General features: G+C 30.9%; 99 protein-coding genes and 1 riboswitch (1 of these 100 running past the window's edge). Of the genes, 64 read left to right on the top strand and 35 right to left on the bottom strand.

Translation table 11 applies throughout. The annotated features are described in order from the left end of the window. The 21 genes from thrA to metF form a co-directional block, all read left to right on the top strand. Window positions 1–420: the end of a bifunctional aspartate kinase/homoserine dehydrogenase I gene (thrA, locus tag Q4586_RS12430; protein ID WP_068706254.1), read on the top strand. The gene continues 2,979 nt to the left of window position 1, outside the view; the window shows 420 of its 3,399 coding nt (coding positions 2,980–3,399); its start codon lies beyond the left edge, outside the window; it ends in the stop codon at window positions 418–420. A gap of 64 nt (window positions 421–484) precedes the next feature. After that, the gene (locus Q4586_RS12425) at window positions 485–1,651 is read left to right on the top strand and encodes a trans-sulfuration enzyme family protein (protein ID WP_303529396.1); all 1,167 of its coding nucleotides are present in this window, start codon (window positions 485–487) and stop codon (window positions 1,649–1,651) included. Window positions 1,652–1,680: 29 nt separating this feature from the next. Further along, window positions 1,681–2,088 carry an RrF2 family transcriptional regulator gene (locus Q4586_RS12420; protein WP_068706258.1) on the top strand — a complete coding sequence of 136 codons (408 nt, stop codon included), beginning with the start codon at window positions 1,681–1,683 and terminating at the stop codon, window positions 2,086–2,088. A gap of 120 nt (window positions 2,089–2,208) precedes the next feature. Then, entirely contained in the window at window positions 2,209–2,460 is a 252-nt protein-coding gene (locus Q4586_RS12415) for a DUF2061 domain-containing protein (RefSeq protein WP_068706260.1), read from the top strand. Next, window positions 2,448–3,086, top strand: a complete 639-nt coding sequence (locus Q4586_RS12410; protein ID WP_303529391.1) for a phosphoadenosine phosphosulfate reductase domain-containing protein — start codon at window positions 2,448–2,450, stop codon at window positions 3,084–3,086. Before Q4586_RS12415 ends, Q4586_RS12410 begins: the two co-directional genes overlap by 13 nt. Before the next feature lie 11 nt (window positions 3,087–3,097). Beyond that, window positions 3,098–4,003 carry a sulfate adenylyltransferase subunit CysD gene (gene cysD, locus Q4586_RS12405; RefSeq protein WP_084443228.1) on the top strand — a complete coding sequence of 302 codons (906 nt, stop codon included), beginning with the start codon at window positions 3,098–3,100 and terminating at the stop codon, window positions 4,001–4,003. Window positions 4,004–4,191: 188 nt separating this feature from the next. Further along, on the top strand, window positions 4,192–5,439 hold the full coding sequence (locus tag Q4586_RS12400; RefSeq protein WP_303529386.1) for a sulfate adenylyltransferase subunit 1: 1,248 nt from the start codon (window positions 4,192–4,194) through the stop codon (window positions 5,437–5,439). Window positions 5,440–5,451: 12 nt separating this feature from the next. After that, a complete protein-coding gene (locus Q4586_RS12395) occupies window positions 5,452–5,799 on the top strand; it encodes a 4Fe-4S dicluster domain-containing protein (RefSeq protein WP_303529383.1) in 348 nt (115 codons plus the stop codon). Window positions 5,800–5,837: 38 nt separating this feature from the next. Continuing rightward, on the top strand, window positions 5,838–7,943 hold the full coding sequence (locus Q4586_RS12390) for a ferredoxin-like domain-containing protein (protein ID WP_303529381.1): 2,106 nt from the start codon (window positions 5,838–5,840) through the stop codon (window positions 7,941–7,943). Next, window positions 7,936–8,712: a uroporphyrinogen-III C-methyltransferase gene (gene cobA, locus Q4586_RS12385; protein ID WP_303529378.1), complete on the top strand. Its 777-nt coding sequence runs from the start codon at window positions 7,936–7,938 to the stop codon at window positions 8,710–8,712. The genes Q4586_RS12390 and cobA overlap by 8 nt, the downstream gene beginning before the upstream one ends. A gap of 15 nt (window positions 8,713–8,727) precedes the next feature. Further along, the gene (locus Q4586_RS12380) at window positions 8,728–9,318 is read left to right on the top strand and encodes an HPP family protein (RefSeq protein WP_303529376.1); all 591 of its coding nucleotides are present in this window, start codon (window positions 8,728–8,730) and stop codon (window positions 9,316–9,318) included. A 16-nt stretch (window positions 9,319–9,334) separates the two neighbouring features. Further along, on the top strand, window positions 9,335–9,916 hold the full coding sequence (locus tag Q4586_RS12375; RefSeq protein WP_303529375.1) for a precorrin-2 dehydrogenase/sirohydrochlorin ferrochelatase family protein: 582 nt from the start codon (window positions 9,335–9,337) through the stop codon (window positions 9,914–9,916). 92 nt (window positions 9,917–10,008) lie between these two features. Continuing rightward, a complete protein-coding gene (locus tag Q4586_RS12370) occupies window positions 10,009–11,064 on the top strand; it encodes an NAD(P)/FAD-dependent oxidoreductase (RefSeq protein WP_303529372.1) in 1,056 nt (351 codons plus the stop codon). Between the two features lie 18 nt (window positions 11,065–11,082). Then, window positions 11,083–11,415: a 2Fe-2S iron-sulfur cluster-binding family protein gene (locus Q4586_RS12365; RefSeq protein WP_068706279.1), complete on the top strand. Its 333-nt coding sequence runs from the start codon at window positions 11,083–11,085 to the stop codon at window positions 11,413–11,415. A 1-nt stretch (window position 11,416) separates the two neighbouring features. Next, window positions 11,417–12,157, top strand: a complete 741-nt coding sequence (gene epsC / locus Q4586_RS12360; protein WP_068706281.1) for a serine O-acetyltransferase EpsC — start codon at window positions 11,417–11,419, stop codon at window positions 12,155–12,157. A 3-nt stretch (window positions 12,158–12,160) separates the two neighbouring features. Then, window positions 12,161–13,051 (top strand): cysteine synthase CysM, encoded by an 891-nt coding sequence (cysM, locus tag Q4586_RS12355; protein ID WP_068706283.1) that lies wholly within the window; start codon window positions 12,161–12,163, stop codon window positions 13,049–13,051. Between the two features lie 64 nt (window positions 13,052–13,115). Next, window positions 13,116–13,240, top strand: a riboswitch (SAM riboswitch). A gap of 49 nt (window positions 13,241–13,289) precedes the next feature. Next, window positions 13,290–14,288, top strand: a complete 999-nt coding sequence (locus Q4586_RS12350) for a homocysteine S-methyltransferase family protein (RefSeq protein WP_303529367.1) — start codon at window positions 13,290–13,292, stop codon at window positions 14,286–14,288. Window positions 14,289–14,291: 3 nt separating this feature from the next. After that, window positions 14,292–14,732: a hypothetical protein gene (locus tag Q4586_RS12345; RefSeq protein WP_303529364.1), complete on the top strand. Its 441-nt coding sequence runs from the start codon at window positions 14,292–14,294 to the stop codon at window positions 14,730–14,732. 16 nt (window positions 14,733–14,748) lie between these two features. Beyond that, the gene (gene metH, locus Q4586_RS12340; protein ID WP_303529361.1) at window positions 14,749–17,427 is read left to right on the top strand and encodes a methionine synthase; all 2,679 of its coding nucleotides are present in this window, start codon (window positions 14,749–14,751) and stop codon (window positions 17,425–17,427) included. A gap of 7 nt (window positions 17,428–17,434) precedes the next feature. Then, window positions 17,435–17,695 carry a hypothetical protein gene (locus Q4586_RS12335; RefSeq protein WP_303529358.1) on the top strand — a complete coding sequence of 87 codons (261 nt, stop codon included), beginning with the start codon at window positions 17,435–17,437 and terminating at the stop codon, window positions 17,693–17,695. Between the two features lie 220 nt (window positions 17,696–17,915). Beyond that, window positions 17,916–18,872, top strand: coding sequence for a methylenetetrahydrofolate reductase [NAD(P)H] (gene metF / locus Q4586_RS12330; RefSeq protein ID WP_303529355.1), 957 nt, complete (start codon window positions 17,916–17,918; stop codon window positions 18,870–18,872). Between the two features lies 1 nt (window position 18,873). Here metF and Q4586_RS12325 read toward each other — a convergent pair whose 3' ends face one another. Beyond that, a complete protein-coding gene (locus Q4586_RS12325; RefSeq protein WP_303529352.1) occupies window positions 18,874–20,436 on the bottom strand; it encodes a hypothetical protein in 1,563 nt (520 codons plus the stop codon). A gap of 132 nt (window positions 20,437–20,568) precedes the next feature. Between Q4586_RS12325 and Q4586_RS12320 the strand changes: the two genes are divergently transcribed. From Q4586_RS12320 to Q4586_RS12295, 6 genes are all read left to right on the top strand, one after another. Then, window positions 20,569–21,744: a 2-isopropylmalate synthase gene (locus tag Q4586_RS12320; RefSeq protein WP_303529350.1), complete on the top strand. Its 1,176-nt coding sequence runs from the start codon at window positions 20,569–20,571 to the stop codon at window positions 21,742–21,744. Next, a complete protein-coding gene (leuC, locus tag Q4586_RS12315; protein ID WP_303529347.1) occupies window positions 21,744–23,126 on the top strand; it encodes a 3-isopropylmalate dehydratase large subunit in 1,383 nt (460 codons plus the stop codon). Before Q4586_RS12320 ends, leuC begins: the two co-directional genes overlap by 1 nt. Window position 23,127: 1 nt before the next feature. After that, on the top strand, window positions 23,128–23,706 hold the full coding sequence (gene leuD / locus Q4586_RS12310) for a 3-isopropylmalate dehydratase small subunit (protein WP_275688794.1): 579 nt from the start codon (window positions 23,128–23,130) through the stop codon (window positions 23,704–23,706). An 11-nt stretch (window positions 23,707–23,717) separates the two neighbouring features. Then, window positions 23,718–24,833, top strand: a complete 1,116-nt coding sequence (leuB, locus tag Q4586_RS12305) for a 3-isopropylmalate dehydrogenase (protein ID WP_303529343.1) — start codon at window positions 23,718–23,720, stop codon at window positions 24,831–24,833. Between the two features lie 268 nt (window positions 24,834–25,101). Then, a complete protein-coding gene (gltB, locus tag Q4586_RS12300) occupies window positions 25,102–29,613 on the top strand; it encodes a glutamate synthase large subunit (RefSeq protein WP_303529341.1) in 4,512 nt (1,503 codons plus the stop codon). A gap of 4 nt (window positions 29,614–29,617) precedes the next feature. Beyond that, window positions 29,618–31,081 carry a glutamate synthase subunit beta gene (locus Q4586_RS12295; protein ID WP_303529339.1) on the top strand — a complete coding sequence of 488 codons (1,464 nt, stop codon included), beginning with the start codon at window positions 29,618–29,620 and terminating at the stop codon, window positions 31,079–31,081. Window positions 31,082–31,140: 59 nt separating this feature from the next. Here Q4586_RS12295 and Q4586_RS12290 read toward each other — a convergent pair whose 3' ends face one another. Then, the gene (locus tag Q4586_RS12290) at window positions 31,141–31,767 is read right to left on the bottom strand and encodes an SOS response-associated peptidase family protein (RefSeq protein WP_068706305.1); all 627 of its coding nucleotides are present in this window, start codon (window positions 31,765–31,767) and stop codon (window positions 31,141–31,143) included. Window positions 31,768–32,044: 277 nt separating this feature from the next. Here Q4586_RS12290 and Q4586_RS12285 point away from each other — a divergent pair, with 277 nt between their 5' ends. From Q4586_RS12285 to Q4586_RS12270, 4 genes are all read left to right on the top strand, one after another. After that, window positions 32,045–32,206, top strand: a complete 162-nt coding sequence (locus tag Q4586_RS12285; RefSeq protein ID WP_068706307.1) for a DUF1328 domain-containing protein — start codon at window positions 32,045–32,047, stop codon at window positions 32,204–32,206. A gap of 172 nt (window positions 32,207–32,378) precedes the next feature. Next, window positions 32,379–32,927, top strand: a complete 549-nt coding sequence (locus Q4586_RS12280) for a hypothetical protein (protein WP_068706309.1) — start codon at window positions 32,379–32,381, stop codon at window positions 32,925–32,927. Between the two features lie 198 nt (window positions 32,928–33,125). Then, complete coding sequence (locus Q4586_RS12275; protein ID WP_303529336.1) at window positions 33,126–33,629, top strand: Dps family protein; 504 nt, start codon at window positions 33,126–33,128, stop codon at window positions 33,627–33,629. 36 nt (window positions 33,630–33,665) lie between these two features. Next, window positions 33,666–34,535 carry a mechanosensitive ion channel family protein gene (locus Q4586_RS12270; RefSeq protein ID WP_068706313.1) on the top strand — a complete coding sequence of 290 codons (870 nt, stop codon included), beginning with the start codon at window positions 33,666–33,668 and terminating at the stop codon, window positions 34,533–34,535. 36 nt (window positions 34,536–34,571) lie between these two features. On the opposite strand, the gene aroB is transcribed toward Q4586_RS12270, so the two are convergent. Then, on the bottom strand, window positions 34,572–35,630 hold the full coding sequence (gene aroB / locus Q4586_RS12265) for a 3-dehydroquinate synthase (RefSeq protein WP_303529330.1): 1,059 nt from the start codon (window positions 35,628–35,630) through the stop codon (window positions 34,572–34,574). Between the two features lie 104 nt (window positions 35,631–35,734). Here aroB and Q4586_RS12260 point away from each other — a divergent pair, with 104 nt between their 5' ends. The 12 genes from Q4586_RS12260 to hisIE all read left to right on the top strand — a co-directional run bounded on the left by Q4586_RS12260 (window position 35,735) and on the right by hisIE (window position 48,914). Further along, on the top strand, window positions 35,735–36,898 hold the full coding sequence (locus Q4586_RS12260; RefSeq protein ID WP_438273388.1) for a proline dehydrogenase family protein: 1,164 nt from the start codon (window positions 35,735–35,737) through the stop codon (window positions 36,896–36,898). Next, window positions 36,898–37,194: an LETM1 domain-containing protein gene (locus tag Q4586_RS12255; RefSeq protein ID WP_068706319.1), complete on the top strand. Its 297-nt coding sequence runs from the start codon at window positions 36,898–36,900 to the stop codon at window positions 37,192–37,194. The genes Q4586_RS12260 and Q4586_RS12255 overlap by 1 nt, the downstream gene beginning before the upstream one ends. Before the next feature lie 70 nt (window positions 37,195–37,264). Next, a complete protein-coding gene (gene typA, locus Q4586_RS12250) occupies window positions 37,265–39,037 on the top strand; it encodes a translational GTPase TypA (protein WP_068706321.1) in 1,773 nt (590 codons plus the stop codon). An 833-nt stretch (window positions 39,038–39,870) separates the two neighbouring features. Beyond that, window positions 39,871–41,400 carry a tetratricopeptide repeat protein gene (locus tag Q4586_RS12245; RefSeq protein WP_303529325.1) on the top strand — a complete coding sequence of 510 codons (1,530 nt, stop codon included), beginning with the start codon at window positions 39,871–39,873 and terminating at the stop codon, window positions 41,398–41,400. Window positions 41,401–41,664: 264 nt separating this feature from the next. Further along, window positions 41,665–42,522 carry an ATP phosphoribosyltransferase gene (hisG, locus tag Q4586_RS12240; RefSeq protein ID WP_068706325.1) on the top strand — a complete coding sequence of 286 codons (858 nt, stop codon included), beginning with the start codon at window positions 41,665–41,667 and terminating at the stop codon, window positions 42,520–42,522. A 9-nt stretch (window positions 42,523–42,531) separates the two neighbouring features. Continuing rightward, the gene (gene hisD / locus Q4586_RS12235; protein WP_068706327.1) at window positions 42,532–43,818 is read left to right on the top strand and encodes a histidinol dehydrogenase; all 1,287 of its coding nucleotides are present in this window, start codon (window positions 42,532–42,534) and stop codon (window positions 43,816–43,818) included. Continuing rightward, complete coding sequence (hisC, locus tag Q4586_RS12230; protein WP_068706329.1) at window positions 43,811–44,839, top strand: histidinol-phosphate transaminase; 1,029 nt, start codon at window positions 43,811–43,813, stop codon at window positions 44,837–44,839. The genes hisD and hisC overlap by 8 nt, the downstream gene beginning before the upstream one ends. 119 nt (window positions 44,840–44,958) lie before the next feature. Then, entirely contained in the window at window positions 44,959–46,095 is a 1,137-nt protein-coding gene (gene hisB, locus Q4586_RS12225) for a bifunctional histidinol-phosphatase/imidazoleglycerol-phosphate dehydratase HisB (protein WP_068706331.1), read from the top strand. A gap of 164 nt (window positions 46,096–46,259) precedes the next feature. After that, window positions 46,260–46,841 carry an imidazole glycerol phosphate synthase subunit HisH gene (gene hisH / locus Q4586_RS12220; RefSeq protein WP_068706333.1) on the top strand — a complete coding sequence of 194 codons (582 nt, stop codon included), beginning with the start codon at window positions 46,260–46,262 and terminating at the stop codon, window positions 46,839–46,841. Between the two features lie 32 nt (window positions 46,842–46,873). Further along, window positions 46,874–47,587 carry a 1-(5-phosphoribosyl)-5-[(5-phosphoribosylamino)methylideneamino]imidazole-4-carboxamide isomerase gene (gene hisA / locus Q4586_RS12215; protein WP_068706335.1) on the top strand — a complete coding sequence of 238 codons (714 nt, stop codon included), beginning with the start codon at window positions 46,874–46,876 and terminating at the stop codon, window positions 47,585–47,587. Then, complete coding sequence (hisF, locus tag Q4586_RS12210; protein WP_068706337.1) at window positions 47,581–48,333, top strand: imidazole glycerol phosphate synthase subunit HisF; 753 nt, start codon at window positions 47,581–47,583, stop codon at window positions 48,331–48,333. Before hisA ends, hisF begins: the two co-directional genes overlap by 7 nt. Next, window positions 48,330–48,914 carry a bifunctional phosphoribosyl-AMP cyclohydrolase/phosphoribosyl-ATP diphosphatase HisIE gene (gene hisIE, locus Q4586_RS12205; RefSeq protein ID WP_303529317.1) on the top strand — a complete coding sequence of 195 codons (585 nt, stop codon included), beginning with the start codon at window positions 48,330–48,332 and terminating at the stop codon, window positions 48,912–48,914. The genes hisF and hisIE overlap by 4 nt, the downstream gene beginning before the upstream one ends. A gap of 120 nt (window positions 48,915–49,034) precedes the next feature. Here hisIE and Q4586_RS12200 read toward each other — a convergent pair whose 3' ends face one another. After that, entirely contained in the window at window positions 49,035–49,523 is a 489-nt protein-coding gene (locus tag Q4586_RS12200) for a hypothetical protein (RefSeq protein ID WP_303529314.1), read from the bottom strand. 160 nt (window positions 49,524–49,683) lie between these two features. Here Q4586_RS12200 and Q4586_RS12195 point away from each other — a divergent pair, with 160 nt between their 5' ends. The 5 genes from Q4586_RS12195 to Q4586_RS12175 all read left to right on the top strand — a co-directional run bounded on the left by Q4586_RS12195 (window position 49,684) and on the right by Q4586_RS12175 (window position 54,016). Further along, on the top strand, window positions 49,684–50,835 hold the full coding sequence (locus tag Q4586_RS12195; protein WP_303529312.1) for a class I SAM-dependent methyltransferase: 1,152 nt from the start codon (window positions 49,684–49,686) through the stop codon (window positions 50,833–50,835). 71 nt (window positions 50,836–50,906) lie between these two features. Next, entirely contained in the window at window positions 50,907–51,479 is a 573-nt protein-coding gene (locus Q4586_RS12190; RefSeq protein WP_068706342.1) for a Crp/Fnr family transcriptional regulator, read from the top strand. 4 nt (window positions 51,480–51,483) lie between these two features. After that, entirely contained in the window at window positions 51,484–52,140 is a 657-nt protein-coding gene (locus Q4586_RS12185) for an NAD(P)H-binding protein (RefSeq protein ID WP_303529308.1), read from the top strand. Between the two features lie 72 nt (window positions 52,141–52,212). Next, the gene (locus tag Q4586_RS12180) at window positions 52,213–52,995 is read left to right on the top strand and encodes a type 1 glutamine amidotransferase domain-containing protein (protein ID WP_303529305.1); all 783 of its coding nucleotides are present in this window, start codon (window positions 52,213–52,215) and stop codon (window positions 52,993–52,995) included. 106 nt (window positions 52,996–53,101) lie between these two features. Next, window positions 53,102–54,016, top strand: a complete 915-nt coding sequence (locus Q4586_RS12175; RefSeq protein ID WP_303529302.1) for an EamA family transporter — start codon at window positions 53,102–53,104, stop codon at window positions 54,014–54,016. 1 nt (window position 54,017) lies between these two features. Here Q4586_RS12175 and Q4586_RS12170 read toward each other — a convergent pair whose 3' ends face one another. Genes Q4586_RS12170 through Q4586_RS12120 form a run of 11 tightly spaced genes read right to left on the bottom strand, consistent with a single transcriptional unit; the run spans window position 54,018 to window position 63,830 of the window. Next, window positions 54,018–54,416 carry a hypothetical protein gene (locus Q4586_RS12170; protein WP_303529299.1) on the bottom strand — a complete coding sequence of 133 codons (399 nt, stop codon included), beginning with the start codon at window positions 54,414–54,416 and terminating at the stop codon, window positions 54,018–54,020. A 20-nt stretch (window positions 54,417–54,436) separates the two neighbouring features. Continuing rightward, window positions 54,437–55,261 carry a DUF1853 family protein gene (locus Q4586_RS12165; protein ID WP_303529297.1) on the bottom strand — a complete coding sequence of 275 codons (825 nt, stop codon included), beginning with the start codon at window positions 55,259–55,261 and terminating at the stop codon, window positions 54,437–54,439. A 9-nt stretch (window positions 55,262–55,270) separates the two neighbouring features. Beyond that, the gene (locus Q4586_RS12160; protein WP_303529294.1) at window positions 55,271–55,774 is read right to left on the bottom strand and encodes an OmpH/Skp family outer membrane protein; all 504 of its coding nucleotides are present in this window, start codon (window positions 55,772–55,774) and stop codon (window positions 55,271–55,273) included. A 58-nt stretch (window positions 55,775–55,832) separates the two neighbouring features. Further along, complete coding sequence (gene miaA / locus Q4586_RS12155) at window positions 55,833–56,750, bottom strand: tRNA (adenosine(37)-N6)-dimethylallyltransferase MiaA (protein ID WP_245662362.1); 918 nt, start codon at window positions 56,748–56,750, stop codon at window positions 55,833–55,835. 2 nt (window positions 56,751–56,752) lie between these two features. Beyond that, on the bottom strand, window positions 56,753–57,580 hold the full coding sequence (locus tag Q4586_RS12150) for an ion transporter (RefSeq protein WP_068706358.1): 828 nt from the start codon (window positions 57,578–57,580) through the stop codon (window positions 56,753–56,755). 31 nt (window positions 57,581–57,611) lie between these two features. Next, window positions 57,612–58,709: an exonuclease domain-containing protein gene (locus Q4586_RS12145; RefSeq protein WP_068706360.1), complete on the bottom strand. Its 1,098-nt coding sequence runs from the start codon at window positions 58,707–58,709 to the stop codon at window positions 57,612–57,614. A gap of 30 nt (window positions 58,710–58,739) precedes the next feature. Continuing rightward, a complete protein-coding gene (locus Q4586_RS12140; RefSeq protein WP_068706362.1) occupies window positions 58,740–59,405 on the bottom strand; it encodes a YggS family pyridoxal phosphate-dependent enzyme in 666 nt (221 codons plus the stop codon). A gap of 6 nt (window positions 59,406–59,411) precedes the next feature. Then, window positions 59,412–60,650, bottom strand: a complete 1,239-nt coding sequence (locus Q4586_RS12135) for a DUF1015 domain-containing protein (RefSeq protein WP_068706364.1) — start codon at window positions 60,648–60,650, stop codon at window positions 59,412–59,414. Between the two features lie 12 nt (window positions 60,651–60,662). Beyond that, entirely contained in the window at window positions 60,663–61,619 is a 957-nt protein-coding gene (locus Q4586_RS12130) for an NAD(P)-dependent oxidoreductase (RefSeq protein ID WP_068706366.1), read from the bottom strand. A gap of 31 nt (window positions 61,620–61,650) precedes the next feature. After that, window positions 61,651–62,715: a 3-phosphoserine/phosphohydroxythreonine transaminase gene (serC, locus tag Q4586_RS12125; protein WP_303529284.1), complete on the bottom strand. Its 1,065-nt coding sequence runs from the start codon at window positions 62,713–62,715 to the stop codon at window positions 61,651–61,653. Between the two features lie 53 nt (window positions 62,716–62,768). Continuing rightward, a complete protein-coding gene (locus Q4586_RS12120; RefSeq protein ID WP_303529281.1) occupies window positions 62,769–63,830 on the bottom strand; it encodes an acyl-CoA reductase in 1,062 nt (353 codons plus the stop codon). A gap of 71 nt (window positions 63,831–63,901) precedes the next feature. Here Q4586_RS12120 and Q4586_RS12115 point away from each other — a divergent pair, with 71 nt between their 5' ends. Continuing rightward, a complete protein-coding gene (locus Q4586_RS12115; protein WP_068706371.1) occupies window positions 63,902–64,252 on the top strand; it encodes a 4Fe-4S binding protein in 351 nt (116 codons plus the stop codon). Window positions 64,253–64,325: 73 nt separating this feature from the next. Here Q4586_RS12115 and Q4586_RS12110 read toward each other — a convergent pair whose 3' ends face one another. Further along, window positions 64,326–67,013, bottom strand: coding sequence for a TonB-dependent receptor (locus Q4586_RS12110; RefSeq protein ID WP_303529280.1), 2,688 nt, complete (start codon window positions 67,011–67,013; stop codon window positions 64,326–64,328). Window positions 67,014–67,197: 184 nt separating this feature from the next. On the opposite strand from Q4586_RS12110, the gene ychF reads away from it, so the two are divergent. Together ychF and Q4586_RS12100 are read left to right on the top strand one after the other, a co-directional pair. After that, entirely contained in the window at window positions 67,198–68,289 is a 1,092-nt protein-coding gene (gene ychF / locus Q4586_RS12105; RefSeq protein ID WP_303529278.1) for a redox-regulated ATPase YchF, read from the top strand. A gap of 341 nt (window positions 68,290–68,630) precedes the next feature. Continuing rightward, window positions 68,631–69,989: a pyridoxal-phosphate dependent enzyme gene (locus Q4586_RS12100; protein ID WP_068706377.1), complete on the top strand. Its 1,359-nt coding sequence runs from the start codon at window positions 68,631–68,633 to the stop codon at window positions 69,987–69,989. Between the two features lie 99 nt (window positions 69,990–70,088). Here Q4586_RS12100 and Q4586_RS12095 read toward each other — a convergent pair whose 3' ends face one another. The 4 genes from Q4586_RS12095 to fumC form a co-directional block, all read right to left on the bottom strand. After that, window positions 70,089–71,207 carry an NAD(P)/FAD-dependent oxidoreductase gene (locus Q4586_RS12095; RefSeq protein ID WP_303529273.1) on the bottom strand — a complete coding sequence of 373 codons (1,119 nt, stop codon included), beginning with the start codon at window positions 71,205–71,207 and terminating at the stop codon, window positions 70,089–70,091. A gap of 97 nt (window positions 71,208–71,304) precedes the next feature. Then, window positions 71,305–74,490, bottom strand: coding sequence for a LodA/GoxA family CTQ-dependent oxidase (locus tag Q4586_RS12090; RefSeq protein ID WP_303529271.1), 3,186 nt, complete (start codon window positions 74,488–74,490; stop codon window positions 71,305–71,307). 239 nt (window positions 74,491–74,729) lie between these two features. Beyond that, complete coding sequence (locus Q4586_RS12085) at window positions 74,730–75,497, bottom strand: hypothetical protein (protein ID WP_068706383.1); 768 nt, start codon at window positions 75,495–75,497, stop codon at window positions 74,730–74,732. A 418-nt stretch (window positions 75,498–75,915) separates the two neighbouring features. Continuing rightward, complete coding sequence (fumC, locus tag Q4586_RS12080; protein ID WP_068706385.1) at window positions 75,916–77,316, bottom strand: class II fumarate hydratase; 1,401 nt, start codon at window positions 77,314–77,316, stop codon at window positions 75,916–75,918. 148 nt (window positions 77,317–77,464) lie between these two features. On the opposite strand from fumC, the gene Q4586_RS12075 reads away from it, so the two are divergent. Beyond that, a complete protein-coding gene (locus tag Q4586_RS12075) occupies window positions 77,465–77,641 on the top strand; it encodes a hypothetical protein (RefSeq protein WP_176715005.1) in 177 nt (58 codons plus the stop codon). 53 nt (window positions 77,642–77,694) lie between these two features. On the opposite strand, the gene Q4586_RS12070 is transcribed toward Q4586_RS12075, so the two are convergent. The 4 genes from Q4586_RS12070 to pyrG all read right to left on the bottom strand — a co-directional run bounded on the left by Q4586_RS12070 (window position 77,695) and on the right by pyrG (window position 84,587). Further along, window positions 77,695–78,090: a hypothetical protein gene (locus Q4586_RS12070; protein WP_068706387.1), complete on the bottom strand. Its 396-nt coding sequence runs from the start codon at window positions 78,088–78,090 to the stop codon at window positions 77,695–77,697. Window positions 78,091–78,221: 131 nt separating this feature from the next. Then, the gene (locus tag Q4586_RS12065; protein ID WP_303529266.1) at window positions 78,222–80,672 is read right to left on the bottom strand and encodes a TonB-dependent receptor; all 2,451 of its coding nucleotides are present in this window, start codon (window positions 80,670–80,672) and stop codon (window positions 78,222–78,224) included. Between the two features lie 240 nt (window positions 80,673–80,912). Further along, window positions 80,913–82,787, bottom strand: coding sequence for a membrane protein insertase YidC (gene yidC / locus Q4586_RS12060; RefSeq protein ID WP_303529264.1), 1,875 nt, complete (start codon window positions 82,785–82,787; stop codon window positions 80,913–80,915). Window positions 82,788–82,973: 186 nt separating this feature from the next. Further along, window positions 82,974–84,587, bottom strand: a complete 1,614-nt coding sequence (gene pyrG, locus Q4586_RS12055) for a CTP synthase (protein ID WP_303529263.1) — start codon at window positions 84,585–84,587, stop codon at window positions 82,974–82,976. Window positions 84,588–84,816: 229 nt separating this feature from the next. Between pyrG and rpmH the strand changes: the two genes are divergently transcribed. From rpmH to Q4586_RS12025, 6 genes are all read left to right on the top strand, one after another. Then, window positions 84,817–84,978, top strand: a complete 162-nt coding sequence (gene rpmH / locus Q4586_RS12050; RefSeq protein ID WP_068706394.1) for a 50S ribosomal protein L34 — start codon at window positions 84,817–84,819, stop codon at window positions 84,976–84,978. Between the two features lie 104 nt (window positions 84,979–85,082). Next, window positions 85,083–87,938 carry a carbamoyl-phosphate synthase large subunit gene (carB, locus tag Q4586_RS12045; RefSeq protein WP_068706396.1) on the top strand — a complete coding sequence of 952 codons (2,856 nt, stop codon included), beginning with the start codon at window positions 85,083–85,085 and terminating at the stop codon, window positions 87,936–87,938. A 131-nt stretch (window positions 87,939–88,069) separates the two neighbouring features. After that, a complete protein-coding gene (locus Q4586_RS12040) occupies window positions 88,070–88,507 on the top strand; it encodes a MarR family winged helix-turn-helix transcriptional regulator (protein WP_068706398.1) in 438 nt (145 codons plus the stop codon). 29 nt (window positions 88,508–88,536) lie between these two features. Further along, complete coding sequence (locus Q4586_RS12035) at window positions 88,537–89,667, top strand: efflux RND transporter periplasmic adaptor subunit (RefSeq protein WP_068706400.1); 1,131 nt, start codon at window positions 88,537–88,539, stop codon at window positions 89,665–89,667. A gap of 3 nt (window positions 89,668–89,670) precedes the next feature. Then, a complete protein-coding gene (locus Q4586_RS12030; protein WP_068706402.1) occupies window positions 89,671–92,829 on the top strand; it encodes an efflux RND transporter permease subunit in 3,159 nt (1,052 codons plus the stop codon). Beyond that, window positions 92,816–94,168, top strand: coding sequence for a TolC family protein (locus tag Q4586_RS12025; protein ID WP_303529254.1), 1,353 nt, complete (start codon window positions 92,816–92,818; stop codon window positions 94,166–94,168). Before Q4586_RS12030 ends, Q4586_RS12025 begins: the two co-directional genes overlap by 14 nt. A gap of 49 nt (window positions 94,169–94,217) precedes the next feature. Here Q4586_RS12025 and Q4586_RS12020 read toward each other — a convergent pair whose 3' ends face one another. Genes Q4586_RS12020 through Q4586_RS12010 form a run of 3 tightly spaced genes read right to left on the bottom strand, consistent with a single transcriptional unit; the run spans window position 94,218 to window position 95,838 of the window. Next, window positions 94,218–94,910: a cyclase family protein gene (locus Q4586_RS12020; protein ID WP_068706404.1), complete on the bottom strand. Its 693-nt coding sequence runs from the start codon at window positions 94,908–94,910 to the stop codon at window positions 94,218–94,220. A 3-nt stretch (window positions 94,911–94,913) separates the two neighbouring features. Next, window positions 94,914–95,462, bottom strand: a complete 549-nt coding sequence (locus Q4586_RS12015) for an acyl-CoA thioesterase (RefSeq protein ID WP_068706406.1) — start codon at window positions 95,460–95,462, stop codon at window positions 94,914–94,916. Next, window positions 95,452–95,838, bottom strand: coding sequence for a 6-phosphogluconate dehydrogenase (locus Q4586_RS12010; RefSeq protein WP_068706408.1), 387 nt, complete (start codon window positions 95,836–95,838; stop codon window positions 95,452–95,454). Before Q4586_RS12010 ends, Q4586_RS12015 begins: the two co-directional genes overlap by 11 nt. A 210-nt stretch (window positions 95,839–96,048) precedes the next feature. On the opposite strand from Q4586_RS12010, the gene Q4586_RS12005 reads away from it, so the two are divergent. Continuing rightward, window positions 96,049–97,224, top strand: a complete 1,176-nt coding sequence (locus Q4586_RS12005) for a GlmU family protein (RefSeq protein WP_068706410.1) — start codon at window positions 96,049–96,051, stop codon at window positions 97,222–97,224. A gap of 27 nt (window positions 97,225–97,251) precedes the next feature. Here Q4586_RS12005 and Q4586_RS12000 read toward each other — a convergent pair whose 3' ends face one another. The 7 genes from Q4586_RS12000 to Q4586_RS11970 all read right to left on the bottom strand — a co-directional run bounded on the left by Q4586_RS12000 (window position 97,252) and on the right by Q4586_RS11970 (window position 104,756). After that, window positions 97,252–99,621, bottom strand: coding sequence for a TonB-dependent receptor plug domain-containing protein (locus Q4586_RS12000; protein ID WP_303529247.1), 2,370 nt, complete (start codon window positions 99,619–99,621; stop codon window positions 97,252–97,254). Next, window positions 99,614–100,540, bottom strand: a complete 927-nt coding sequence (locus Q4586_RS11995; protein ID WP_303529244.1) for a FecR family protein — start codon at window positions 100,538–100,540, stop codon at window positions 99,614–99,616. The genes Q4586_RS12000 and Q4586_RS11995 overlap by 8 nt, the downstream gene beginning before the upstream one ends. 70 nt (window positions 100,541–100,610) lie before the next feature. Further along, window positions 100,611–101,129, bottom strand: a complete 519-nt coding sequence (locus Q4586_RS11990) for an RNA polymerase sigma factor (protein WP_303529242.1) — start codon at window positions 101,127–101,129, stop codon at window positions 100,611–100,613. A 62-nt stretch (window positions 101,130–101,191) separates the two neighbouring features. After that, window positions 101,192–102,937 carry a M14 family metallopeptidase gene (locus Q4586_RS11985; protein WP_303529239.1) on the bottom strand — a complete coding sequence of 582 codons (1,746 nt, stop codon included), beginning with the start codon at window positions 102,935–102,937 and terminating at the stop codon, window positions 101,192–101,194. 11 nt (window positions 102,938–102,948) lie between these two features. Further along, complete coding sequence (gene coaD, locus Q4586_RS11980; RefSeq protein WP_068706416.1) at window positions 102,949–103,401, bottom strand: pantetheine-phosphate adenylyltransferase; 453 nt, start codon at window positions 103,399–103,401, stop codon at window positions 102,949–102,951. Between the two features lie 30 nt (window positions 103,402–103,431). Further along, on the bottom strand, window positions 103,432–103,776 hold the full coding sequence (locus tag Q4586_RS11975; protein ID WP_303529234.1) for a DUF3024 domain-containing protein: 345 nt from the start codon (window positions 103,774–103,776) through the stop codon (window positions 103,432–103,434). Beyond that, complete coding sequence (locus Q4586_RS11970) at window positions 103,773–104,756, bottom strand: D-alanine--D-alanine ligase (RefSeq protein ID WP_303529231.1); 984 nt, start codon at window positions 104,754–104,756, stop codon at window positions 103,773–103,775. The genes Q4586_RS11975 and Q4586_RS11970 overlap by 4 nt, the downstream gene beginning before the upstream one ends. 143 nt (window positions 104,757–104,899) lie before the next feature. Between Q4586_RS11970 and Q4586_RS11965 the strand changes: the two genes are divergently transcribed. After that, window positions 104,900–105,478, top strand: coding sequence for a PASTA domain-containing protein (locus Q4586_RS11965; RefSeq protein WP_303529229.1), 579 nt, complete (start codon window positions 104,900–104,902; stop codon window positions 105,476–105,478). A gap of 17 nt (window positions 105,479–105,495) precedes the next feature. Then, window positions 105,496–106,533: an RluA family pseudouridine synthase gene (locus Q4586_RS11960; RefSeq protein ID WP_303529226.1), complete on the top strand. Its 1,038-nt coding sequence runs from the start codon at window positions 105,496–105,498 to the stop codon at window positions 106,531–106,533. Between the two features lie 80 nt (window positions 106,534–106,613). On the opposite strand, the gene cmk is transcribed toward Q4586_RS11960, so the two are convergent. Then, window positions 106,614–107,303: a (d)CMP kinase gene (gene cmk / locus Q4586_RS11955; RefSeq protein ID WP_068706425.1), complete on the bottom strand. Its 690-nt coding sequence runs from the start codon at window positions 107,301–107,303 to the stop codon at window positions 106,614–106,616. Between the two features lie 294 nt (window positions 107,304–107,597). Between cmk and Q4586_RS11950 the strand changes: the two genes are divergently transcribed. The 3 genes from Q4586_RS11950 to Q4586_RS11940 form a co-directional block, all read left to right on the top strand. Continuing rightward, window positions 107,598–109,706: a T9SS type B sorting domain-containing protein gene (locus tag Q4586_RS11950; RefSeq protein ID WP_068706427.1), complete on the top strand. Its 2,109-nt coding sequence runs from the start codon at window positions 107,598–107,600 to the stop codon at window positions 109,704–109,706. A gap of 8 nt (window positions 109,707–109,714) precedes the next feature. Then, window positions 109,715–111,541, top strand: coding sequence for a PorP/SprF family type IX secretion system membrane protein (locus tag Q4586_RS11945; RefSeq protein WP_084443226.1), 1,827 nt, complete (start codon window positions 109,715–109,717; stop codon window positions 111,539–111,541). A 39-nt stretch (window positions 111,542–111,580) separates the two neighbouring features. Continuing rightward, window positions 111,581–115,343 (top strand): SprB repeat-containing protein (locus Q4586_RS11940; RefSeq protein ID WP_303529219.1); only part of this gene is annotated, 3,763 nt, incomplete at its 3' end.

Genomic DNA, 115,343 nt, shown 5'->3' with positions numbered 1-115,343 from the left:
AAATTATTGATTTTGGCTCGTGAGCTAGATTTAGAAAATGAATTTGAAGATATAGCAATTGAAAATTTAATTCCATCAGAATTTAGAGATATTTCAGCATCAGAATTTTTATCAAACTTAGATAAATTAAATCCAGTATTTAAAAATCAAAAAGAAGCACAAGATAAAGATCATGTATTGCGATATATAGGCGATTTACATGGCGATTTATCAAAAGCAAAAGGAGAACTAGATGTAAAATTAGTATCGGTACCAACAAGTTCGCCTTTAGGAAGTTTAAAAGGATCGGATGCTATTTTTGAAATTTATACAGAATCGTACGGAGAACAACCCATTGTAATTCAAGGAGCAGGAGCAGGAGCAGAAGTAACAGCGAGGGGTGTTTTTGGAGATATTTTACGATTAGCAAACAAACAATAATTAAAGATTAAAAAGTATTTAACTATAAATAGGTTATTTGATTAAAGAGTATAAAACAAACAATATGAGTAAAAATTTCGAAACTGAAGCAATTAGAACACAAACTGAACGATCGCAATTTTCAGAACATTCTACACCTTTATACTTAACTTCTAGTTTTGTATTTGATGATGCAGAAGATATGCGAGCGTCTTTTGCTGAAGAAAAAGAGAAAAATTTATATAGCCGATTTTCAAACCCAAATACAACAGAATTTGTAAATAAAATTGTGGCAATGGAAAAAGCCGAAGCGGGCTATGCTTTTGCAACAGGAATGGCAGCTGTTTTTTCTACTTTCGGAGCTTTGCTAAATGCAGGAGATCATATTGTTTCTTGCCGATCTGTTTTTGGTTCTACGCATAGTTTGTTTACTAAATATCTACCAAAATGGAATATTGAAACAAGTTACTTTAAAATAAATGAAGTTGATAAAATTGAAAGTTTAATTCAGCCCAATACTAAAATATTATATGCAGAGACACCTACCAACCCAGCCGTTGATATTATTGATTTAGAATTATTAGGTAAAATTGCAAAAAAGCATAACATATTATTAGTAATTGACAATTGTTTTGCAACGCCATACCTACAAAACCCGATAGATTTTGGAGCAGATATTGTTATCCATTCAGCAACAAAATTAATTGACGGACAAGGAAGAGTTTTAGGCGGGGTAACTGTTGGAAAAGCTGATTTAATTCGTGAAATTTATTTGTTTTCAAGAAATACAGGTCCAGCAATGTCACCGTTTAATGCTTGGGTATTATCTAAAAGTTTAGAAACATTAAGTATTCGAGTAGAAAAACATTGCGAAAACGCCTTGAAAGTTGCCGAGTTTTTAGAGGCGCATGAAAATGTGAATATAGTAAAATATCCGTTTTTAAAATCGCATCCAAAATATGAAGTTGCAAAAAAACAAATGCGCTTAGGAGGTAATATTGTTGCTTTTGAAGTTAAAGGAGGTATTGAAGCAGGACGTAAATTTTTAAACGCAATAAAAATGTGCTCATTATCTGCAAACTTAGGAGATACAAGAACCATTGTTACGCACCCAGCATCTACAACACATAGTAAATTAAGTATTGAAGATCGATTAGAAGTAGGAATTACAGATGGTTTGGTACGATGTTCGGTTGGGTTAGAAAACGCTATTGATATTATTAATGATTTAAAACAAGCTTTAGAGAATTAACAACTAAATAAAAAGTGTATTTTTGTGGTATGCTTTCTAAAAAAACGAAATACGGCTTAAAGGCACTAACATTTATTGCTAGGCAAGAAAAAGGAGATAAGGTGCAAATTGCAACGATATCTAAAAGCGAAAATATTTCACACAAATTTTTAGAAAGTATATTACTTACCTTACGAAGAGCCGGTTTTTTAGGCGCCAAAAAAGGCAAAGGCGGTGGCTACTATATGTTAAAAGATGCATCAGAAATTAAAATGACAGATGTTATTAGAACCCTTGAAGGTCCTATAGCTATGTTACCTTGCGTTAGTTTAAATTACTACGAAAAATGTAGTGATTGCCCTGATGAAGATGCGTGTTCTGTTCATAAATTAATGATTCAAGTTAGAGACAATACACTTCAAGTTCTTAGAAATAATACCCTTGCCGATTTAGTATAATTTTCCACAAATGTTATCGTTTTGTAAAAATTTTAAATAAATGTTTTTTTATCTAAAATGTATACCTACATTTGTTGAATCTTAAAACCTAGTTACCCGATAGGGTATTTAATTTTAAAAATGATTTTAGAACAATTAGTAGCAGATAAAAAAAATTATAAGTCAGATAAAACTTCAGAAAATCCGATACGAAGTTTTGTTAAATCGGTTAGTTGGAGAGTTATCGGAACTATTGATACAATTTTAATTTCTTGGTTAATTACAGGAGAGTTAACCTTAGCATTTTCAATAGGAAGCATAGAGTTAGTAACAAAAATGATATTGTATTTCTTTCATGAAAGAATTTGGAATAAAATAAAATGGGGAAAATAATGAGCTTAAAAGAAGAGTTGAATATAGCTGAACTAAATAAAGGTTTAGAAAAATTGAGCCCAAAAGAAATTATAGAATGGGTTTTTGAATTGAAACAAAAAACGATCATTACTACAAATTTCAGACCCTATGAAGTAGCTATCTTACATTTAATAGCAACAAAAAATCCTTCAATAAAAGTTATTTGGTGTGATACAGGTTATAACACACCACAAACTTATAAACATGCTGAAGAGTTAATAGATAAATTAAACTTAAACGTAGCGTTGTATGTGCCAAAGCAAACGGTTGCACATCGTAATATTACCATAGGGCTTCCATCAATAGAAGATGAAAATCATGCAGTTTTTACCGAGCAAGTAAAATTAGAACCTTTTAAAAGAGCGATGGCTGAGCATCAACCAAAAATATGGTTTACCAATTTACGAAAAGGACAAACAGCATTTAGAGACGGTATAGGCGTGCTTTCTTTTAGTAAAGATGGTATTTTAAAAGTGAGCCCTTTTTATCATTGGTCTGATGAAGATTTAGATAAATATTTAAAAGAACACAATTTACCAAATGAGTTTAAATACTTCGATCCAACAAAAGTAGAAAGTAACAGAGAATGTGGTTTACATATTTAAAAGATATGATTATGAATACAAAAACAATACAAGTAGGTGCACTAGAAAGTGAAGCTATATATATATTTAGGGAGGTAGTCGCTCAATTTGAAAAACCAGTGTTATTATTTTCGGGGGGAAAAGACAGTATAACACTGGTGCGACTCGCACAAAAAGCATTTTATCCAGCTAAAATTCCGTTTCCTTTAATGCACATAGACACAGGGCATAATTTTCCTGAAACTATTGAGTTTAGAGACCGTTTAGCAAAAGAATTAGGGGTTGAACTAATCGTTAGAAATGTTCAAGACAATATCGATAAAGGTAGAGTAAAAGAAGAAAAAGGGAGATACGCGAGCCGAAACATGTTACAAACAGAAACGTTATTAGATGCAATTGATGAGTTCGGCTTTGATGCATGTATCGGTGGAGCGCGTAGAGATGAAGAAAAAGCAAGAGCAAAAGAACGTATTTTTTCTGTTCGTGACGATTTTGGACAGTGGGATGAAAAAAATCAACGACCAGAGTTATTTGATATGTTAAACGGAAAAATTGATTTAGGACAAAATGTACGTGTCTTTCCTATTTCAAACTGGACAGAGTTAGATGTTTGGTCATACATCCAAAAAGAAAACATCGAAATACCATCCATTTATTTCGCCCACAAAAGAGCCACTTTTTTAAGAGACGGTTTAATATGGTCGGCAGAAGACGATGTAGTTTATAGAGATGAAGATGAAGAAGTGCAAGAGCGAATGGTACGTTTTAGAACCGTAGGTGATATGAGTTGTACTGCCGCTGTATTGTCCGACGCAATAGATATTGATACCGTTGTAAACGAAATAAAAGTTTCAACCATATCAGAACGTGGCGCTCGAATAGATGATAAACGCTCAGAAGCAGCCATGGAAAAACGTAAACAACAAGGATATTTTTAAAATAATAAGGGCGTTTTAACAGGCTTTACACTGTATCTTTTTTTGAGAAAAACAAAAAAAGGATGCCGTTGCAATCCCTAACGCACTTACCAACAAATATTCCGAAAGCCTAAAAAGCTTTGTGATTATCAATAAAATAAATACGAATACCGCTAAAAGTTAAAAACTAATAGCAAATAGCAAATAAAATGAACGTATTAAAAATAGCAACAGCAGGTAGTGTAGATGATGGTAAAAGTACCTTAATCGGACGTATTTTATACGACACCAAATCACTAACTGATGATAAATTAGAAGCCATTGAAGAAAAAAGTAAACAAAGAGGTTTTGATTACTTAGACTTTTCATTAGCTACCGACGGTTTAGTGGCAGAAAGAGAGCAAGGAATTACAATCGATGTAGCACACATATACTTTTCAACACCAAAAACCAGTTTTATAATAGCCGATACTCCTGGGCATATTGAGTATACCAGAAACATGGTTACAGGTGCATCAAACTCACAAGCATCTATTGTTTTAATTGATGCTCGTAACGGAGTAATTGAGCAAACCTATCGTCACTTTTTTATAAACACATTATTACGCGTAAAAAACGTGGTAATAGCCATTAATAAAATGGATTTAGTTGATTTTTCAGAAGAAAAATTTAACGAAATAAAAAATGAAATAGAATATTTAGCAAGTAAAAGTGCTTATAAAGGTCAAAAATTAACGTTCATTCCTATGTCTGCCTTAAAAGGTGACAATGTTGTTGAAAAGTCAGAAAATACACCTTGGTATAAAGGCGAAACATTATTAGATCACTTAGAAAGTTTAGTTTCAGAAGATTTAGAAGAAGTTTCTCAAACACGTTTTCCTGTGCAAACAGTAATACGACCTAAAACTGACGAGTATCATGATTTTAGAGGTTATGCCGGTAAAATTTATGGAGGCGATTTAGCTGTTGGCGATTCCGTTACCGTTTTACCATCAGCAACCACATCAAAAATAAAAAGTATTAACTTTTTTGATGAAGAGTATTTACAGGCAAAAAGAGGAAGTTCGGTAACACTTACTTTAGAAGATAATGTAAATGTAAGTAGAGGAGATATGTTGGTAAAACTAGATGAGCAACCAACAGTTACAAAAGAGTTGAATGCAACTATTTGTTGGATGGATAAAGAACCTTTACAAGCCGCTAATAAATATTACGTTAAACACGGGGTAAATGATGTACAAGCAAAAATAACAAGCTTAACATCACTTATAAAACCTGATTTTTCAGGAAAAGAAGAAAACCCATCAGCATTAGCGTTAAATGAAATAGGTGAAGTTTCTTTAAAAGTAAGTAAACCATTATTCGTAGATGCTTATAGTAAAAATAAAGCAAACGGAACTTTTATTTTAATCAATCCAAAAACCAATAATACAGCCGGAGTAGGTTTTATTAAGTAATTTAAAGTAGGTATGGCAATTATAATAACAGATGAGTGCATCAATTGTGGAGCATGTGAACCAGAATGCCCAAATACAGCTATTTATGAAGGTGCTGAAGATTGGAAATATAGTGATGGAACCTCGTTAATAGGAGATGTAAAACTAAAATATGGTATTACAGTAGATGCAGACGAAACACAAGAAGCAATCTCAGATGAATACTATTTTATTTCTCCAGATAAATGTACCGAATGTATCGGTTTTCACGAAGAGCCACAATGTGCAGCCGTTTGTCCGGTAGACTGTTGTGTGCCTGATGATGACCATGTAGAAACAGAGGAAGAATTATTGACAAAACAAAAATTCTTACATAATTAATTAAAAAGTAACGCTTACAAGCTTTAATATATATAGTAATGCAAAGTTTTAGAACCGAAATAGAAAACCCAATTGTAGAAAAAGACATTCTAGAATTAGAAAGAAAAATTCAACTTTTTAAAGAAGGTAAAATAGACGAAGAACGTTTTCGTAGTTTACGTTTGGCAAGAGGAGTTTACGGTCAGCGTCAGTTTGGTGTACAAATGATTCGTATAAAATTACCGTTTGGTAGGGTTACAAGCGAGCAATTACACAGAATTTCTGATGTTTCAGATGAGTATTCTCGTGGAAGATTACATATTACTACAAGACAAGATATTCAAATACATCACGTAAGTTTAGATAGAACGCCAGAATTATGGGCGCAACTAGAAAAAGACGATATTACTTTAAGAGAAGCTTGTGGTAATGCAGTAAGAAATATTACAGCATCAGAAACAGCAGGAATTGATGTAAATGAGCCTTTTGATGTTTCACCTTATGCAGATGCTACGTTTAAGTTCTTTTTAAGAAACCCTATTTGTCAAGAAATGGGACGTAAGTTTAAAATGTCTTTTTCGGGTACAGATGATGATACAGCAATTAGTTTTATTCATGATTTAGGGTTTATAGCAAAAATAAAAACTGAAAACGGAGTAACTAAAAAAGGATTTAAGGTGTTATTAGGTGGTGGTTTAGGATCACAGCCAAGACATGCAGATGTTATTTACGACTTTTTAGAAGAAGATGTTTTAATACCAACAATTGAAGGTGTTTTAAGAATTTTTGATCGATTTGGTGAGCGTGCAAAACGCGCAAAAGCAAGATTAAAATTTTTAGTAAAAGATTTAGGAGTTGATACTTTTTTACAATTAGTATCTGATGAGGTAAATGCGTTAGAAAATAAAACATTTAAAGTAGATACTACCGAGTTTGAGCAGCCAATCTCTTTTCAAGAAATTTCAATTCCTTCAGTAAAAATTGAAGATGAATCAGCGTATAAAAAATGGAAAGAAACCAATGTAATCAAACAAAAACAAGAGGGTTTATTTGCAATAGGGCTTAAAATTCACTTAGGTGATTTTTACACACCAAAAGCACGTTTGTTAGCAGATTTAGTTAAAAAATATGCAGCAAATGAAATTCGTTTAACTTTACGTCAAAACATTTTAATTCGTCATGTAAAAGAAGAATTGTTACCTTTTTTCTATGTAGAATTACAAAAATTAGGTTTTGCAAAAGCAGGTTATAATTCTACTGCCGATATTACAGCATGTCCAGGAACTGATACTTGTAATTTAGGAATTTCGAGTAGTACAGGAATAGCGGTAGAACTAGAAAAGGTATTAGAAGAAGAATATCCAGCATATTTAAACAATAAAGAAATCGCTATTAAAATTAGTGGTTGTATGAATGCTTGTGGGCAACATAATATGGCACACATTGGTTTTCAAGGAATGTCTATAAAAGTAGGCGCTTTACAAGCACCAGCATTACAAATTTTAATAGGTGGAGGTATTTTAGGTGATGGAAAAGGACGTTTTTCTGATAAATTAGTTAAAGTACCAAGTAAAAGAGGTCCGGAAGCATTACGTATTTTATTAAATGATGTAGAGGCAAATCAGCAAGAAGATGAAACTTTTTTAGCGTATTATGACCGTCAAGGAAAAACATATTTTTATGATTTGTTAAAAGGATTATCTGATACATCAAACTTAGCGCCAAGTGATTTTATTGATTGGGGACATTCAGAAAATTATGTAAAAGCAATTGGAGTAGGTGAATGTGCGGGAGTTGTAATTGATTTAATAGCAACACTTTTATTTGAAAGTGAAGAAAAAATTACAAACTCAGCAGAAGCTTTAAAAGAAAATCAATTTTCAGATAGTATTTATCATTCATACACCTCTTTAGTTAATACAGCAAAAGCTTTATTAATTGCCGAAAATATAAAAACAAACACACAAGCAGGTATTATTACAAGCTTTCAAGAACATTTTGTAGCTATAGGTAAAATTAATTTAGATGTTAGTTTTGAAGATGTAGTTTATCAAATTAAGAGAGAAAACCCAACAAAAGCATTTGCTGAAAGTTATTTAAATGATGCAAAATCGTTTTATAATAAAGTAGATGCTTTTAGAAAACAAGAAGTAAGTAATGCTTAATAAAACACCAAAATTAACCGTTGTTGGCGCTGGTCCTGGAGATGTAGATTTAATTACAGTAAAGGCAATTAAAACGTTAAAAAAAGCTGATGTTGTTTTATACGACGCTTTGGTAAATGAAGATTTATTAGAGTTTATAAATCCGAATGCAGAACAAATTTTTGTTGGAAAAAGAAGAGGGTGTTATAAATATCAGCAAGATCAAATTAACGAATTAATTGTAGCAAGAGCAAAAAGTCACGGTCATGTAGTTCGTTTAAAAGGAGGAGATCCTTTTATTTTCGGGCGCGGTGCTGAAGAAATGGAATATGCTGCTGGTTTTGGAGTAGAAGTAGCTGTTGTACCAGGAATTTCATCATCATTAGCGGTGCCAGCATCTCAAAATATACCACTTACAAAACGTGGAAGTGCTGAAAGTTTTTGGGTAATTACAGGTACCACGAAAGATCACAAGTTGTCAAACGATGTTGCTTTGGCAGCAAAATCTAATGCAACAGTGGTGGTGTTAATGGGAATGGGGAAATTACCTGAAATTGTAAAATTATTTAAACAAGAAAATAAAAATAATTTACCAGTAGCAATTATTCAAGATGGCACAACATCAAGAGAAAAAGTTGGTATAGGAACCGTAGATACTATTTTAGAAATTGTTCAAAAGAATGAAATAAGTAATCCTGCGATTATTGTTTTAGGCGAGGTTGTTAAACATCGACAAGATTTAAATAAAGTGCAACAAGAAGTTATTAATAAAGAGTTTACTTTAGCTTAAAAAAATAATTTTATAATGGTAAAGCAACAAGTAAAAAGAACAATAAGAATAACTAAATATGTTTTGTATAAAGAAACATCTTTAGATTATATAGAAAATTTTTGGTCTTTTATAGGTGCTTTTATCGGAATAGGAATTATCGCTTTTATACAATCTTTTTATTTATCAAAACTTGAAAATGTTTTTTTAATAGGATCGTTTGGAGCCACGTGTGTTTTAGTGTATGGAGCAATTCAAAGTCCGTTAGCACAGCCAAGAAATTTAATTGGTGGGCATGTTTTATCGGCAATAATTGGTGTTACAATTGCTAAATTTTTACCCGATATTATTTGGTTAACAGCACCGTTAGCAGTTTCAACATCTATTGTGTTAATGCAGTACACAAAAACATTGCATCCACCAGGAGGCGCAACGGCTTTAATAGCGATAATAGGAACAGAAAAAATAAAAACATTAGGGTATTTATATGTATTGTCGCCTGTTTTAAGCGGAACGTTAATTTTATTTGTAGTAGCTTTATTGATAAACAATATAACTAAACACAGAAGTTATCCTACCAATAAAAAGTTTACAAGAATATTTAAAAAAGTAAAAAAAGGAAATTGATTTTAAAGGAGGTAAAATGAATGAAGAAAGAAACAATTTATATCCGATTTTTTTAAAAACAGAACAATTAGAAATACTTATTGTTGGTGGAGGATTTGTAGCATTAGAAAAATTATCTTTTTTATTAAAGTCTAGTCCTAATGCTAAAGTAACCATGGTTTCGCCATTTTTTAGAGAAGAAACAAAAGAATTAGCAACTAATTTTGACGTTGTTATGCTTGTTGATGTTTATAATAAAATCTATTTAAAAGACAAACATATTGTAGTTGCAACAACTGATAAGGTTGATGTAAATATTGAAGTTTATAAAGATTGTAAAAAACAAAATATATTGGTAAATGTTGCTGATAATCCACCATATTGCGATTTTTATATGGGCGGAATTGTAACCAAAGGAAATGTAAAAATAGCCATTTCTACTAATGGTAAATCGCCAACAACTGCCAAAAGATTACGTCAGTTTTTTGAGGAAGTAATTCCCAATAATATTAACGATTTAGTACAAAATTTAAATAAATATAGAAAAACCCTTAGAGGAGATTTTGAGGATAAAGTTGAAAAACTAAACGAATTTACGAAGAGTTTAGTAGAAAAATAGCGTAACGTTATTGCGAACAAAGTAAAGTAATTAGTTGATTTAAAAAGAGATTGCTTAGTTTTTTTCGTTCGTAATGACAAATAAATAAAATTATGATTACAACAGATATACTAATTATTGGAGCAGGACCAACAGGGTTATTTACTATTTTTGAAGCAGGTTTATTAAAATTAAAATGTCATTTAATTGATGCTTTGCCACAACCAGGAGGGCAATGTTCAGAAATTTATCCGAAGAAACCTATTTATGATATTCCGGCATATCCAGAAATTTTAGCAGGTGATTTAACCGATAAATTATTAGAGCAAACAAAACAATTTGAACCAGGTTTTACCTTAGGTGAACGAGCAAATACAATTGAAAAACAAGAAGACGGAACTTTTATTGTAACCACTAATAAGGGTACCAAACACCAAGCGCCAGTTGTAGCTATTGCTGGAGGTTTAGGAAGTTTTGAACCTCGTAAGCCACCGATTCCTAATATTGCAGATTTTGAGGATAAAGGGGTCGAATATATTATTCGTGATCCAGAACTGTATAGAGATAAAAAAGTGGTAATTTCTGGAGGTGGAGATTCGGCTTTAGATTGGGCGATTTTCTTATCAGATGTAGCATCCGAAGTAACCTTGATTCATAGAAGAAATGAATTTAGAGGAGCGTTAGATTCAGTTGAAAAGGCACAAGAATTAAAAAATTTAGGGAAAATTAATTTAATTACTCCAGCTGAAGTAAAAGGAATTTTAGGGAAAGAGCACGTTACAGGAGTAGCCGTTGAAAAGAAAGGAGAAGACCCTTTTATTATTGATACAGATCACTTTATTCCTTTATTTGGATTATCACCAAAATTGGGGCCAATAGCAGATTGGGGATTAGAAATTGAAAAAAATGCGATTAAAGTTAACAATGCTTTAGATTATCAAACAAATATTCCTGGTATATTTGCAATTGGAGATGTAAATACGTATCCTGGTAAGCTAAAGTTAATTTTATGTGGCTTTCACGAAGCAACTTTAATGTGTCAGAGTGCTTATAAAATCATTCATCCAGATAAAAAATATGTAATGAAATATACTACGGTAGGTGGAGTTGAAGGTTTTGATGGAACTAAAAAGGAAGCACCAAAAGCAGTAGTAAAAGCAATTCAGTAATAAGTTTAATACTAAATAATGTCAGCAGATATCAATATAAAAATAACAGATAGAGAAGGAGTACTTCACGAAATTATTGCACCGACAGATATGGCAATGAATTTAATGGAAGTAATTCGTTCATACGAATTAGCAGAAGAAGGTACCATAGGCGTTTGCGGTGGTATGGCAATGTGTGCCTCGTGTCAATGTTATGTGAAATCTGAACATGAATTACCTGAAATGGGAATTGATGAAGATATGATGTTAGCTGAAGCTTTTCATGTTGAAGACAATAGCCGTTTAGGTTGCCAAATTCAAATGAAACCAGAACTAGAAGGATTGGAAGTTGAATTAGCACCAGAAATATAGTATGCCGTTAAAAAATTATAAACTAACCTTAAAAGACACCGTAGAAGAATTTACAAAGAAATTATTTTATGCACTTTTTGATGAAAATTATTATCAAGAAAACATAAAAACAATACAAAGTTTATTTCTTCAAATAACAAAATCATTAGCGATTAATGATACTGATAAAATTTGGGAAGCATATAAAAGTAAGTTTAAAGAAATTCGTAAAAAATTAGATTTAGATGCCATTGCTTTTGAAAAAACAGATCCAGCAGCAAAAAGTTTAGCGGAGGTATACTTAGCATATCCAGGCTTTCATGCCATTGCAGTTTATCGTTTAAGCCATGAGTTGGTAAAGTTAAACGTACCTGTTTTACCAAGAATGATGAGTGAATATACTCATGGAGTTACAGGTACTGATATTCATCCAGGAGCAACCATTGGAAACTCGTTTTTTATAGACCATGCTACCGGAATTGTTATAGGTGAAACTACTCTGATAAAAGAAAATGTAAAAATTTATCAAGGAGTTACCTTAGGCGGGATACAAGTAAAAAAGAGTTTAGCAGAAACAAAAAGACACCCAACGATTGAAAAAAATGTAACTATTTACGCAAACGCTACTATTTTAGGAGGAGAAGTTGTAATAGGTGAAAATAGTATTATAGGGGCTAATGTATGTGTTACCGAATCTGTACCACCTAAATCGTTAGTAATATATCAATCAGAAAATAAAATTGTTTCATTAGATAAAGTTTAAATTATGAAAGCAAAAAAAATAACCGACTTTGTCGGAAACACCCCTTTAATAGAGGTTAGTAATATTTTAAATAAAAAAGGAGTACGTTTATTTTTAAAATTAGAAGGACACAATCCAGGAGGAAGTGTCAAAGATAGAGCTGCTTACAATATGATTTTTGAGGCTTTAAACCGAAGAAACATTAAAAAAGGAGATCATCTAGTTGAAGCAACTAGTGGAAATACAGGGATCGCTTTAGCATTTATATCAAAAGTATTAGGGCTACATATGACGTTGGTAATGCCTGAAAGTGCAACTGAAGAACGTGTAAAAACAATGAAAGCTTATGGAGCCGAAGTTTTATTAACACCAAAAGAAGAAGGTATTGAAGGCGCTAGAGATTTAGCACAAAAGCTACGCTATAAAGAAGGGTATTTTATGTTAAATCAGTTTGAAAATAATGATAATTGGAAAGCGCATTATAAAACCACAGGACCTGAGATTTGGAAAGATACTGAGGGGGAAGTAACACATTTTGTATCTGCCATGGGAACTACAGGTACTATTATGGGAGTTTCTACGTACTTGAAAGAACAAAATCCTAAGGTTAAAATTATAGGAGCACAACCAACCGATGGTTCTAAAATACCTGGTATTAGAAAATGGTCTAAAGAATATTTGCCAAAAATTTTCGATAAGTCAAAAGTTGATGAAATTATTGAGGTTAGCGAAAACCAAGCACGAAATATGACACGTAAACTTGCGAGTCAAGAAGGAGTTTTTGGAGGTATGAGTAGTGGTGGCGCAGTACACGTAGCATTACAAGTAGCAGAAAAGATTGAAGAAGGTATTATTGTAGCTGTTATTTGTGATATAGGTGATAGATATTTATCATCCAATTTATATAATTATTAAAAAAATGATGTAAAAACAAAAAAAGTTTGTTTATTTGCATTATAATAGTTCATTAACTTTATAAATGTTATCAAGAAAGGTGGAGGGATTAGACCCTGTGAAACCTTAGCAACCCTATGTGTAAACAAAGAAGGTGCTAAATTCTACTTAAAAAATTGTAGTAAATATAATTTTTAAGAGAGATAACGGAAAGACTTTCCTCTTTTCCTGATAACATGTACAATATAAAATATCAGGAATGTCAAACATTTACCAAGAAATACAAAAACGAATTCTCATACTCGACGGAGCAATGGGTACTATGCTTCAGGCATATAAATTTACCGAAGAAGATTTTAGAGGAGAACGTTTTAAAGAATATCCAATACCGTTACAGGGAAATAACGATTTACTTTCTATCACACAGCCAGAGGCAATAAAAACAATTCATGCAAAGTATTTTGAGGCTGGTGCCGATATTATAGAAACCAATACCTTTTCAGGAACTACCATTGCAATGGCCGATTATCAAATGGAAAATTTGGTGTATGAATTAAATTATGAATCTGCTAAAATTGCAAAAGAAGTAGCTATAGAGTTTACAGTCAAAGAACCACACAAACCAAGGTTTGTTGCAGGATCAATAGGACCAACAAACAGAACAGCAAGTATGTCGCCAGATGTAAATGATCCTGGTTATAGAGCAGTAACTTTTGATGAGCTTCGTATTGCTTATAAAGAACAAGTTGAAGCTTTATTGGATGGCGGAGCTGATATTTTATTAGTTGAAACTGTTTTTGATACCTTAAATGCAAAAGCCGCATTATTTGCTATTGAAGAAGTAAAAGACGAGCGAAAAATAGAAGTGCCTGTAATGTTAAGTGGCACAATTACCGATGCCAGTGGAAGAACTTTATCTGGGCAAACTGCCGAAGCGTTTTTAATTTCAGTATCTCACATTCCGTTATTATCTGTTGGATTTAACTGTGCTTTAGGCGCCAATTTATTACAACCTCACTTAGAAGCAATTACTTCAAAAACAGATTTTGCTACGTCTGCACATCCTAATGCAGGGTTGCCAAATGCTTTTGGTGAGTATGATGAAACTGCTGAAGAAACTGCCGAACAAATTGAAGAGTATTTAAAGAAAAACTTGGTTAATATTGTTGGTGGTTGCTGCGGTACAACGCCAGAACATATTAAAGCAATAGCAGATTTAGCATTAAAATATTCACCAAGAAAATTTAAAACAACCTAAACTATGAAAAATATAATTCAATTAATTTTAGTTACAATCTTACTAGTTTCTTGTAATAATCTAGATAAAAAAGAAGCTATAAAAATTAATATCCAAGGTACTTGGAAGTTAGTATATGGTGAGGTTAAAGAAAACGATTCCATAAAGGTTAAAGATTTGTCTAAAGCAGATTTTATTAAAATTATAAACAAAAGTCATTTCGCATTTTTTAATCAACCAAAAGAAACAGCAGCAGGATTTTATGGCGGCGGCGGTAGTTATACTTTAGAAGGGAATAATTACAAAGAAACCTTAAATTATATTTCGGTTGATGCTATTAGGGGCCATGTATTTCCATTTACAGTAAAAATTACTGGTGATACCTTAATTCAATATGGATTAGAAGAAGTAAAAGAAGCAGGGATTCATAGAGATATTATTGAAAAATATATCAGAATTAAATAAGTAACATTATTAAAAGATGAGTGTAAAAGCGAATAAATATATGAAACTTTCGGGCTTAGAACCTTTAGTTTTAAGTGAACATACCAATTTTATTAATGTTGGAGAGCGCACAAATGTTGCAGGATCTCGTAAGTTTTTAAGGTTGATAAAAGAAGAAAAGTTTGATGAAGCTTTAGCAATAGCAAGGCACCAGGTTGAAGGAGGAGCTCAGATTATCGATGTAAATATGGATGATGGTTTGATTGATGGAAAAGAAGCTATGGTTCGTTTTTTAAACTTAATAGCAGCCGAACCTGATATTTGTAGAGTTCCGTTAATGATTGATAGTTCTAAATGGGAAATTATCGAAGCTGGTTTACAAGTAGTACAAGGAAAATGTGTTGTAAATTCAATATCATTAAAAGAAGGAGAAGAAAAATTTATTTGGGAAGCCACTCAAATTAAAAGGTACGGAGCTGCAGTAATTGTTATGGCTTTTGATGAGGTTGGGCAAGCTGATACTTACGAAAGAAGAATTGAAATTGCCGAACGATCGTATAATGTTTTAGTTGATAAAGTAGGGTTTGCATCCGAAGATATTATTTTCGATTTAAATATTTTTCCTGTTGCAACCGGAATGGAAGAGCACAGAAAAAATGCCATCGATTTTATTGAAGCTACACGTTGGGTACGACAAAATTTACAAAACGCAAGTGTAAGTGGTGGTGTAAGTAATGTTTCGTTTTCTTTTAGAGGAAATAATATTGTTAGAGAGGCTATGCACTCTGTTTTCTTGTATTATGCAATTCAGGCAGGAATGAATATGGGAATTGTAAACCCAGCAATGCTGGAAATTTATGACGATATTCCTAAAGATTTATTAGAATATATTGAAGACGTTATTTTAGATAGAAGAGATGATGCAACCGAGCGACTGTTAGATTTTGCTGAAACTGTAAAAGGGGTTAAAAAGCAAGATGAAGCAAAAATATTAGAATGGAGAAGTTTGCCTTTACAAGAAAAAATTACCCATTCTTTAGTAAAAGGAATTGATGAGTTTATTATTGAAGATGTAGAACAAGCAAGGCAAGAATCAGACAAACCAATTCAAGTAATAGAAGGTCATTTAATGATTGGAATGAATGTGGTAGGTGATTTATTTGGTGCAGGAAAAATGTTTTTACCTCAAGTAGTTAAGTCGGCACGAGTAATGAAAAAAGCAGTTGCTTATTTAAATCCGTTTATTGAAGCAGAAAAAGGAGAAAAACAAAAGGCCTTGGGTAAAGTTTTAATGGCAACTGTAAAAGGAGATGTACATGATATTGGTAAAAATATTGTAAGTGTTGTTTTAGGCTGTAACAATTATGAAATTGTTGATTTAGGCGTTATGGTTCCGCCAGAAAAAATTATTGAAGCTGCTAAAAAAGAAAATGTTGACATTATTGGTTTATCAGGTTTAATAACACCTTCGTTAGATGAAATGGTGTACTTGGCTAAAGAAATGGAACGCCAAGAGTTTTCGGTACCTTTATTAATAGGTGGGGCAACAACATCAAAAGCACATACGGCTGTAAAAATAGATCCTCAATATAAAAACGCGGTGGTGCATGTAAACGATGCATCAAGAGCGGTAACTGTGGTAAGTGATTTATTAAACGAAGAAACCAGTAATGCCTATGTTGCAAAGTTAAAAAAAGACTACGATGAGTTTCGCGAAAAATTCTTAAAAAGAGGTAAGACTAAAGCCTATATTTCAATTGAAGAAGCTCGAGAACGTAAGTTTAAAATAGATTGGAAAACAAGCTCTATTTTTAAACCTAAAGAGCTAGGAATTCAAACTTTAGAACAAGTTAGTTTAAAAGAATTATTACCATATATAGATTGGAGTCCGTTTTTTAGAAGTTGGGATTTACACGGTAAATACCCAGATATTTTAACTGATGAGGTAGTTGGCGAGCAGGCAACGCAATTGTATGAAGATGCGAAAGTGATTTTGGATAAAATAATTACGAAACAATTATTAAAACCAAAAGCAGTATTTGGGTTATTTGAAGCAAATACAATTAATGATGACGATATTTCTATTCAGAAAAAAGGGGAAGAAATTGCAGTTTTTAGAACCTTACGTCAACAACTTAAAAAGAGAGAAGGAAAACCAAGTATTGCTTTGTCAGATTTTATAGCACCAAAAGAATCTAAAAAACAAGATTATATGGGGGCATTTTGTACTGCTATTTTTGGAGCAGATGAACTAGCGAAAACATATAAAGAAAAGGAAGATGATTATAATGCCATTATGGTACAGGCAATTGCCGATCGTTTTGCCGAAGCTTTTGCAGAATATTTACACCATAGAGTTAGAACAAAACATTGGGGATATGCAGCTGATGAAACATTATCAAATGATGAATTAATAAAGGAAACTTATAAAGGTATTCGTCCTGCACCAGGATATCCGGCATGTCCTGATCATTTAGAAAAAGAAACGATTTGGGATTTATTAAAAGTTGAAGAAAAAATAGGAGTAACATTAACAGAAAGTTTAGCAATGTGGCCAGCAGCAGCAGTTTCTGGTTATTATTTTGGAAACGAAGAAGCAAAATATTTTGGATTAGGTAAAATTACAGACGATCAAGTACGTGATTTTGCTAATAGAAAAAACATCACCTTAGACAAGGCTAGAAAGTGGTTACATCCAGCGATAGCTGATAATTAAAAACAAAATGAGTCAGGAATTTATAGAATTAAACTTAAGAAATCATATTATTTCTCATGGATATGATGAGGATAATAAAGAAATAACTGAAGAGGTTACTGCAGATGTTTTTTTACCCAAAACAATTGCTATAAGTAGAATTAAATCCTTGAGCGATAAATATATTTTAACTGATTATATAGGTGGTAGATGGATTTATTGGGAGTATAAAGAGCCGTACGAATTGGTAAAAAAAATATTAATAAAACAAGAAACAACTAACAACTAAAAACATAAAAAAAAGCGTATTTAATTAACAATAAATTATCTTTAAGGTAAAATTTAAACCAAGAAACGATAGTAATTTTGAACTATAAAAATTAATAAAAAGAACAAAAATGAAAAAGTATAGTTTAGAAATTAAGTTTATGATTCAATTACTAATAATGTTTACAATATCATTATTTATAGCATCATTTATATAGTTAAATACGCCTTTATAATAACTTATGAAGGTAACAGATCACATTAAAAAAGCAAACGGGAAAACATTATTTTCGTTTGAAATTATTCCGCCAAAAAAAGGAAACAACATTCAGGATTTATATAATAATATAGATCCGTTGATGGAGTTTAATCCGCCCTTTATAGATGTAACCACTTCAAGAGAAGAACATTTATATATTGATAAAGGAAATGGATTGTTAGATAGAAAAATAACCAGAATGCGTCCTGGTACAGTAGGTATTTGTGCAGCAATAAAGCACAAATATGATGTAGATACGGTTCCGCATGTTTTATGTGGAGGATTTACCAAAGAAGAAACAGAGTATTTATTGGTAGATTGTCATTATTTAGGTATTGAAAATGTGATGGCATTACGAGGTGATGCAATGAGTCATCAAAAGTATTTTGAACCAACAAAAGGAGGACATCAATTTGCAACAGAATTGGTAGGTCAAATTAAGAGTTTAAATAGTGGTAAATATTTACACGATGTGATAGAAGCAAATCATAAAGCTGATTTTTGTATAGGTGTAGCAGGGTATCCAGAAAAACATTTAGAATCTCCATCACTACAAACCGATTTAAAACGATTAAAAGAAAAAGTTGATGCAGGGGCAGATTATGTTGTGACACAAATGTTTTTTAATAATCAAAAGTATTTCGAATTTGTAAACGCAGCAAGAGCAATAGGAATTACCATCCCAATTATTCCAGGTATTAAACCAATAGCCGTAAAACGTCATTTACAATTATTACCTCAAGTTTTTAAAATTGATTTGCCAGAAACATTGATAAAATCGATTGACGATTGTAAAACAAATAAACAAGTAAGACAAATTGGAGTAGAGTGGTGTATTGAGCAATCTAAAGAACTATTACAAGCCGGAGTACCTTTGTTACATTATTACTCTATGGGAAAAAGTGACAATGTAAAAGCAATAGCCAAAGCATTATTTTAAATTATCTAATATTTTGATTGAGTTTATTTTTGATGATCAAAGCAACTGGTTTGTTTTCAATTTTTGACTCTAACCAAGAAAGAATATCTAAATATAAAAAAGCTCTTTTTTCATATGGATGATTTTCATAAACTTTTAAACGGTCATATATTTTTTTAAATTCCTTTTTAATTTGATGAGGAAACACGTCGCCTAACGCTTTTATTGATGAAATAAATTCTTTTTGAACTTCTTGAAGATTTTCCATTTTTAATAAAAAGCGATAGGTGTCTTTAAATTGTCTTTCTAAATCGTAATCTAAACCACATTCGTAATGTGCAATTAAATTTAAAATACGAGCAAAGCATTGTAAATCTTCAGCAACATGAATTTTTTTAGATTTAATAATTTTATTTAAATATAAAATACATTCTTTATTTTTACCCATACCAAAGTATAAACAAGCTATTTTATAATATAAAACAACAATATGATGGTTGTCTAACCTGTTTTTATAAAGCGCAATCTTGTCGTTTATTATTTCAACTAAATATTCTCCTTCATAAAAATTACCTTCTAAAAAATGAGCATGTAGTTTGTTTGAATAATAGTATTGAAAAATAAGAATTTCAGTATTACTATTTTGTGGTATTATATTATTTTTAACTTCTTCCTCAAATAATAAAAGCTCTTTTTTAAATTTTGTGTAATGTTTTATAAAAAAAAGACTTTCTAGTAAATAATTTTTCCCTTTTAAATAAAAAACAGGATGAATAGCAATATTTTTAGCATTAATTTTAAATAAATTAACCCATTTATTAGCATATTTATAACTTTGTAAAAAATCTTGTGTTAAAAAACTATGCCATAAATTAGCTTTATATAACCAAAGCTTCTCTCTAAAATTTAAATTTTCATATTGATAGTGTGGTAGTTTAGAATTAAAATAATGATTCACTTTTTTAAGTTCAATATCATTTCTTACGTAGCCATTTTTTAATAAATAACTGTATAATTGTATCGATAAGTTTGACAATTTACTGGTCATTACATTTTGTTGACTTAGTTTTTTTGCCTGAATTGTTAATTCGTCAGCCCTAGTACTAATACTTCGAGTTATATATTGACTTTCTATAACTTTTTCAAGTTCTACAATTTCATAAGCAATATTTTTTTCTTCATTATCAATTGCTGTATTTTTTGCTTTATCAAGTAGTTTTAAACTTTGTTTATACAATCCTTTTTGATACAAAATTGTCGCAAAATCTAATAATTCTCTTATTTGAATCCGAATATTTTTGTGAGCAGGATTCATTCGTAAACTAATTAAAATTTGTTTATACAAATGTGCTTTTAAATTCGAAAGTTGTTGTTTACTTACAATACCACTTTTTATAATTGTTTTTTCATCATACTTTTTTTGTTTTTCCAGAAACTTAAAAAGGGAAAAAAACTTAGCATCATTATTACCATCTAAACGACCAACATAAAGATTAAACTGCCGCTTTTCAGATTTAGATAAAGACTTTATTAAAACAAATAGCGAGTCGTTTTGTTGATTGGATTGTGTAATGACTTTGCTCATAATTATTTGTTTATCAGTGTTTTGTGTTGTTTTTTTTTAATTTAAATATCGTAAGTAATAAGTTAAAAAACAACTTGTTACGGAAACCAATATATACATTTGATTATATATAATGACAATTATTTTAGATTAATGAATAACGATAAAGTTCAAATATTCGACACCACTTTACGAGACGGAGAACAAGTTCCTGGATGTAAATTAGATACAACACAAAAACTAATTATTGCTGAAAGACTTGATTTTTTAGGAGTTGATGTGATTGAAGCAGGTTTTCCTGTTTCTAGTCCAGGTGATTTTACATCAGTAAGTGAAATTGCAAAAATTGTAAAAAATGCTACGGTTTGTGGATTAACTAGGGCAGTTAAAAAAGACATTGAGGTTGCTGCTGCAGCTTTAAAACAAGCAATTAAACCGAGGATTCATACAGGAATTGGAACAAGTGACTCACATATAAAGTATAAATTTAACGCATCACAAGATGAAGTAATAAGAAGAGGTAAAGAAGCAGTTTCTTATGCTAAAAATTTTGTAGATGATGTAGAGTTTTATGCAGAAGATGCAGGGAGAACTGACAATGCTTTTTTAGCCAAGGTATGTGAAGAAATGATAAAATCAGGAGCTACAGTTTTAAATATCCCAGATACCACAGGGTATTGTTTACCTGAAGAGTACGGAGCAAAAATTAAGTATTTAAAAGCGCATGTAAAAGGTATAGAAAATGTTATAATTTCTTGTCACTGTCATAACGATTTAGGTTTAGCAACAGCAAATTCAATTGCCGGTGCTATTAGCGGTGCAAGGCAAATTGAGTGTACTGTAAACGGAATTGGAGAGCGTGCAGGAAACACTGCTTTAGAAGAAGTAGTAATGATTTTAAAACAACATCCATATTTAAACCTACAAACCGATATCAATACACAATTATTATATGATACAAGTATTATGGTTCGCGAAAGTATGGGAATGCCTGTACAACCCAATAAAGCAATCGTTGGAGCCAATGCATTTGCGCACAGCTCAGGAATTCATCAAGACGGCGTAATTAAAAATAGAGAAACGTATGAAATTATGAACCCTGCCGATGTTGGAGTAACAGAAAGTGCTATTGTTTTAACCGCTCGAAGCGGAAGAGCAGCATTAGCATACAGAGCAAAAAAAATAGGGTATGAATTAACTAAGTTACAATTAGATACCGCCTATAAAACATTTTTAAATTTTGCCGATAAACAAAAAGAGATAATAGATGATGATTTGCATTTAATTATGAAACAAGTAAGTAAAGTATCTAAAATAGCAATAGCCTAATGGGAAAAACATTATTTGATAAAGTATGGGATGCCCATGTGGTAGATACTGTAAAAGATGGTCCACAGGTTTTATATATAGACAAACACTTAATTCACGAAGTTACCAGCCCACAAGCTTTTAATGAGTTAAAAGAACGTAATATTCCAATAGCGCGTCCGCATAAAATCGTAGCAACTGCCGATCATAATACGCCAACAGTAAATCAACATTTGCCTGTTAAAGATGTGCTGTCTAGAAATCAGTTAGCCCAATTAACCGAGAATTGTAAAGAAAATAATATTACGTTATATGAATTAGGACATAAAAATAACGGAATAGTACATGTAATTGCACCAGAACTAGGAATTACGCAACCAGGAATGACAATGGTTTGTGGCGATAGCCATACATCAACCCACGGTGCTTTTGGTACCATTGCTTTTGGTATAGGTACAAGTCAGGTAGCACAGGTATTTGCGAGCCAATGTTTGTTACTTCAAAAGCCAAAAAGCTTACGCGTTTCTGTTAATGGAAAACTAAAAAAAGGAGTGTCTCCTAAAGATGTTATTCTTTATATCATAGCACAATTAGGAACCAATTCGGGCACAGGATATTTTTGTGAATACGCAGGAAATGTGTTTGAAGAAATGTCTATGGAAGGCCGTATGACAGTTTGTAATATGAGTATTGAAATGGGAGCAAGAGGCGGAATGATAGCCCCAGATGAAACTACTTTTGAATATGTAAAAGGTAGAGAATTTGCACCACAAGGAGCAGAGTTTGATAAAAAAGTAGCCTATTGGAAAACTTTAGCTTCAGATGTAGATGCAAAATTTGACCAAGAATATAATTTCAATGCGGAAGATATTGAGCCAATGTTAACTTATGGTACCAACCCAGGAATGGGAATTAAAATATCAGAAAATATTCCAACCTTAAGCGATACTTCTTTTGAAAAGGCAATCGAATATATGAACTTTAAAAAAGGAGAAAGTTTAATAGATAAACCAATAAACTATGTTTTTATAGGAAGTTGTACTAATTCTAGAATTGAAGATTTTAGAGTTGCTGCAAATTATGTAAAAGGAAAACAAAAAGCCACTAATGTAAATGCATGGTTAGTTCCGGGCTCTCAAAAAGTAGCAAAGCAAATTCAAAACGAAGGCTTACAAACTATTTTTGAAGAAGCAGGCTTTGAATTACGTCAGCCAGGTTGTTCGGCCTGTTTAGCGATGAATGATGATAAAATTCCTGAAGGAGAATATTGTGTTTCTACATCTAACAGGAATTTTGAAGGGCGTCAAGGACAAGGAGCAAGAACCATTTTAACAAGCCCGTTAATGGCAGCAGCAACAGCAGTAGAAGGAAAAATTATAGATATCACTAAACATTTAAACTAAGATGGAGAAATTTGTAAAATTAATTGATACAGCAGTTCCATTAACAACTGAAAACGTAGATACAGATCAGATAATTCCTGCTCGTTTTTTAAAAGCGACTGATAAAAAAGGATTTGGAGATAATGTGTTTAGAGATTGGCGTTATCATAAAGATGGAAGTGTAAATGAGAGTTTTATTTTAAACAATAAAAATTATAAAGGAAGCATATTAATTGCTGGCGATAATTTTGGCTGTGGGTCAAGTAGAGAGCATGCAGCTTGGGCATTGGCTGGTTACGGTTTTAAAGTAGTAATCAGTAGTTTTTTTGCTGATATATTTAAAGGGAACGCATTAAATAATGGCATTTTACCAGTACAAGTATCTGAAGAGTTTTTAAATAAGTTACTTGAAAGAGTGGCACAACAACCCGATACGATTATAATTATCGATTTAGAAAACCAAATAATTAAAACACCAGTAGGAACCAGCGAATTTGAAATTAATTCCTATAAAAAACTATGCTTAATTAATGGTTATGATGATATTGATTTTTTAGTAAGTAAAAAAGATAAAATAGAAGCTTTTGAAGCTTCATTATAAAAGATAAAAAGATGAAATTTAATATAGCAGTAATTCCAGGAGATGGTATTGGACCCGAGGTAACTACACAGGCTCAAAAAGTGTTAAAAGCAATTGCAAATGTGTACGATCATACATTTATATTTAAAGAAGCACTAATGGGAGCTTGTGCTATTGATGCAACAGGAAACCCGTTACCAGATGAAACGATTACTTTATGTAAAAAAAGTGATGCTATTTTATTTGGTGCTATAGGGCATCCTAAATATGATAACGACCCAACAGCAAAAGTACGTCCTGAGCAAGGGTTGTTAAAATTACGAAAAGAATTAGGGTTGTTTTGTAACGAACGACCTGTAAAAGCATATCAGCAGTTAATTGAAAACTCTCCTTTAAAAAGAGAGATTATCGAAGGAACCGATATTACAATTTACAGAGAGTTAACAGGAGGAATTTATTTTGGAATTAAAGAAATAAGTGATGATAAACAAATTGCTTTTGATGGATGCTCTTATTCGGTAACAGAAATAGAGCGTATCGCACATTTAGCATTCAAAGCCGCTCAAAAAAGACGAAAAAAACTAACCTTGGTTGATAAAGCAAATGTTTTAGAAACATCAAGATTATGGCGAAAAACAGTTACAGCTTTGGCTAGCAATTATCCAGATGTAGCGTTAGATTTTATTTTTGTAGATAATGCAGCAATGCAGTTAATCTTAAATCCAAAACAGTTTGATGTAATATTAACAGAAAATTTATTTGGTGATATTTTATCTGATGAAGCAAGTGTAATTGGTGGGTCTATTGGCTTATTAGCTTCATCTTCTTTAGGAGAAGAGAATGCTTTATTTGAACCAATTCATGGTTCATTTCCGCAAGCAACCGGGAAAAATATAGCAAACCCTTTAGCATCTATCTTATCAGCAGCAATGCTATTAAAACATTTAAACTTACATAACGAAGCTGAGGTTATTGAGCGAGCAGTAGAAAAATCATTAGAATTAGGTATTACAACTGAAGATATTAATTCTGAACAAAATTTTGGAACCAATAAAGTGGGTGATTTTATTGCTGATTTTATTTACAATCAAGAAGATAGTAATATCAATTTTCAAAATATTCATACAGGTCAGAGTACCATTATTTAAGTTTAAAAAAACATTACAAAAAAAACACTATTCCTTTTTCGAAAATGAAAAAGGAATAGTGTTTTTTTTGTAATATATTGAAAATTAGTTGGTAATTGGTTTTAAGTTAATTGTTATTACCATAAATTTATTTCTCAAAATCAATTGCTGTATTTTTAATTTTTTTCATTAAAAATAAGTTATTCATGTGTTTAATTCTGCTTCTTGTCTATTTTATTGAATTATATTTATTAAAATTATTATTTTAGTGAATATAATTTAATTTAGAATGAAGAAACAAGGATTGTATTTACCCGAATTTGAACATGAAAATTGTGGTGCTGGTTTTATATGTAACTTAAATGGAAAAAGAACAAATAAAATTATACACGACGCATTAGAAATTTTAGTAAAGTTGGCGCATAGAGGAGGCGTTAGTTCTGATGGGAAAACTGGTGATGGAGCAGGTTTACTAATTGATATACCTCATAATTACTTTAAACGAGTTTGTGATTTTACAATTCCCAACCAAAGAGAGTACGCTGTTGGTATGGTTTTTCTTCCTAAAAATGTAAATCAATATAATTTTTGTAAAACAACTTTCGAAAACGAAATTAAAGCACAAGGTTTGGCTATTTTAGGTTGGAGAAAAGTACCTGTAGATGCTTCTCAATTAGGGGAAATAGCCTTTAAATTAGAGCCTAATATAGAGCAACTTTTTATCAATAAACCTGAAAATATAAGTGAAGCTACTTTTAAAGCAAAATTATATGCAGCTCGTAAAATAGCTGAACATGCCATTAGAAAATCTAAAACTTCAGAAAGCGCTTATTTTTATGTTTCAAGTTTATCTATAACAACCATTATTTATAAAGGTATTATTAAACCAGAAGATATTGGCGCTTATTATAAAGATTTACAAGAGCAAGATTTAGTTACACGTTTAGCCTTAGTGCACCAACGTTTTTCTACCAATACAATGCCAACATGGGAATTAGCACAACCGTTTAGACATTTATGTCAAAACGGAGAAATAAATACATTACGAGGTAATATAAGTAGAATGCGTGTTCGCGAAGAGATTATGAAAAGTGATGTTTTCGGTCCACAAATAGACAAATTATTCCCAATAATTTTACCAGGAAAATCTGACTCTGCTTCTATGGATATGGTGGTAGAGTTATTAACGCATACAGAGCGTTCTTTACCAGAAATAATGATGATGATGATTCCTGAAGCTTGGGAGAAACATAAAACGATGTCTAAAGAGCGAAAAGCTTTTTATGAGTACAACAGTTGTATTATGGAACCTTGGGATGGGCCTGCATCTGTACCTTTTACAGATGGAGATTATATTGGGGCTTTATTAGACCGAAATGGTTTAAGACCTTCAAGATACACGGTTACCAAAAGTGGAAGTTTAATTATGTCGTCTGAAATTGGTGTGGTTGATGTAGCTCCCGAAGATGTAAAAGAACATGGGAGGTTAGAGCCAGGAAAAATGTTTTTGGTAGATATGAATGAGGGCAGGATTATTGGAGATGAAGAAATAAAAAGTAAAATTGTTACCGAAAAACCATATCAAGCATGGTTAAATAAAACTCGTTTACATTTAAAAGATGTACCTTATACAAGTGAAACGTGCCCAATAGAATCGATTGATATAAAAACACGTCAGCGTTTATTTAATTATACTTTTGAAGATATTCAAGAAGTAATTACCCCAATGGCAATTGTAGGTAAAGAAGCATTAGGGTCGATGGGAATTGACACGCCATTAGCAGTTTTATCAGATAAATCTCAATTAATATCAAATTATTTTAAGCAATTGTTTGCACAAGTTACCAATCCACCATTAGATGGTATTCGTGAAGAAATTGTAACAGATATTAGTTTAAATTTAGGAAAAGATAGAAATATTTTTAGCATTACCGAAAGACAGTGTCGTAAATTGAAAATACAAAACCCTGTAATATCTAACGATGATTTAGAAAAAATAAGAAACATATCGGTAGAAAGTTTTAAAGCAGAAACAATTGAAATTTTATATAAAAAATCAGAAGGACTTAATGGTTTAGAAGATGCTTTGGAAGCTGTTATTGTTAAGGTAGAAAAAGCTTTAACAAGAAAAACAAACATTATAATACTATCAGATAGAGGCGTAAATAAAGAGTTTGCACCGATACCAGCATTATTAGCTTGTTCGTTTGTAAATCACCAATTAAACAGATTGCGTAAGCGCTCTTTTTTCGATATTATTATTGAATCGGCAGAACCGCGTGAGCCACATCATTTTGCCACTTTATTTGGTTATGGCGCAAGTGCTATTAATCCGTATATGGTAAATGAAATTATCCGTTCTCAAGTAAAAGAAGGTTTTATAACCGGAATGGATGAACAAAAAGCGGTTGATAATTTTAATACCGCTATCGGAAAAGGAATTTTAAAAGTGATGAATAAGATAGGTATTTCAACTTTACATTCGTACAGAGGTTCTCAAATTTTTGAAATTGTTGGATTTAATTCGCAATTTGTAGAAAAATACTTTCCGTACACCGCTTCTCGAATAGAAGGTATCGGTTTGTATGAAATAGAAAAAGAAATAGATCAACGATATAAACAAGCATACCCTAATAATCAGATAGATAAAAATTTAAGTCTAAATATTGGAGGTAACTATCGATGGAGAAGAAATGGAGAACGTCATTTATTTAATCCAACTACGGTAGCAAAATTACAGCAAGCCGTTAGATTAAGTGATCAAGATAGCTATGATGTATATGCAAAAGCAATCAACGAGCAATCAGAAAGTTTAATGACCATTCGTGGTTTGTTTGAGTTTAATAATTTAGATCCTATTCCTTTAGATGAGGTAGAACCTTGGACAGAAATAGTAAAACGTTTTAAAACAGGCGCTATGTCTTACGGATCAATTTCTCGTGAAGCTCATGAAAACTTAGCAATTGCAATGAATCGAATTGGAGGTAAATCTAATTCGGGTGAAGGAGGTGAAGATAGAAAACGTTTTCAAAAAGATGTAAATGGTGATAGTAGAAACTCAGCAATTAAACAAGTTGCATCTGGGCGTTTTGGAGTAACTTCTCATTATTTATCAAGCGCAAAAGAGATTCAAATAAAAATGGCGCAAGGTGCAAAACCAGGAGAAGGAGGTCAGTTGCCTGGTGAAAAAGTATTACCTTGGATTGCATCCGCAAGAAACTCAACCCCTTTTGTAGGATTGATTTCTCCACCGCCCCATCATGATATTTATTCAATTGAAGATTTAGCACAATTAATTTACGATTTAAAAAATGCAAATCGTGAAGCAAGAATAAATGTAAAACTAGTTTCAGAAGTAGGTATTGGTACCATCGCAGCTGGTGTTGCAAAAGCAAAAGCCGATGTTGTTTTAATTTCTGGTTACGATGGTGGTACAGGAGCTTCACCGCTTACCTCATTAAAACACGCAGGTTTACCTTGGGAACTTGGTTTGGCAGAAGCACAACAAACACTGGTTTTAAATAAATTAAGAAGTAGAATTGTTGTAGAGTGTGACGGGCAATTAAAAACAGGTAGAGATGTTGCAATTGCAGCATTATTAGGAGCTGAAGAATTTGGTTTTGCAACCGCTCCATTAGTAGCTTCGGGTTGTATTATGATGCGTAAATGTCATTTAAATACGTGTCCGGTTGGTATTGCTACGCAAGACAAAGAGTTGCGTAAAAACTTTAAAGGAACTCCTGAGCATGTAATTAATTTCTTTTATTATATAGCCGAAGAGTTGCGACAAATCATGGCACAACTAGGTTTTAGAACTTTAGCCGAAATGGTTGGTCAAACTGATAAAATAAACGCCAATAAAGCAATTAAACATTACAAAGCTAAAGGATTAGATTTATCAAGTATTTTACACAGACCAGCTACTTATAAGAGTATGGTGCTTAAAAATACAGAAACTCAAGAGCATAATTTAGAAAACGTATTAGATTTTACGATACTTAAAGATTCTCACAGAGCTTTATATCGAAAAGAAAAAATGAATCTTACCTATCCAATAAAAAATACAAACCGTACAGTTGGAGCGATAGTGAGTCATGAAGTTTCAAAAATTTACGGACATTTAGGTTTACCAGAAGATACATTGAATCTTAATTTCAAGGGTTCTGCAGGGCAAAGTTTCGGAGCTTTTGGAGCACATGGATTAACTTTTACTGTGGATGGTAACACGAATGATTATTTAGGAAAAGGTTTATCTGGAGCTAAATTAATCGTAAAAAAACCTGATAAAGCTGACTTTATAGCTGAAAATAATATCATTGTAGGTAATGTTTGTTTATTTGGTGCTGTTGAAGGACAAGCTTATATAAACGGAATTGCAGGTGAGCGTTTTGCTGTTCGTAATTCTGGAGCAACAGCAGTTGTTGAAGGTGTTGGAGATCATTGTTGTGAATACATGACAGGTGGTAGAGTTGTTGTTTTAGGTAAAACAGGAAGAAATTTTGCCGCAGGTATGAGTGGAGGAATAGCTTATGTTTTTGATGCGCAAAATAAATTTACAAATGGATTATGTAATACAGAAACAATAGATTTTGAAGCGGTTTTAAATGAGGATGCAGAAGAATTAAAAGCGATTATTAAAAAACATGTTTTATATACAGGTAGTAAAAAAGGAGCTGCTTTATTAGCTGATTGGGATGCATGTTTAAAAAACTTTGTAAAAGTAATGCCAATAGAATACAAGCGTGCTTTAGAGCGTATAGAAACAGCAAAACCAATGTTTGAAGAATTAACAATAGCATAATGTCATGGGAAAAGTAACAGGATTTAAAGAGATTGAAAGACAAGATGAAACGTACATAGCTGTAAAAGATCGTGTAAAAAATTATAAAGAGTTTACCGTTGCCCTTTCTAAAAAAGATTTAGAAAAACAAGGGTCACGTTGTATGGATTGTGGTATTCCTTTTTGTCATAGTGGTTGCCCGTTAGGAAATTTAATTCCAGATTTTAACCACATGATACATCAAGGTGAATGGCAAAAAGCGTCATGGTTATTACATTCTACCAATAATTTTCCAGAGTTTACAGGACGTTTATGTCCAGCTCCATGCGAAAAAGCATGCGTATTGGGTATTATTGAAGATCCAATTTCTATTGAAAATATTGAGAAAAATATAGTAGAACGTGCCTTTAAAGAAGGATGGATAAAACCACAACCGCCAAAAAGTAGAACCCAAAAAACAGTTGCAGTTATAGGTTCTGGGCCGGCAGGTTTAGCAACAGCGCAACAATTAAATAGAGCCGGCCATACGGTTACTGTTTTTGAAAGAGATGATGAGGTAGGTGGTTTGTTACGTTACGGAATTCCTAATTTTAAATTAGAAAAAGGAATTATAGATCGTCGTGTAGCAATTTTAAAAGCTGAAGGAATTTTATTTAAAACCAATGTAAATGTTGGTGTTAATTATAATGTAGAAGATTTAAAAGATTTTGATGCATTGGTTTTATGTGGTGGTGCTACCGATAGACGTAGTTTACCAACAACAGGTATCGAGACAAATGGTGTTGTACAAGCCATGGATTTTTTAACCCAACAAACAAAAGTAGTTTTAGGAAAAGATGTTGAAAACCAAGTTTTAGCTACTGATAAAAATGTAATTGTTATTGGTGGTGGAGATACAGGTTCGGATTGTATTGGGACTTCTAATCGTCAGGGGGCAAAATCGGTAATAAATTTTGAAATTATGCCAAAACCTCCAGGGCATCGTTCATCAACTACACCATGGCCATATTGGCCTTTACAGTTAAAAACATCTTCTTCTCATCAAGAAGGAGTAGAACGTAATTGGTTAATAAATACCAAAGAGTTTGTTAAAGATGAAAAAGGAAATTTAACTGCTTTAAAAACAGTAAATGTAAAGTGGGAAATGGTTCCAGGGAAACGACCTAAACTTATAGAAATTGAAGGGACAGAAAAAACATGGCCTTGTGATTTAGCTTTATTAGCTTTAGGTTTTACAGGGCCTGAAAGCACGTTGGCAGATAAATTAGGTATTGAAAAAGATGTTCGCTCTAATTATAAAGCTGCATATGGAAAATATCAAACGAGTGTTTCAAATATATTTACAGCGGGTGATATGCGTCGCGGACAATCTTTAATTGTTTGGGCTATTTCAGAGGGTAGAGAAGCGGCAAGACAAGTTGATATTTACTTAACGGGAAAATCAGAATTACCTTCTAAAAATATTACAGGTGATTTGGTAAAATTATAATTGAAAAAGAGAAGTTTCCCCTAAGAAAAAGTGTTGTTTTAAGTAACAGCACTTTTTTATCAAGTTATCTTTTGAATATTGTATGTTGTAATGTATGGTTTGTTTATAATATAATTAATGTCATTATATTTCAGTGATTTATTAAGCCAAACGTTTTTTAAAATTTGAGGGATTTGTAAAGGCATTACATTATATAAATTGTTTTGAGTATTTAATTTTTTTGTTGCCTTTGTGTTAATTACGGTACAGGTGGTAAATCCATCGTATGTAGTATTATACACTCCTGCTAAATAAAAAGGTTTTTGATCTTTTTTTTCAACCAAATAATTTTCAATTTCACCATTTATAAGTTTATGAGTATAAAACCCTGTAACAATAAGTAGACACCTTCTTGTTTGTAAAGATCCTTTAAATAAGATATTCTCTTTTATTTCTTTTTTATTAGTGTGTAGAGAATGTTTTATATGTTGAAATTTTTTCCAATCTTCGTTATAGTTTTGAGGTAATATACCCCAAATACCATGTGTTATTTTATTTGGAGAATCCATAGTAATTAAACAAATAGTTTGTTCTTTTAAACCGTTTATCTTACGTTTTGACTTGTAAAGGTGTGGGTATTTAAATTTTAATTTTGTAAAGTCTTTAATTTGCTCTTTTGTTGCTATGTTTGATAATTTATAATTCATTATTGTATTTTAAATATAACCAAAAGTATTGTAATTTACTCCTCTCAGTAACTAAGATAGGTTTATTATCTACTTAGTTTTATGTTAAACTTACTAAACAAAATTAGATATAATCACAAAGTTTTTTTAATTCAAAAGAAATACTTTTTAACCCATTTCAATTAATTTTAAATGAGTTAAAAATTAATTGAAATGAGTAAACCGATGTTTAACCCTCTGAGTAATTTTGTAGTGCACAATAGTTGTGTGTATTATTAACTTAAAAAAACGAAAAAATATGTTACGTTGGACGATCACATTTATTATTATAGCTTTAATAGCAGGTTTTTTAGGATTTAGTGGAATTGCAGGAGCAGCAACAGGTTTTGCTAAAATTGCTTTTTTCTTATTTATTATTCTTTTTATTATTTCTCTTTTAACAGGAAAAAAAAGATTGTAAGTGACAATTTTGTTACTCAAATAAGTAATAGATTTAAGATAGAAAGTTTAAAATTATTAGTTTTTATTAATTTTAAAGTGAGTTAATAATTGTTATGGTTTTAAAAAGTATAAGAAATATAATAAGCGAGTGTAAATAAAAAAGCACTCATAATTTTAAAAATATATTTAAAATGAAAAATTTATTCATAGGTTTATTGTTAGTAGGAGTTATTACTACAGTAAACTCACAAACAGAAGTTGTTAAGACAACAAAAGTAGAAAAATCTCAAAAAGTAGATAAAAACGGTGTTAAATACAATACTAAGGTAAAGGTTGTTACTGAAAAATCTCAAAAAGTAAAATTTAATCCAAATCAGAAAAATAAACTAAACCAAAAAATAGTAGATAGCCCTATTACGGTAACCAAAAATATAATGGTTGACAATGATAAAGATCCCTTTTACGATACTAAAACAAAAGTTACGTACTTTAAGTATAAACAAGTAAAATATGATTTTTTAATCAATCAAAATGATTTATTAATTACATATAAATTAAAAGATAAAGATATAACATCAGCAAAAGCATTAAAATCAATAAATAATAATTTTTATGTTGTGGCTGGAAATGATTTTAATGGGGTAGGGTATTTTAATAGTCAAGGTGATTTTATAGTAGAGTATAAAGACAAAAAATCTGATAAGCTAGAATATGCAACTTTTGAAACTTTTAAAATGTAAAAATAAAAAAGAGGGTCTCCCGTATAACTTTTTAATACGATTTTCTTTATAAGGATGAGTTTAACTCATCCTTTTTTTTATTTAATATTTACGTTAAATGAAATGAGTTAGTATGTATATTAAATGAGCAAATAAAGAATGGGGTTACTTTTTACTTTTGTAGTGTAAATGAATTATTAATTTAAAAAATAAAACAATATGAGTTATTTAAATATGCAGAATGAGAGTGTTTTACCAGTAGCAAAAGAATTAAATCAATTATTAGCTGATTACCATGTTTACTACCAAAAATTAAGAAATTTTCATTGGAATATAGTTGGTAAAAACTTCTTTGAACTTCATAATAAATTTGAAGAAATGTATGTTGATGCAAGAGGAAAAATAGATGAGGTTGCAGAGCGTATCTTAACATTACAATACCATCCTATAAGTAGGTATAGTAGATATTTAAAAATATCATCAATATCAGAAGAAAGCCCTTTTCAAACTGATACAGATATGGTATATATATTGTTAGATGATCATAAAACCTTATTAGAACAAATGTCAAAAGTAATTAAAAGAGCAGAAGAAGCAGAAGATGAGGGAACAATTGATTTAATGGGTAATTATATTGCTTCTTTAGAAAAAACGAGTTGGATGTTGAATGCATGGACAAAGAGCACAGTTGAACAATTAAAAGAGGATATTGTTTTGTCTTAAAATGATGAGTAATTAATAAAAAAATTAATGTAAAATATGATAAAATTAAAAAATACTATTCAATTATACTGGAATGAGTTTATTGAACAAATTCCAAATATATTTATAGGAATACTTATAATCACAATAGGTTTTTTAATAGCAAATTATATCGCTAAAATTTTTAGGACTACCGTATCTGTTAAAACAAAAGACCCTTTAATGACAAACTTTTTAACTAAAACAGTTAAAGTCGGTTTAATAATTGTAACCATAATGTTAGCTTTAAAGGTAGCAGGTTTAGGTGGTGTTGCAACCGGTTTGTTAACAGCTGCAAGTGCAAGTGCTGTAATAATTGGTTTTGCATTTAAAGATATTGGTGAGAATTTTATATCGGGAGTAATTTTATCATTTAATAGACCTTTTGATGTGAATGATACCGTTAAGATTGGTGACATTTTTGGAAAAGTTAAAATGATGGAGTTTAGGTTTACAAAACTAAAAACGTTTGATGGTAGAGATGTTTATATTCCTAACAGTGATATTATAAAAAAAGCAGTTTATAACTATACGGAAGACGGTTTTTATCGGTTAGATTTTACTGTTGGTATAGATTATGAAGATGATGTAGATTTAGCCAAAAAAGTTATTATAAACACAGTTGTAAATACTATAGGAGTTATAGATACAGAAAAACACCAATGTTTTGTAACTGTAGATAGTTTAGGTGTTAGTACTGTAAATCTAAAAGTTATTTTTTGGACAAAGACAAAAGAATATAAAAGAGCTGCTTTAGAAGTTAAAAGTGATGTTATTAAAAATGTAAAAACGGTAATTACTAAAAATGGTTTAAATATGCCAGCCGATATTACAGAAATAAAATTATATGGCTCTCAAGACAGCATACCAATAACAGTAACTAAATAAAACAAAAAAGAGCAACTAATTAGTTGCTCTTTTTTATTATGACTTATAATAGTTTAAACTGTCCTTAATTAGTTGATTTGAAACCTTGCAGTTAAGTTCAAAATTTTCATAATCACTTAACAAAACAAAATTTATTTCACCACCAATATTTTTCTTATCATGCTTCATTAATTCGATGATTGAAGAAAAATCTTCTTTTTTAATATCAATTTTACCATAAATAGCAATAATAGCTTTTTTAACTTCCTGAAGTTTATCTGAAGGGAAATCTAATATTTTAGAAGAAAGAAAAGTTTCACAAACTATCCCAATAGCAATAGCTTCACCATGTGTTAAATTTTCTTTTTTAGGATTTTCTAAAAAATAAGATTCCACACCATGGCCAATAGTATGCCCCCAATTTAAAACTTTACGAATATTTTGCTCTTTAGGATCCTTTAAAACAACTTCGTTTTTTATTTCGATAGAACGATGAATTAAATCAATAATATTTAAACTAGCATTACCCTTAATTTCATTAAACAACTTAACGTCATGTGTCATACCATATTTAATAATTTCGGCAGTACCTGATCTAATTTCACGAGCAGAAAGCGTATGTAAATATTCAGGATCTAAAACAATCATTATAGGGTTTGCAAACAACCCAATTTGATTTTTTAAAACACCTAAATCAATTCCGGTTTTACCACCAACAGAAGCGTCAACCATACTTAATAACGTAGTTGGTACGTTAATAAAATCAATCCGACGTTTAAAGGTAGCGGCAACAAAACCACCTAAATCAGTAATAACACCACCACCTAAGGTTATTAGTAAACTTTTTCTATCAGCACCCAGTTCTGTTAAAACATTCCAAACCCCTACGCAAGTTTCAATATTTTTATGAATTTCACCAGCATCAATTTGAATAACCTCGATGGTTTTGTTGGTATCTAGTAAAGACATAAATCGAGGATAACAATGTGTAAGTGTATTATCATCAACCAAAATAAAGATAGATGAGTAATTGTTATGTCGAATTAAATTTGCTAATTCTAAATATGCTTTTTCATTAAAATGAATAGGATATGTTGCTGCTTGAATAGAAGTCATTTCAATCTAAAATTTAAAGCGAAAATAAATAGAAAAAATTAAAATATATCATAAGGGTCATTTATATTTGTAATAGAAATCAAACATATATATAGACTTCGATAATGACACTTTTTAACAACACCGAAACTGCTTTTCAATTAAAATCTGATTCAGAATTAGAGCGTGCTTACTTTTTATTTAAAATGATACAAAATCAACCTATGGTTCGTATAGGTACCGCTGTGACTAATTTCGCATTAAAAGCACATTTGCCGGTTGAAGGATTAATTCGTTCTACTGTTTTTGATCACTTTTGTGGCGGAGTAACAGAAAATGACTGTTTACCAGTTATTGAAAAAATGCACACTAAAGGTAGTGTATATAGTGTTTTAGATTATTCTGTTGAAGGTAAAGAAGAGGAAGAAAGCTTTGATGATGCTTTAAAAATGACCTTAAAAACAATTGATTTTGCTGAAGAAAAAAAATCAATTCCTTATGCAGTTTTTAAACCAACAGGTTTCGGACGTTTTTCACTATATCAAAAATTAACAGAAGGAGAAGTACATACCGATGAAGAAAAAGCAGAATGGGAAAGGGTGGTAGCTCGTTTTCATACAGTATGTAAAGCGGCGGTAAAAAAGAACGTACCTTTATTAATTGATGCTGAAGAAAGTTGGATGCAAGATGCTGCTGATGATTTAATTGAAGAATTGATGGAGATTTACAATAAAGAAAAAGCTATTGTATTTAACACATTACAAATGTATCGTCATGATCGTATGGATTATTTACGAAGTTTACATCAAAAAGCACATCAAAAAGGATATCATATTGGTATGAAAGTGGTACGTGGAGCTTATATGGAAAAAGAGCGAGAACGTGCAGAAGAAAAAGGATATAAATCGCCAATATGTAAAGATAAACAAGCTACTGACGATAATTATAATGAAGCTATACGTTTTATGATGGAGCATAAAAATATGGCAATATTTGCAGGAACTCATAATGAAGAAAGTTCATTTTTATTAATGAATTTAGCAAAAGAATATAAAATTGCTAGTAATGATAATCGTATGTGGTTTGGACAATTATATGGAATGAGCGATCATATTAGTTTTAATTTAGCAAAAGAAGGATATAATGTTGCTAAATATGTACCTTTTGGACCTGTACGAGATGTAATGCCATACTTAATTCGTAGAGCAGAAGAAAATACTTCGGTAGCAGGACAAACATCAAGAGAGCTTAATTTACTAAAAATAGAAAGAAAGCGCCGTAAATTATAATGAATACGGTTGATGAAATAAAGGAAGCTATTCAAAAAAATAAAAAACGATTAGCAAAAGAACTTCAAGAAAGTAAAGAATTGATTTTTTTAATAAAAAAATCAATTACTACCAGCTTGTCTGATGAAGAAAAAAATAAAGTAAAAACTCAAACCTTAGATATATGCAAAGCTATTCCTGCTTTTGCAGTATTTATGCTGCCAGGAGGTGCTTTATTATTGCCTTTATTGATAAAATTAATTCCAGATATTTTGCCAAGTGCCTTCAGGGAAGATGACCAAGTGTTAGAAGAATGAAAATAATTCATTATCACTTATAGTATTCATTTATAAAACACTATTTTTGCAGCTTCAAAAACGAGCAAGAATGCAACCAATTAGAAACATCGCTATTATAGCACACGTTGATCACGGTAAAACTACCTTGGTAGATAAGATTATAGATCAAGCAAAAGTTTTAGACGAACGTAAAGAACGTACTGATTTATTGTTAGATAATAATGATTTAGAGCGTGAAAGAGGAATAACAATTCTTTCTAAAAACGTATCTGTAAATTATAAGAATACAAAAATCAATGTAATTGATACACCTGGTCACGCCGATTTTGGTGGAGAAGTAGAGCGTGTATTAAAAATGGCTGATGGTGTTTTATTGTTAGTTGATGCATTTGAAGGGCCGATGCCGCAAACTCGTTTTGTATTAGGAAAAGCCTTAGAATTAGGATTAACTCCAATCGTAGTAGTAAACAAAGTTGATAAAGAAAACTGTACTCCTGATATTGTTCATGAAAAAGTTTTCGATTTAATGTTTGCTTTAGAAGCTACTGAAGAGCAGTTAGATTTTACAACAATCTATGGTTCTGCAAAGAACAACTGGATGAGTACTGACTGGCAAAATGAAACAGATAATATTGTACCTTTATTAGATGCTGTATTAGAATCTATTCCAGAAACTAAATACAACGAAGGAACTCCACAGATGCAAATTACGTCGTTAGATTTTTCTTCTTTTACAGGAAGAATTGCTATCGGACGTGTTTTTAGAGGAGATTTAGAAGCTGGTAAAGATTACATGCTATGTAAAGCAGATGGATCTACTAAAAAAGTAAGAATTAAAGAACTACACGTATTCGAAGGAATGGGTAAGGTTCAAGTAAATAAAGTTCCTTGTGGAGATATTTGTGCTATTACAGGTATCGAAGGATTTGAGATTGGAGATACAATTGCCGATTTAGAAAACCCAGAAGCATTACCAAGAACAGAAATTGACCAACCTACAATGAGTATGTTGTTTACAATTAACAATTCACCTTTCTTTGGTAAAGAAGGTAAATTTGTTACTTCTCGTCATTTACGTGATCGTTTATTTAAAGAATTAGAAAAGAATTTAGCATTAAAAGTTGAAACTACAGATTCTGAAGATAAATTTAATGTTTATGGTCGTGGAGTATTACACTTATCCGTATTGATTGAAACAATGCGTCGTGAAGGATATGAATTACAAGTAGGTCGTCCGCAAGTAATTATTAAAGAAATTGATGGTAAAAAACACGAACCAATGGAAACATTGTCTATCGATGTACCAGAAGATGTTGCCTCTAAAGCAGTAAACTTAGTTTCTTTACGTAAAGGAGATTTAATGGTAATGGAGCCTAAAGGAGATTTACAACACTTAGAGTTTACAATCCCTTCTCGTGGATTAATTGGATTAAGAAATAAAATATTAACAGCTACTTCGGGGCAGGCTATTATAAATCACCGTTTTTCAGAATATGGTCCTTATAAAGGAGATTTTACTGAAGAAACAAAAGGTGCTATTGTATCTGCAGCAGCAGGTAAAGCTACAGCTTATGCTTTAGATCGTTTACAAGATAGAGGTAAGTTTTTTATCGATATTAACCAAGAAATTTACATTGGTCAAGTTATCGGTGAAAACAGTAAAGCTGATGATATGGCTGTGAATTTAGTAAAAGGAAAGCAGTTAACAAATATGCGAAAATCAGGAACTGATGACGCTATGAAAATTGCTCCGAAAATAGATTTTTCATTAGAAGAATGTATGGAGTATATTAAAGCAGATGAGTACTTAGAAGTAACACCAGAAAGTTTACGTATGCGTAAAATTACATTTAAAGCATAAGTTTATAATTATACAATAATTTAAAACCACCTTTTTAGGTGGTTTTTTTGGTTAAAAAATTATTCTGTAATAGTTAAAATTCCCATAATGAAATATGGATGAATCTTGACGTTTATATTTTAAGTTGTTTTATAAAACAATAATATTTTACGTGTAAATTAATGGTTTTTAAAGAGTTCTAGTAGTTTTTATTTCAAAGCTAAAAAGAGCATGTTTTATTTCACTATTTTTAAATACTAACAAAAAGTAAATAAACTTAATTTTATTAATTTATGGAAAGAAAAAACTACCATAACATATAGGGGAATATAGTTTTTGGTAGTTTTTAAATTACTTTTATTAATTAAGGGGGTAATCAATAAAAGGTGTTTTAATTAATTGGGGGATTAATTAATGATGTTATTATATGGGTAATCAATAACCTCGGTACAAATATATGTGAATGATGAGTGCTTAATTGATCTGTAGTAATTTTGAGGTGTATTTTTATTTACATAAATTAATAAAATTAAAGTATTTTTTATTTAGCAATTAAACTGATGTGTACTGTACTACATAGTTTTAAAAAATGTAAATAAATTAATTAACTTTTTGTTTTTCATGTTTTTATGTTTGTTTTTTATGTTTTGGTTTTTAAGTCAAAAGGAACTTCATTATTTTAAATAATACCTTTTAATTAATTTTTTTAGTTTTGTTTATGGTTTTTGTTTTAAACGTTTGAAATCATTTTTTTTATTATATGTAGTATATTTGACGTATATTTAAAATATTAATTTAATTGTAAATAGGTTTTAATTTCAATGTAAGTGTATTGTGTAGTACAGGTGAAGTATATGAGTGATGTTTTTTCTAAAAAAGTAATAGCGTTTTTAAGTATTGTTTTTATGTTGTTTTCTATAAATGTAATAGGACAACAACAAAGTATTATTTCAAAAAAAGAATATAAAAATATAATTGTAAAAGGGTTTTATACATTTCAAAATGAAGAAAATGCCCAGTTTTTAGACAGTATATTAACTATCATAAGGCTTAATAGGTTTACTATAAAAGAAGATTCAATTAATAGCAAAATTCTATATTTAAAAGGAGTAAATAATCTAGAATTAAAAAGGTTAAAAAAAGCAGAGGATTTATTTATAAAATCATTTGAGTTAGCAGAAAAAACAAATGATGTGTTTTTAAAAGGATCAATATACAACTCTAGAGGGGTTGTTTTTTCGTTAAGAAATGAAGATTATAATAAAGTTGCAAAATATTATAAAAAGGCAATTGAAAGTTATAAAAAAGTAAGTAATTTATCACAGTTAATAGACACCTATTATAACTTAACGATTAATGCAAGGAAAAGACATAAGTGGGAAGAATCCATAGGTTATGGTAAAAATTTTTTTAAATTAATTGTAAAAGACGGAAAAAGAGTTGACGGGGTAGGTAAAATGTACTACTATATTGCTCATAGTAATTTTAAGCTTAAAAAGAATGAAGAAGCTTTAAAAAATTTAAAAAAAGCAGAAAAATATACGTTAGTAAATAATAGTGAGCTTCTTAGTTTAATTAATTCTTTGTATGCAAAATATTATGAGAGTAAAGGGGAGTATTTAGCAGCAATAAAAAAATACAAGCAGGTAAATGAAAATTTAAAAAAAACTATTGTTTTTAATGAAAAAGAAATAAAAGAATCTTTTGTTCATGAATTAGAGTTAGAAAGCGAATTAAAAGAAAATCAGAGACTTATAATTAATAATCAAAAACTTAAATTGATTGTAAGTACCATTACTCTTATTCTTTTCATAATATTAACGATCTTTCTTATTTCATTGATTAGAAAAAATCGTAATAAAAATAGACGGATAAAAACTTTAAATTTTGAGTTAAAGGAATTGATAGCCGATCTAAAAACTAAAAATGATGATTTAGTAGATAAGAAAACAGAAATTGAATCACTTTTGAATTTAAATGAACAAGCGTTATTTTCTAGAGTTTTAAAAATATCGACCTATAATGACGCGATTAGAAAAATAACTGACGATATTGAAAGTAATAAAGATGCTTCGAGTTATCTAATTTCTGTAAACAAAAAATTATTAAGTTTAATTTCAGAAGAAGAGTTATGGCAAGATTTTAAAGTTCAATTTGAAAAAATAAGACCAGATTTTTTTAATAAGCTAAAGAATATAGCCCCCAATCTATCAGTTAATGATCTAAAACATTGCACCTATATAGTTTCTAATTTAAAAAGTAAAGAGGTTGCTCAGTTGATAAATGTTTCACCACGAAGTGTAGAAACAACAAGATATCGTATAAAGAAAAAAATGGGTTTAGAAAAGGAGGATAGTTTATATGATTTATTGGTTGCATTATAAAAAAAATATAAATTTTACTATATAAATTTTATTATATAAAATTTATGTGCCATATTTGCAACGTTAAAAGACATAACATGACATTTAATCAATTACATCATCATTACCATCATATTTGCACTCAAGCGAACTGAAGATGTATTGAATAAAACCAACATATATTTTAAACCCGTTTGAGTAAATCAAACGGGTTTTTTATTTTTCAAAAAGAGAAAATATATTTACTTAAAAGGTTTACTCAAATAAAATTAATAAATAAACAAAATGAGTAAATTAAGAATTGCAATTCAAAAATCAGGAAGATTAAATAAAGATTCTCTACAAATTTTAAAAGAATGTGGAATTTCAATTGATAATGGAAAAGACCAATTAAAAGCAGCAGCGAGTAATTTTCCGCTAGAAGTGTTTTATCTACGAAATGGTGATATTCCTCAGTATTTAAAAGATGGAGTTATTGATGCTGCTATTGTAGGTGAAAATTTATTGATAGAAAAAGGAGATGGTATTCAGTTTGTTGAAAAATTAGGTTTTTCTGGTTGTAAAGTATCTTTAGCTATTCCTAAGGAAGAAGAATATACTGGGTTATCGTATTTTCAAGGTAAAAAAATAGCAACCTCATACCCAAATACAGTTCAGAGTTTTTTATCAGCAAATAATATAACTTCACAATTACACATTATTAATGGATCTGTAGAAATTGCTCCAAATATTGGTTTAGCAGACGGGATTTGTGATATTGTATCAAGTGGTTCAACGTTATTTAAAAACAACTTAAAAGAGGTTGAAGTTATCTTAAAATCAGAAGCGGTTTTAGCTGTAGCTCCAAAATTAGCAACAGAACAAAAAGTGATTTTAGACAGATTACAGTTCAGAATTCAATCTGTTTTAAAAGGAAGACAATCAAAGTATGTATTGTTAAACGCTCCGAATGATAAACTTAAAGATATTTTAAACTTATTGCCAGGTATGCGTAGCCCAACTGTATTACCATTAGCAGAAGAAGGGTGGAGTTCTGTACACACAGTAATCAATAAAAATGAATTTTGGGAAATTATTGATGAGTTAAAAAGTAACGGAGCAGAAGGAATTTTAGTTTGCCCAATTGAAAAAATGGTAGTTTAAAAAAAGCATATGAAAGCAGTAGAATTAAATAAGAATAATTGGCAATCGTTATTACAAAGACCAACAAAATCTGTTGCAGATATTGAAGGAACTGTAAGTGAAATTTTTAATGAAATTAAAAATGAAGGAGATCTTGCTGTAAATAAATATACTTCTCTTTTTGATAAAGTTGATTTAAAATCAACTGAAGTTACTAGTGAAGAATTCCAAAATGCTGAGAAATTAGTTTCAGAATCATTAAAAGAAGCAATTCAACAAGCAAAAAATAATATTGAAGCTTTTCATGCCGCTCAAAAAACTGAAAAAGTAGTTGTAGAAACTACCAATGGAGTTTTATGTTGGCAACAAAAAAGAGCGATTCAAAAAGTAGGTTTATATATTCCTGGAGGATCAGCGCCGTTATTTTCTACTGTGTTAATGTTGGCAACTCCTGCAAAAATTGCAGGTTGTAAAGAGATTGTATTGTGCTCTCCTCCTGATAAAAACGGATCAATAAATCCAGCTATTTTATATGCAGCAACTTTGTGTGGTGTGACTAAAGTTTATAAAGTTGGAGGAATACAAGCTATTGCAGGATTAACTTTTGGTACAGAAACAATTCCGAAAGTTTCAAAAATATTTGGACCTGGAAATCAATATGTAACTGTAGCTAAACAATTGGCAACAAAATACGGCGTTGCTATTGATATGCCAGCAGGCCCTAGTGAATTATTAGTATTGGCAGATGAATCTGCAAATCCAACTTTTGTAGCTTCAGATTTATTAAGTCAAGCAGAACACGGAGCTGATAGTCAAGTAATTTTAGTTTCTGACTCAATAGATTTCATGAGTAAAGTTGATGAAGAAATTAACTTACAATTAGAAAATTTATCAAGAAAAGAGATTACTAAAAAAGCTTTAGTAAATGCGAAAGCAATTTTAATAAAAGAAGCAAACGAAGTTCTTGATTTTGTAAATGATTATGCACCAGAGCACTTAATTATTTCAACAAGAAATGATGATTATTTTCTTGATAAAATAGAAAATGCAGGTTCAGTTTTTATAGGTAATTACACGCCCGAAAGTGCTGGAGATTATGCTTCAGGTACAAATCATACCTTGCCAACAAACGGATTTGCAAAAGCATATTCGGGTGTAAATTTAGATAGTTTTACAAAAAGTATTACGTATCAAAAAATTTCGAAAGAAGGTATTCAAAATATTGGTAAAACTATCGAATTAATGGCAGAAGCTGAAGGTTTACAGGCTCACAAAAATGCAGTTTCAGTTCGTTTAAAAGCAATTAAAAATGTTTAATTTAAATAAATTAGTTCGCGCTAACATTCAAAAGTTACAAGCGTATTCATCGGCAAGAGATGAGTTTAAAGGAACTGCAGAGGTGTATTTAGATGCAAATGAAAATCCGTTCGGAACTTTAAACCGTTATCCTGATCCACAGCAATTAAAAATAAAACAACGATTATCAGCAATTAAAAAAGTTGAAAACAATCAGATTTTTATAGGTAATGGAAGTGATGAAGTTATTGATTTAGCATTCAGAATTTTTTGCGAACCTGGAAAAGATAAAGCCTTAACTTTTTCGCCAACCTACGGAATGTACGATGTTTCGGCAAATATTAATGATATTGAATTAATTAAGCAGCCGTTGTTGAATGATTTTCAAATAAACTTAAATCAATTACAGCCATATTTAGATATGGAGGATGTAAAAATTATTTTTGTTTGTTCTCCAAATAATCCAACTGGAAACTGTTTTGATGACGAAGACATTATTTATATACTTGAAAATTTTAACGGAATTGTAATAATTGATGAAGCTTATATCGATTTTAGCTCAAAAGCATCTTTTATAACAAAGTTAAACGAGTATCCAAACTTAATTATAAGTCAAACTTTTAGTAAAGCTTGGGGATTGGCAGGCGTTAGAGTTGGTGCTGCGTATGCAAATTCTGCAATTATCAATTTGTATAATAAAGTAAAGCCACCTTATAATGTAAGTACTTTAAATCAAGAACAAGTAATTGAATCTCTTGATAACTTATCTGTTTTTGAAGAAAATAAAAATATCATTTTGAATGAAAAAAAGGTATTAATAAAAGCTTTTCAAAATCTTGAATTGGTTCAAAAAATATATCCTTCGGATGCGAATTTTATTTTGATAGAAGTAACTAACGCAACAGATATTTACAATAAATTAGTAGCACACAAAATTATAACTCGTAATCGAAATAGTTTAGTAAATAATTGTTTACGAATTACAGTTGGTAGTACCGAAGAAAACACACAATTAATCAAAGCATTAAAATCATTAGCTTAAAAAGCTATAATATTCTGAGCGTCATTCCGAATTTATTTCGGAATCTCATCAAGTAAAAAAACATAGAAATGAGAACCTGAAATAAATTCAGGTTGACGAACGAGATTAAAAATAAAAACATGAAAAAAGTATTATTTATAGATAGAGATGGAACTTTGGTATTAGAACCGCCAGTAGATTATCAATTGGATAGTTTAGAAAAGCTAGAATTTTACCCAAAAGTATTCCAATACATGGCAAAAATTGCGTCGGAATTAGATTTTGAATTGGTAATGGTTACCAATCAAGATGGTTTAGGAACTGATTCTTTTCCTGAAGATACCTTTTGGCCAGCACAAAATAAAATTATGGATGCCTTTAAAAAAGAAGGTGTAGAATTTACTGAAGTATTTATTGATAGAAGTTTTCCGGAAGAAAATGCGCCAACACGTAAACCAAGAACAGGTTTGTTAACACAATATTTTTCTGAAGAATACGATTTAGAAAATTCATTTGTATTGGGTGATAGAATTACAGATATGGAATTGGCTAAAAACTTAGGCGCAAAAGGAATTTACTTATCAGAAAATCCATATTTAGGCGCAGATGAAATTGAAGCAGCTAAACAAGAAATATTCAATTCGATTGCATTAACATCTACCGATTGGAAAACTATTTACGAGTTTTTAAAATTACAAGATAGAGTTGCCGAAATCACAAGAAATACTAACGAAACACAAATTTATATCAAATTAAATTTAGATGGTTCGGGTAATAATGATATTGACACTGGCTTAAAGTTTTTTGATCACATGTTAGATCAAATTGGTCGTCACGGAGCGATGGATTTAACCATAAAAGTTACTGGTGATTTAGAGGTTGATGAGCACCACACTATTGAAGATACCATGATTGCTTTAGGTGAATTATTTAATAAAACATTAGGTAATAAATTAGGTATTGAGCGTTATGGGTTTTGTTTGCCAATGGATGATTGTTTAGCACAAGTAGCAGTTGATTTTGGTGGAAGAAATTGGTTAGAATGGGAAGCAGATTTTAATAGAGAAAAAATAGGCGATATGCCAACCGAAATGTTTTTTCACTTGTTTAAATCATTTACAGATGGCGCAAAATGTAACTTAAATATTAAAGCTGAAGGAAAAAACGAACACCACAAAATCGAAGGTATTTTTAAAGCCTTTGCAAAAGCGATGAAAATGGCGGTAAAACGCGATGCTAACAAGATGTTTTTACCATCAACAAAAGGCATGTTATAAAGGTTAGTTGTCAACCTGAATTTATTTCAGGTTCTCATAACAGGTTATTAAAACAATGTGATTCTGAAACAAGTTCAGAAAGATGAAAATATAAAAGAAATATAATTACGAATTAAAAATTGCGAACTAACTGTAATTGAAAATTCATAATTCATAATTAACATATGATTGCAATTATAAAATACAATGCTGGTAATATTCGCTCTGTTCAAAACGCAATTACGCGTTTAGGATATGAAAGTATAATTACTGATAATCCAGAGGAAATTAGAAAAGCGACTAAGGTTATTTTCCCTGGAGTTGGAGAAGCAAGCTCGGCAATGGCATATTTAAGAGAGCGTAAATTAGACGAACTTTTAGTTTCTTTAAAACAGCCAGTTTTAGGTATCTGTTTGGGGTTACAATTAATGTGTACGTCATCCGAAGAAGGAAACACCAAGTGTTTGGGTATTTTTGATACGGAAACAAAACAATTTCCGCCTTTAGAAAAAGTGCCTCACATGGGATGGAATAATTTTTCTGAACTAAAACCATCAAAAATAGTAGATACTATTACTACAGATGAAGATGTGTATTATGTTCACGGTTATTATGCCGAAATTTGCCAAAACACAGTAGCTATTTGCAATTATATCAAACCTTTTAGCACAATTATGCAAAAAGACAATTTTTATGCAATGCAATTTCATCCTGAAAAATCAGCAAGTGTTGGAGAAAAATTACTACTAAATTTTTTAAAGTTATAATCAAGTAACTGTTAACTTTTAAACTAAAAAAAATGAGAATTATACCCGCTATAGATATTATTGAAGGAAAATGCGTACGTTTAACAAAGGGAGATTATAGTACCAAAAAAATATATAATGAAAATCCTGTTGAAGTAGCAAAAGAATTTGAAGACAACGGAATTGAATATTTACACTTGGTTGATTTAGATGGTGCAAAATCACAACACATTGTAAATTATAAAGTATTAGAACAAATCGCTTCAAAAACAAATTTAAAAATTGATTTTGGAGGAGGATTAAAGTCTGATGATGATTTGCGTATCGCTTTTGAAAATGGAGCAAACCAAATTACAGGAGGAAGTATTGCTGTTAAAAATCCAGAAATTTTTAAAGGATGGTTAACACAATACGGAAGCAGTAAAATTATTTTAGGAGCCGATTGTATCAATCGTAAAATTGCAACTCACGGTTGGTTAGAAACATCGCAAGTTGATGTTGTTGATTTTATTAAAGAATATGAAGTTTTAGGTGTAAAAACTACTATTTGTACAGATGTTGCTAAAGACGGAATGTTACAAGGAGCATCTGTAGCGCTATATCAAGAAATCTTAGCTAAAAGTGGTGTAAACTTAATAGCAAGTGGTGGCGTAGCTTCAATAGATGATTTAATAAAGTTAAAAGAAATTGGTTGTGAAGGAACTATTTTAGGAAAAGCTATTTACGAAGGTAATATCACTTTAAAAGAATTACAGCAACTATGTTAAAAAAAAGAATTATTCCGTGTTTAGATATTAAAAACGGACGAACTGTAAAAGGTGTTAATTTTGTTGATATTATTGATGCTGGTGATCCAATAGCATTGGCAAAGCAATATGTTAAAGATGGCGCTGATGAATTGGTGTTTTTAGATATTACAGCAACACTTGAAAACAGAAAAACATTAGTTGATTTAGTTGAAAAAGTAGCACAGGAAATTAATATTCCGTTTACTGTAGGTGGTGGAATTAGTACTGTTGATGATGCTTTAGCTTTAATTAAAGCAGGGGCAGATAAAGTAAGTATCAATTCATCGGCAGTTAAAAATCCGCAGTTAATTACTGATTTAAAAAACCGTTTCGGAAGTCAGTTTGTTGTTGTTGCTATTGATACGAAGTTGATAGATAATCAATGGAAAGTTTTTACCAAAGGAGGAACTTTTGAAACTGATTTAGAAACCGTAAGTTGGGCAAAAGAAGTAGAAAAATTAGGCGCAGGAGAAATCTTATTAACCTCAATGAATAGTGACGGTACAAAAGCCGGATTTTCTTTAGATATTACAAATTCAGTAAGTAAAAATATAAATATTCCTGTTATAGCATCAGGCGGAGCAGGTAAAGAAGAACATTTTGCAGACGTTTTTACAAAAACAGAGGCAAGCGCGGGATTGGCAGCAAGTATTTTTCATTTTGGTGAAATTCCTGTTCCGCAATTAAAAAATTATTTAAAAACAAAAAACATACCTGTACGATGAAAATAGATTTTAATAAATCAAACGGATTAGTACCAGTTGTCATTCAAAATAATACCACGTTACAAGTGTTAATGTTAGGTTATATGAATGAAGAGGCTTTTGAAAAAACAAAGGCTGAAAACCGTGTTACTTTTTACAGTAGAAGTAAAAATAGATTATGGACAAAAGGAGAAGAATCAGGGAATTTTTTAGAAGTGAATGATATCAAAATCGATTGTGATAATGATACTATTTTAATAAAAGCTACTCCAAAAGGACCAACATGTCATAAAGGAACTACGTCTTGCTTTGCAGAAGAAACTCCAAAAGGTTTTTTATACGAGTTAGAGCGAATTGTTAGCGAGCGTATAGACACTGATAACGAAACTTCATATACCAATAAATTATATAAAAGAGGGATTAATAAAGTAGCGCAAAAAGTAGGAGAAGAAGCGGTTGAATTAGTTATTGAAGCTAAGGATGATAATGATGATTTATTTAAAAACGAAGCAGCCGATTTATTTTATCACATTGTAATTCTTTTAAAAGCAAAAGGATTTACACTTGAGGATATAGAGAAAGTTTTAAAAGAAAGAAATTAAGAATATTTGGCTAACGATCCGTATAAAAACAATGTGAACTGACGAGTGTTATTTTCGCAGGACAATCCGCTGAATAAACGAGTGAGGACTTTCGATTTGACACAAGTTTGAGCATTGTTTTTATATGTTGTTGGTAGTTTTACTTTTAATTTTTTTTATATTTACAGTATCCTTTTTGGTAGAAGAAGTTTCATTTTGATATAAAGAATCTATCGATTTTGATTCTATCTTTTTTTCAGTTTGTGAGTTTTTAAAAAAAGTCGAATAGATTAACATAGCCAAAGTAATTATAGCTATGGATATTTTAAGAATTTCAGCTAATCTTTTTTTTCTTCGTTGTTTATATATTCTATAAAAACCGCCAGAAGCCTTAAAATCATTAATATGAGGGGCGTTTGGTCTTAACGATTCATTCCTTCCGGTAATTAGCTTATCTGGTAACTCATTCTGTTCTGTTCTAATTAAATAGGTAAGTTGTTTTAATTTTTTTGGATCTAGTTTACTAAAATTTAAATTATAAATATTTACCCAATTAAGTCGATCTTTGTTTTCTTTTTTAATAAGTTCTAGAAGTAACTTATCCGCTAATTTTGCTTCTTTACGGGTCATATCGTGTGTATTGCTGGCAATTTTCTTAAGAATATAAATCCATTTTAACGATTTAAATTTAAGGTTAGCTAAGTTCGTGTTTTTTAGGTTGAAAATCAAGAAGAGAAAACTAATTTTTAATTATGGTGTTTTTAAAAACAATCTTATTTATTTTTGCAGTATGAATGATTTTCAACAATTAAATGATACTTTACGTAAAAGCGTTTTAGATGCAAATTTTGTAAAACTTACGTTAAGTAAACCGATTAAAAAAAGCGATGGCTTGCCAAATGTTTATGTACGTTTGGTGGAAATAAAAGGAGCAGAAATGTTTCAATTTACCTATCATTATACTACTAATGATAAAGTAAAAAACTACACAATTGCTGAAGCTATATCAGAATTAGAAATCTTATTGATGGATAATTTTAGAACGGCAACTTTATTTACGTTAGCTAAAGATTTGTTGGTTTTTATTTCAAAAAAGAAAAAGGTTTCTTATCGTGAAAACGCGGCAAGTTTTAAAAATAAATTACCTGTAACACACGACAATCCTAAAGAACGTTTAGCAGAAGCGGGTAGTTATTTACACCATTTAGGAATTACAGATAAAGAAGGAAAGGTTATTCATAAAATGGCGGATAAATACCGTCAAATAAATAAATACCTTGAAATTATTGAAGGTTTATTAAAATCTACAAAATTACCTAAGCATATTAATATTGTTGATATGGGTTCTGGTAAAGGCTATTTAACATTTGCTTTGTATGATTATTTAGTAAATCAAAAAAAGTACAATGCCAAGGTAACAGGTATTGAGTTACGTACCGAATTGGTAAATTATTGCAACGATGTTGCTGAAAAATCAGGCTTTAAAAACTTAAATTTCGTTGCGCAACCAATTCAGGAATACGATAATGGTAAAATTGATATTTTGATAGCTTTACACGCTTGCGATACTGCAACCGATGATGCGATATACAAAGGATTATCAGCTAAAGCAGAGTTAATTATTTGTGCGCCATGTTGTCATAAACAAATTCGTCAGCAAGTAAAAGGGAAAGAGCAGGAGAGTCCACTTTTAAAATACGGAATCTTTAAAGAGCGCCAATTCGAAATGGTTACCGATACTATTCGTGCGCTTATTTTAGAAAAAAGCAATTACAATACGAAAGTATTTGAATTTATAAGCAACGAGCATACGCGTAAAAATGTAATGTTAGTGGCGAGTAAATCAAGTAAAAAGAATGATACATCTAAAATTGATGATAAAATATCTGGCTTAAAAGAAGCGTATGCTATTGAAAGTCATTATTTAGAAACACTTTTGTAGTGTTATAAAACATATTAATAAATAATAAAAATCACCAATATTGGTGATTTTTTAGTTTAATTTTACAAATAATGAAAAAAGAATTATTAATAGTTTTTAAAGGCTTAGAAATTTCAAATGAAGAAATAGAAAGTATTCAAGAAAGTTTTACGAAGGTGACTTTTAAAAAAGGAGACACTATTTTAAGAAGTAATGAAGATGTAAAATATCAATATTATGTTTTAAGTGGTTGTTTACGAGCATTTTTTATTGATGAAAAAGGAAAAGAACATACGGTACAATTTGCGGTTAACGATTGGTGGATTAGTGATTATATAGGCTACTTTTCTGAAACAAAATCGGTGTTAACGATTGAATGTATAGAAGAAGCTGTTTTACTACGAGTATCAAAGAAAAATATAGAAAATACTTATAATCAAATACCTAAAATAGAGCGTTTTTTTAGAAAGAAAATGGAACGTTCTTTTGTAAGTTTTCAAAAGAGAATTTTAGCTAACTTATCTCAATCAGCAAAAGAACGGTATCTGAGTTTTATAGAAACGTATCCAAATATAGAGCAGCACGTAAAAAATTACCATATTGCTTCTTTCTTAGGAATTACAACAGAAAGTTTAAGTAGAATAAGAAAAGAAATAGCAAAATAATTTTATGAAAACAGCAATTGTATTAGGAGCAACAGGTTTAACAGGAAGTTTGTTGTTAAATAAGTTGATAAAAGACGATAATTATAAAACGATTAAAGTTTTTACGAGAAGATCAACAGGTAATAAATCACCAAAAATTAAAGAATTTATAGTTGATTTACTTCTTTTAGATCAGTTTACAACCGATTTTATAGCAGATGAAGTATTTTGTTGTATTGGTACAACGGCGAAAAAAACGAAAGATAAGGCTATTTATAAATCGATAGATTATGGTATTCCTGTTACTGCCGCAAAATTAGCAAAAGCGAACGGAGTAGAAGTTTTTACTGTTGTTTCAGCCATGGGGGCAAACTCAAAAAGTAATGTGTTTTATAATAAAACCAAAGGAGAAATGGAAGCCTCAGTTTTAGAACAGAAAATAAAACACACTTACATTTTACGTCCGTCTTTAATAAAAGGAAATCGACAAGAAAGTAGGTTAGGAGAAGATATTGGTAATTTTATAGCCAATTTTATGAACCCGCTTTTAATTGGACGCTTTAAAAAATATAGAAGTATAAAAGCTGAAATAATAGCTACAGCTATGAAAAATATAGTGGAGTTAAAACCAGAAACATCCATAATTCTTTCTCATAAAATTATAGAATTTTCGGAATTATAAATTTCTTATCATACATCAATTTTTACACTTAATACTTGTAGTAATTTTGTTGTAAATTATAAATATCATAAAATGAAAAAAACTATAACAGCATTTTTTGCAATTACTTTATTTGCATCTTGCGGAAATAAAAAAGAAGTTAATAAAGTTGGTAACACTACAGAAAAAGAAGTTAAAATAAAAAAAGTTTTATTTGTGTTAACTTCTCATGAAGATTTAGGTGATACAGGGCATAAAACAGGTTTCTGGATTGAAGAATTTGCAGCACCATATTACTCTTTAAAAGATAAAGGTGTAGAAATTACATTAGCATCTCCAAAAGGAGGGCAGCCACCAATTGATCCGAATAGTGCAGCAGAAAACGCAGCAACTGAGGCTACAAAACGTTTTGATAATGATAAAGAAACACAAGCTGTTTTAGCAAAAACATTAAAATTAGCTGAGGTAAATGAAGCGGATTACGATGCTGTTTTTTATCCAGGCGGTCATGGTCCTTTATGGGATTTATCAGAAGATGAAAATTCTATAGCTTTAATTGAGTCTTTTTATAAGAATAATAAGCCAGTGGCAGCAGTTTGTCATGCCCCAGCGATATTTAAAAATACCAAAGGAACTGATGGAAAACCATTAGTAAATGGTAAAAAAGTAACAGGGTTTACAAATTCAGAAGAAGCTGCAGTAAAGTTAACTGAAGTGGTTCCTTTTTTAGTAGAAGATATGTTAAAAGCTAACGGAGGATTTTTTACAAGAGGCTCAGATTGGGAAGCTCACGTAGTTGAGGATGGTAATTTAATTACTGGACAAAACCCTGCATCATCTGAGTTAGTAGCACAAAAATTATTTGTTAAATTATAGGGAAGTATTTTTAATATAAGAATCGTCTATTAGTTATCTTTTAGACGATTTTTTTTTGAGTAAAACTAAAAACAATATTGTATTTTTAACAATAAAATAAATAAACATGAAAAATTCAAAATTGTTAATCATCTCTGCATTTTTTTCAATATATATTATATGGGGATCAACGTATTTGTTTAACAAGATTGCAGTAACTGAATTATCGCCTTTGTTTTTAGCATCGATTCGATTTTTAATTGCAGGCGGATTGATTATGATAATTGCTAAATTGTTAAAATTACCTATTGGAGTTACTAAAAATCAGTTGATAAATTCGGCAATTGCAGGTTTTTTATTTTTAGTATACGGAAATGGAGTTTTTGTTTGGGCTTTGAAATATGTTGATACTGGTTTTGCTGCATTATTAGCATCAACACAGCCATTATTTGTACTTTTTTTATTGCGGTTGATTGACGGAAAAAGATTACAAAAAAAATCGATTATCGGAGTTTTATTGGGCTTGTTAGGAATGTATTTATTGGTGAGTCAGAAAGAAATTACAACATCAGAGGGGGGCGTTTTAGGTATTTTTATGATTTTAACTTGCGTGCTAAGTTGGAGCTACGGAAGTGTTTTTGTTTCAAAAGCAGATTTACCCAAAAATTATTTGATAGCAACTGGATATCAAATGTTAATTGCTGGATTTATTTTAGCAATTTCAAGCTTGATTTTTAAAGAAACTTGGATTTCTCCTTTAAATTGGGAACTTAAAACACAGGGGGCTATGTTGTTTTTAATTGTTTTTGGTGGTATTGTAGCTTTTACAGCTTTTAATTATTTATTAAAATCAGTTTCGCCCGAAAAAGTAGCAACATCAGCTTATGTAAATCCTATTATAGCCTTGTTTTTAGGTTGGAGTTTGTTGGATGAACAGCTAACCAAACAATCAATAATAGCTTCTGTAATTTTATTAATTGGTGTATATTTTATTACTTCTAGAAAAAGGTCGGTAAAAACAGTTGCCAGAAAAGGTTCGTAAATTAAATACCTATTCCAGATAAATGGATTACAATAGAACCAAATTCATGAAAAATTGTTAATACTGCTTTTTTTTCGCCTAAACTTTTTGGTGAAAAAACAATATTGAAATTTACTTTTTTTCCTGTTAAGTAAGTACCTACTGGTAATTTTTGAATAGTAAATTCGTTTGAATTATTACCTTCAATTTTTATATCGGTAACTTTTATTTTATATGGACAAACGTTCGCTATTTCGAATTCAATAATTTCACTTGTATAAATCGCAGCTTCTATAACACTATAGTCTTGTGATGTCGTATCAAAATCAATACACGATGGAGTGTTATCTTCATCTTTTACACAAGAAAAAAAAGAGAAAAAGAATACAAGAGAGAATACTAAGAGTTTTAATGTTTTCATAATTATTTTTTATAGTCTTATCAAGAATCCCACCAAACAATAAAAAATTTAAATATTTCTCCGTTATTTTTTTTAATCCAACATAAGGGCGCTCTTTTTTCAATTAAAAAATCGCTAGATTTTGTTATAAAATCATTAAAATTTAACCAATTAACATTAGCATGTGGCTGAGTTAACCAATGGTGTTTTGTTGGGATGAAAAACTTACAATCAGAAAATTGAGCTAATTCATTTTGATAAATATAAAAACCAATTATACAATTGTTATTAATAGTTGAAAACTGCTTGCCAAATTGAGTTAATGGAACAAATAATTGGGTTTTAAAATAAACCTGTTGTTCAATTTTTTTTGGAGATAAATTAATTTGTGAAATATATTCTTTACACTCTTTAGAATAGAGTAGTGGAAGTTGCTTTTCTTTTAATTTAGTGAGTTTTTCAATGAGAGAATCTTTTCTGTTAGGACCAATCCAATGTTCTATTTCGGTATTTCCTACCGATGAATCATATAAATAAAATTTATAAACAATTTCTAAATGTATGGGTTGTTTATTTTTTAAAATAATACAATCTAATTCACCTAAAGTAATTTTGTTTTGCTGAATTTGAATGTTTTCAGCTAAAATATTTATTGCTTTATCTTCTGATAAACTAAAAGAAACAAAACGTTCAACTAATTTACCTAAGCGAGGAAGTTTAGTAATGTGCTGATTAAAGGTAGATGTTTTTTTAGGCAATAACTCTGTAAATTGTTGCAAACCAAAAACACCTTTTCCATGCCATAGAAAAGGTGTTTGTAAAAATCCTTTGTATTGTAATTGTATATCTTTCGATTTAAAATTCATCCAAAGAAATTATTCTTTTATTCCTAGTTTAGTTAAAACTAACTGAGTAATATCAAATTTTTCATCGATATAACCAAACTCGTTTCCTCCGGTAGTTAAAATTTGTGTATATCCATTTGCTTTTGCAACTTCACTAATAACTTCACTTAATTTTTTATACAACGGACGCATAAACTCATCCCGGCGTAATTGCATCATAGCGGTTCCGTTTTTACGAAACTTTCCCATCTCTTGTTCTATTTTTTGAAGCTCAGTAATTCTAACTTTTTTATCATCAGCAGTCATTATTTTTTCTTCAGCTTTAAAAGATTCTACTTTGCTTTTGTAATCTGTAAATTTTATATTTAATGATGAATCTAATTTTTTACTGTAGGTGTCAATTCTTTGTAAAACAGTTTTCATTTGAGGCATTTTACTTATAATTAACTCGCTATTTACGGTGCCTAATTTGGTTTGAGCAAATGATGTTGTTGATAAAAGAATTGCAACTAAAAATATAATTTTTGACTTCATTTTTTAATGTTTTTCCACAAATATAAAAAAGTGGGTTAGTTAAATGTTTTAAAATTTGTTAAAATTGATTGTTGATAACGGTTAATATCGAGTTTACATCTGATTGATAGTCAAACCAATGAATTGAGGTGTCTTTTCGAAACCAAGTACCTTGTCTTTTAGCAAACCTTCTGGTGTTTTTCTTAATTTCTTCAATGGCAAACTCTTGCGTAAAATTACCATCAAAATATTCAAAAAGTTCACGATATCCAACGGTTTTTAAAGCATTAAGATTTTTGTTTGCATACAGGTTTTTAACTTCGTTTAATAAACCATTTTGTATCATAATATCAACACGTTGGTTAATACGATTGTACATTATTTCTCTATCGGCAGTCAATCCAATTTTAATTGATTTAAAATTGCGAGGAGCTTTTGGTTTGTTTTTAAAAGAAGTATATGTTTTGCCTGTGCCAATACAAATTTCTAAGGCACGCATTACCCGATGCGGATTGTCGATAGCAATTGAGTTATAGGTTTCAATATCTAATTCTTTCAATTTATTTTGTAACGGTTCAATTCCGTTTTTCTCTAATTCTTTAGTAAGACTAACTCTTATTGAAGGATCAACTTCAGGAAAATAATCCAATCCTTTTAAAACAGCATCAACATATAAACCACTGCCACCAACCATAATTTGTACTGGGTTTTTTAAAAATAAGTTGTCTAATTTTTTTAAAACATCTTTTTCAAATTGCCCAACCGAGTATTCTTCGAAGATACTTTTGTTTTGAATAAAATGATGAGGAGCAGCTGCCAATTCATCAGTTTCAGGAACCGCTGTTCCGATGGTCATTTCTTTAAAAAATTGACGAGAATCACACGAAATAATATCACAATTAAAATGTTGTGCTAATTTAATACTTAGAGCTGTTTTACCAATGGCAGTAGCGCCAACAATGGTAATTAAGGTGTTTTTGGTAGTTGAATTACTCAATTTTAAGGATTTAATTGGTGTCCGCATTCATAACAAAATTCTGCTTCATCTCTATGAAACTCTGCAGCGCAATTTGGGCAAACCTGTGTATTGGTGTGTAAACTATTACTATTTGTTTTTGTCATTTCTGACGAAACAATTCCGGTTGGGATGGCAATAATACCATAACCTAATATCATAATAAAAGAAGCAATTAATTGCCCAAAAGCAGTAACAGGAGCAATATCTCCATAACCAACAGTAGTAAGGGTAACTATTGCCCAATATACACTTCTAGGTATGCTTGTAAACCCACTATTAGCATTTCCTTCTATAAGATACATAATAGTACCTAAGATTAAACAAAGTATGATAACGAAAGATAAAAATACGGCTATTTTAATTCTACTAGCTTTCAATGCTCTAGTAAAATTATTAGATTCTCCAATAAAACGTGCTAATTTTAAAATTCTAAAAATACGCATTAGTCGTAAGGCTCTAAATGCAATTAAAGAATGGAAACTACCAAAAAATAGCAATAAGTATTTAGGGATAGTAGATAAGAAATCAATAATACCGTAAAAACTAAAAATGTATTTATATGGTTTTTTTATGGATATAATTCTTGCAAAATATTCAATAGTAAATAATATGGTAATAATCCATTCAGCTATATTTAAAAATGTTCCGTATTTATTATTGATACTCTCAACACTTTCTAACATTACCAATAAAATACTGGTTAGTATTGAAACTAATATTACAATGTCAAATACCTTACCTGTTGGGGTATCTGCTTCGTAAATTATTTCATGAAGTTTGTCTTTCCAGTTTTTTTGTTCGTTCTTCAAAAAGAAAGATTTTTAGGTGATTATAACAATATTACAAATTATTTTCAACTTGTAATCGTACTATTTTTGTTACTTTATTTTTAAGTAAATAGTTTTTAATAATGATTTTAGCTAAATCAGGGTTTTCAATAGGTGTAAGCATTGATTTTAAAATAGCCAACTGATTTTCTTGAAAAGCCAAATTAGTATAAGCGTACCCTAAAACAACGTTATTTTCAATTAAAATAACAGCATGTTCTTCTGGCGTTCTACCTTTATCGATTAATAATAAATTATCATTATTAAAATTCTTATTTAAATTTTTACGTTTACGAATAACATTAAATTTTGGTTTTAATTTTACAAGTTCTAAATGATATTTTAACCTGGTAAAAAGTATATTACCTGTTTCTTCATAGGTAATTTCGTTAATACGTTTTATTATTTTTTGAGCTTTAGGAGTGTCTTTTAATAATAGCTTATTTACTTCCTGTTTTATATTTGTACCTCTACCAATAAAAATAATATTTCCTTGTTCGCTATGAACATAAAATACGCCTTGTTTTTCTGGTAATTGATCTAGTATTTTTATAAAAAGTTGTTTTTCATGTCTATTATCAGTATATTTTATAGATTGCTGAATGATACTTTTCTCAATATCTTTTTCTAATAGTAATTTAAATAATTGTACTGTTGCCAAAGCATCACCGTTTGCTCTATGCCTGTCGGACATTGGAATGCCAATAAATCTACATAATTTACCTAAACTATGTGAAGGAGCTTCAGGAATTAATTTTTTACTAAGCGCTACTGTACAAAGGGTATTTCTTTTAAAATCGTAACCTAAACGATTGTATTCTGTACGTAAAATGCGATAATCGAAACTAGCATTATGAGCAATGATAATACAATTTTCGGTAATTTCAATAATTCGTTTTGCAACCTCATGAAATTTAGGTGCATTGCGAAGCATTTTATTATTAATACCGGTTAGTTTAACAACAAATTCTTGAATTTCTTTTTCAGGATTAACTAAGCTGATAAACTGGTCAACTACTTGATGACCATCAAACTTATGAATAGCAATTTCAGTAATTCCTTCTTCATTAAATTTACCTCCTGTTGTTTCAATATCTAAAACTGCGTACAATTCTTTTTTTTTTAGCTGATTAATGTAAATCTAAACAATATAATTTCGAACTCCAAAAATAGCGCTACCAATTCGAACCATATTACTACCATTTTTTATAGCTAATTGATAATCACCACTCATACCCATTGAAAGAATAGATAATTTTGAGTTTTTTTCTTTATTTTCACTAAAAAAGTTAGCTAAAGAGACAAATTCTTCTTGTAATTGTTCTTGGTTGTCAGTAAATGTAGCCATTCCCATAAAACCTACGACATTTATGTGTTGTAATTCAGCAAATTCTTCAGATGAAATAATTTCATCAATAGCGTTAAAAGATAATCCAAATTTTGTTTCTTCTTTGGCAATACGTGCTTGTAATAAACAATTGATTACCCGATCATGTTTTTTAGCTTGTTTGTTAATTTCTTTTAGTGTTTTAAAACTATCAACACCATGAATTAAATCAACAAAATGTGCCATGTATTTAACTTTATTTCGCTGTAAGTGACCAATCATATGCCATTTAATATCTTTTGGTAGCGCATCGTATTTGGTAACCATTTCTTGAATTTTATTTTCACCAAACACACGCTGTCCTGCATCGTAAGCTTCTTGAATATCAGCAATTGGTTTGGTTTTAGAAACAGCAACTAAAGTTACGTTATTAGGTATGGTTGTGTTTATTTTTTGAAGATTTTCTTTAATTCCTGTCATTTCTAATTAAATTTCATAAATAGTTAAAGCGCTTCTTAATTTGGGTTCGATATATGTTGTTTTTGGTGGCATTAACATATCGGCATCAACAATTTCTTTTAGTTCATGTATGGTGGTTGGTAACATTCCGAAGGATACTTCAAAATTACCAGCATCTACTTTTGTTTTTAACTCTAAACTATCAGATTTATCTTGAGAATACATAATTTTTGATGCATTTCTAATGTCTTTGATTCCTAATATCGGATTTAAAATAGTTTGATATAAAATTTGTGCATCTAATTTACTTAAGGCATCTGTAAATTTATATCTAGATTTACGCAAATGCAATGCATAAAATTCACCATTTAAATACATACTAAATTGATGTTTTTCTTTGGGTTTGTATAACTCTTGCCCTCTGTTTTCTATCCTAAAAAAAGTATCTAACTCTATTAAAAATTCTTCGGTTGTATAACCATTCAAATCTTTTATAAATCGATTAAACTCGTAAATACTTAATTGACTTTCAGGTAATAAATAACTCATAAAAAAGTTATATTTTTCATTACCTGTATGCTTCGAATTTTCACTAGCTAAGTTTTTGGCTAATAAACATGAAGATGTAGATCGGTGATGTCCATCAGCAATATACAATGTATTTACTTGCGAAAAAGCATTGGATATTTGCGTAATGTCATTCTCTTTATCAACAATCCAAAGTAAATGTGAGTCTTTATCAGTTGTAGAAAATTCGTACTCAGCTCTGTTAATTGTATATTTTTTTATAATTGTTTCAATTACATTATTATCTGGGTATGTTAAAAGTACAGGTTCAGCATTAAAACCTGTGTTTTTTAAATAATTTTCAAATAACAATTCGCGCTCTTTTAAAGTACCTTCGTGTTTTTTTATCGTATTATTATGATAATCTTCTACTGAGGTGGCAGCTATAATTCCGCAAAAAGAGTTTGTTGGTGTTGTTTTTTGATAAATATAAAATCCAGGATTTTTATCTTTTGTAAAAATACCATCTTCTTTAAACTCTAAATAACGATTGTGCACTAATTTAAAGCGTTGTTCACCAGTAACATCTTGTTTGTGATATTTATAACCAGGGTTAATTACATGTAAAAATGTATAAGGGTTAAAAGCTAATTTAGCATTTAACATTTCTGGAGGATAAATTTCATACGATTTAGATGAAACTAATGCTACTTTATCTCTGGTAGCTCTTACCGCTTTAAAAGGTTTTACAGTTGCCATTAATACTTTAATTTATTCTTGTAAAGAATTAATAATTTTATCAGCCAACTCGGTACCAATTTTATGTTGCGCTTCTACAGTGTAAGCTGCAATATTAGGGCTTAAAGACAAATTTGGATTCATTAATAGCTGAATTTCTGGTTTTGGTTGATTTTCAAAAGTATCTAAACCAGCATATTTAACTTTACCGCTTTCAATGGCTTTTACTAAAGCTATTTCATCAACTAAGCCTGCTTGTGCTACGTTTATAAAACCAACACCATCTTTCATCTGTTCAAATTCTTTGGTGCTAATTAGATGGTTTTCTTGTGCTGATAAATGTAAGCTAATAAAATGCGCTTCTTTAAATAACTCATCTGAACTTAACATATCAATTTCGATGTCAATATTTTGCCCGTTAAAAAAATCAATCGGTATAATGATCGAATTATCGTAGTCTACATCATAAGCAACCACTTTCATTCCTACACCTAAAGCAAGTTTAGCTACTTGCTGCCCGGCAGCATCCATACCTACAATCCCTAAAGTTTTTCCGCGTAATTCAGTTCCGTTAGAAAACTGTTTTTTCATAGCATTAAAACTCATATCACCTTCTAAAGGCATTTCTCTATTGGCTTGGTGTAAAAAACGAGCCATCCCTAACAAGTGTGCAAAAACTAATTCGGCAATAGCATTGGCGCTAGCGTCAGCAATATTTACCACTTGTACACCACATTCTTGGGCATACATAACATCAATATTATCGTTATTGGTACCAGCGTTTGCTATTAATTTTAAACTAGGGCAGTTGTCAATTAATTCGGCATGTATTTCGGTGTTATTTTTAATAATAATTACGTTAATTTCATCCTCATTAATAAAATTTTCTAATTGCTCTTGAGCAACTTTGGTTATTATTACTTCAAATCCTGCATTTTCTAAAGTAGCTTTTCCACTTTCAGAAATTCCGTCGTTTGCTAATATTTTCATTTAAAATGTGTCTCTTTTTTATTGATAGCTTTTAGCTAATTCGTTCTAATTCTTGCATTACATCCACTAAGGCTTGTACACTATATAAAGGTAATGCGTTGTACATGCTTGCTCTATAACCACCAACACTTCTGTGCCCGTTTAAACCATTAATATTGGCTTCGGCCCACATAGTATCAAACTTATTTTTTAAGGTTTCGTTTGTTAAAGAAAACGTAGCATTCATGTGGCTTCGATCTTCAGTAACAGCTTCCCCTTTAAATAACGGATTTCTATCTATTTCGGTATATAAAAGTGCCGATTTTTGTTGGTTTACTTTTTCTATAAATTCAATTCCGCCTAAATCTTTTAACCATTCTAAAGTTAACATCGATGTATATATGGCAAAAACAGGAGGTGTGTTAAACATACTGTCTTTATCGATAAATGTTTGATAGTTTAACATTGATGGAATTATACGTTCTACTTTTCCTAAAATTTCTTCTTTTACAATAACTAACGTAGTTCCTGCAGGTCCCATGTTTTTCTGTGCCCCAGCATAGATTAAATCAAATTTTGAAAAATCTAACTGACGAGAAAAAATATCAGAACTCATATCACATATCAACGGAACCGAAGTTTCAGGAAAACTTTTCATTTGCGTTCCGTAAATCGTGTTGTTACTTGTGCAATGAAAATAATCAACATCCGTAGGAATTTCATAACTTTTTGGAATGTAATTAAAGTTATTTTCTTCGGATGAAGCTACTTCAATCAACTCGCCAAATAATTTAGCTTCTTTAATAGCTTTGCTACTCCAAGTACCTGTATTTAAATAAGCTGCTTTTTTATTTAGTAAATTATAAGCCGTCATTAAAAACTGATTGCTGGCACCGCCTTGCAAAAACAATGCTTTATAACCTTTGTTTTGTAGGCCTAATAACTCTAAGGCTAAACTTCGTGCTTTTTCAATAACAGCAACAAAAGGCTTACTTCTGTGCGATATTTCTAATAACGATAAATTATCATCATTAAAATTGATAACTGCTTCGGATGCTTTTTGAAGCACATCTTCAGGTAAAATACAAGGGCCTGCGCTAAAATTATGCTTTTTCATTACTAAAGTGGTGTTTTGTTATAACAAAGGTGCGAAATTTATAGAGTGTATTTTTATATTTTTGATAAAAACTCAAGCGTATTTATTCCATCAGCATAATCCCATAATTGCGGATTTTGAGTTTCGCCAAAAGCAATTTCATTTGCTGTAAAATTACGAGCTACTACACATTGTATTTTTTCTTTGTCTTGTTTTAATTTTACTTTTAAATCTTCAATATTGTCGTAATATTCGTAAAAAACTGAAGCGATAGGAGAGGCGTAACTTTCATCTTCTTTAATCATTAAAAAACCGTTTTCTAAAATATCAAACTCGCTCATTAAATAAACCGCTTTATTATAATCGTAATTATTGGCATATTTAGCGTTGTTAATAATTTCTTGCTTGTTGTACATGCCTGTAAAAAAAGCATCGAAATTATAATTTTTTGGAACATATAATTTTGATACTGAACGGCATCCTAACCCGAAGTAACAAAAAACATCATTACTTAAGTTTTCTAAATCTTGAGGCGTTTCATTTCCTGTTAAAACGGCTACCGAATTTCTACTTTTTCTAATAATACTAGGTTTATCTTTAAAATAAAATTCAAAATAACGCGCCGTATTATTGCTTCCAGTAGCAATAACAGCATCAAAATCGGTTAATTTTTGTTCGGTAAATGTAATTTTACCTTTCAATTCGGGCTGAACGTATTCTAAATACTTAGCTAAAAAAGGTAATAAATGTTTATCGTTTGATGATTGTTTAACTAATACTGAATGTCCAGCAATTAAAACAGATATAAAATCATGAAAACCAACAAGCGGAATATTCCCAGCCATAATAACAGCAACTTGTTTTGAATCGTTTTCGCCTAAATTTTCATTAGCAATCCATTGTTGAATATTTTCTTTGGTTAAGGCTTTAGACCAGCTTTCGGTAGCAAATAATAAGTTTTCTTTGGTAAACCAAGTATTATTTTCTCCAGCTATTTTTAATTGATGTTTAAATCCGTCAAAAAATAAGTCGTTAAATTTAATTTCGTTTTTTTGAGTAGTTTCTTTTTGAGTAAACTGACCTAAAAACTTCCCTAATTCTACAAATGCTGAAATTCTATTTTGGATTGTATCCATTTATTTTGTTTCTAAATTAATTTGGAACTATTTTTGCACCTGCAAAGTTACAAAACTGAAATAGATTAATTATGGCAATTATAATAACAGATGAATGTATAAATTGTGGTGCATGTGAACCAGAATGTCCAAACACGGCAATTTACGAAGGAGCTGATGATTGGAAATATGCTGATGGAACTGATTTAACAGGAAACGTGGTTTTACCTAGTGGTAAAAAAGCGAATGCTGATGAAGATCAGGAGCCTATTTCAGATGAAATTTATTTTATTGTAGCTGATAAATGTACTGAGTGTAAAGGTTTTCATGAAGAACCACAATGTGCAGCAGTTTGCCCAGTAGATTGTTGTGTGCCTGACGATGATAATGTAGAAACTGAAGAAGAGTTATTAGCTAAACAAAGTTTTATGCATAACGAATAGTTTACAATATTATATAAAATAAAAAAATCCCGAGATTTGTTCTCGGGATTTTTTTATTTAAAATCGATAGTTTTTATAAACTAAAACCTAATCTTGTAAAAAAGTAAGCACCATCTGATCCCATTTGTACAGAATCAGCTAGTCCTCCTTGATCTGTCCATCCATCAAATTGAGAAGTAGGGTATACATTAAAAATATTGTTACCACCCATTGTAAACATAATTTTATCAGTAAAAGCATAGCTTAAACTCAAGTCAGTGGTAATTTTACTTTTATAGGTATCAGTAGCTACAGGATATAAAGCATCTGCTTCTGCCTGTGTTGTAGCAGGAGAGTCTACCCATTGAAAATCTTGTAATTGTACTTCACTAAATTTAGTTAATCCTAAAGCGATATCAAATTTTTTGTAACCATACCCTAAGTTTAAACCAAATTTATGGTCAGGAGCAGCAGCTTTTAAATAAGCTTCTGAAAAAGGACTAAAAAAGGTAAATCTATTTAGATTTCCATTTTTTATTTTTTCAATTTTAGTATCATTAAAATTTCCAACAAGTCCTACATCTAACCTATGGTCATTAAATTTTTTCTTATAATTTAAAACAATATCAATTCCTTGTGTTTTGGTATCTACACCATTGGCAAAAAATTGAGCTGCATCTACGCCTAAATTTAATGGAGTAGCATCAAAATTATCTGTTAAAATAATTCGATCATCAACAGAAATAGAGTAGGCATCAATAGTTGCTGTAAATCCACCAGTTTTATAGGTAAAACCAATGCTACTGTTAAAAGCAGTTTCTTCTTTTAGTTGCTCAATACCAAAAGCTCTGGTAACGGTACTGTTATTTGCTGATAATAAAGAAGGTAAAGATACACCGTTTACAATGTTTGTAAATTTTAGGTTGTAATATAGTTGCGCTAATGAAGGTGCTCTAAACCCTGAAGAAATTGATCCCCTTAAGGTTAAATTATCATTCGCTTTAAATCGAGAAGCTAGTTTAAAATTAAAAGTGCTACCAAAGTCACTGTAATCTTCAAATCTAAGAGCAGCACCAACTAAAAATTTATCAGTAAAATTAAATTCAGAATCAAAATATACACCAACATTACTTCTTGATCGGTCTACTTCGTTATCTGGACTATATCCAGGAAAACCTTGTGCGCCTCCGGGTAAATCATCGCCATTAGAATCTGTTGCTATTACTTGTGTAGCAGGATTGGTGATTAAAAGTCCGTCTTCATCATATAATCCATATGAACGTTCTTCACCAGCAAAAATAATAAAGTTTTCTGTTCTGTATTCTAAACCAAAAGCGATGTTTATACCACTCATTGAGTCTTCAAAATATTTAGAAAAATCAACACCTGTTGTGTTTTGAGATAAACTATGGCCACCAGCATCAAACTCTGTTGGTGAAGCATCTTTTAAAGAAGCGTTGTTGGTGTCTTTTATTAAATAATGAAACTTATTTTCTCCATAAGTATTGTTAAAATCAAGTTCCCATCCGTTAGCTAATATATGTTTTACTCCAGCAGAAACAGAGATGTCGGCTATATTAGATGTTATTCTAGGAGTAAATCCGTTAGGATATAAACTAGGCACACTTCTGTTATCGCCATCAGCATAGCTATCTCTTGAAAAAGCGTAGGCATCGGTATCTCTATAATTTCGTCCACCAAAAGCATATACTTCAGTGTTATCATTAACAGGCAAGCTAGTATTTACCATAAAATTAAAACCATCAACACCTGCGCTACCATAACCTTTACGCCATGAAAAACCAGGACGTAACGTGTTTTCTTTTGACAACAATTCTGTTGTAAAGTTTACAAAACCTCCTTTGTCATTTAGTTTAGCACCATAATTTAAATCTAATTTAAAAGTACCTCCATCAAAACTTTTGTCTTTTCCGTCTAATCTACTTTTTCCTTCTACATTATATAAAGTTTCTCCAGTGGCATCTTCCCAACCATTTCCAATAGCGGTACTATAAACACCGTAACCAATACTTCCAGAAACACCATCAGTAGCGTCTTTTAAAACAATATTTATTACTCCGGCAATAGCGTCAGAACCATATTGTGCAGATGCTCCGTCACGTAAAACTTCTATTCTTTTAATTGCTGCTGTAGGTATAGCATTTAAATCGGTACCAGAATTACCACGACCACGTGTACCAAAAATATTTACTAATGATGATTGATGACGTCTTTTACCGTTGATTAAAACTAGTGTTTGGTCAGGCCCCAAACCTCTTAGAGAAGCAGGAACCACATGATCTGCTCCATCAGATCCAGATTGCTTAGTTGCATTAAAAGAAGGTGCAGCGTATTGTAAAAGATCATTTACTTCTACCTTACCGTTTTTAGCAGCCAAACTACCAACATCAATAACATCAACAGGTACAGGAGTGTCTACTGCGGTTCTTTTTGCATTTCTAGAACCAACAATCACAACCTCATCTAACTGTAAACCTTCATTTAAAGTAATGTTAAATGTTGTATTTCCATTAACAGGAATTTCTTGGGTTTCAAAACCCGAAAAACTAATAATTAGTGTACTATTTGGACTGGTAGTTAATGTAAAGTTTCCGTTAAAATCAGTAGAAGCTCCATTGCTTGTCCCTTTTTCTAAAATATTTGCACCAGGTAAAGGTTCGTTAGTGCTATCTCTTATAGTTCCTTTAATTTGTAATTGGGCATTTATTAGTTGTGTTCCAAAGAATAAAAAACAAATTAAAAAAAAATGCAGTCTTTTCATAAATGAGATTTTATTGATTAATATTCTTTAAATGTAGTAAAAAGAAGTGTTATTTTGTTAATTTGTGTTAAAAAAACGTTTATTGTATTTTTTTTTTAGTTAAAGTTATGTGAATTATTAAATGTCGTTTTTTTGAAAGCAAAGCAGTATATTTGCACACGAAAATTTTCAATAAAACAACAGAATGAAAGCCGGAATTGTAGGATTACCAAACGTAGGAAAATCAACTTTATTTAACTGTTTATCTAATGCAAAAGCGCAAAGTGCCAACTTTCCTTTTTGTACAATAGAGCCAAATATTGGAGTGGTAAATGTACCAGACCCAAGAATACAGGTTTTAGAAGGAATGGTAAATCCAGAAAGAGTAGTACCTGCAACAGTAGAGATTGTTGATATTGCTGGTTTGGTAAAAGGAGCAAGTAAGGGAGAGGGATTAGGAAATCAATTCTTAGCAAATATTCGCGAAACAGACGCAATTATTCATGTTCTACGTTGTTTTGATAACGAAAATATTATTCATGTTGATGCCTCAGTAGATCCAGTTAGAGATAAAGAAACGATTGATATTGAGTTACAATTAAAAGATTTAGAAACTGTTCAAAAACGTTTAGAGCGTGTAAAAAGAACGGCTAAAACTGGTAATAAGGAAGCACAAGTTGAATTAGAAATTCTTTTAAAAGTAGAAAAAACATTACTAGACGGAGTTTCAGTAAGAGCTATCGAATTTTCTGAAAAAGAAATAGAAGTTGTAAAATCATTACAATTCATCACTTCAAAACCAGTATTATATGTATGTAATGTAGATGAAGGTGCTGCTGTTACAGGGAATGATTATGTAAATGCTGTAAAAGAAGCTGTAAAAAATGAAAACGCCGAAGTTATTGTGTTGGCAGTTGGTACCGAAGCAGATATTACCGAGTTAGATGATTATGAAGAACGCGAAATGTTTTTAGCAGATATCGGTTTAAAAGAAGCAGGAGCCTCTGTTTTAATTAGAGCAGCCTATAAATTATTAAACTTACAAACTTATTTTACCGTAGGTCTAAAAGAAGTAAGGGCTTGGACGATTAATATTGGTGATACCGCACCACAAGCAGCTGGAGTAATTCATACCGATTTTGAAAAAGGATTTATTCGTGCCGAAGTAACAAAATATGATGATTATACTACTTTAGGTGGTGAGCAAAAAGTAAAAGAAGCAGGTAAACTAGGAGTTGAAGGTAAAGAGTATATCGTGCAAGATGGCGATATAATGAACTTCAGGTTTAACGTTTAATCTAAGTTAGAACAGCATAAACAGTCTTTTACTATTAGATTTTATAATGAATACTGCATTTTATTATGCAGTATTTTTTGTTATTAATTATTTTGAATACAATAAAGGTATTGTTCATTATAGTAAAGTTGATAATATGTTTTTAATGTTTAATTATTCTTATAAACTGACTGCGTTAGCGATTGAATGGTATGTTTGAGCTCTTTTTTAATTTTGTTTTTTTATTTGTGAGGGACGAACAAATTAACAAAGTGCACAAAATTAAAAAAAGCGAGTAATGAAAGCGCGACACTTGTGGAACGCCCAAAAAGAATTTACCTTTGCAACTGTAAAATAAAGAGATGAAATACGCAAAAAATATATTAGAAACCATTGGTAATACACCATTAGTTCAGTTAAACTCAGTAACTAAAGAAATTGATGCTTTAGTTTTAGCAAAGGTAGAAACCTTTAACCCCGGAAATTCGATTAAAGATAGAATGGCGTTAAAAATGATTGAAGATGCTGAAGCTGATGGGCGCTTACAACCTGGAGGGACTATTATTGAAGGAACCTCAGGAAATACAGGTATGGGGTTAGCCTTAGCAGCAATTATAAAAGGGTACAAGTGTATTTTTGTAATTTCAGACAAGCAATCGAAAGAAAAGATGGATATTTTACGTGCTGTAGGAGCTGAGGTTATTGTTTGTCCTACCAATGTAGAACCAGATGATCCTCGATCTTATTACTCGGTTTCTAAACGTTTAGGTGAAGAAACTCCTAATTCTTGGTACGTAAATCAATATGACAACCCAAGTAATGCATTGGCACATTATGAGCAAACAGGGCCTGAAATATGGAAACAAACCGAAGGTAAAATAACACATTTTGTCGTAGGTGTTGGAACTGGAGGTACTGTTTCGGGAACGGCAAAATACTTAAAAGAGCAAAATCCGAATATAAAAGTTTGGGGAATTGATACTTACGGATCAGTATTTAAAAAATACCATGAAACAGGTGTTTTTGATGAAAATGAAATTTACCCATACATTACCGAAGGTATAGGAGAGGATATTTTACCTAAAAATGTAGATTTTTCTTTAATTGATGGCTTTACCAAAGTAACGGATAAAGACGCAGCAGTTTATACACGTAAAATAGCAAAAGAAGAAGGTATTTTTGTAGGTAACTCAGCAGGGTCTGCTATTAAAGGAATGTTACAGTTAAAAGAGCATTTTAAGAAAGATGATGTGGTAGTAGTACTATTTCATGATCATGGAAGTAGGTATGTAGGTAAGATGTTTAATGATGATTGGATGCGTGAGCGTGGTTTTTTAGAAGAAACAATTACAAAGGCAGAGGATTTAATAAAATCACACATTAATAAGCCGTTAGTAACTGTTCAAACAGAAGAACTGGTATCACATGCAATTGAAAGAATGCGTGATTTTAAAATATCGCAAATTCCGGTAAAAGATATTAACGGGTTTGTAGGCTCGGTAAACGAATCAGATTTATTACGAAGTTATATAGCTGATAAGGATATAGCTGATAAACCAATTAAAGAGGTTATGGGTTCTATTTATCCTGTTGTAAAATTATCAGCATCTATTGATGAAGTTTCTAAATTAATAACAAAAGATAATCAAGCAGTCTTAGTTGATTTAGGTGATAATAAACACCATATTATTACTAAGTATGATATTATTAGTGCTATATAAATTATAAAAAACCTTTAGATTAATTCTTAGTCTAAAGGTTTTTACAATTTACACGTTTTGTAAGGTGTTGTTTTATTTTATTTTTGAAACAAATATTTATCATGATCTCCTTTTCCAAAAAGTACTTTCTTTCCATCTTGCTTCTGCTTTATAAAATAAATTTTTATGCTTTAAATAGTGGTTCCATACTTGTTTTATTTGATTAGAATATAGCATATTAAAATCTTCCATTTTAGCAACACTAAAATCTTTTATAAAATTAAAATTTGTTACTAGTTCTTTAAATTGCATTGCGTTAGCCATGGCATTAAACATTCCTTGAGAAGATAAAGGGTCGAAACTAATAGCGGCATCACCTAAAGCAATCCATTGCTTACCTGCTGGTTGCTCTAAACGTGTTGAATTTGCACTAACAGTTCCATGAAAAGTAATATCCTTTTCGTTTTTTGCTAGTAATGATTGCATTATTTTATGCTGTTTAATAAGCGTTAAAAAAGAAGTTGAATTTTTAAGTATAGCTTTATCAATTAGATCAGCATCTGTTTGAAAAGAAATAATTCTTTTATTATTAGGTAAAACAGCACTATACCACCAACCTAATTCATCAGCAACAATGGTACTCATAGTATTAATACTTGTATTAGGCATGCTTACCCAGCATGAAATTAATTTATCAAACTGAACTCGTTTAATTCCAATGCTTTTAGCAAAGTGAGATTGCCTACCGGTTGCATCAATTACAAAAGTTGCATGAATAGTATGCGTTGTTCTATTTTTTAAATCATCAGACTTACCTGTTACTTTCCATAAGTTTTCTTCATAAGAACTATTAAAAAGACGAATTCCCCACAAGCAGTTAACACCTCTTTCAAAAGCTTTTTGTCTAAGATATACTTCAAAGTTCTTTCTATCTAAACTTCTAGAAAAACCATCAGGGTTTTTAAGGTGATCTACTATGTGAAGTTGATCACTTCCCCAGTAAGATTGCATACCAAGGTTATTACTAAATAGCGATTGTTTAAAATCATCAGATTCATTTTCTAAAAGACCTAATTTTTTTAAGATTCTTTGAGCAGCAGGAGCTAAAGATTCACCAATTCGATCAACAGGTGTTGTTTTTTTGTCTATTAAAGTAACATTATAGTCGTTAGCCAAAGAAATAGCAGCAATACAACCTGCAATACCTCCGCCTATAATAAGTATATCTGTTTTTTCCACAAAGTGATGTTTAAATAAATTAATGGTTTACTAATTAAAAAAACAACCTTGTAAAACTACAAGGTTGTTAATTGTATTAAACAATTATAAAAATATATTATTTAGGCGTATATCTAGAAAAACGTGTCATTTTTTCAGGAATACCAACTTCTACTTTTACAAGAGTTTCTTGTTGATGTGAATCTGATTGTTTTATTGTATGTAGCTTAGAAGCAATAAGATGTATCGTGTTGGTAACATTTGTTGATGTTTTAAAATCTTTAGTTAATTCATCTTCAACCAATGTTAATAATTCTCCTTTAGCACCTTCTAATAAAAACTGCTCATTTAATAAATTGTCATGAGAAAGTTTGTCTACAGCTGCATACAATACATTTTTAGTCGTATCATTTAAAGTATGATTGCTATTTAAAATACTATCTAAATCAACTAAAGTAGCTTTTAATAATTCAGCCTCTTGTTCAGGAGTAGGCGTAATTCCAACCTGCATTTCTTTTGGGAAATTAGGGTCGTGTGTAACACCAGGGCGTTTTTGAACTACAGCTAACTTATCAAAATATTTAATCATACTATTAATTTGATTTGTATAGGTAGGAGCTCCTCCATCTAAAGGAAGGTCATCTAGCCATTCAGATCGGAAATTAAACGCTTGAATACGTGTTTCTTCAGCTAGTTCGGGATTGATAACTTCTTCATAACGATCTTCATTTAAAATGTTATTAGGCACTCTAGCAGGCCAAAATGTAGGTAAATACGGATCATAGTCACTTGTGTAACCATCTCTACAACTAGCCGTATCAGTTTGCCAAGGAATAGCCATCCAACGAGTAATACTTCCAGCAACTTGTCCTCCTAAAATAGGTCCTTTAGCTAAAGGCAGTATATCGTTATTCATCATTGCACCATAATACATTGTGTTAACAGGTGGTGTTTTAGGAGCATGTTTTATTCGAAAAGGTGCCATATACATTCCTGAAGAACGCATTGGCCATGTCATTTCACAACCAGGGTGAAAAGCATCCGCTAAACAAAATTCCATGGCAGCTTTGGTAAGCATATCTGGTTGCTCAGCTATTGTTAGTTCATCAATTGTTGGAGGAGTAGGTATATGAGGGCATCCAGTCATATCAATATAATCGGCATCAAAATCACCTTTAACCCATTGGTCTAAAAATTCTAATTGTAAATTAGATAAAGTAGCATGTTGACGAACAGAGCCAGTAGAAGGAATGCTAATAGCATCACCATATAACCAAGGCCATAATTGCGGAGCTTCTGCTCCAGAGACTTCAAATCGACGGAAATTATTAGAAAGCGTACGTCGCATTTCCATATAAGCAGAAGATGGGTTCCCTAGTTTTTTTATCCATTCGATGGTTGTGTAATTAAATTGACCACCAAAGCCAAAAGCTCCAGCAAAACCAGCATTTACCCATTGTAAATCGGTCATACGTTGAAATATTGGTAAAATATCTTTAGTAAACGATGGTCTTGTAGGGCGAACTAACATATTCGATTTTACGGCTACATCACGCATTAAATCCCACATAGTACGTACCGATTTTTGCATTGGTGCATAATCTGGTGGCGCACAAATAACCCAAGCAGGATCTACAGTAAGTTTATTTCCGTTATATTCAACTTCAGCAGTAACAGGGCCGTCAGAAATATCATCGTACCAACCTTCATTATTTGCAAAAGTAATAGCAATATCTCCGTTAATATTTTCAGATTTTCCATGCCCACCTAACATAACTAAGCGTCCTTTTTCATCGGTATGCATTTCACCTAAATACACTTTGGTAGTTAAAAATTCTCCTTCAAAAGCATCACTTTTATTATTGGTACCCGAAATAGATTTAGCACCTCCGTCGATTAGTAATGACTCACGATCTTTTACATCGATGTTTCGTAACATAGATGGAGGAACATCAGCTGCCTCAGGAATATCTAAAGCAATGTTAAATTGATACCATGAAGATTTTTGGTTCGATAAATGACTATGCCATGTAATGTTTGAGTTTTCGGAAGTTAATTCTTTTACAGCTTTACCCGCTGCATTAAAACCGTAAATTCTAAACTGAGCAGCTTGTCTTTTTAAAGCCCCCGTTTTATCTCTGTATGCATACGGATCGGTTTGCGGTGCTGGATTATCAACCAAAGGACCTAAAAAGTATTCATCTTTACTATTTCCAACTCTCATAACACCAATAGGAGGGTAGATACCTGCTTTTACAATACAGTCGCTATCTTCATCTGTGTTTCCTTTAAATTCGGGGTTTATCTTAGTTGGTTCTTGTAATTGTTGTCCATTTGCTTGATGTCTTGCTTCAGCACTCGCAGCATATACAACTTTTCTTGCTTGTGCAATAGAGCCTAATGGTTCGTGTTGCGGTAATGTTCTCCAAATATTAAAGGCTAAATTACTACCAAATTCAGCTTGTCCAATCGCTGATACATCTTGCTGAGGTAAATGTAATTTTGCAATACAGATGTACGGACTTTCTTCTGTACTCCATACAACTTGAGCATCATTTAACGGCATAGTAGCATCGTTAGTTCTTAGCTGTATTTCAAAACGAAAAGTTGCTTCTTTTTTTACTAAACGTTGTTGTAAATCCAGTCCTAGGTAATTGGTGTCGTTAAAGGGAGTTCCTTTATAAGTGTCTTCAGGTACTAGGCGGTATCTTACAATTTGAGAGTCTCCTAATTTAAAAGGAAGTATTGCCCAATAGCTTGCGCTTAACACACTAGCTTCTTCTTTGGTCATTGCTTGTAAAATACTTGCCAATTCAGGATGCTTATTTATGTAAGTGTCATAATCGTGATTAATAACGCCGGCTTTAGTAAAACTGCACATTTGTTGTGCATCACGAGCAAAAAAACGATCTATGTTTTGAAAAATAAAATCAGCATTGGTACCATCGCCTAATAGTTTAGGCCCATCAACACCAAATAATTTTAAACCTACTCCTAAAGTTGAATGCAAGTCAGGAGATGTTGGCCCTGTATCGCTTGAAAAACGAACGGCACATTCGTAGGTGTCACTAGCAAATATTCCGACTTTAAATTTTTCGTTAATATCTTTATTTATTTCAAAACGACCATAAGCTATACCGTGTTGTTTTCTGAATACAGCTCTTTTAGCAGGTTGTTGTCCGTTTTCAATTCTAGTTTTTTGACCGATTTCTACAAACATCTCTTTAAGACGTTGTGTAACTAAGGTGATATTTCCATCGCAGTTCCAGCATGATGTAGATTTATCGTTTGAAGGTTTTGTCATTATTGGTTAGTTTAAGTTGTTATAAAATAAAAATTATTGAATAAGAATAAAAATAACATATAATTACATTCATTAATATATTATGGTCACGAGTGTATTAATTTGGGGTATGGGAGAGTTATTAAATTTATATTGTAACTTTTTTCACGTAATTTTTTATATAAACAAAGTGTAAAACCTTCGAAGGTTCTCGTATGTGGGTTTGTATCAATAATTAATTTTATACGGTATAACTTTAATTATTTCCCCATTTTTTTGACTGATAATAATTTTACAACTTCATCTCTCTTTAACGCTAATTCTTTATTATATGTATTCAAGTCCATTTCTCCGTAACCTAAGTTAGGCTTTATTGATAAAATATGTGGATATAAGTCTGTGTCTTTGTCGTAAATTTTTGCTTTTATAGAGGCTAATGCTTGCATAACATTTTGAATAGTCGTTTTATTTATCTCACTTTGAAATGGTAGTATGTTTGTTATATCTTTTGAATCCATTCCAATAACATCTACAGAAAGTGTACCTTCTAAGTGATTTGCTTCAGCAGCTAAGCCTAAAGCAAACAAATCTCCTAAATTAACTTTATTGTTTGAGGTTTTTACTTTTGCCACAAGTCTCAAGCCAACTCCAACCTTTGCTTCACCAAATTTTGTATGATGATTTTTATATTTGGTATAATCCATTACAATTCTATAATATGAATTTTTTGAAGAAACCTTTGAAGCTCCATAATTTAATTCCCCATTTATTGTATTTTCAATTATTGAAACTAAAGTTCCTTGGTTTTTTAAAAAGTCAGTAATCTCTGTTTTACTGGCTTTAATTAACTCTCTTTTACCTATTAAGTTAGTTGTTGTGTCAATATAAGGAATTGTCCATCCGTATTCTACAGGATCAATAGGATAAAATTCGGTGTTATTCACAACAACTTTTTTCATTAAATCTTTTGTTGATGTACAACTTATTAATAATATTGCAGTTAATAGTATAGTTAAAATTCGTTTCATATTTATTGATTTTTGGGTTAGTATCTTTTTAATTAAAGAAATTTATTATTTGAGTAATCTTATTAGTGTGTTTTTCTTTTTTTTGATGGATGTGTAAGTTTTAATAGCTGTGTATTAGGTGTATAGCAATCAAAATTACTTTTTAAATTTTAAAATGTAGCTTAAAAAACCGTAATATATTTACGGTAAAACCATATATGTATCTTAAATTTTAATAAATAATAAAAGTATTTATAAAAAAACGTTGAGAGCTTGTTGTTTGGTAATGAGTGTTGTAGGTGAAGGAGATAAGAATTGTTTTTAGTGGTATTACCTTGTTTTGTTAAGATTTAAAAGAAGTAGAAAATTATTAAAATAGCATGTATAACAAAACCCGCAATTTTAAATTGCGGGTTTTGTTATAATATAGTAAGTCAGTTTATTTTAAACTACCAGTCATGTCTTCAGGTTTTACCCATTCGTCATATTCAGCTTCGGTAACATACCCTAAACGTACGGCTTCAGTTTTTAAAGTTGTTCCGTTTGCGTGTGCAGTGTTAGCAATTTCAGCAGCTTTATAATACCCTATTTTCGTGTTTAATGCAGTAACTAGCATTAATGAGTTGTTTACTAACTCGGTAATTCTACCGTGGTTAGGCTCAATACCGGCAGCACAGTTAACATCAAAAGATACACAAGCATCTCCAATTAATTGAGCAGACTGTAATACGTTAGCCGCCATCATTGGTTTAAATACATTTAATTCGTAATGTCCTTGCGTACCACCAACGGTAACAGCAACGTCATTACCCATAACTTGTGCGCAAACCATAGTAATAGCTTCTGCTTGCGTAGGATTTACTTTTCCTGGCATAATAGAAGAACCTGGCTCGTTTGCAGGAATAATTAATTCACCAATACCACTACGAGGTCCTGATGCCATTAAACGAATATCATTAGCAATTTTATTAATTGAAACCGCTAATTGTTTTAAAGCTCCGTGTGTTTCAACTAAAGCATCGTGTGCAGCTAAGGCTTCAAATTTATTTTCTGCAGTTATAAACGGTAAACCTGTAAACTTAGCAATATACTTAGCAACTAATACATCGTAACCAGCAGGCGTGTTTAATCCTGTACCAACAGCTGTACCACCCAAAGCTAATTGACTTAAATGTTCAAGAGAGTTATTTAACGCTTTTAATCCGAAGTTTAATTGTGCTACATAACCAGAAAATTCTTGTCCTAAAGTTAACGGAGTTGCATCCATTAAGTGTGTACGACCAATTTTTACAACATCTTTAAAAGCTTCTGATTTTGCCTGTAAAGTATCGCGTAATTGTTCTACTCCAGGTATTGTTACTTCTACAATTTTCTTGTAAGCAGCAATATGCATACCTGTAGGAAAAGTATCGTTTGATGATTGCGATTTGTTTACATCATCATTTGGCTGGATGGTTTTTTCACCTTCACCAATTACTTTACCAGCAATTTCATGCGCTCTGTTAGCGATTACTTCGTTACAGTTCATGTTACTTTGTGTACCAGAACCTGTTTGCCAAATAACTAGCGGAAATTGATCATCGTGTTTACCAGCTAAAATTTCATCACAAACCTGTGCAATTAAATCTCTTTTTTCATTAGCTAATACACCTAATTCGGCATTGGTATAAGCGGCAGCTTTTTTTAAGTAAGCAAAACCATATACTACTTCTAAAGGCATTGAGCCAACTGGTCCTATTTTAAAGTTGTTACGAGAGCGCTCAGTTTGTGCTCCCCAATATTTATCAGCAGGAACTTCAACGTTTCCCATCGTATCTTTTTCGATTCTGAATTTTGTCATTATAAAATGATTTAAAAGAATATAATTTAACTAAGTTTCAAAATTACAAATTCTTATAGTTTTTTGTACGTTATTTTTGTCAGATTTTATTGTTTGAAAAGAAAAATAGTTTTAATTTTGCAGTATAACAATTATTAATAAGTAACAAATGTTAGATTTTTCAGAATTCTCAGGATTGGTATTATTCATGTTTATTTTTACAACCGGATTTTGGTTGTTAATTTTCTTATTAACATTTGTGGTTCCTTATTGGATTGGAGGAACAATTTTAGAAAACATAAAATTAAAAAGAGAAGCTAAAAAGGCAGCTCAAGAATTAAAGTAGCCTTTTAAATATATATTAAAAGCTCGTTCATTAGTTTGAACGAGCTTTTTATTTTAAAAAGAGTTTCTTCTTCTATTTCTGTTACCTTTTCTTGAGGGGTGATTTTTTCGAAACTCTTTTTTGTGTTCTGTCATAATTTTTTTAAGTTCATCTAATTGTTTGCTGTTTATAAACTTATATAATTCTTTTTGTTGTTTTAAGTTTATCTCTTGAATGCGAGCCTTTTTTTCCTGATCAGGTATTTCCTGAACTTTGATTTCTTTTTTTTCTTTGCCGTATTTTATAAGAATATCTTTAACCATTAATAACTGAATATTGTCTAACTTAAGTTTTTTTTGAATTTTTTCAAGTTGTTTATCAGTTATTTGTTCAGTATTTTGTTTTTTTTGAGCGAAAATATTTAAAGATAAAAATAGTAATAAGATATTTATGAAAATAAATTTATTCATAGATAATGTTTTAAGTAGTGTTTATTGCGTTAGGGATTGAATGGTTTGTTTGAGCTCTTTTGCTAACTGTGTGTTTTTATACACAGTTAGCAAAAAGCGAGTAATGAAAGCCCGCTCGAACGCCCAAAATATTATCCTTCAAAACCTTCGCCACCATCTTGACCACCGCCTTGTGGTCTTTCTCTTTTTTTCTTTTGATTAAAACGATAGGTAAAACTTAATGATATTTGACGCTCTCTCCATTGAAATTCACCATTAGAAATGGTTGATGGATTTTCTCTACCACCATAATACGTAGTACTTTCACGTTTACGTGAGTTAAATAAATCGCTTACATTTAATACCAATGAAGCTTTGTCTTTTAAAATATCTTTACTAAAAGCTAAGTTTGCCATAAACATTCCGCTTTGATCACTTTGCGCACTGTTTTGTGGTCCGCGATACATTAAACGTGTTTGCCATTCAATTTTTGCTGGCAAGGTAATACGAGCGTTAAAACGAGCAAACCAACTACTTTCATTAACTTCGGCTAAGTTTGTGGTAACTTGCGAGTTGTCTTGTGCTGTATATGTGTATGAAAAAGCATCAGTATTAAACTTAAAATAGTTAAAACTTGCAGATAAGCGTACTTTTTTAGTAGGGTTGTAGTTACTTGTAAATTCAAACCCGTAACGTTGTTCATCATTTAAATTTAAAGGTTGACGAACAAAAACGTTGGTTCCACTTCTTTCTTCTATGATAGATACCGATTGAATTTTATCAGTTGAAAGTTGATAATATAACGAAGCTCCTAAATTAAATTTTCTGATTTTTGTGTTGTAACCTAAATCGAATGAGCTTGTGTAGGTTGGGTTTAAATCAGGATTTCCTCTAAATACATTGGTGGCAGAACTACGGCTTTCAAACGGGTTTAAAAACCAGTGACGCGGTCTTCTTAAACGTCGGCTGTAACCTAAAGTAACGTTTTCGTTATCGTTTAATTCATAGCCAAGGTTTATGGTTGGAAACCATTCGGTATAGTTTTTATCTGATTTTTGATTGGTGGTTAACACATTTAAATCGATGTCAGTAATTTCGGTACGCAATCCTAATAAATATGAAAACTTGTTAATTTTACTTCCGTATTGTGTATAAAATGCATAAATGTTTTGCTTAAAAGTAATGGCATTTGAAGGATCGAAAGTAGCAAGTGGATCTAATAGATTTACTCTGAAATCTGAATCTAAATCTTGTAAAGTTGATTTGTGACCTATTTCAAACTGGCTATCTTCACCAATCGGTAATACATAGTCTATTTGTAATAGCTTTTCTTTAGAGTTGGTAATTTGTGAATTATCTTCAGAAAGAGCTCCGTTTACAGTTACTGGAGAGTTTTCTGTTTGTTTGCTATCTCCGTATTGTAAATCAATGGTTAGTTTTTGTCCAGAATCATTTAATCTATTGGTGTAATTTATAGAGTATTGTTTGTCTACACCATCTTCATCTTCATTTTCAATTCTGTTTTCTGTATTTGTTAAAACCTTGTTTTCGTCAAAAAAAGTTGAAATATTGGTTGCAATATCGTTTCCATTAGATTTTCTGTACACAAAATTACCGGTAACTGAGCTGTTATCGTTTATATAATATTCCATTCCAATAGATGCATTGAAGTTTTTATTTTTACGATCAAAAGTTCTGTCTTCATTTCTAAAATCTTTAATAGTATTATCACTATTAAAGTTTGTAAAATAAGTTTGTGAGTTTCCTGGTCCTTTTCTGTAAGAATACCCAATGTTAGAAAATAAGTTAACTTTTTTAGTACGGTAATTTAAGTTTGGGGCTACTCTAAGCATATCAGGATTACCAGCAGTAACGTTTAAGGAGCCATTAAAACCTGTTATTTTTCCTTTTCTAAGGATGATATTTAAAATTCCGGCAGTTCCTTCGGCATCATAACGTGCCGATGGCGAGGTGATTACTTCTACCTTTTCAATAGCATCGGCAGGAAGATTTCTTAAAGCATCAGTACCCGTTAAGCCAACTAAAGCCGATGGTTTGCCATCAATTAAAATACGTACGTTTTCATTACCTCGTAAACTAACAGCACCTACGGCATCAACATTTACCGAAGGCACATTGTCTAATACATCAGAAGCAGTACCACCTTTTACGGTCATATCTTTACCTACGTTGTATATTTTTTTATCTAAACGTATCTCTACAGTCGATTTTTCAGCAATGATTTCTACTTCTTCTAAAGTTTCGGTATCTTCAGATAAAGTAATAGTACCTAAATTAGTATTTGTTATTAATTTTTGATTTTGAAGATTTTTAGTTTTAAAACCTATAAATTCTACTTTTACAGCATAAATCCCTTTTGGTACTTCAATTGTAAAATTTCCTTTTGCATCTGTTATTCCGCCAGAAACACGCTTACTTTTTAAATGTGTTAATACCAAGGTTGCATACTCTAAAGGTTGTTTAGAGTTGGCTTCAATAATTTTTCCTGTTAAGGTAATTTTAGAAATTTGAGCTCTGTTAGGTCTTTGTGCAGTTACCGAAAAAGAAAGTATAGCAGCAATTATAAATATAATTTTTTTCATTGAATTTGAAATTGTTTTGAATAGATAAGACTGCGAAGTTCTTTAAAGGTTTAAATAAGGGTAGTTAAAGGAATGTTAAATAAAACCTAAAGTCAAAAAGAAGGAGGATTGACTATTTAGGTACTTAATGGTGAAAAAATAAGTTTATTTAGAATGATTTTTTCGAGTTGTTTTTAATATACAGAAAGCAAAAAAACCGAAACTGTTAAGTTTCGGTTTTTTTTAAATAATATTACTTGCTTATTTTTTCTTTTTTGCTTTTTGCTGAGCAGCCTGTTGCTCTTGGGCTTGTTTCATAGCGTTATCTAAACGCTCACGAAATTTACTTTTTGCTTTTTCAGGCTTCTTTTTGTTTTCTTCAATTTTTGCATGAATTTTAGCTTCATCAATTACAAAGTTTTTTATAACTAGCATAATTACAATGGTCAAGAGGTTAGATATAAAGTAATACAAACTTAAACCACTTGCATAATTGTTAAAGAAAAACAGCATCATAATAGGAGAGAAGTAAATCATATACTTCATCATTTTACTCATATCAGGCATTCCCTCTTGTGTAGGTGCTTGCATGTTTGCTTGCTGGCTTTGGTTCATTTTCATGTAAAAGAAAATAGCAACCGAGGCTAAAATTGGAAATAAACTTACATGATCTCCATAAAAAGGAATACTAAATGGCAATTGATAAATCATATCGTATGATGATAAATCATTAGCCCATAAAAATGATTTTTGACGGAATTCAATGTTTGTTGGAAAAAACTTGAATAACGCAAAGAAAACAGGCATTTGTAGTAATGCAGGTATACAACCCGACATCATACTAACTCCAGCTTTTCGCTGTACCGCCATAATTTCTTGCTGACGTTTCATTGCGTTTTCTTTACCAGGAAATTTTTTATTGATTTCTTCCATTTCTGGACGAATCACTTTCATTTTAGCACTAGATAAATATGATTTATAAAGTACTGGCGACATGATAATACGAACAACGATTGTCATAAAAATAATAATCAATCCGTAGTTACCAATAAATCCTTTTAATAAATTAAAAACAGGATGAAAAACGGTACGGTTTAAGAATCCGAAAATTCCCCAACCTAAATCTGCTATTTCGTCTAAACTTGTTCCTTCGTATGATTTTAATAAGTTATAATCTGTTGGTCCATAAAACCATTGCATGTTATAGTTTAACTCACCATTAGTTAATGCTAAAGGAGTTTTTAAGCCATAAGTTTTTGTGAAAACAGTATCTTTTTCTTCGCCTGCAAAATCAACAGATTTTAAACTAGCGTTGTTAAAAGGAGTGTCAGAAGATAAGATTGATGAAAAGAAATGTTGTTTGTAAGCAATCCAATCAATATCATTAGCAATTTCATCATCATTCATTTGTAGGTACTCAACTTCATCATCAGCTTTGTAATAATAATAAGAGTACATATTTTCGGTTTTTAAACTTTTTTCATTTCTAAAACCTTTTAAACTCCAGTCTAAATTAATAGCTTGCGAGCTGTTTATTACCGAACTTAATCCTTGTGATCTAACAGCGAAACCAACACGGTAATCGTCTTTTTTAATTTCGTAACGATATTCCAAAAATTGAGTTTCAGATACTTTCAATTTCATTGATAGTATTTGAGAATCTCCATTCTTAGTTAAAGTAGGGCTAAATAATAAATCTTTAGTATTTAAAATACGATTATCAGTAGTACCAAAATTAATATTAAAAGAAGCGTTTTTGTCTTTTACTAAGTATAAAGGAAGTGAATCGTAAGTCTTATAGTTTTTAATTAACGCCTCGGTAATTTGTCCTCCTTTATTATCAATAGTTAATTTTACAAGATCATTTTCAATAGAAGTAACACCTTTTTTACTAGTTGCTGCTCCGTAAGCAAAAGCACCTAGCTTATTTTTTAAAGCAATTTGCTGTAACGAATCGTTTAAGATTGGTGTTTCAGTTGTATTGTTTTGTGTAGCTGTTGTTTCAGAAACTTGCTCGGTTTGTGTAGTGTTTTCAGGAGTTACTTCTGGTTTACGAGTATTCATCCACCAAAGTAAAATACCTCCTAATAATAGCATTCCTATAAAGGAATTTAAATCAAATTTTTTTTGTTCCATTGATATGTGTTATAATGTCAACTTGTCATTTTTTGTTTCTCTCAAAATTGAAAAACCCGACAAATGTAGTAAAACCCTATATTATTTATGATGTTTTACTGTGATTAATTTTGATAAGTATGATAGCTCAAACAGTGTTCCAACTTTATAAAAAATCCTGTAATTAAAAATTACAGGATTTAAAATTTATTTTTTAGATTGTTTTAATGAAGCTTTTATAAAACTTACAAATAAAGGATGTGGATTTAGCACAGTACTTTTATATTCTGGGTGATATTGTACACCAACAAACCAAGGATGCGTATCAATCTCAACGATTTCAACCAATCCTGTTTTTGGGTTAATACCTGTAGCTTTTAATCCTGCGTTTTCTAATTGCTCCTTATATTCATTATTATATTCGTATCTATGACGATGACGTTCGCTAATTAGTTTTTCTCCGTAAGCCTCTAAAACTTTAGAGTCTTGTGTTAATTCGCAATCCCAAGCACCTAAACGCATAGTACCTCCTTTTTCAGTAACATCTTTTTGCGCTGCCATTAAATTAATAACAGGGTGCGCTGTTTTTTCATTCATTTCAGTTGAAATAGCTTCTTTTAAGCCTAAAACATTACGTGAATATTCGATAACAGCCATTTGCATACCTAAACAGATTCCTAAAAAGGGAATGTTATTTTCACGTACATATTGTACAGCAGCAATTTTACCTTCTATTCCACGATCACCAAAACCAGGAGCAACTAGAACTCCGTTTAATCCTTTTAGTTTTGAAGCAGCATTTTCGGGTGTTAATTCCTCTGAATGAATCCAACGAACATTTACTTTTGCTTTATTTGTAGCGCCAGCGTGAATAAATGCTTCGGTAATCGATTTATAAGAATCGTGTAATTCTACATATTTACCAACCAAACCAATTTCAATAGTAGCGGCAGGGTTTTTATGAGCGTCTACAAATTTATTCCATTTTTTTAAAGCAGGTTGTTTGCGAGTAGATAAGTTTAATTTATCTAAAACAACATAATCTAATCCTTCTTTAAACATTAAATTAGGTACATCGTAAATTGTTTCGGCATCTAAAGACTGAATTACGTCTTGTTTTTTAACATTGCAAAACAAAGCTAATTTACGTTTAATAGTATCGTTAATTTCGTGTTCAGAACGGCAAACAAGAATATTAGGGCTTAAACCACTTTGCATTAACATTTTTACTGAATGCTGTGTAGGTTTTGTTTTTAATTCTCCGGCCGCTGCTAAATATGGTACTAAGGTTAAGTGAATAACAATGGCATTGTCTTCACCTAATTCCCATTGTAGTTGTCTAACAGCTTCTATATAAGGTAACGATTCTATATCACCAACGGTACCACCAATTTCGGTAATAACGATATCATAATCGCCAGTGTTTCCTAAAATTTGAATACGGTTTTTAATTTCATCAGTAATATGCGGAATTACTTGCACTGTTTTACCTAAAAACTCTCCTTTACGCTCTTTGTTTATTACCGATTGATAAATTTTACCCGTAGTAACATTATTAGCTTGTGAGGTAGGAATGTTTAAAAAACGTTCGTAATGCCCTAAGTCTAAGTCAGTTTCTGCTCCATCGTCAGTAACATAGCACTCACCGTGTTCATACGGATTTAATGTTCCTGGATCGATATTAATATATGGGTCTAGTTTTTGTATAGTTACAGAAAATCCTCTTTCTTGTAATAATTTAGCTAAAGAAGCGGCTATAATTCCTTTTCCTAGTGATGAAGTTACGCCTCCTGTTACAAAAACGTATTTAGTGTTGTTCATGGTATTGTTAGGTTTGGGCAAAAGTAAGAAGTCTAACAATTCGAACAAATAAAAAAGTGAAAAAACATCGATAAAAATTTATTATTTTTGCAGAGTCAAAAAATATTTAAAAAAAACAAAACTAGTATTTGTCAGACAAAAAAACTGTTGTATATTTGCCCACGCTTTTAGCAGACGGAATTTCATAAAAGCAAACATATAATTAAAGACGATTTTAAAAATATAAATAATGCCGAAAAGAACGTACCAACCATCGAAAAGAAAAAGAAGAAACAAACACGGTTTCAGAGAAAGAATGGCATCTGCTAATGGACGTAAAGTATTAGCTAGAAGAAGGGCTAAAGGAAGAAAAAGTATAAGTGTATCTTCAGCTCCAAGACCAAAAAAATAATGATTAACAATTGTTAATATATTAGGTGTTACTATTTTTTAGTAACACCTTTTTTTATAAATAACATTTTATATTTTTGCAAATAACACAACACATCAAGTAAAATGCCTAAAAATCAAAACCTTAAATCTATTTTAATAATCGGATCAGGACCAATTGTTATTGGACAAGCCTGTGAATTTGATTATTCAGGATCACAATCTTTACGTTCTTTACGTGAAGATGGAATTGAAACAATCTTAATCAATTCTAATCCAGCAACAATTATGACAGACCCTTCAATGGCTGATCATGTATATTTGTTACCGCTAACAACAAAATCAATTATTCAAATTTTAAAAGAGCACCCACAAATTGATGCAGTTTTACCAACAATGGGAGGGCAAACAGCATTAAATTTATGTATTGAAGCTGATGATAAAGGAATTTGGAAAGATTTTGATGTAAAGTTAATAGGTGTTGATATCGACGCTATTAATATAACAGAAGATAGAGAACAGTTTAGAGAGTTAATGTTAAAAATTGATGTACCAATGGCTCCACAAGCTACGGCTACATCATTTTTAAAAGGAAAAGAAATTGCTCAAGAGTTTGGCTTTCCTTTAGTAATCCGTTCTTCTTATACTTTGGGTGGAGCAGGAGCTTCAATAGTATATGACCCAAATGATTTTGACGAATTATTGCGTAGGGGATTAGAAGCATCTCCTATCCATGAAGTCATGATCGATAAAGCAATGATGGGATGGAAAGAATATGAACTAGAATTATTGCGTGATAAAAACGATAACGTTGTAATTATTTGTTCTATCGAAAATATGGATCCGATGGGAATTCATACTGGAGATTCAATTACCGTTGCGCCGGCAATGACACTTTCTGATAAAACCTATCAGAGAATGCGTGACATGGCAATAAAAATGATGCGTTCTATTGGAGATTTTGAAGGTGGATGTAATGTGCAGTTTGCTGTTTCACCAGATGAAAAAGAAGATATTATTGCTATTGAAATTAATCCACGTGTATCGCGTTCATCAGCATTAGCAAGTAAAGCAACCGGTTACCCTATTGCAAAAGTAGCAACAAAATTAGCCATTGGTTATACGTTAGATGAATTAGAAAACGGAATTACAAAATCTACTTCAGCTCTATTTGAGCCAACATTAGATTATGTAATTGTAAAAATACCTCGTTGGAACTTTGATAAATTTGAAGGTTCTGACCGAACTTTAGGTTTACAAATGAAGGCTGTTGGTGAGGTAATGGGAATTGGACGTTCTTTCCAAGAAGCACTTCACAAAGCAACACAATCGTTAGAAATTAAACGTAACGGTTTAGGTGCAGACGGAAAAGGTTATAAAGATTACAATCAAATTATAGATAAATTAACCAACGCAAGTTGGGATAGGGTTTTTGCGATTTACGATGCTATTGCAATGGGAATACCATTGAGTAAAATCTACGAAATCACAAAAATTGATATGTGGTATTTAAAGCAATATGAAGAACTTTTTCAATTAGAAAAAGAAATTTCTAAGTATACAATTGATACACTAGATAGAGATTTATTGTTAGAAGCAAAACAAAAAGGATATGGAGATCGTCAGATTGCACATATGCTAGATTGTTTAGAAAGCCAAGTTTATAGTAAAAGAGAAGAACTTAAAATAAACAGAGTTTATAAGTTAGTAGACACTTGTGCAGCAGAATTTACTGCAAAAACACCTTATTATTATTCAACTTTTGAAAACAATATTGAGTCGGCAGACGGAACAGTTTCTGTTGCAAACGAAAGTATTGTAACTGATAAGAAAAAAATAATCGTTTTAGGTTCTGGACCTAACAGAATTGGTCAAGGAATTGAGTTCGATTACTGTTGTGTACACGGAGTTTTAGCGGCTGCCGAATGTGGTTACGAAACTATTATGATTAACTGTAATCCAGAAACGGTTTCTACCGATTTTGATACTGCAGATAAACTATACTTTGAGCCTGTTTTTTGGGAACATATTTATGACATCATCAAACATGAAAAACCAGAAGGTGTAATTGTTCAGTTAGGTGGTCAAACAGCTTTAAAGCTTGCAGAAAAGTTAACTAAATACGGAATTAAAATTATTGGAACTTCTTTTGAAGCGTTAGATATCGCCGAAGATAGAGGTAGATTTTCTTCAATGTTAAAAGAAAATAATATTCCTTTTCCAGAATTTGGTATTGCAGAAACAGCAGATGAAGCTTTAACTTTAGCAGATGAATTAGACTTTCCTATTTTAGTAAGACCTTCTTATGTTTTAGGTGGTCAAGGGATGAAAATCGTCATCAATAAAGAAGAGTTAGTTGAGCATGTTGTTGATTTATTAAAAGGAATGCCAGGAAATAAATTATTATTAGATCATTATTTAGACGGTGCAATTGAAGCAGAAGCAGACGCAATTTGTGACGCTGACGGTAATGTGTATATTATCGGAATAATGGAACATATTGAGCCTTGTGGAGTACACTCTGGAGATTCAAACGCAACCCTACCTGCATTTAATTTAGGTGAATTTGTAATGCAACAAATTAAAGATCATACACGAACAATTGCTACAGAATTAAAAACTATTGGATTGATAAATATTCAGTTTGCTATCAAAAATGATACGGTTTATATTATTGAAGCAAATCCAAGAGCTTCTCGTACAGTTCCTTTTATTGCAAAAGCATATAAAGAACCATATGTAAATTATGCAACCAAGGTTATGTTAGGTGATAAAAAAGTTACTGATTTTGATTTCAATCCACAATTAGATGGTTTTGCAATTAAACAGCCAGTATTTTCATTTAACAAGTTTCCGAATGTGAATAAGAAATTAGGTCCAGAGATGAAATCAACAGGAGAAAGTATTCTTTTTATTGATGATTTAAAAGACGATCAATTTTATGATTTATATGCAAGACGTAAAATGTACTTGAGTAAGTAAAATTATAAGCTAAATTTTTAAAAACCGAAACTGATATAGTTTCGGTTTTTTTTAACAAAAAATTAATAAGTTGCATATGCAACTATATTTTGATTAAAGAGTATTTTTGTATAAAATTTTAAGATAGTTTTATGGGAATCGAAAACACATTGGTACCTTGGTTAGGAAGGACTTCTAAAATGATTGATAATCATGTTCAAGAGCTTTTTTGTAAAAAAGACATTTGTTTAACTAAAATACAATGGGTCTTTTTAAAAAAAGTACAAGAGCAAAACGGAGTAGCGCAACAAGAACTTGCTTGTTTAACAGGAAGAGATAAAACATCGTTAACAAGGCTTGTAAATACAATGGAAAAGAAAAACTTGGTAGCTCGGATTCCATCTAAGTTAGATAAGCGAATTAATAATATCCATATTACCAAAAAAGGAGCGTTGTTATATAACGAAACTTTACCAATCATAGAAAAATTTGTAGCTGGGTTACAAAAAAATATATCATCAGAAGAAATAACTCAAACTATAAAAGTGATAAAAAAGATCCAAGAAAACTTACAAACAAAAATCAACTAAAAGTTGCCATTGCAACTAAACTATAAATCATGAGAAAATTAATCATCGTAGGAGTAGGAGTCGTAGTACTTGCATTGTCATTTGCTTTATCTAATTACTTTAAAAATAGTAAAAAACGACCTAAACAAAAAGCAGTTAAAGTAGAAAAAACGGTTTTTACTGAAGAAGTAAAAAACGGAGATGTAGCTATTGCAATTACGGCAAACGGAAGTGTAACAGCTAAAAATAAAGTCGCTATTTTTTCTGAAGTACAAGGTGTTTTACAAGGAACAGGAAAAGAATTTAAAGCAGGAGTTTCTTATAGAAAAGGACAAACTTTATTACGTATTAATAACCAAGAATTTTACGCTACAATTCAATCGCAACGCAGTACGTTACAAAATTTAATTGCTTCAATTATGCCAGATATGCAATTGGATTATCCCGAATCTTTTCAAAAATGGGATGTGTATTTAAGAAATTTTGATATTAAAAGCACTATAAAACCTTTGCCAGAACCAAGTTCGGATAAAGAAAAGTATTTTATCACCGGTAAAAATATCTATACTACTTTTTATAATGTGAAAAATTTAGAAGCTCGTTTGGCCAAATACAATGTAAGAGCGCCTTTTAACGGAATTATTACCGAAGCATTAGTAACAAACGGAACTTTGGTACGTGCAGGACAAAAAATGGGAGAATTTATTGATGATACTGTTTTTGAATTGGCTTTATCTGTAAACGGATCGTTTGCTGATGTGTTGCAAAAAGGGAAAAAAGTAACGTTGAATAATTTAGAAAAAACAAAAACATGGAATGGAAAAGTAACACGAATCAATGGTAAAATTGATCAAGCTACACAAACCGTTCAAGTGTTTATTGAAGTGAAAGGAAAAGATGTTAGAGAAGGTATGTATTTAGAGGCAAATGTACCTATAAAAACAGCAACTGAGGCGATTGAAATTGATAGAAAATTGTTAGTAGATAATACTTCGCTATATGTTGTAAAAAATAATAAGTTAGACATGGTAACTGTAAATCCGATTCATTTTAATGAAAAAACAGTAGTTGTAAAAGGATTGGAAAATGGAGAAATATTAGTTAGAAAACCAGTAGCAGGAGCGTATGTTGGTTTGCCAGTTACTATTTTTTCGGAAACTAAAAACACATCAAAAAAATAAGATATGAAAAAAGTAATTGCATATTTTATAAAATATCCAGTAGCGGTAAACATCATTATCATTGCCTTTGTGGTATTAGGAACTTTTGGTTTTTCATCTTTAAAATCGTCTTTTTTTCCATTAACTGATGCTAAATTTATTAATATAAATGTAGCATATCCAGGTGCGTCACCACAAGAAATGGAAGAAGGAGTTGTGTTAAAAATTGAAGATAATTTAAAAGGATTGGTTGGGGTAGATAGGGTTACATCAACATCTTCAGAAAATACAGCAAGTATATCAGTTGAAATTTTAAAAGGCTATGACATTAATGTGGTTTTAGCAGATGTTAAAAATGCGGTAGATAAAGTACCAAATTTTCCTTCAGGAATGGAACCTGCAGTTGTTTCAAAAATTGAAAAAATAGCAGAAACCATCAGTTTTGTAGTTACAGGAGATAAAATACCGTTAAAATCATTAAAAAGTATTGCTAGGGATATAGAAAATGATATTAGAAGAATAGACGGTATTTCGCAAATATCTATCTCTGGTTATCCAGCCGAAGAAATTGAAATAGCTGTTAGAGAGAACGATTTATTAGCATATAATTTAACGTTTAATCAAGTTGCAGATGCAGTATCAAAAGCAAATATTTTAACCACAGGAGGTTCAGTAAAAACAGAAGCTGAAGAGTATTTAATTCGTGCAAATAATCGTTTTTATTATGGTGATGAATTAGATAATTTAGTGGTAAAGACTGAAAGTTCAGGGGCTATTATTAGGTTAAAAGATGTAGCAACGGTAAAAGACATTTGGAACGAAACACCAAATAGAAACTTTTACAATGGAGATTTAGCGGTAAGAATTCAGGTGAATAATACGAATAATGAAGACTTATTATCATCAGCAGAGAAAATTAATGAATATATAGAGAAGTTTAATAAAGAACATGATAATATTCATATTGAAATAACACGTGATTCCTCAATTACTTTAAACCAGCGTACCGAATTATTATTTAAAAATGCGTGGCAAGGAATGTTATTAGTGATGTTATTTTTATCATTATTCTTACGTCCGAGGTTAGCATTTTGGGTAGCTGCAGGATTGCCGGTAGCCTTTTTCGGAATGTTTATGTTGGCAGGATACTTTAATATTACCATTAATGTATTGTCATTATTTGGTATGATTATCGTTATCGGTATTTTGGTGGATGATGGAATTGTAATTGCTGAAAATATTTACCATCATTATGAAAAAGGTAAAAACCCAATTAGGGCTGCAATTGACGGAACTATGGAAGTTGTTCCGCCAATTATTTCGGCAATTACCACAACGGTTTTAGCTTTTTCAGTATTTTTCTTTTTAGATGGAAATATCGGAGAGTTTTTTGGAGAAGTTGCTACCGTAGTTGCATTAACATTGATTTTGTCGTTAGTTGAAGCTTTAATTATTTTACCAGCGCACGTTGCACATTCAAAAGCATTGGATAGAAATCAGAAATTGTATGCTTTTAATAAGTATGCTGAAAATTTCATGGATTTTATGCGTGATAAATTATACGCGCCAGCATTACGATTTGTATTAAATAATAAATTTTTTGGATTGGTAATCCCAGTTGCTTTATTGATGATTACTATGGGAGGTTTCCAAGGAGGAATTATAAAAGGAACTTTTTTTCCATCAATAGCTAGTGATCGTGTTTCGGTAAATTTAACGATGCCACAAGGAACTAACGAAAAAATTACAGATAGTATTATTTCTATCATCGAAGCTAAAACATGGGAAGTAGAAAAAGAATTTACTAAAAAATATGCGATTACCAATGAGCCTGTAGTTGAAAATGTTTTAAAACAAATTGGACCAGGTTCAGCAAAGGCATCTTTGCGAATCAATTTATTACCAGGTGAAACAAGAACTTTTAGTTCGGGTGAAATTACCAACGAAATCAGAAAAAGAGTAGGAGATATTTACGGAGTAGAGTCGTTAACTTTTGGCTCAGGAGGGAATTTTGGAGGAAGTCCGGTTTCTGTATCATTATTAAGTAATAACATATCAGAATTAAAAGCTGCAAAAACTGAATTAAAAGCTGAGTTAACTAAAAATCAGAATTTAAAGGATGTTACAGATAATGATCCACAGGGAATTAAAGAAATAAACATGCGTTTAAAAGACAACGCATATTTGTTAGGTTTGAATTTAAACGATGTAATGTCGCAAATCAGAAGCGGATTTTTTGGTCGTCAAGCACAGCGTTTTCAACGTGGCCAAGATGAAATAAAAGTATGGGTTCGTTATGATAAAAAAGAGCGTTCATCAATTAAAAATTTAGATGATATGCGAATTGTTACTCCAAACGGAAGTAGAGTTCCGTTATCAGAAATAGCAACCTATACTATTCAACGTGGAGAAATATCAATAAATCATTTAGATGGGCAACGAGAAATAAAAGTAAATGCTGATTTAAAAGATGCGCAAGGAAGTGCAACAGATGTTTTAAATGATATTAAAACAAGATTGATGCCTCAAATTAATGCAAAATATCCATCAGTAACGGCTTTGTATGAAGGTCAGAATAGAGAAGCATCAAAAGTTTCAAGCTCTGCAACTTTAGTTGGTCCTGTAATTTTATTGCTGATTTATATTGTAATTGTGTTTACATTCCGCTCATACGGACAACCATTTATGTTGTTAATTATGGTGCCTTTTAGTTTGATAGGAGTTGCATGGGGACACTGGTTTCACGGATTTCCAGTAAATATTTTATCATTTTTAGGAATCATTGCTTTAATAGGAATTATGGTAAACGATGGTTTGGTATTGATAAGTAAATTCAATAGTTATTTAAAAGAAGGTTTAGAGTTTGAAGAAGCTTTATTTGCGGCAGGAAAATCAAGATTCAGAGCCATATTTTTAACCACGATAACTACGGTAGCTGGTTTAGCTCCTTTGATTTTAGAAACAAGTCGTCAGGCACAATTTTTAATTCCAATGGCAATATCAATCGCATACGGAATCGTAATAGCTACTTTTTTAACCTTGCTAACATTACCTATTTTATTATCTATAGCAAACTATTCGAAAGTGTATACAAAATGGTTGTGGGAAGGAAAAAAGCCAACAAAAGAAGAAGTTGAAAGAGCAATTAAAGAATTAAAATCTGAAAAAGATGAAACAGCATAGTAAAAAGAAAATCAAGATGAAAACAGCATATTTAAATACCTTATTTTTATTAGTGACTATTTCTTTTTATGGACAAGAAGTTTTAACGAAAGAAAAAGCGGTAGAAATTACCTTAGAAAATAACTATGACATACGAGTTACTAAAAACAACTTAGAAACGGCTAAAAATAATAAAAGTATTTACAATAGTGGTTATTTACCAACAATAGTTGGAAATGCTGGAGCTACCTATAGTAACAATGATTCTGATAATGAGTTTCAAAACGGAACCATAAATTCGGTGTCTGGAGCAGAGTCTAAAAGTTATAATGCTTCGATTGGTTTAAATTATACCATTTTTAATGGTTTTAACAGACAGAATACGTTTAAACGTTTAAAAGAACTATATAATTTAACAGAGTTACAAGCGCGTCAAGTAATTGAAAATACATTAACGACTTTGTTTTTGGCCTATTATGAAGTTGGTAGATTAACTGAAAATGAAACTACACAAAAGCAAACTTTAGCGATTTCAAAAAAGCGTTTACAAAGAGCAAATTATAGTTTTAATTACGGTCAAAATACGAAGTTAAATGTTTTAAATGCTGAAGTTGATGTGAATAATGATAGTATTACTTACATCAATATAAAAAGAGAATTAGCGAATGCTAAAAGAGATTTAAACGTAGTTTTAGGTAGAAGTGTAAACACACCAATTACTGTAAATACGGATGTGAATTATGCAATAGATTTAAATTTAATTGATGTTTTAGAAAAAGCAAAAATTAACAATGCTAATTTATTACAAGCCCAAAAGAATATTGAGTTGAGGCAATTAGATGTTAAGGTTAATAAATCTGGATGGATGCCTAATATCGGTTTAACAAGTTCGTATGCTTGGGTAAAAAGTAATAACGATGCTGTAAATGCATTTAGTCCGATTTCTAATACACGTAAAGGGTTAAACGCAGGTGTAAACTTATCATGGAATATTTTTGATGGTGGACGTACCAAAACGAATGTTACAAACTCAAAGATTGCATTAGAAACACAGGAGATTCAAAAATTACAACAAGAAGAACGTTTAGAAAGAGATGTAAATAATGCTTGGGAAACTTATCAAAACGCCTTGTTTTCATTACAAGCTCAAGAAAAAAATGTAATAACAAATAAGCTTAATTTTGATAGAACTAACGAGCGTTATAAATTAGGGCAAGTAACATCGATTGATTTCCGTCAAGCACAAGTAAATTTAATTAATGCAGAATTAAGTGTAAGTAATGCAAAATATACAGCCAAAAATGCTGAATTGCAATTATTACAATTAGCAGGAACCTTAATAGATAATAAGAATTTTTAAGAGCTAAACCAGCATAAAAAATCCGAAGTTAGCTAACTTCGGATTTTTTTTATTCAAAAACAGCAACAGCTCTTACAGGAGAGCCTGTACCGCCTCTTATTTTTAAAGGAAGCCCTATAAAGCGAAATCGTCCTCTGTTTATCAATTTATATAAATTAATCATATTTTCATAATGCGTAAATTTTAATTCCCCGCAAATATGATGTACTTCTTTATTAGAAATTTTTGGAATACCTGGTGACATGGTTTCAACACCAAAAGCGGCTATTTTTTGTTCACCTAACCAACGAGCGCATTCTGCTGTAATTCCAGGACCTTTGCCCCAATTATCAGTATTAAAATGTTTGCGATAATGATCAGTATATAAAAGAACTGTATCTCCTTTATTTATGGTTTGGTTGCTTTTAAGTAAAGCCGTTTTAACTTCTTTAGTAGTGATTAGTTCTTGTAGTTTTTTATGTGAAAAATCTAAACAAATTCCTTCTGTATAAAACATAGAAAGTGGCATTGTGTCAATAGATTTACCAATATATTTGGCCTCCATATGGTTTAAAGCATCAACATGAGTTCCGGTATGTTCTCCCATTTCTAATTTATAAACCGCGGGAGTTTTTGTTGCTGGGTTTTTAATTCCGTCCCATTCTTCGTGCGTATTATGAACTGTCATTTTTACTTGAGGAAGACTTTTATAAACTGGCATCCCTTCAAATATTTCTTGACTTAAATCTATAATTTCAGACATAAACTATAATTCAATTTTTACATTATAATTTTCTAGTTCTTTTACGTAATCATGTGGGGTAAATTTATCCCCATCAAATTCATCTTGACGTTTATTTTTCATTTCAATTCGTTTTATAGCTTTTAAAAAACGACTAACCTCAATATCATTCTTAACAATTAAACCAGGAACCTCAATACTTTTTCCTTCATCATCTTTGGCAACCATGGTAAAGTAAGAAGAATTACAATGTTTTTTTTCTCCTGTTCTAATATTTTCGGCATCGACACGAACACCAACAACCATTGAGGTTCGTCCTGTGTAATTTACAGACGCTTTCATGGTAACTAATTCACCAACTTCAATTGGGTTTAAAAAATCTACTGTATCGACAGATGCGGTAACACAGTATTCTCCTGAGTGCTTTGATGCGCAAGCAAAAGCTATTTGATCTAATAATGATAATATGTATCCTCCGTGAATTTTACCACTAAAATTGGCATGTGAAGGAAGCATTAATTCAGAAATCGTAATATAAGTTTCTGCTACCTGTTTGTATTTTTTATTGCTCATTTTCTTGCTTTAATCCTCTAAAATGCGGAGAAACTTCTTCTTCTACTTTTGTTATAAAATATTTGGTATCTCCCAACCAAAGTAAAGCGTCATAACGCTCCTTGTAGGTAACTTTAACATAGCGACCTTGAAATTTTTGTAAATCAGCTATTACTTTCTTTTTTTGATCTTCAACAGAAAAAGAAAAAATTTGTGCTCCAGAAATTCCTTGACTTATTTCTCCTTCCCATGTTTTTATAAGTACACCTTTGTAACTAATCTTTATTAATTCACCAGAACGAACCCCTTCGCTGTAAGGAACATAATATATAAACGCGTAATACAAACTAGCAATTACCAAGATAACGCCAATAATAAGTGTTAATATTTTTTTCATAAAACAAAAGTAATATTAATACTCCTAGTAAAATAGTTAAAAACTAAAAACATATAAAGTTTAAAATGCAAAATGTTGTTTGTGTGTTGTTTAATGTTGTTAATATGATTTTTGTAGTTATTTGTAGGGGTTTAATATGTGGTAATAGTGTTTTTTTGTTAGGGTAATTAACCATCAATATTTTATATTTGTAAAAATTAAAAGCATAAGATGAATTACATTTTATTTGATGGTGATGTTCGTACATCACTCTTACCTTTTACGTATACTAAACCTGTAGCTGATATTAGAGTTGGTATTTTAACGATTCGAGAAAAATGGGAAAAATATTTAGGATCAACAACTACTACCATAACGGAAGCATATTTAGAAGAGAAGTACCCAATGGTTGAAATGGAAAAAAATGTATTGTTAAATGCTTCTTTTTTACCAACAAAGTCATTGATTAAAGAAATACAAAGTTTATCTAAAAATCAAGCTATTTTTAAAGGAGAAGATGTCATTGCTTTTTATACAGAAGATACACAAGAGGAAGTAGATTTTTCTTTATATAAACAAATTGAATTTGAAGAAGAAATCATTCAAATAAAAAATACATGGGATATCTTTTCATTAAATGATAAAGCAATAAAGATTGATTTTGATTTAATAACTGAAGGAAGAGAGTCTGAGCCTATACCAGAAACAGTTAACTATATAAATAAAAAAGATATATTTATTGAAGAAGGAGCAAAACTATCATTTGCTACTTTAAATGCAACTAATGGACCAATATATATTGGTAAAGATGCTGAAATTATGGAAGGTGTTCTTGTTAGAGGGGCATTAGCAATGTGTGAAAAATCAGTATTAAAAATGGGAGCAAAAGTATATGGAGCAACTACTTTAGGACCATGTTGTAAAGTAGGAGGTGAGGTTAATAACTCTATTTTAATGGGATACTCTAGTAAAGGACATGAAGGGTATTTAGGAAATTCAGTGATTGGTGAATGGTGTAATATAGGAGCTGATACCAATAATTCTAATTTGAAAAACAATTATGCTGAAGTAAAATTATGGAGTTATGAAACGGGGCGTTTTGCTAAAACAGGATTGCAATTTTGTGGATTAATGATGGGAGATCACTCTAAGTGTGGTATTAACACCATGTTTAATACAGGGACAGTTATAGGAGTGTCAGCAAATATTTTTGGAACTGGATTTCCAAGAAACTTTGTCCCTTCTTATAGTTGGGGTGGAGCAGCTGGTTTTACAGAGTATAAAACAAATAAAGTTTTTGAAGTAGCAGAAGTTGTAATGAAAAGACGTGATATAGAGTTTGATGAAAAGGAGAAAAAAATTCTAGAACATGTTTTTGAAGAATCTAAAAAATATAGAAAATACTAGCAAAAACAACTTTACGTAATAGTAAAGTTAGAAATATACTCTAAAAACAAAATTTGGAGTTATACCCAAAGAAAGTTTATCAGCTTTTGCTAATTCATAAGAGATAGTATTATCACTGTTTAGCGTAGGCATTGCTGTGTAAGTTCTATTAATAATATTTTTTTGATTATATATGTTTAAAATAGATATTCCAAATTTACCTTTCCAGTTTTCTGAAAAGTTAAAAGAATATGTTATAGATGTATCTAAACGATGATATTTAGGTAGTCGTTTAGAATTCATATTGTTGGTGTCTAATACAATTACAAGATTTCCGTTATTCGTATTCGTTCTTAATTCAAGAGCTTCAGTGTAAGGGTTTCCTGTTCTATGCATCCATCCTAACGAAAATTCATAGTTTTTATACTTAAAAGCATGTGACCATGAAAAGTAGTTGGTAATATCATGATTAGAAGGGAAAAAAGTGTTTTCTAAATCTAAAAATTTAAATTGATTTTTTGTGTATGAATAATTAACCCAGGTTCGGTAGTTTCTAAATTTTTTATTAATAAGTATATCAATACCAAAAATTTTTCCTTCTCCATTAGAAAAATCTTTTGTTTGATCATTGTAACCTCTTGTTTGAGAGGTCATACCGCTTACATTTTTAATATAAGTATCAAAATCTATTTTCCATTTGTTTTTATTAAAAATTAATCCTGATGAAACTTGAAAACTTTTTTGTAGTGGAATATTATTATTATTTACTTGTGCCCAAATTTGATTCTCTAAATCGAAGCCTAAGCTAGAGGATTGAAACTCTATTATTTGTCCTAATGTTTGATGTTTTTGTTCTAATGAAACCTTAAAGTTTAAACTATTGTTTATTTTTTTTTCTAAATAAAGTCTTGGCTCTAAGACTGATTCGTTTATTTTATTAAAATAATTAAATCTGACACCAGCATTTATTTTCCAACTTTTAGTATCATATATATATTCAGAGAAAAAAGAATGTGTATTATTAGTTCCTTTGTCTTGCTGAATAGAGTTATTAGTACCGTTATCTTTAGATTCAGTTTCGTCTTCTAATAAATATTCAGTTTCGTTTGATAAAAAGTCATAACCGAATAAAAAACTTGTGCGATTATTAACTTTATATTTTATATTGTATGAAAAACCAAAGTCGTTAACTGAATTTTTTTTTGAGGACTTTTTGATTAAGTAATTATCAAGATACTTGTAGTTACCATAATAGTTTAAATTAAAGTTAGAGAAATATACTTTAAAATTTTGTGTTAATTTATACGTTAATTCGTTGTTCCAAACAATACTTAAACCGTTACTTCTAATATCTAAGTCATTTATATAACTATCTTTATAAATAGGTATTTCGAAGTTATAAGATAACTCATTTATAGTATGTAAATAGCTAAAAGATAGGCTTTTAGTAGGTGTAGGTTTGTATATGAATTTAGCTGAATAGTCAGAGAAAAAGAAATGATTGTTTCTGTTAAAAGAGACGTTTTTAGTTAGTATATTTCTTTCTTGATTAGCATTAATTGTTTGAAAAACTCTATTTGATAATTTATCAAAAGTAAAGGTGTTAAAAACATCGTTAAAAGAACGTCTCAGGGAAGTTGTGAAAGCTGTCTTTTTAGATAAAGGAATTCTTATATAAGCATCAGCATGTGTCATGTTAGTACCAAAACCACCTGTTATTTTTTGAGGGATACTATCTATTGTTTTTATGTCAATTACACCAGCAATTTTATTACCATATCTGGCTTGGGTCCCACTTTTAGAAAGGGTTATTTTTTTTGCGGTATATGGGTTAAAGGCAGATAACATTCCAAAAAAATGACCAGAATAATACATTTTTATTCCATCCCAAAAAATTAAATTTTGATCAGGAGTACCACCTCTTATGTATATTCCAGCAGCTGTTTCGTCAGGACTTTGCACACCAGGTATAATTTTTAAACTTTCCAACACATCTGGTTCTGTTAAACCAGGTAATACTCCCAACTCTTGTGGTAGAATAGCGATAGATCCGTTTTTATTTTTATTAATTCCAGATGTAACATAACTATCTATTAAAACTTCATTTAAGAGATTATAATTCTCTTTTTTTTCTAGTAAAGTAATAAAATAATACTTATTTGTTATTTTATTAAATTTAAGAAGTGTTTTATTTTCTATTGCTATTATAAATTCTCGTAATGAGCACTTCTTTTTAGTTAAGGAAAAAAAAACTTTTTCAGTAATGTAAGCATCAAAAGAAAATTTAACATTAAAGTTTTCTTCCGCTTTTTTTAACACCGTTAATATTGGTGCATTAGAAAAAGCAATGTCTATTTTTTCTTGAGAAAAAACAGACATTGCTAAGCTTATAAAAAGAATACTTATTTTTTTATTCATCAGATTTTAATATCACTGAGCTATTTTTTGCTAATTTAAAAGAAATTTTCATAGGAGCAAAAACAGTTTTTAGTGCGATATTAACATTTTTATGAGTAAAAGTACCTGTAAAACGTTTATTGATATTTACTTTACTGGTGTTTATTTTTAGGTTATATTGTTTTTCTAAAGCTAAAATTACTTTACTAAGGGGGGCGTTATTAAAATTACTTTCACCATCTACCCATAAAGGTTTTTTTAAATAAAATTTCCAATTTTCACTTTTATTTTTATAGCTTCTAAAAGCTTCTCCTTTAGTTAGAATTATTTTTTTATTATTTTTTGAAGTAACTTTTACACTTCCTTCAAAACATTGTACTTCAATAAAATTACTTGAGGTGTTTACGGTAAACTTTGTACCTAACACAACAACATTTCCTTCGTTTGTGTTTACGGTAAAAGATTGACCTTTTTCTACTTCAAAATATGCAGTTCCAGTTAAAGATAAAGATCTTTTATTGTTCCAGTTGTTTTTTTTAAATTTTAAACTAGACAAAGGAGAAAGGTGTGCAACAGAATTGTCAGGTAAGGTAACAACCATTTTTTCTCCATAAGTTGTTGAAAAAACCGTATTATTATCATTGTTTAAATAAAAAATAGTTAAAAATAAAATAATAGAAGCAACAGCACTATATAACCAAGTAGGTTTTAGTCTTAAAATTTTTGTTGATTTCTTTTTGTGAGCTATTTTTTCTGAAACAGTACTAAAAGCGTCTTTTAAATTATAGTCAGGTACCTTTAATAACTTTGTAGCGTCATTTATTTTTTTAAATTGATGATATTCTTCAGAATTTTTAAACTGTTTTAACTCTTCTGTTGATAGATCATTTTCAATCCACCGAGCTAAAAAAGTCTCATCTGTATAATATTCTTTTTTCATATTTTGTTTTTCACACTTGTAGTATAAGAACAATTAAAAGTTTAATTACCCTACTTATTAATGCGTATTGTTAAATTTTACCAATTTGTTCTTTTAGTATGAGCAAGGCTTTGCTCATTCTTTTTTCTACTGCTTTTACTGATATTCCTGTAATTTCGGCTATTTCAGTATATTTTTTCTTGTCAATTCTACTTAAAAGAAAAACCTCTCGTTGTTTTTCTGGTAGATCAGCAATTGTTTTTTTAAGTTTTTGATGAAATTCTTTTTCTTCTAAAATAAATTGAGGTGTTTCATTTGTTTTATCTAGATAAATATTTTTTCGATAATGTTCTAAAACCACTTTTTTGTGAGCTATCTCGTTTAAAAAACGATTGTTTGCAACTGTATATAAAAACGATTTAGCTTTTTCAAATATCACTTTATCACAGTTGTCCCAAAGTTTTATAAATGCTTCTTGTACTAAATCTTCGGATTGCTGCATGTTTCCACATTTATAGTAAATGTAGTTTCTTAAGGTTTGTGAATGTTTGTTAAAAATTTTTTCGAAATTTTTTTGTTCACAAACAGATTTTTGAGGAAGGTTGTTCATATAAAGTATAACAAAAATATAAAATTGAAATTAAGTAGTATCCAAAAAAGTTTAAATACTGACTAAAATTTTTTATAGATAGGTAATTTCATATGTGATTTTTCGTAATGAGGTGTTTTTTTGTAAATAAAATTTAATTGTGCGTGGGTGTTTTTTGCAAACTTTTTATCTGTTTTTATTTTGTGGTCAAATTCTTTTTTTATGATTGGGTTATCTTTTAAGAATTGAGTAGCAACATCTTCAAATACATAAGCTGAAAACCCTTCTTTTTGTTGTAAAATAGTATCAAAAAAGTTCCAGTTAAAAAATGAATCGGTCGCTTCGGCTTCTAAAGTTTCAATAATATATCGAATTCCATTTTGTTTTGTAGGAATATAAATATCTCCTTTTTTAAAATGAATTGTTTTTGTTGTTGTTTTAACAGTTGTGTTATGATGCAAATAATGCCCCTCATAAGCTGCTTTTTTTGTGTTAAAGCTATTGATGTGTTGAGTTTCTACTATTAGAGTAGTGTCGTTTTTAAAAGGAGTAAACTTAATTTTATTATCAATAAGTCTTTGTGTTATTCTATGCCAACCTTTTTGTAATATATAGGCTTCAGGAATATTTATTTCCTTTATTATTTTAAAATTATTGTAATAAGAAATTGTTTTATTGTATGGTTTAGATTTATCGTAAAACAATCGTTTTCCTGTGGTTACTTTACTAGGTATGTAAGTGCCTTCATATCCTTTAAAATTAATTTTGCTAGTATTTTCTTTATCAATCTTAAAGGTAATAGGGTAAGTTTTGTTGTTAATAATTTTAGCAACTGCATTTTTACGAAGCAATTTTATTTCTGATGATTTTTGTTCTGTGAAATCTAAAGTAGAAAACAATAATTCATAGGTTTGTATTACACGTGTTTTATAAGGTTTTAACATGTGAGTTTCTACCATTAAACCTAAAGTGTTGAATAATGTTGTGTAGCCAGTTGAATATCTAGGTGAGTCATAAAATTGCGACCATCCTTTTTCAGGGGTATTTCCCCATACATTAACATAAGGTGTAATGGGAATTTGTTTTTTTGCTAAAGAATTTTCGATGTAAGGACGCATTTCTGTTTCTAAAAATTGTCCTAATTTTCCACCCAGTTTATTGTGCTGGGTAAATAAGTGGGTAATTGCATATTGGTAATCGGCACCATTACTTACGTGATTGTCAATAAAAACATCAGGGTTTATGGTATGAAAAATTTCAGCAAAAGCAGCGGCATTTTTAGTGTCTTGCTTTATAAAATCACGGTTTAAATCGTAATTTCGAGTATTTCCTCTAAAACCATATTCTTTTGGGCCATTTTGATTGGCGCGTGTATGCGAATTTCTATTTAAAGCACCTCCAATATTGTAAACAGGAATAACGCAAATAAGTGCGTTTTTATATGTTTTTTTTAGTGAGTCATTTTGAACAATATCGCGTAAAAGTAACATGGATGCATCAATACCGTCTGATTCACCTGGATGAATTCCGTTGTTGATTAAAATTCTGTTTTTTGAAGAGTCTTTTAATTTTTTTAAATCAATTTTTCCATCAGCATTAAAAACTATTAAATGTAGTGGTTTTCCTGAATCAGTTTCTCCCATTTCAAAGAGTGAAACTTCAGGGTAATTAGTAGCTAATTTTTGATAAAAAGAAATTACATCTTTGTATTCAGGAGTTTCAGTTCCGTTTGATGTTTCAAATAAGGTGGTAAAATCGTCTGTTTTTTTTGTTAATTTTTTTTGACATCCGAAGGAAATCAACAATAAAAGTAAGAGTGTTTTTTTCAAAATAAAAAGAGTTAAATTTTTACAGCATCAGGAACTAAACCAGTATAATCACCATCATTTCTAATAACATCACGTACAATAGATGATGAAATATAGCTTTTACCAGACGAGGTTAGTAAAAAAACAGTTTCTATTTCAGATAGTTTACGGTTGGTATGTGCGATGGCTTTTTCAAATTCAAAATCAGCCGGGTTTCTAAGTCCTCTTAAAATAAACTGCGCGTTTTCTTCTTTACAAAAATTTACGGTTAAACCAGAGTAGGTAACGACTCTAATTTTTGGTTGGTGTTTAAAAGTTTCTTCAATAAAACGTTTGCGTTCTTCTAAAGAAAACATGTATTTTTTATCAGAGTTTACACCAATAGCAATTACGAGTTCGTCAAACAAGGTAACACCACGTTCAATAATATCTACATGTCCTAAAGTAATAGGATCAAAAGATCCTGGGAAAATAGCTTTTTTCATAAAATTAGGTATTTAAAAAGGTGTTTTTTATTAGCCAAAAAAACAACCATTTTTATCTTTTTTAATTATTTGAATAATTTTATCTAAGTGTGTTGATTTCGGAAAAGGTTTGTACAGTTCCCATTTTTCACTAGCGCGCATCCAATATAAGTTCCATTCTAATTTAGATTTATAAAATCTAATTTTAGCAAACTCGATATGGTTTTTTTCTTCTGGGTTAAGCCAGTCAGGTCTAATTTCATAAAGAATAACGATGTTTTTATCAAAAGAATACCCAAAGTCTAATTGTTTTCTAGTTTCAATATCTTCAGGTCGTATTGATGCTACAAAATTTTTAATTGTAGCTTCATTAATATTTATGGTAGTGTTTTTCATTTAGTTTCTTTTAAGGCCGTTTCAATAGCGTTACCAAATAATTCGGCTAATGAAATACCTGCGCAATTTGCTTGTTGTGGCAAAATACTAGCTTCTGTTAAACCAGGAACAGTATTTATTTCTAAAAAATGTGGCTCGTCGTTTACGAAAATAAATTCAGAACGTGAAAAACCACTCATATTTAAAACTTGATAGACACGTTTAGCAACATCGATAACTTTTTTTTCTTGTGATTTAGAAATGCGAGCAGGAGTAATTTCTTGTGATTTCCCTTCGTATTTTGCCTCGTAATCAAAAAAGTCATTTTCCGAAACAATTTCAGTGATTGGTAAAACGGTAATTTTATTTTTGTAGTTGATTACTCCTACAGAAACTTCAGTTCCGTCTAAAAAACTTTCAATTAAAATTTCAGAATCCTCTTTATAAGCTATTTCTAAAGCAGGTATTAATTCTTGCTTAGTATGTACTTTTGATATTCCAAAACTAGAGCCTGCGTTGTTAGGTTTTACAAAACATGGTAAGCCTACTTTGGTAATAATATTATCTATATTTATAGTATCTCCTTGATTTAAATATATTGATTTTGCAGTAGCAATGCCGTATTGTTTAACAACACTTAAGGTATCACGTTTATTAAATGTTAGTGCCATTTGATAAAAAGGAGCAGAAGTGTGTTTTAGTCCGATTAAATCGAAATAAGCTAGAATAGTTCCGTTTTCGCCTGGTGCACCATGAATGGCATTAAAAACACAATCGAAAGTTATTTTTTTTCCATTTACATCTGCAGAAAAATCATGTTTGTTTATAGGGAATTCATCATTGTTGTCATCAACCAAAACCCATTTGTTTTTTAAAATATAAATTTTATAAGCAGTATATTTTTGCTTGTTAAGATGCTTATAAACCACGGCACCGCTTTTTAAGGAGATTTCAATTTCAGAGGAATAACCTCCCATAATTATAGCTATGTTTTTTTTCACTTTAAATACTTTTGATTTATTAATTTTATAAAATTGATTGCCTAAGTTTATACAAACTTACCAAAAAAACTCGTTTAAGAGTTCATGAATTAAAAATAGTAATTTTTTTACTGTAAATTTGCGCCAGCTTACAAAAAAAGGATATGAATAATTTTATAGGAAACCTTAAAGGTTTATTTCAATTTATAAAGAGTAAAACATTTTTAATTCAAATAGGGATTGCTGTTATATCGCTGTTATTATTTGTTTTTACATTACAATGGTGGTTGGGAGTAACCACAAATCATGACCAAAAAATACAGGTACCTAATTTGCATAAAATGTCGTTAGCAGAAGTTGAAAAGAAGTTAGATGAACTTAATTTAGATTTTATTATAATTGATAGTGCAACTTATAACCCTGAATATCCAAAAAAATCGGTGATAGAACAAGACCCTACAGTAGGAGATTTTGTAAAAGAAAAACGAAAGTTGTATTTAACTTTAAATCCGTCTAAATATAGAGATATTGAGGTGCCTGATTTAAATGGAAGAACAAAAAGACAAGCAACAACACATTTACAATCTCAAGGTTTTATAATCGGGAAAAAAATTACTTGGGTAAGAGATATAGGTAAAAATGTAGTAAGAGGTTTGAAATATAACGGAAAGATAATTGAGCCAGGAACAAAATTACCAAAAAAAACAACGATTAATCTTGTTTTAGGAGACGGTAAAAGGTAATAAAATATAACTGATTTATGCAGGAAGATGTAAATTTAGCAGCCGAAAATGATGACTTATATGAGCATCACAGATTTGTTGCAACTGATGGACAGGAGCCATTAAGGGTAGATAAATTTTTAATGAATTTTATTGAAAATTCAACGCGAAGTAAAATTCAACAAGCGGCCAAGGCTGGTAATGTTTTGGTGAACGATCAAATAGTAAAGCCAAATCATAAAGTAAAGCCAAAAGATGTTGTTCGTGTGGTTTTAGCATACCCGCCAGCTGAAAATTTATTAGTAGCTGAAGAGCTTCCTTTGGATATTGTATACGAGGATGATGCAGTAATTGTGGTAAATAAACCAGCAGGAATGGTAGTGCATCCAGGACATGGAAATTACTCAGGTACTTTAGTGAATGGATTAATTTATCATATTGAAAATTTACCAACAAACTCTAATGAACGTCCAGGGTTAGTACATCGTATTGATAAGGATACCAGTGGTTTGTTAGTGGTTGCAAAAACCGAATTTGCAATGGCGCATTTATCAAAACAATTTTTTGATAGAACTACCGAGCGATTATATTATGCGTTAGTATGGGGCGATGTAAAGGAGGATACTGGAACTATTGAGGGCCATATTGGACGTAGCTTTAAAAACCGTTTGCAAATGGATGTTTTTACTGAAGGCAATCATGGTAAACATGCTGTAACACATTACAAAGTTTTAGAGCGTTTAACGTATGTTACCTTGGTGCAATGTAAATTAGAAACTGGAAGAACTCATCAAATTAGAGCGCATTTTAAACACATAGGGCACACACTTTTTAATGACGAACGTTATGGAGGAGACGCTATTTTAAAAGGAACCACTTTTACAAAGTATAAGCAATTTGTGCAAAATTGTTTTAAAACACTACCAAGACAAGCGTTACATGCAAAAACATTAGGTTTTACACATCCTACAACAGGTGAGTTTATGCAATTTAATACTGAAATACCTACAGATATTGAAAATTGTTTAGTGAAATGGCGAACGTATTCAGAAAATTCAAAATTTGAGGAAGTGTAAGTAAAACTATGTTTTATGAAATGATAAAAAAAATCAGCTATTATTTAATAATAGCTGATTTTTTTATACAAGATAGTAATTTAATTTAAACGCATGTTAACCAGGCTCATAATGCGTTCAAATTGTTCTTTAAGGCCCATGTCAGAATTGTCAAATTCAATAGCATCTTTGGCTAGGGTTAAAGGAGAATCCTCTCTAGTTGAGTCAATTCGATCACGTTCTTGAACATTGTGTAATATTTCTTCATACTTTACAGTATCTCCACGATCTAATAATTCTTTATAACGACGTGTAGCACGTTTGTCTGCTGAGGCTGTCATAAATAACTTTAATTCAGCTTTAGGAAAAACTACGGTTCCAATGTCGCGACCATCCATAACTATACCTTTGTTTTTTCCCATTTCTTGTTGCTCTTGTACTAGTTTTTTTCGAACTTCTGAAATTGTAGCGACTTTACTAACCAGTTTAGAAACTTCAATAGTCCTAATTTCTTTTTCAACATTCGTGTTGTTTAAAAAAGCTTCAGCAAAACCTAAGCTATCGTTAAAAATAAAAGAAAGAGAAATGTTTTGTAAGTTTTTAATTAAATCTTCAGGGTTAAAATGTGTTTCAGAAATAAAATTCTGTTGCATAGCATATAAAGTAACAGCTCTGTACATTGCGCCAGTATCAACATAAATATATTCAAGTTTTTTAGCTAACTGTTTAGCAATAGTACTTTTTCCTGTAGATGAAAACCCGTCAATAGCAATAATAATTTTTGATGTCATAGCTTAAGAGATTTGAAATACAAATATACGTTAGAATCTGTTATTTTTTGTGATGAATATTAGCGGTTTTAAAGTAGAGATTAATAAGGGTTAATTAATTGTCAATGAGTGTGTTATTTATTTGTTTAGTGTTAAGTTTGTGTGTTTGGAATAGAATTTATATATTAGATTTTATTTGTTGTATAAAAAGTATACATTTGATGTTTCTTAAAATCCCCATAATTAATGAAGAAAAAGACTAAGAGTATACTAAGACTTTTAGGTTTATTCCTTTTTTGTGTTAGTACTAATTTAATGTCACAAACGTTATTGAAACCTGAGTTACAGTTTTCTTCAGCGTGTGATGATGGTGCTACAACAGATTTTACAGTGAGGTTTAAATATGCTACAACAACTTTTCCTAACGACAATCAATTTACAATAGAACTGTCGGAGGCTGATGGTACTTGGGGGAGCCCTACTAACGTTGGTACAGTAACTACAGAAAATTCTTCTTTTACATTTGATAGGTCTTTTCAGTTGCCTAATGATACTTTTGGTGCTAATTATAAAATTAGATTAGTTGCTTCTTCGCCTGCGATGACAAGTCCAGAATCGGATGCTTTTGAAGCATATAAAATAATTAATGGAACTTTTATTTTAAATAATTTTGAAAATGTAGTTTTATGTGAGGGGGGGGCAGAAGAAGTCATTTTAAACACAACTCAAAAAGGGCAGTACGAGTGGTATAAAGATGGTAGTTTAATTACAACAACAGTTGATCCTGTATTTGAGGTGTCAGAGACAGGTAAATATCAAGCAAAAATAAATTATGGAGCTTGTGGTTTTAAAGAGTCAACCTTAATAGATGTTGTTGTTTTTAATGAATCAGACACACAAATAAAAGGTCCGTTAACTGTTCAAATATGTGGAGATGAATCACATACTTTTGAGGCGAATGTAACAGACGCTTCGTTTACTTATGATTGGTATTTTAATAATACGTTAGTACAATCTTCAAATTCTGCTACCTATACCACACCTACAGCAGGGCAATTAGGAACTTATCATTTAGAAATAGATACAGGAAGTTGCCAAACAGTTTCAGATAACGTAGAGTTAAAGCAAACAACATCAGCAGATTTTAATGTAAATACATCCGGTAATTTAAAAACAATTTATTTACCTGGAGAAACCCGTGAACTCTGTATAACTCACGATGCATCTTCAGCAACCATTCAATGGTATAAAGATACAAACCCCTTGGCAGCAAGAACTCAATTATGTACAAATGCCACAGAAAAAGGAGTGTACTTTGCAAGAGTAACTAAAAGTTCTTCTGGGTCATGTAATATTGTAGTTGATTCTGATGAGTATGAACTAATTGGTGTAAAATCGTTTGATGTCGTTGTAAGAACAGCAACAGATTATGAGGAATGTAATACAGCAACAACAACATTAAGTATAGTAGGAGTAAAGGCAATTGGTGAAGATGATCAAGAATATGATTTAACAACAGCTCAAATTGCAATGTTAAATTATCAATGGAATAAAGGAGGTGTAGCTATATCGGGTGCCACGGAAGATGAATTTTCAGTAAATTCATATCTTGAAAGTGGCTTGTATACATTGTCAGTTAATGTAGGAGGTAAAAACGGTATCTCAAATGAATTAAATGTAAAATTAGTAGAAATTCCTGAAATTTCTTCGACAACAATATCAAACTCACTCTGTGCAGGAGGTTCTATTATTTATATAATCAATAATGTAATAGCAGGATATACTTATAAATGGGTTAAAGACGGAACTGAAGATGTAACTCCGTCAGATCCTAGTTCACTTGAAGTTACAGAAGTAGGAGAATATGTGTTGCAATATTCTGGCTTTGGTTGTGCTAATGAGTTAGCCGCAATTGAAGTTGTTTTGTTTGATGATTCGGCAGTTACAATAACCCCATCAGAAAAAGTTGTAATGGAAGATGGAAGTGTTGCCACAATAGTTGCTGCAGGAGGCGAATCTTATGAATGGTATGAAGGAGAGGATGTTTTAGGTACATTATTGTCTACGACCGAAGAGTTAACAGTAAGTACCTTAGGTTTTTATACTGTATTGGTAAAGGTAGGTAACTGTGAGTTAACAAAAACAGTTGAAGTAGTAGAGCCAGATGATCAAATAATAGTACCTAATATTATATCGCCAAATCAAGATGGGATAAACGATACATGGAAATTATCAAACACATATGCATTCCAGCCCTCAGTAACCATTGAGTTGTATAACTCAAATGGAAAGGAAATTTTAAAAATAACCGATTATAAAAATGATTGGCCAGCTGAAGATTTAGGAAATCAGAAAATATTTTATTACAAAATAATAAAAGACGATACATTAATTAAAGCAGGAACAATATCTGTATTAGATTAAAAATAAGAATGATTAAGAAAATAATAGTATGTATAGTGATATTAATAAGTGTGTTTTCATTAAAAGCACAGACTTATAATAACGCGCAGCAATATAACAGTTTTACTTCACGAAACTTTATGAAGTTTAATCGTTTTTTAACAGTGCCAACATTTTCGGCATTGAAAGAAAATAAAACATCAATTACCGCAACTGTTCGTAATAGTAATGTTGATTTTGAAGATAACCCTAGATTATATTTAGGTACTTATTCTGGTAAAATGCGCGAAAATGTAGGAGCCGGTTTTGCAATTTATCAACAAGAGGTAGGTGTTTTTAAAGATTTTGGAGCCTTAGTAAATTATGCACAACGATTACAATTAAATGAAACGATGGATTTAACCTTTGGTTTTAATTTTTTGTATAGTAGAAGAAGTGCTAATGCGTTAAAGGTTAATTCTACTGTTCCAGATCCACAAGTAGCAAATTTTCAAGACACCCCTATTGTAATGTTACAACCAGCAGTTACGGTGTCATTTGGTAAGTTTGATGTTGGTGTATTTTTTGAAAACTTAGTAGACTTTAATTTAAAAAGTAGCGAAATGGCTACTTCTTTTGCCGAAAAAACATTTTCGCTTCATGCGATGTATTCTCATGAACTTACGTATGCTTCAGGAATTTTAGAAGGAGCAGATTTAAGAGCCTTACTAATGGCTAGAAAACCTGGAGAAAACGAATTTAGTGTAGGAGGAAATGTAATTTTAGATTTACCTAAAGCAGGTTGGTTAAAAGCAGGTTATGACAAAACTTACGGGATTTCAGCAGGTTTAGGTGTAAATATTTCTGAAAATTTAGCTGTTGGAATCAGTTATGAAAAAAGTAGTTTTGCAGCAACTAATGAAATAGGGTTAATTTATAACTTCGGTAAAAAATCATATACAAGAAATAGGCCAGTAAGAAGAACAGGAAGTGTAAAAGTAACATTACCAGAAAGAGCTCCAAAAAATGATTATAAAAACGAAGAGCATAATGATTTATCTGACGAAATTCAAACAGCACAAGATTCAATAGATATATTAAATAAAAAAGTTGATGAAGTGTTACGACTGTTAAAAAATCAGCCAATACCAAAGCAAAAACCAATAACACCTTCGGTTAAAGAAGAGGTAGAAGCAAAAGACACATCATTAAAAAGAAGATCAGATAAACCTTGGCGTCAAAGTACAATTACTTATGCTGGTGGCGGTGGTACAATGTATTATGTTGTTGCTGATAGATTTAGAGATAAAGAAAATACAGAACCCTTAATAGAAAAGTTTAAAAGATTAAATTTAGAAGCAAAATATATATACGAACCACAAAAAAAATGGTACTATGTATATGTTGATAGATATGCAAAAGAAGAGGATGCTGATGAAAAAGTTGAAGAATTAACCGATAAAACTCGTTTATTTGAAAATGATGATAAAAATGATGCCTCATCTATAAAAATTAAAAAAAGTGGTAAAGATCCTGTATATGTTGTTAAATTAACTATAGGTACCAGCGGTGATAGTTATAAGGAACCTAAAACACAACCACCAGCAAGAGTTAGAACTATGTCGGGTAATATGAAAGGAGTAGCCCCTGGCTACTATATACAGGTATATGTAAACTCTAAAAAATCACTGGCAGATAGAAATGTTGATGAGTTAAGGAATGATGATATAGATGCAGGATATTTTATAAACCCAACCACAGGTTATATGCATGTGTATATAGCAAAAACTGATAGCAGAGAAGAAGCTATTAAGTTGTATAATAATAATTTAAACGGTTCTTTTTACGACCGTAAAACGATAGTACGTATAAAATAATTAATTTGTAAGCCCCCAACAATTAATTCCCCAATGAAGATGATGAAAAAATTACTAATAATATCAATTTTTCTACTACAAATAACCAATTTGTTTGCACAAGAAAAAAACAATATAGTTGAAGGATATTTAACAGCAGCAGAAAGAAGAGCAGACGTTCCTTTTAAAGAACGTTATAATACAAGGGTAAGAGGTAATATGACCTTTGTAGCTAATAATATTTTAAATGTAGAAGGTTGGGTGTATGAGTGGAATCGTTGGACCTATTATTATAGTGAAGATGCATATGATGGTTATGGAGGTAATCATTCATTTAATTTGCAATATATTGATGTAGATAATGATAATACCACATTTTCATCTTCAAAATCATCTTTAAATTTACCAGATTGTTCTAGAGTTGTATACGCAGGGTTGTATTGGGCAGGAATTTATCCGTATGATAATTGGAACGAAGAATCGGCAGGTGTAAATACTCGTGATGCTGATTTTAACACCATGAAGTTTAAAGTTCCTGGGGGTAATTATGTCGATTTAGTTGCAGATAAATTTGATGTAACAAAAAGAGAATTGATATTTGATGATGGAATAGCAACAGAAAAACCATACGTATGTTACAAAGACGTTACAACAATGGTACAAAGCTTAACAAATGTTGCTGGTGACCCAGATGCAAATGGAGATTATTACGGAGCAAATATTAAAGCAACTCTTGGTCAGGATAATATAGGTAGTCGTTTAGGATCATCAGCAGGTTGGGTAATGGTAATTATTTATGAAAATGAAACTCAAAAAAATAAAAAGTTTTATCTTTTTGATGGGTTTTCAACGATAAAGAAAGACACAAATGATTATACAGATGTACCGGTAAGTGGTTTTCAAACAGTACCTTCTGGACCCGTAAGAGCAAATCTTATGGTAGCTGCTTTAGAAGGAGATAGGTCAATTACGGGTGATGCTTTTCAAATAGAAAGAAGAAATTCAGGAAATTTTGAAACTTTAACCACAGGAAGTTTAAATGGTACAACAAATTTTTTTAACGGATCTATAACCCAAAATAATAGTTACTTACCAGGAAGAGACCCTAACAGTCAAAATACATTAGGTTTCGATGTTGATATGTTTACGTTAAATAATGGAACAAAATCAATTTTAAATAACGGTCAAACAAATACTACGTTACGATTTACAACTTCAGGAGATTCTTACTGGCCCTTTTTATTAGGTATGTCAGTTGAAGTAATTGAGCCTAAAGTGCAGTTAATTAAAACAATACAAAATGCTGCAGGAGCAGATATTTCTGGACAAACAGTAGGTTTAGGAAGTGAATTGTTTTACAATATACGTTTTCAAAATGTAGGTACAGATAACGCTAAAAATACAAGAATTATAGATATTCTTCCAAAAAATGTTGATTTTTTACCAGCTGATTTAATATTACCGCCCGAATTAGAATCTACAAGAGCTCAAGTATTAAGTGATTATGAACCACCAACAGCAGCTAACAATTTTAGAGGGAAATTAATATTTAATATACCAGATGACCTTGTTGAAGAAAATGATGGGTACTATGATATAAAAATAAAAGTAGCAGTTGTTAGTGATTGTAGTCAGTTACGTGATGTATGTTCAAATAGAATATCAAATCAAGCTTTTGCTAATTATGAAAGTGATAGAGGTGGAGCACCACCAATTAACAATGAAGAGAGTTTTGCTGGTTTAGATGATTGTAATTTTGGAATTGTAGGTACTTCTAATTTTTTAGTTGACACTAGCGGATGTAGGTATGAAAGAACAGAAGTAATTTGTGGTAGTAGTACAACATTAATTGCAGGAGCAGGTTTCTCAGCTTATGAATGGAGAGATAGTTCAGGAAACATCATAGGTACCTCAAGAAACCAGTTAGTAACAAGTACAGGAACATATACTGTTAGAACAACAGCACCATCAGGTTGTATTGACACTGAAGAAACAGTAAATGTAGTAGGGTATAATTCAGAACCAAATCCGTTAATACCTTTCTCAGATCAAATGCTTGTTTGTGCTAATAATAGTTTAGATTTAGCAGAGATATATTTATGTGGCGATGGAAATTCAAGAACAATTAATTTACCTTTTGATCCAGCATCAGCAACAACTGTCAAATGGTATAAGTTAGATGAAGCCTCATGTAATGATGAAACTCGAGCAGGATGCCCAAATGTAGATACGGGTTGTGATTGGGGTACTCCATTATCAACAAATTTTTCTTTAAATGTAGCTGATGAAGGTGAGTATCGTTTAGATGTAGAGTATGATGGGCAATGTCCTAAAAGTTACTATTTTAACGTATTTAAAGCAACTTTAAATCCAGATATAGTAGAACTTGATATTTTTTGTGGATCAAATGGTTCAATTACAGTAAATAATATACCATCAAATTATCAATATAGTTTATCAGGACCTGGCGGATACAACGCTCCTTATCAAAATAGTAATGTATTTGATAATTTAACTACGCCAGGAGATTATGATTTAACAATTAGATTAAACAACCCGTCAGCTGCTTCATGTGAATACACATTCGGTTCAATTAATATTCAAGAAAGTGATATTGATTTTATAGTAACTACTAGCAATATGGAGTGCTCAGATGGTACAGCAAGTATTAATGCACAAGTAAATAATATAATAGGTGACTATACGTATACCTTAACCCATAGTACAGCAGGTGTTGTTGCTACTGAAGGACCAACAGCTAACAGTAGTCATTTATTTGATGGTTTAATAGATGGAGGTTCGTATACTGTAACAGTAACTACAGCACAATGTACTGCCTCAGAAACAGTAGTAATTGATAAGCCAGCCCCAATAAATTTAGCAGCTTTAAAGTTAAAAGATATTAGTTGTGAAAACGGTAGTTCTGATGGAATTATTCGATTAACAGCAACAGGAGGTACTGTTGATACAGTTTCAGGAAATACCTATAATATCGCTGTATGGACAAGTCAAGGAACAGATTTATACACACAACCTTCAGATGTTCCGTTTTCAGCATTTTTAACACCATCTGCAAATCCATATACTTATAACATTCCTGTTGGTAATGAAGGGGAATACCGTTTTATCGTTTTTGATGATAATGGTTGTTATTCAATTTCAGAACCAATTACTGTGATAAGAGAAGCACCATTAACATTTACACATACAGATGTTAATGTTAGTTGTAGCGGTCAAAGTGATGGAACAACAAATGTTCAAGTAGTTGATGATTTAGGGTATGCTATACAATACAGTATTGATAATACTAATTGGTTTGCTTCAGGATATTTTGATAGTTTAGCTACAGGAACATATACTGTATATGTTCGTGCAACTAAAACATCTTACCAATGTAACTATGAGGTTACAGATATTGAAATCACTGCGCCAGATGTATTATCAGGAAGTTCAAGGCGAAGTCAAGATTATACATGTACTCAACAAGGAGAGATAACGGTAGAAAATGTAACAGGAGGAACAGCACCTTATACTTATACATTAAGTGATGGAACAACAACAACAACTTATACAACTGATACGGTAACATTTGATCATGCATTTGGTAGTTTAGCAGATGGTACGTACACAGTAACTATAAGTGATGCAAAGAGATGTTCTATAACTTTAGCACCCATAACGATAGCGGCATTACCAGAGGAGCCAACATTTAGTAATGCAGTAACCTATGCGTGTGACGGAACAGGAACCATAACCTTAACACAATTAACACCAGCAGCACCAGGAACGTATAATTATACTTTAGGAGCAACGAATAATACTA

The organism is Tenacibaculum soleae (genome assembly GCF_030549005.1).
Classification (GTDB): domain Bacteria; phylum Bacteroidota; class Bacteroidia; order Flavobacteriales; family Flavobacteriaceae; genus Polaribacter; species Polaribacter soleae.
The sequence above is the reverse complement of the archived record's forward strand: the minus strand, read 5'-3'. Positions and strand labels throughout refer to the sequence as shown.

Coding starts and splice junctions, on each gene's coding strand:
- Q4586_RS12260 (WP_438273388.1), top strand. CDS start 35,735: ATGACACTTTTTAACAACACCGAAACTGCTTTTCAATTAAAATCTGAT.
- Q4586_RS11990 (WP_303529242.1), bottom strand. CDS start 101,129: ATGAACAACCTTCCTCAAAAATCTGTTTGTGAACAAAAAAATTTCGAA.
- Q4586_RS12245 (WP_303529325.1), top strand. CDS start 39,871: ATGAGTGATGTTTTTTCTAAAAAAGTAATAGCGTTTTTAAGTATTGTT.
- Q4586_RS12120 (WP_303529281.1), bottom strand. CDS start 63,830: ATGGATACAATCCAAAATAGAATTTCAGCATTTGTAGAATTAGGGAAG.
- Q4586_RS12000 (WP_303529247.1), bottom strand. CDS start 99,621: ATGAATAAAAAAATAAGTATTCTTTTTATAAGCTTAGCAATGTCTGTT.
- Q4586_RS12090 (WP_303529271.1), bottom strand. CDS start 74,490: ATGACAAAACCTTCAAACGATAAATCTACATCATGCTGGAACTGCGAT.
- Q4586_RS12190 (WP_068706342.1), top strand. CDS start 50,907: ATGAAAAAAGAATTATTAATAGTTTTTAAAGGCTTAGAAATTTCAAAT.
- Q4586_RS12035 (WP_068706400.1), top strand. CDS start 88,537: ATGAGAAAATTAATCATCGTAGGAGTAGGAGTCGTAGTACTTGCATTG.
- Q4586_RS12350 (WP_303529367.1), top strand. CDS start 13,290: ATGTCAAACATTTACCAAGAAATACAAAAACGAATTCTCATACTCGAC.
- hisA (WP_068706335.1), top strand. CDS start 46,874: ATGAGAATTATACCCGCTATAGATATTATTGAAGGAAAATGCGTACGT.
- Q4586_RS12410 (WP_303529391.1), top strand. CDS start 2,448: ATGGGGAAAATAATGAGCTTAAAAGAAGAGTTGAATATAGCTGAACTA.
- Q4586_RS12020 (WP_068706404.1), bottom strand. CDS start 94,910: ATGTCTGAAATTATAGATTTAAGTCAAGAAATATTTGAAGGGATGCCA.
- Q4586_RS12135 (WP_068706364.1), bottom strand. CDS start 60,650: ATGGCAACTGTAAAACCTTTTAAAGCGGTAAGAGCTACCAGAGATAAA.
- Q4586_RS12110 (WP_303529280.1), bottom strand. CDS start 67,013: ATGAAAAGACTGCATTTTTTTTTAATTTGTTTTTTATTCTTTGGAACA.
- Q4586_RS12165 (WP_303529297.1), bottom strand. CDS start 55,261: ATGAATTTTAAATCGAAAGATATACAATTACAATACAAAGGATTTTTA.
- Q4586_RS12170 (WP_303529299.1), bottom strand. CDS start 54,416: ATGAAAACATTAAAACTCTTAGTATTCTCTCTTGTATTCTTTTTCTCT.
- gltB (WP_303529341.1), top strand. CDS start 25,102: ATGAAGAAACAAGGATTGTATTTACCCGAATTTGAACATGAAAATTGT.
- Q4586_RS12010 (WP_068706408.1), bottom strand. CDS start 95,838: ATGAAAAAAATATTAACACTTATTATTGGCGTTATCTTGGTAATTGCT.
- Q4586_RS12075 (WP_176715005.1), top strand. CDS start 77,465: ATGTTAGATTTTTCAGAATTCTCAGGATTGGTATTATTCATGTTTATT.
- Q4586_RS12175 (WP_303529302.1), top strand. CDS start 53,102: ATGAAAAATTCAAAATTGTTAATCATCTCTGCATTTTTTTCAATATAT.
- Q4586_RS11960 (WP_303529226.1), top strand. CDS start 105,496: ATGCAGGAAGATGTAAATTTAGCAGCCGAAAATGATGACTTATATGAG.
- hisIE (WP_303529317.1), top strand. CDS start 48,330: ATGAAAATAGATTTTAATAAATCAAACGGATTAGTACCAGTTGTCATT.
- Q4586_RS12375 (WP_303529375.1), top strand. CDS start 9,335: ATGAATGAAGAAAGAAACAATTTATATCCGATTTTTTTAAAAACAGAA.
- Q4586_RS12025 (WP_303529254.1), top strand. CDS start 92,816: ATGAAACAGCATAGTAAAAAGAAAATCAAGATGAAAACAGCATATTTA.
- Q4586_RS11945 (WP_084443226.1), top strand. CDS start 109,715: ATGATTAAGAAAATAATAGTATGTATAGTGATATTAATAAGTGTGTTT.
- Q4586_RS12370 (WP_303529372.1), top strand. CDS start 10,009: ATGATTACAACAGATATACTAATTATTGGAGCAGGACCAACAGGGTTA.
- Q4586_RS12070 (WP_068706387.1), bottom strand. CDS start 78,090: ATGAATAAATTTATTTTCATAAATATCTTATTACTATTTTTATCTTTA.
- leuB (WP_303529343.1), top strand. CDS start 23,718: ATGAAATTTAATATAGCAGTAATTCCAGGAGATGGTATTGGACCCGAG.
- Q4586_RS12395 (WP_303529383.1), top strand. CDS start 5,452: ATGGCAATTATAATAACAGATGAGTGCATCAATTGTGGAGCATGTGAA.
- Q4586_RS12185 (WP_303529308.1), top strand. CDS start 51,484: ATGAAAACAGCAATTGTATTAGGAGCAACAGGTTTAACAGGAAGTTTG.
- Q4586_RS12320 (WP_303529350.1), top strand. CDS start 20,569: ATGAATAACGATAAAGTTCAAATATTCGACACCACTTTACGAGACGGA.
- Q4586_RS12130 (WP_068706366.1), bottom strand. CDS start 61,619: ATGAAAATATTAGCAAACGACGGAATTTCTGAAAGTGGAAAAGCTACT.
- Q4586_RS12415 (WP_068706260.1), top strand. CDS start 2,209: ATGATTTTAGAACAATTAGTAGCAGATAAAAAAAATTATAAGTCAGAT.
- Q4586_RS11950 (WP_068706427.1), top strand. CDS start 107,598: ATGTCACAAACGTTATTGAAACCTGAGTTACAGTTTTCTTCAGCGTGT.
- cysM (WP_068706283.1), top strand. CDS start 12,161: ATGAAAGCAAAAAAAATAACCGACTTTGTCGGAAACACCCCTTTAATA.
- Q4586_RS11965 (WP_303529229.1), top strand. CDS start 104,900: ATGAATAATTTTATAGGAAACCTTAAAGGTTTATTTCAATTTATAAAG.
- metH (WP_303529361.1), top strand. CDS start 14,749: ATGAGTGTAAAAGCGAATAAATATATGAAACTTTCGGGCTTAGAACCT.
- Q4586_RS12380 (WP_303529376.1), top strand. CDS start 8,728: ATGGTAAAGCAACAAGTAAAAAGAACAATAAGAATAACTAAATATGTT.
- yidC (WP_303529264.1), bottom strand. CDS start 82,787: ATGGAACAAAAAAAATTTGATTTAAATTCCTTTATAGGAATGCTATTA.
- pyrG (WP_303529263.1), bottom strand. CDS start 84,587: ATGAACAACACTAAATACGTTTTTGTAACAGGAGGCGTAACTTCATCA.
- Q4586_RS12180 (WP_303529305.1), top strand. CDS start 52,213: ATGAAAAAAACTATAACAGCATTTTTTGCAATTACTTTATTTGCATCT.
- serC (WP_303529284.1), bottom strand. CDS start 62,715: ATGAAAAAGCATAATTTTAGCGCAGGCCCTTGTATTTTACCTGAAGAT.
- aroB (WP_303529330.1), bottom strand. CDS start 35,630: ATGACTTCTATTCAAGCAGCAACATATCCTATTCATTTTAATGAAAAA.
- coaD (WP_068706416.1), bottom strand. CDS start 103,401: ATGAAAAAAGCTATTTTCCCAGGATCTTTTGATCCTATTACTTTAGGA.
- Q4586_RS12030 (WP_068706402.1), top strand. CDS start 89,671: ATGAAAAAAGTAATTGCATATTTTATAAAATATCCAGTAGCGGTAAAC.
- Q4586_RS12425 (WP_303529396.1), top strand. CDS start 485: ATGAGTAAAAATTTCGAAACTGAAGCAATTAGAACACAAACTGAACGA.
- hisH (WP_068706333.1), top strand. CDS start 46,260: ATGATTGCAATTATAAAATACAATGCTGGTAATATTCGCTCTGTTCAA.
- hisF (WP_068706337.1), top strand. CDS start 47,581: ATGTTAAAAAAAAGAATTATTCCGTGTTTAGATATTAAAAACGGACGA.
- Q4586_RS12005 (WP_068706410.1), top strand. CDS start 96,049: ATGAATTACATTTTATTTGATGGTGATGTTCGTACATCACTCTTACCT.
- epsC (WP_068706281.1), top strand. CDS start 11,417: ATGCCGTTAAAAAATTATAAACTAACCTTAAAAGACACCGTAGAAGAA.
- hisC (WP_068706329.1), top strand. CDS start 43,811: ATGTTTAATTTAAATAAATTAGTTCGCGCTAACATTCAAAAGTTACAA.
- Q4586_RS12325 (WP_303529352.1), bottom strand. CDS start 20,436: ATGAGCAAAGTCATTACACAATCCAATCAACAAAACGACTCGCTATTT.
- Q4586_RS11995 (WP_303529244.1), bottom strand. CDS start 100,540: ATGAAAAAAGAATATTATACAGATGAGACTTTTTTAGCTCGGTGGATT.
- cysD (WP_084443228.1), top strand. CDS start 3,098: ATGAATACAAAAACAATACAAGTAGGTGCACTAGAAAGTGAAGCTATA.
- Q4586_RS12100 (WP_068706377.1), top strand. CDS start 68,631: ATGAAATACGCAAAAAATATATTAGAAACCATTGGTAATACACCATTA.
- Q4586_RS12140 (WP_068706362.1), bottom strand. CDS start 59,405: ATGACAGGAATTAAAGAAAATCTTCAAAAAATAAACACAACCATACCT.
- Q4586_RS12365 (WP_068706279.1), top strand. CDS start 11,083: ATGTCAGCAGATATCAATATAAAAATAACAGATAGAGAAGGAGTACTT.
- Q4586_RS12015 (WP_068706406.1), bottom strand. CDS start 95,462: ATGAGCAATAAAAAATACAAACAGGTAGCAGAAACTTATATTACGATT.
- Q4586_RS12400 (WP_303529386.1), top strand. CDS start 4,192: ATGAACGTATTAAAAATAGCAACAGCAGGTAGTGTAGATGATGGTAAA.
- leuD (WP_275688794.1), top strand. CDS start 23,128: ATGGAGAAATTTGTAAAATTAATTGATACAGCAGTTCCATTAACAACT.
- Q4586_RS11975 (WP_303529234.1), bottom strand. CDS start 103,776: ATGAAAAACACTACCATAAATATTAATGAAGCTACAATTAAAAATTTT.
- hisG (WP_068706325.1), top strand. CDS start 41,665: ATGAGTAAATTAAGAATTGCAATTCAAAAATCAGGAAGATTAAATAAA.
- Q4586_RS12420 (WP_068706258.1), top strand. CDS start 1,681: ATGCTTTCTAAAAAAACGAAATACGGCTTAAAGGCACTAACATTTATT.
- ychF (WP_303529278.1), top strand. CDS start 67,198: ATGAAAGCCGGAATTGTAGGATTACCAAACGTAGGAAAATCAACTTTA.
- Q4586_RS12295 (WP_303529339.1), top strand. CDS start 29,618: ATGGGAAAAGTAACAGGATTTAAAGAGATTGAAAGACAAGATGAAACG.
- Q4586_RS12280 (WP_068706309.1), top strand. CDS start 32,379: ATGAAAAATTTATTCATAGGTTTATTGTTAGTAGGAGTTATTACTACA.
- carB (WP_068706396.1), top strand. CDS start 85,083: ATGCCTAAAAATCAAAACCTTAAATCTATTTTAATAATCGGATCAGGA.
- Q4586_RS12200 (WP_303529314.1), bottom strand. CDS start 49,523: ATGACCCGTAAAGAAGCAAAATTAGCGGATAAGTTACTTCTAGAACTT.
- Q4586_RS12285 (WP_068706307.1), top strand. CDS start 32,045: ATGTTACGTTGGACGATCACATTTATTATTATAGCTTTAATAGCAGGT.
- leuC (WP_303529347.1), top strand. CDS start 21,744: ATGGGAAAAACATTATTTGATAAAGTATGGGATGCCCATGTGGTAGAT.
- metF (WP_303529355.1), top strand. CDS start 17,916: ATGAAGGTAACAGATCACATTAAAAAAGCAAACGGGAAAACATTATTT.
- Q4586_RS12275 (WP_303529336.1), top strand. CDS start 33,126: ATGAGTTATTTAAATATGCAGAATGAGAGTGTTTTACCAGTAGCAAAA.
- Q4586_RS12040 (WP_068706398.1), top strand. CDS start 88,070: ATGGGAATCGAAAACACATTGGTACCTTGGTTAGGAAGGACTTCTAAA.
- Q4586_RS12390 (WP_303529381.1), top strand. CDS start 5,838: ATGCAAAGTTTTAGAACCGAAATAGAAAACCCAATTGTAGAAAAAGAC.
- fumC (WP_068706385.1), bottom strand. CDS start 77,316: ATGACAAAATTCAGAATCGAAAAAGATACGATGGGAAACGTTGAAGTT.
- Q4586_RS12255 (WP_068706319.1), top strand. CDS start 36,898: ATGAATACGGTTGATGAAATAAAGGAAGCTATTCAAAAAAATAAAAAA.
- Q4586_RS12065 (WP_303529266.1), bottom strand. CDS start 80,672: ATGAAAAAAATTATATTTATAATTGCTGCTATACTTTCTTTTTCGGTA.
- rpmH (WP_068706394.1), top strand. CDS start 84,817: ATGCCGAAAAGAACGTACCAACCATCGAAAAGAAAAAGAAGAAACAAA.
- Q4586_RS12270 (WP_068706313.1), top strand. CDS start 33,666: ATGATAAAATTAAAAAATACTATTCAATTATACTGGAATGAGTTTATT.
- Q4586_RS12290 (WP_068706305.1), bottom strand. CDS start 31,767: ATGAATTATAAATTATCAAACATAGCAACAAAAGAGCAAATTAAAGAC.
- Q4586_RS12115 (WP_068706371.1), top strand. CDS start 63,902: ATGGCAATTATAATAACAGATGAATGTATAAATTGTGGTGCATGTGAA.
- Q4586_RS12195 (WP_303529312.1), top strand. CDS start 49,684: ATGAATGATTTTCAACAATTAAATGATACTTTACGTAAAAGCGTTTTA.
- cobA (WP_303529378.1), top strand. CDS start 7,936: ATGCTTAATAAAACACCAAAATTAACCGTTGTTGGCGCTGGTCCTGGA.
- hisB (WP_068706331.1), top strand. CDS start 44,959: ATGAAAAAAGTATTATTTATAGATAGAGATGGAACTTTGGTATTAGAA.
- Q4586_RS12160 (WP_303529294.1), bottom strand. CDS start 55,774: ATGAAGTCAAAAATTATATTTTTAGTTGCAATTCTTTTATCAACAACA.
- hisD (WP_068706327.1), top strand. CDS start 42,532: ATGAAAGCAGTAGAATTAAATAAGAATAATTGGCAATCGTTATTACAA.
- Q4586_RS12345 (WP_303529364.1), top strand. CDS start 14,292: ATGAAAAATATAATTCAATTAATTTTAGTTACAATCTTACTAGTTTCT.
- cmk (WP_068706425.1), bottom strand. CDS start 107,303: ATGACATCAAAAATTATTATTGCTATTGACGGGTTTTCATCTACAGGA.
- typA (WP_068706321.1), top strand. CDS start 37,265: ATGCAACCAATTAGAAACATCGCTATTATAGCACACGTTGATCACGGT.
- Q4586_RS12085 (WP_068706383.1), bottom strand. CDS start 75,497: ATGAAACGAATTTTAACTATACTATTAACTGCAATATTATTAATAAGT.
- Q4586_RS12335 (WP_303529358.1), top strand. CDS start 17,435: ATGAGTCAGGAATTTATAGAATTAAACTTAAGAAATCATATTATTTCT.